The organism is Methylobacterium sp. Gmos1 (genome assembly GCF_053764715.1).
In genome coordinates this window covers 113,467-221,133 of sequence record NZ_JBSNCC010000011.1, presented here as the reverse complement: position 1 = coordinate 221,133, position 107,667 = coordinate 113,467, and the positions used below count along the sequence as shown (strand labels likewise).

At 71.7% G+C, this 107,667-nt stretch carries 92 protein-coding genes and 1 other RNA gene; 43 read left to right on the top strand and 50 right to left on the bottom strand.

The features are described 5' to 3' along the window. The first annotated feature begins 323 nt into the window (after window positions 1–323). Window positions 324–2,408, top strand: a complete 2,085-nt coding sequence (locus ACS5PV_RS20995; protein ID WP_455397276.1) for a methyl-accepting chemotaxis protein — start codon at window positions 324–326, stop codon at window positions 2,406–2,408. Window positions 2,409–2,739: 331 nt separating this feature from the next. Here ACS5PV_RS20995 and rnd read toward each other — a convergent pair whose 3' ends face one another. Both rnd and ACS5PV_RS20985 read right to left on the bottom strand, forming a co-directional pair. Further along, window positions 2,740–3,894 (bottom strand): ribonuclease D, encoded by a 1,155-nt coding sequence (gene rnd, locus ACS5PV_RS20990; RefSeq protein WP_455397275.1) that lies wholly within the window; start codon window positions 3,892–3,894, stop codon window positions 2,740–2,742. A gap of 85 nt (window positions 3,895–3,979) precedes the next feature. Beyond that, complete coding sequence (locus ACS5PV_RS20985; RefSeq protein ID WP_455397274.1) at window positions 3,980–4,345, bottom strand: hypothetical protein; 366 nt, start codon at window positions 4,343–4,345, stop codon at window positions 3,980–3,982. Between the two features lie 288 nt (window positions 4,346–4,633). On the opposite strand from ACS5PV_RS20985, the gene aspS reads away from it, so the two are divergent. Genes aspS through ACS5PV_RS20965 form a run of 4 tightly spaced genes read left to right on the top strand, consistent with a single transcriptional unit; the run spans window position 4,634 to window position 8,740 of the window. Beyond that, window positions 4,634–6,448, top strand: a complete 1,815-nt coding sequence (gene aspS / locus ACS5PV_RS20980; protein WP_455397273.1) for an aspartate--tRNA ligase — start codon at window positions 4,634–4,636, stop codon at window positions 6,446–6,448. Between the two features lie 9 nt (window positions 6,449–6,457). Continuing rightward, window positions 6,458–7,351: a glycosyltransferase family 2 protein gene (locus ACS5PV_RS20975; RefSeq protein WP_455397272.1), complete on the top strand. Its 894-nt coding sequence runs from the start codon at window positions 6,458–6,460 to the stop codon at window positions 7,349–7,351. Next, window positions 7,345–8,397 (top strand): acyltransferase family protein, encoded by a 1,053-nt coding sequence (locus tag ACS5PV_RS20970; protein ID WP_455397271.1) that lies wholly within the window; start codon window positions 7,345–7,347, stop codon window positions 8,395–8,397. The genes ACS5PV_RS20975 and ACS5PV_RS20970 overlap by 7 nt, the downstream gene beginning before the upstream one ends. Window positions 8,398–8,443: 46 nt before the next feature. Next, entirely contained in the window at window positions 8,444–8,740 is a 297-nt protein-coding gene (locus ACS5PV_RS20965) for a nucleotidyltransferase family protein (RefSeq protein WP_455397286.1), read from the top strand. Window positions 8,741–8,874: 134 nt separating this feature from the next. On the opposite strand, the gene ACS5PV_RS20960 is transcribed toward ACS5PV_RS20965, so the two are convergent. Continuing rightward, window positions 8,875–9,045 carry a CopG family antitoxin gene (locus ACS5PV_RS20960; protein WP_455397270.1) on the bottom strand — a complete coding sequence of 57 codons (171 nt, stop codon included), beginning with the start codon at window positions 9,043–9,045 and terminating at the stop codon, window positions 8,875–8,877. A 357-nt stretch (window positions 9,046–9,402) separates the two neighbouring features. On the opposite strand from ACS5PV_RS20960, the gene ligA reads away from it, so the two are divergent. Both ligA and ACS5PV_RS20950 read left to right on the top strand, forming a co-directional pair. After that, the gene (gene ligA / locus ACS5PV_RS20955; protein ID WP_455397269.1) at window positions 9,403–11,883 is read left to right on the top strand and encodes an NAD-dependent DNA ligase LigA; all 2,481 of its coding nucleotides are present in this window, start codon (window positions 9,403–9,405) and stop codon (window positions 11,881–11,883) included. Between the two features lie 32 nt (window positions 11,884–11,915). Continuing rightward, window positions 11,916–12,785, top strand: a complete 870-nt coding sequence (locus tag ACS5PV_RS20950) for a 3'-5' exonuclease (protein WP_455397268.1) — start codon at window positions 11,916–11,918, stop codon at window positions 12,783–12,785. 108 nt (window positions 12,786–12,893) lie between these two features. On the opposite strand, the gene ACS5PV_RS20945 is transcribed toward ACS5PV_RS20950, so the two are convergent. The 4 genes from ACS5PV_RS20945 to ACS5PV_RS20930 form a co-directional block, all read right to left on the bottom strand. After that, on the bottom strand, window positions 12,894–13,121 hold the full coding sequence (locus ACS5PV_RS20945) for an AsnC family transcriptional regulator (protein ID WP_455397267.1): 228 nt from the start codon (window positions 13,119–13,121) through the stop codon (window positions 12,894–12,896). A gap of 186 nt (window positions 13,122–13,307) precedes the next feature. Next, complete coding sequence (locus tag ACS5PV_RS20940) at window positions 13,308–13,520, bottom strand: cold-shock protein (RefSeq protein ID WP_048429112.1); 213 nt, start codon at window positions 13,518–13,520, stop codon at window positions 13,308–13,310. Window positions 13,521–13,746: 226 nt separating this feature from the next. Next, window positions 13,747–13,953 (bottom strand): hypothetical protein, encoded by a 207-nt coding sequence (locus tag ACS5PV_RS20935; RefSeq protein ID WP_455397266.1) that lies wholly within the window; start codon window positions 13,951–13,953, stop codon window positions 13,747–13,749. Between the two features lie 25 nt (window positions 13,954–13,978). Continuing rightward, window positions 13,979–14,314 (bottom strand): DUF6496 domain-containing protein, encoded by a 336-nt coding sequence (locus ACS5PV_RS20930; protein WP_455397265.1) that lies wholly within the window; start codon window positions 14,312–14,314, stop codon window positions 13,979–13,981. Between the two features lie 172 nt (window positions 14,315–14,486). On the opposite strand from ACS5PV_RS20930, the gene ACS5PV_RS20925 reads away from it, so the two are divergent. After that, window positions 14,487–14,873, top strand: a complete 387-nt coding sequence (locus ACS5PV_RS20925; protein ID WP_455397264.1) for a hypothetical protein — start codon at window positions 14,487–14,489, stop codon at window positions 14,871–14,873. Between the two features lie 44 nt (window positions 14,874–14,917). Here ACS5PV_RS20925 and ACS5PV_RS20920 read toward each other — a convergent pair whose 3' ends face one another. After that, a complete protein-coding gene (locus ACS5PV_RS20920) occupies window positions 14,918–15,139 on the bottom strand; it encodes a hypothetical protein (RefSeq protein WP_455397263.1) in 222 nt (73 codons plus the stop codon). 138 nt (window positions 15,140–15,277) lie between these two features. Here ACS5PV_RS20920 and ACS5PV_RS20915 point away from each other — a divergent pair, with 138 nt between their 5' ends. Next, entirely contained in the window at window positions 15,278–15,850 is a 573-nt protein-coding gene (locus ACS5PV_RS20915) for a type 1 glutamine amidotransferase domain-containing protein (protein ID WP_455397262.1), read from the top strand. A gap of 120 nt (window positions 15,851–15,970) precedes the next feature. Here the strand turns inward: ACS5PV_RS20915 and ACS5PV_RS20910 are convergent, their stop codons facing one another. The 3 genes from ACS5PV_RS20910 to ACS5PV_RS20900 all read right to left on the bottom strand — a co-directional run bounded on the left by ACS5PV_RS20910 (window position 15,971) and on the right by ACS5PV_RS20900 (window position 26,325). Next, window positions 15,971–23,389, bottom strand: coding sequence for an ExeM/NucH family extracellular endonuclease (locus tag ACS5PV_RS20910; RefSeq protein WP_455397285.1), 7,419 nt, complete (start codon window positions 23,387–23,389; stop codon window positions 15,971–15,973). A 956-nt stretch (window positions 23,390–24,345) separates the two neighbouring features. Then, complete coding sequence (locus tag ACS5PV_RS20905; RefSeq protein WP_455397261.1) at window positions 24,346–25,374, bottom strand: TRAP transporter substrate-binding protein; 1,029 nt, start codon at window positions 25,372–25,374, stop codon at window positions 24,346–24,348. 78 nt (window positions 25,375–25,452) lie between these two features. Beyond that, on the bottom strand, window positions 25,453–26,325 hold the full coding sequence (locus ACS5PV_RS20900) for an FAS1-like dehydratase domain-containing protein (RefSeq protein ID WP_455397260.1): 873 nt from the start codon (window positions 26,323–26,325) through the stop codon (window positions 25,453–25,455). Window positions 26,326–26,470: 145 nt separating this feature from the next. On the opposite strand from ACS5PV_RS20900, the gene ACS5PV_RS20895 reads away from it, so the two are divergent. Further along, window positions 26,471–28,501: an elongation factor G gene (locus ACS5PV_RS20895; RefSeq protein ID WP_455397259.1), complete on the top strand. Its 2,031-nt coding sequence runs from the start codon at window positions 26,471–26,473 to the stop codon at window positions 28,499–28,501. Window positions 28,502–28,508: 7 nt separating this feature from the next. Here the strand turns inward: ACS5PV_RS20895 and ACS5PV_RS20890 are convergent, their stop codons facing one another. The 3 genes from ACS5PV_RS20890 to ACS5PV_RS20880 all read right to left on the bottom strand — a co-directional run bounded on the left by ACS5PV_RS20890 (window position 28,509) and on the right by ACS5PV_RS20880 (window position 31,863). Next, complete coding sequence (locus ACS5PV_RS20890) at window positions 28,509–29,474, bottom strand: cation diffusion facilitator family transporter (RefSeq protein WP_455397258.1); 966 nt, start codon at window positions 29,472–29,474, stop codon at window positions 28,509–28,511. Between the two features lie 95 nt (window positions 29,475–29,569). Further along, window positions 29,570–30,388 (bottom strand): alpha/beta hydrolase, encoded by an 819-nt coding sequence (locus ACS5PV_RS20885; protein ID WP_455397257.1) that lies wholly within the window; start codon window positions 30,386–30,388, stop codon window positions 29,570–29,572. Window positions 30,389–30,510: 122 nt separating this feature from the next. Continuing rightward, window positions 30,511–31,863, bottom strand: coding sequence for a dicarboxylate/amino acid:cation symporter (locus ACS5PV_RS20880; RefSeq protein WP_455397256.1), 1,353 nt, complete (start codon window positions 31,861–31,863; stop codon window positions 30,511–30,513). 366 nt (window positions 31,864–32,229) lie between these two features. Between ACS5PV_RS20880 and ACS5PV_RS20875 the strand changes: the two genes are divergently transcribed. Beyond that, window positions 32,230–34,053 carry a sensor histidine kinase gene (locus tag ACS5PV_RS20875; protein WP_455397284.1) on the top strand — a complete coding sequence of 608 codons (1,824 nt, stop codon included), beginning with the start codon at window positions 32,230–32,232 and terminating at the stop codon, window positions 34,051–34,053. Next, entirely contained in the window at window positions 34,050–35,390 is a 1,341-nt protein-coding gene (locus ACS5PV_RS20870) for a sigma-54-dependent transcriptional regulator (protein ID WP_455397255.1), read from the top strand. Before ACS5PV_RS20875 ends, ACS5PV_RS20870 begins: the two co-directional genes overlap by 4 nt. A 366-nt stretch (window positions 35,391–35,756) precedes the next feature. Here the strand turns inward: ACS5PV_RS20870 and ACS5PV_RS20865 are convergent, their stop codons facing one another. The 7 genes from ACS5PV_RS20865 to ACS5PV_RS20835 all read right to left on the bottom strand — a co-directional run bounded on the left by ACS5PV_RS20865 (window position 35,757) and on the right by ACS5PV_RS20835 (window position 44,945). After that, a complete protein-coding gene (locus ACS5PV_RS20865) occupies window positions 35,757–36,668 on the bottom strand; it encodes an outer membrane protein (protein ID WP_455397254.1) in 912 nt (303 codons plus the stop codon). Window positions 36,669–36,893: 225 nt separating this feature from the next. Next, window positions 36,894–38,219 carry a bifunctional folylpolyglutamate synthase/dihydrofolate synthase gene (locus ACS5PV_RS20860; RefSeq protein ID WP_455397253.1) on the bottom strand — a complete coding sequence of 442 codons (1,326 nt, stop codon included), beginning with the start codon at window positions 38,217–38,219 and terminating at the stop codon, window positions 36,894–36,896. Window positions 38,220–38,317: 98 nt separating this feature from the next. Beyond that, on the bottom strand, window positions 38,318–39,265 hold the full coding sequence (gene accD, locus ACS5PV_RS20855) for an acetyl-CoA carboxylase, carboxyltransferase subunit beta (RefSeq protein ID WP_455397252.1): 948 nt from the start codon (window positions 39,263–39,265) through the stop codon (window positions 38,318–38,320). A gap of 48 nt (window positions 39,266–39,313) precedes the next feature. Then, entirely contained in the window at window positions 39,314–40,144 is an 831-nt protein-coding gene (gene trpA / locus ACS5PV_RS20850; RefSeq protein ID WP_455397251.1) for a tryptophan synthase subunit alpha, read from the bottom strand. Between the two features lie 106 nt (window positions 40,145–40,250). Continuing rightward, window positions 40,251–41,183: an ABC transporter ATP-binding protein gene (locus ACS5PV_RS20845; protein WP_455397250.1), complete on the bottom strand. Its 933-nt coding sequence runs from the start codon at window positions 41,181–41,183 to the stop codon at window positions 40,251–40,253. A 32-nt stretch (window positions 41,184–41,215) separates the two neighbouring features. Further along, on the bottom strand, window positions 41,216–41,518 hold the full coding sequence (locus ACS5PV_RS20840; RefSeq protein ID WP_455397249.1) for a hypothetical protein: 303 nt from the start codon (window positions 41,516–41,518) through the stop codon (window positions 41,216–41,218). Window positions 41,519–41,786: 268 nt separating this feature from the next. Then, complete coding sequence (locus ACS5PV_RS20835; protein WP_455397248.1) at window positions 41,787–44,945, bottom strand: autotransporter domain-containing protein; 3,159 nt, start codon at window positions 44,943–44,945, stop codon at window positions 41,787–41,789. Between the two features lie 335 nt (window positions 44,946–45,280). On the opposite strand from ACS5PV_RS20835, the gene ACS5PV_RS20830 reads away from it, so the two are divergent. The 7 genes from ACS5PV_RS20830 to ACS5PV_RS20800 all read left to right on the top strand — a co-directional run bounded on the left by ACS5PV_RS20830 (window position 45,281) and on the right by ACS5PV_RS20800 (window position 51,258). Further along, the gene (locus tag ACS5PV_RS20830; RefSeq protein WP_093568791.1) at window positions 45,281–45,706 is read left to right on the top strand and encodes a DUF2852 domain-containing protein; all 426 of its coding nucleotides are present in this window, start codon (window positions 45,281–45,283) and stop codon (window positions 45,704–45,706) included. A gap of 169 nt (window positions 45,707–45,875) precedes the next feature. Beyond that, entirely contained in the window at window positions 45,876–47,126 is a 1,251-nt protein-coding gene (locus ACS5PV_RS20825) for a GTP cyclohydrolase II (RefSeq protein ID WP_455397247.1), read from the top strand. Window positions 47,127–47,169: 43 nt separating this feature from the next. Then, entirely contained in the window at window positions 47,170–48,399 is a 1,230-nt protein-coding gene (locus tag ACS5PV_RS20820) for a URC4/urg3 family protein (RefSeq protein ID WP_455397246.1), read from the top strand. A 38-nt stretch (window positions 48,400–48,437) separates the two neighbouring features. Next, the gene (gene upp, locus ACS5PV_RS20815; protein ID WP_455397283.1) at window positions 48,438–49,100 is read left to right on the top strand and encodes a uracil phosphoribosyltransferase; all 663 of its coding nucleotides are present in this window, start codon (window positions 48,438–48,440) and stop codon (window positions 49,098–49,100) included. Between the two features lie 79 nt (window positions 49,101–49,179). Next, window positions 49,180–50,187, top strand: coding sequence for an NAD(P)H-quinone oxidoreductase (locus ACS5PV_RS20810; RefSeq protein ID WP_455397245.1), 1,008 nt, complete (start codon window positions 49,180–49,182; stop codon window positions 50,185–50,187). 118 nt (window positions 50,188–50,305) lie between these two features. Continuing rightward, window positions 50,306–50,620: a hypothetical protein gene (locus tag ACS5PV_RS20805; protein ID WP_455397244.1), complete on the top strand. Its 315-nt coding sequence runs from the start codon at window positions 50,306–50,308 to the stop codon at window positions 50,618–50,620. A 158-nt stretch (window positions 50,621–50,778) separates the two neighbouring features. After that, the gene (locus tag ACS5PV_RS20800; RefSeq protein WP_455397282.1) at window positions 50,779–51,258 is read left to right on the top strand and encodes a hypothetical protein; all 480 of its coding nucleotides are present in this window, start codon (window positions 50,779–50,781) and stop codon (window positions 51,256–51,258) included. Window positions 51,259–51,270: 12 nt separating this feature from the next. Here ACS5PV_RS20800 and ACS5PV_RS20795 read toward each other — a convergent pair whose 3' ends face one another. The 5 genes from ACS5PV_RS20795 to ACS5PV_RS20775 form a co-directional block, all read right to left on the bottom strand. Beyond that, window positions 51,271–52,152, bottom strand: coding sequence for a 3-hydroxybutyryl-CoA dehydrogenase (locus ACS5PV_RS20795; RefSeq protein ID WP_455397243.1), 882 nt, complete (start codon window positions 52,150–52,152; stop codon window positions 51,271–51,273). A gap of 137 nt (window positions 52,153–52,289) precedes the next feature. Beyond that, window positions 52,290–53,240: an electron transfer flavoprotein subunit alpha/FixB family protein gene (locus tag ACS5PV_RS20790; protein WP_455397242.1), complete on the bottom strand. Its 951-nt coding sequence runs from the start codon at window positions 53,238–53,240 to the stop codon at window positions 52,290–52,292. 40 nt (window positions 53,241–53,280) lie between these two features. Beyond that, window positions 53,281–54,030 (bottom strand): electron transfer flavoprotein subunit beta/FixA family protein, encoded by a 750-nt coding sequence (locus ACS5PV_RS20785; protein WP_455397241.1) that lies wholly within the window; start codon window positions 54,028–54,030, stop codon window positions 53,281–53,283. A 190-nt stretch (window positions 54,031–54,220) separates the two neighbouring features. Then, the gene (locus ACS5PV_RS20780; RefSeq protein ID WP_455397240.1) at window positions 54,221–54,796 is read right to left on the bottom strand and encodes a cob(I)yrinic acid a,c-diamide adenosyltransferase; all 576 of its coding nucleotides are present in this window, start codon (window positions 54,794–54,796) and stop codon (window positions 54,221–54,223) included. 177 nt (window positions 54,797–54,973) lie between these two features. Then, window positions 54,974–55,159 carry a twin transmembrane helix small protein gene (locus tag ACS5PV_RS20775; RefSeq protein WP_355291584.1) on the bottom strand — a complete coding sequence of 62 codons (186 nt, stop codon included), beginning with the start codon at window positions 55,157–55,159 and terminating at the stop codon, window positions 54,974–54,976. Between the two features lie 381 nt (window positions 55,160–55,540). Here ACS5PV_RS20775 and ACS5PV_RS20770 point away from each other — a divergent pair, with 381 nt between their 5' ends. Further along, window positions 55,541–56,314: an outer membrane protein gene (locus ACS5PV_RS20770; RefSeq protein WP_455397239.1), complete on the top strand. Its 774-nt coding sequence runs from the start codon at window positions 55,541–55,543 to the stop codon at window positions 56,312–56,314. Between the two features lie 96 nt (window positions 56,315–56,410). Here ACS5PV_RS20770 and ACS5PV_RS20765 read toward each other — a convergent pair whose 3' ends face one another. The 5 genes from ACS5PV_RS20765 to lptM all read right to left on the bottom strand — a co-directional run bounded on the left by ACS5PV_RS20765 (window position 56,411) and on the right by lptM (window position 62,100). Beyond that, a complete protein-coding gene (locus tag ACS5PV_RS20765) occupies window positions 56,411–59,038 on the bottom strand; it encodes a TIGR02302 family protein (protein WP_455397238.1) in 2,628 nt (875 codons plus the stop codon). An 86-nt stretch (window positions 59,039–59,124) separates the two neighbouring features. Further along, window positions 59,125–59,322, bottom strand: coding sequence for a hypothetical protein (locus tag ACS5PV_RS20760; RefSeq protein ID WP_455397237.1), 198 nt, complete (start codon window positions 59,320–59,322; stop codon window positions 59,125–59,127). Window positions 59,323–59,626: 304 nt separating this feature from the next. Further along, on the bottom strand, window positions 59,627–60,172 hold the full coding sequence (locus tag ACS5PV_RS20755) for a hypothetical protein (protein WP_455397236.1): 546 nt from the start codon (window positions 60,170–60,172) through the stop codon (window positions 59,627–59,629). A gap of 61 nt (window positions 60,173–60,233) precedes the next feature. Continuing rightward, complete coding sequence (gene lysA, locus ACS5PV_RS20750; protein WP_455397235.1) at window positions 60,234–61,514, bottom strand: diaminopimelate decarboxylase; 1,281 nt, start codon at window positions 61,512–61,514, stop codon at window positions 60,234–60,236. 202 nt (window positions 61,515–61,716) lie between these two features. After that, window positions 61,717–62,100 carry an LPS translocon maturation chaperone LptM gene (lptM, locus tag ACS5PV_RS20745; RefSeq protein ID WP_455397234.1) on the bottom strand — a complete coding sequence of 128 codons (384 nt, stop codon included), beginning with the start codon at window positions 62,098–62,100 and terminating at the stop codon, window positions 61,717–61,719. Between the two features lie 313 nt (window positions 62,101–62,413). Here lptM and ACS5PV_RS20740 point away from each other — a divergent pair, with 313 nt between their 5' ends. Beyond that, window positions 62,414–64,522, top strand: a complete 2,109-nt coding sequence (locus tag ACS5PV_RS20740) for an ATP-binding protein (RefSeq protein WP_455397233.1) — start codon at window positions 62,414–62,416, stop codon at window positions 64,520–64,522. A 21-nt stretch (window positions 64,523–64,543) separates the two neighbouring features. On the opposite strand, the gene ACS5PV_RS20735 is transcribed toward ACS5PV_RS20740, so the two are convergent. From ACS5PV_RS20735 to ACS5PV_RS20725, 3 genes are all read right to left on the bottom strand, one after another. Beyond that, window positions 64,544–64,789, bottom strand: a complete 246-nt coding sequence (locus tag ACS5PV_RS20735) for a 3',5'-cyclic-nucleotide phosphodiesterase (RefSeq protein ID WP_455397232.1) — start codon at window positions 64,787–64,789, stop codon at window positions 64,544–64,546. A gap of 253 nt (window positions 64,790–65,042) precedes the next feature. Continuing rightward, window positions 65,043–65,921: a hypothetical protein gene (locus ACS5PV_RS20730; protein ID WP_455397231.1), complete on the bottom strand. Its 879-nt coding sequence runs from the start codon at window positions 65,919–65,921 to the stop codon at window positions 65,043–65,045. Window positions 65,922–66,081: 160 nt separating this feature from the next. Continuing rightward, window positions 66,082–66,714, bottom strand: coding sequence for a DUF1134 domain-containing protein (locus ACS5PV_RS20725; RefSeq protein WP_455397230.1), 633 nt, complete (start codon window positions 66,712–66,714; stop codon window positions 66,082–66,084). A gap of 134 nt (window positions 66,715–66,848) precedes the next feature. Here ACS5PV_RS20725 and ACS5PV_RS20720 point away from each other — a divergent pair, with 134 nt between their 5' ends. After that, window positions 66,849–67,307 carry a YHS domain-containing (seleno)protein gene (locus ACS5PV_RS20720; protein WP_455397229.1) on the top strand — a complete coding sequence of 153 codons (459 nt, stop codon included), beginning with the start codon at window positions 66,849–66,851 and terminating at the stop codon, window positions 67,305–67,307. A gap of 403 nt (window positions 67,308–67,710) precedes the next feature. Here ACS5PV_RS20720 and ACS5PV_RS20715 read toward each other — a convergent pair whose 3' ends face one another. Continuing rightward, window positions 67,711–68,586, bottom strand: coding sequence for a 3'(2'),5'-bisphosphate nucleotidase CysQ family protein (locus ACS5PV_RS20715; protein ID WP_455397228.1), 876 nt, complete (start codon window positions 68,584–68,586; stop codon window positions 67,711–67,713). 164 nt (window positions 68,587–68,750) lie between these two features. Between ACS5PV_RS20715 and chpT the strand changes: the two genes are divergently transcribed. From chpT to ACS5PV_RS20685, 6 genes are all read left to right on the top strand, one after another. Continuing rightward, entirely contained in the window at window positions 68,751–69,446 is a 696-nt protein-coding gene (gene chpT / locus ACS5PV_RS20710) for a histidine phosphotransferase ChpT (protein ID WP_455397227.1), read from the top strand. Window positions 69,447–69,626: 180 nt separating this feature from the next. Next, entirely contained in the window at window positions 69,627–72,443 is a 2,817-nt protein-coding gene (locus tag ACS5PV_RS20705) for a chemotaxis protein CheW (RefSeq protein ID WP_455397226.1), read from the top strand. 68 nt (window positions 72,444–72,511) lie between these two features. Next, window positions 72,512–73,012, top strand: a complete 501-nt coding sequence (locus ACS5PV_RS20700; protein ID WP_455397225.1) for a chemotaxis protein CheW — start codon at window positions 72,512–72,514, stop codon at window positions 73,010–73,012. 17 nt (window positions 73,013–73,029) lie between these two features. Further along, complete coding sequence (locus ACS5PV_RS20695; RefSeq protein WP_455397224.1) at window positions 73,030–73,395, top strand: response regulator; 366 nt, start codon at window positions 73,030–73,032, stop codon at window positions 73,393–73,395. Between the two features lie 151 nt (window positions 73,396–73,546). After that, window positions 73,547–74,731, top strand: coding sequence for a protein-glutamate methylesterase/protein-glutamine glutaminase (locus ACS5PV_RS20690; RefSeq protein WP_455397223.1), 1,185 nt, complete (start codon window positions 73,547–73,549; stop codon window positions 74,729–74,731). Between the two features lie 40 nt (window positions 74,732–74,771). Next, on the top strand, window positions 74,772–75,674 hold the full coding sequence (locus ACS5PV_RS20685; RefSeq protein ID WP_455397222.1) for a CheR family methyltransferase: 903 nt from the start codon (window positions 74,772–74,774) through the stop codon (window positions 75,672–75,674). Between the two features lie 270 nt (window positions 75,675–75,944). Here the strand turns inward: ACS5PV_RS20685 and chrA are convergent, their stop codons facing one another. Next, entirely contained in the window at window positions 75,945–77,330 is a 1,386-nt protein-coding gene (gene chrA, locus ACS5PV_RS20680; RefSeq protein ID WP_455397221.1) for a chromate efflux transporter, read from the bottom strand. 137 nt (window positions 77,331–77,467) lie between these two features. Between chrA and ruvB the strand changes: the two genes are divergently transcribed. The 7 genes from ruvB to tolB all read left to right on the top strand — a co-directional run bounded on the left by ruvB (window position 77,468) and on the right by tolB (window position 84,430). After that, window positions 77,468–78,514, top strand: coding sequence for a Holliday junction branch migration DNA helicase RuvB (gene ruvB / locus ACS5PV_RS20675; RefSeq protein WP_455397220.1), 1,047 nt, complete (start codon window positions 77,468–77,470; stop codon window positions 78,512–78,514). Continuing rightward, a complete protein-coding gene (locus tag ACS5PV_RS20670) occupies window positions 78,507–79,454 on the top strand; it encodes a metallophosphoesterase (RefSeq protein ID WP_455397219.1) in 948 nt (315 codons plus the stop codon). Before ruvB ends, ACS5PV_RS20670 begins: the two co-directional genes overlap by 8 nt. Before the next feature lie 254 nt (window positions 79,455–79,708). After that, window positions 79,709–80,113 carry a tol-pal system-associated acyl-CoA thioesterase gene (ybgC, locus tag ACS5PV_RS20665; RefSeq protein WP_455397281.1) on the top strand — a complete coding sequence of 135 codons (405 nt, stop codon included), beginning with the start codon at window positions 79,709–79,711 and terminating at the stop codon, window positions 80,111–80,113. A gap of 186 nt (window positions 80,114–80,299) precedes the next feature. After that, window positions 80,300–81,016, top strand: a complete 717-nt coding sequence (tolQ, locus tag ACS5PV_RS20660; protein ID WP_455397218.1) for a protein TolQ — start codon at window positions 80,300–80,302, stop codon at window positions 81,014–81,016. Between the two features lie 31 nt (window positions 81,017–81,047). Further along, complete coding sequence (locus ACS5PV_RS20655; protein ID WP_455397217.1) at window positions 81,048–81,491, top strand: ExbD/TolR family protein; 444 nt, start codon at window positions 81,048–81,050, stop codon at window positions 81,489–81,491. Window positions 81,492–81,511: 20 nt separating this feature from the next. Continuing rightward, complete coding sequence (tolA, locus tag ACS5PV_RS20650; RefSeq protein WP_455397280.1) at window positions 81,512–83,044, top strand: cell envelope integrity protein TolA; 1,533 nt, start codon at window positions 81,512–81,514, stop codon at window positions 83,042–83,044. A gap of 42 nt (window positions 83,045–83,086) precedes the next feature. Beyond that, window positions 83,087–84,430 carry a Tol-Pal system beta propeller repeat protein TolB gene (tolB, locus tag ACS5PV_RS20645; RefSeq protein WP_455397216.1) on the top strand — a complete coding sequence of 448 codons (1,344 nt, stop codon included), beginning with the start codon at window positions 83,087–83,089 and terminating at the stop codon, window positions 84,428–84,430. A 316-nt stretch (window positions 84,431–84,746) separates the two neighbouring features. On the opposite strand, the gene ACS5PV_RS20640 is transcribed toward tolB, so the two are convergent. From ACS5PV_RS20640 to ACS5PV_RS20610, 7 genes are all read right to left on the bottom strand, one after another. Then, window positions 84,747–86,255 (bottom strand): DegQ family serine endoprotease, encoded by a 1,509-nt coding sequence (locus tag ACS5PV_RS20640; RefSeq protein WP_455397215.1) that lies wholly within the window; start codon window positions 86,253–86,255, stop codon window positions 84,747–84,749. 220 nt (window positions 86,256–86,475) lie between these two features. After that, on the bottom strand, window positions 86,476–86,670 hold the full coding sequence (locus ACS5PV_RS20635; protein WP_093571202.1) for a DUF2065 domain-containing protein: 195 nt from the start codon (window positions 86,668–86,670) through the stop codon (window positions 86,476–86,478). Window positions 86,671–86,863: 193 nt separating this feature from the next. After that, window positions 86,864–87,784, bottom strand: coding sequence for a protease modulator HflC (gene hflC, locus ACS5PV_RS20630; protein ID WP_455397214.1), 921 nt, complete (start codon window positions 87,782–87,784; stop codon window positions 86,864–86,866). Next, the gene (hflK, locus tag ACS5PV_RS20625) at window positions 87,781–88,986 is read right to left on the bottom strand and encodes an FtsH protease activity modulator HflK (RefSeq protein ID WP_455397213.1); all 1,206 of its coding nucleotides are present in this window, start codon (window positions 88,984–88,986) and stop codon (window positions 87,781–87,783) included. Before hflK ends, hflC begins: the two co-directional genes overlap by 4 nt. A 140-nt stretch (window positions 88,987–89,126) precedes the next feature. Next, the gene (locus ACS5PV_RS20620) at window positions 89,127–89,702 is read right to left on the bottom strand and encodes a dihydrofolate reductase (protein WP_455397212.1); all 576 of its coding nucleotides are present in this window, start codon (window positions 89,700–89,702) and stop codon (window positions 89,127–89,129) included. Window positions 89,703–89,704: 2 nt separating this feature from the next. Then, window positions 89,705–90,499 (bottom strand): thymidylate synthase, encoded by a 795-nt coding sequence (locus ACS5PV_RS20615; protein ID WP_455397211.1) that lies wholly within the window; start codon window positions 90,497–90,499, stop codon window positions 89,705–89,707. 158 nt (window positions 90,500–90,657) lie between these two features. Next, window positions 90,658–91,311, bottom strand: coding sequence for a CPBP family intramembrane glutamic endopeptidase (locus ACS5PV_RS20610; RefSeq protein ID WP_455397210.1), 654 nt, complete (start codon window positions 91,309–91,311; stop codon window positions 90,658–90,660). A 123-nt stretch (window positions 91,312–91,434) separates the two neighbouring features. Between ACS5PV_RS20610 and ssrA the strand changes: the two genes are divergently transcribed. Together ssrA and ACS5PV_RS20600 are read left to right on the top strand one after the other, a co-directional pair. Then, window positions 91,435–91,799: a transfer-messenger RNA gene (gene ssrA, locus ACS5PV_RS20605) on the top strand. Window positions 91,800–91,842: 43 nt separating this feature from the next. Beyond that, window positions 91,843–92,490 (top strand): SspB family protein, encoded by a 648-nt coding sequence (locus ACS5PV_RS20600; protein WP_455397209.1) that lies wholly within the window; start codon window positions 91,843–91,845, stop codon window positions 92,488–92,490. Between the two features lie 489 nt (window positions 92,491–92,979). Here the strand turns inward: ACS5PV_RS20600 and ACS5PV_RS20595 are convergent, their stop codons facing one another. The 3 genes from ACS5PV_RS20595 to ACS5PV_RS20585 form a co-directional block, all read right to left on the bottom strand. Continuing rightward, window positions 92,980–94,854, bottom strand: coding sequence for a M23 family metallopeptidase (locus tag ACS5PV_RS20595; RefSeq protein ID WP_455397208.1), 1,875 nt, complete (start codon window positions 94,852–94,854; stop codon window positions 92,980–92,982). 85 nt (window positions 94,855–94,939) lie between these two features. Next, a complete protein-coding gene (gene scpA, locus ACS5PV_RS20590; RefSeq protein WP_455397207.1) occupies window positions 94,940–97,108 on the bottom strand; it encodes a methylmalonyl-CoA mutase in 2,169 nt (722 codons plus the stop codon). 103 nt (window positions 97,109–97,211) lie between these two features. After that, window positions 97,212–97,544: a hypothetical protein gene (locus ACS5PV_RS20585; protein WP_455397206.1), complete on the bottom strand. Its 333-nt coding sequence runs from the start codon at window positions 97,542–97,544 to the stop codon at window positions 97,212–97,214. A 48-nt stretch (window positions 97,545–97,592) separates the two neighbouring features. On the opposite strand from ACS5PV_RS20585, the gene ACS5PV_RS20580 reads away from it, so the two are divergent. The 4 genes from ACS5PV_RS20580 (at window position 97,593) to ACS5PV_RS20565 (ending at window position 100,546) form a co-directional block, all read left to right on the top strand. Then, entirely contained in the window at window positions 97,593–98,612 is a 1,020-nt protein-coding gene (locus ACS5PV_RS20580) for a DUF817 domain-containing protein (RefSeq protein WP_455397205.1), read from the top strand. Between the two features lie 8 nt (window positions 98,613–98,620). Then, window positions 98,621–99,739, top strand: a complete 1,119-nt coding sequence (locus tag ACS5PV_RS20575) for a S1C family serine protease (RefSeq protein WP_455397204.1) — start codon at window positions 98,621–98,623, stop codon at window positions 99,737–99,739. Window positions 99,740–99,814: 75 nt separating this feature from the next. Further along, on the top strand, window positions 99,815–100,075 hold the full coding sequence (locus ACS5PV_RS20570) for a hypothetical protein (RefSeq protein WP_455397203.1): 261 nt from the start codon (window positions 99,815–99,817) through the stop codon (window positions 100,073–100,075). 114 nt (window positions 100,076–100,189) lie between these two features. Continuing rightward, window positions 100,190–100,546, top strand: coding sequence for a hypothetical protein (locus ACS5PV_RS20565; RefSeq protein ID WP_455397202.1), 357 nt, complete (start codon window positions 100,190–100,192; stop codon window positions 100,544–100,546). A gap of 18 nt (window positions 100,547–100,564) precedes the next feature. On the opposite strand, the gene ACS5PV_RS20560 is transcribed toward ACS5PV_RS20565, so the two are convergent. From ACS5PV_RS20560 to carA, 4 genes are all read right to left on the bottom strand, one after another. After that, complete coding sequence (locus ACS5PV_RS20560) at window positions 100,565–101,923, bottom strand: flavin monoamine oxidase family protein (RefSeq protein ID WP_455397201.1); 1,359 nt, start codon at window positions 101,921–101,923, stop codon at window positions 100,565–100,567. Window positions 101,924–102,051: 128 nt separating this feature from the next. After that, window positions 102,052–102,744, bottom strand: a complete 693-nt coding sequence (locus tag ACS5PV_RS20555) for a class I SAM-dependent methyltransferase (RefSeq protein ID WP_455397200.1) — start codon at window positions 102,742–102,744, stop codon at window positions 102,052–102,054. 32 nt (window positions 102,745–102,776) lie between these two features. After that, complete coding sequence (locus ACS5PV_RS20550) at window positions 102,777–103,148, bottom strand: hypothetical protein (protein WP_455397199.1); 372 nt, start codon at window positions 103,146–103,148, stop codon at window positions 102,777–102,779. Window positions 103,149–103,285: 137 nt separating this feature from the next. Beyond that, window positions 103,286–104,500 (bottom strand): glutamine-hydrolyzing carbamoyl-phosphate synthase small subunit, encoded by a 1,215-nt coding sequence (gene carA / locus ACS5PV_RS20545; protein ID WP_455397279.1) that lies wholly within the window; start codon window positions 104,498–104,500, stop codon window positions 103,286–103,288. Window positions 104,501–104,662: 162 nt separating this feature from the next. Between carA and ACS5PV_RS20540 the strand changes: the two genes are divergently transcribed. Next, window positions 104,663–105,121, top strand: a complete 459-nt coding sequence (locus ACS5PV_RS20540) for a GatB/YqeY domain-containing protein (protein WP_455397198.1) — start codon at window positions 104,663–104,665, stop codon at window positions 105,119–105,121. 390 nt (window positions 105,122–105,511) lie between these two features. Next, on the top strand, window positions 105,512–107,593 hold the full coding sequence (locus tag ACS5PV_RS20535) for a methyl-accepting chemotaxis protein (protein WP_455397197.1): 2,082 nt from the start codon (window positions 105,512–105,514) through the stop codon (window positions 107,591–107,593). Window positions 107,594–107,667 lie beyond the last annotated feature (74 nt).

The window sequence follows — 107,667 nt, the reverse complement described above, 5'->3', positions numbered from 1 at the left end:
GGGCCCGGCCGGTCCTCCCGGACCCCGGGGCCCGGCAGGCCCGGCCGCCCGCGCGCCGGCCGCCGCCCCGCGGCCGCAGGCCCCCGCCGTCCGGCCGGCCCCCGCCGCCCCGGCGGAGGGAGACGTGTACTGACCCCGGCGTCCCGCGCCGGATGGAGGCTGCCGCTCGGGGATGCCCGCCGAAGAGCCGGCCGGGATCGATGTCTGACCCTAGGAAAAGATCCGCAATCACGCCGCGGCCGGGCACTTTCTTTACCAAAATTCGATATCGCCATCCGATCGAGTGCCCAAAAGTTCGGCACCTGCGGAGGCTGCGGCGAGCAATGTCGATTAGAACACGCCTGATCGTCATCCTGTCGGCGATCACCGTCATGTTCACGCTGACGACCGGCCACAGCCTGTACACCGCCTACCGGGAGTGGACGCGGTCGGAGCAGGCCTCGCGCCTGGCGGACGCGGATCGTCTGCTCACGCACGCCCTCTCGCAATTGCGCTTCGAGCGCGGCAGCGCGCTCTCCGGGCTCCCCCTCGAACCGGCCAAGCTCGGCGCGAACCTGGCCGACCTCGCCCAGCGCCGCAAGCTGTCGAGCGAGGCGCTGTCCGGCGCCCTCGCCACCCTGTCCTCCGGTGCGGACCGGACCGGCATCGACCTTCGCCCGGTCTCGGCGCGCTACGAGGCCTGGACGCGTCTGCGGACCGACCTCGACGCCGCCCTGGCCGGACCGGTGGCGGCGCGCGGGCGGGACCTCGCGAAGCGGGTCAACGACGGCTATGCGGACCTCAGCGCCGCGGTCGACGCCCTGATCCGCGCCACCGAGACGCGGCTGCGCATCGAGGATCCGAGCCTGTCCGACCTGCTGCGCCTGCGCGAGCTGAGCTGGTCGGCGCGGGTGCTCGCCGGCAACGCCACCTTGATGATCAACGACGTCCTGGCGCAGAGCCGCGCGATCACGCCCCAGGAGCAGTTCGACTACGCGGTCACCAGCCGGGAGGCTTTGTTCGCCTTCAGGGCCGCCCGCGAAATTGCCGGCGGCCTGGCCGGCGCGGCCGACGTCAAGGCCGCCGCGGCAGGGGGCTGGGTCGGCTACTTCGACGGCCCCTTCGACGCACGGACCCGGGCCCTGATGCCCGCCCTGCTCGATCCCGCGCTGCCGCGGCCGACGGTCGCCGAGTCGCGGGCGCAATCGACGCCGGCGCTCGACACGATCGCGGCGGTCTCGGTCGCGGCGGTCACCCATCTCGAGGCGGTCGCCGGCGCGGCGGCGGCCCAGGCCCGCACCGAGCTCGCGGTCCGGGCGTGCCTCCTCGCCCTCGTCCTGGTGCTCGGCCTCGGCGGGACGGCGTGGGTGTCCGTCGGCGTGATCCGGCCGCTCGCGACCATGACCGCGGGCATGCGCCGGCTTGCCGGCGGGGATGTCGCCGTGGCGATCCCGCATGGCGGGCGCCGCGACGAGATCGGCGCCATGGCGGCCGCCATGACGGTGTTCCGCGACGGCATGGTCCGCACGAAGGCGCTGGAAGAGGAGACCGCGCTCGCCCGGGCCTCGGCCGAGGAGCAGCGCCGGGCCGGGATGCGCCAGATGGCGGACGGGTTCGAGGCCGCGGTCGGCGGCATCGTCGGCCGGGTCTCGGCCGCCGCGGGCGAGTTGCAGGCGACCGCTGGCGGCATGAGCACGACGGCCGGCGCGACCGCGATCCAGTCGACCGGCGCCGCCGCGGCCGCCGAGCAGGCCGCCGCCAATGTCGGCGCCGTCGCCGCCGCCGCCGAGGAGCTCGGCTCCTCGATCGCCGAGATCGCCCGGCAGGTCACCGACTCGTCGGACCTCGCCCAGGCCGCGGTCGCCGAGGCGAACGCCACCGCGGGGCTGGTGCAGGACCTGTCCCAGGCCGCCAGCCGCATCGGCGACGTGGTGGCGCTGATCTCGCAGATCGCCGCCCAGACCAACCTCTTGGCGCTCAACGCCACCATCGAGGCGGCGCGGGCCGGCAGCGCGGGCCGCGGCTTCGCGGTCGTCGCCGCCGAGGTGAAGACGCTGGCCGGCCAGACCGCCAAGGCGACCGAGGAGATCGGCCGGCAGATCGGCCAGATCCAGGGTTCGACCGGGCAGGCGGTCGCCGCCATCGCGGGGATCGGGACGCGCATCCGGGACATCGCCGGCATGGCCGTCGCGGTCGCCGCGACGGTGGAGCAGCAGGGGGCGGCGACGCAGGAGATCGTCCGCAACGTGACGCACGCCGCCACCGGAACCAGCGAGGTGACCGCCAGCGTCGCCGGGGTGGCCGGTGCGGCCGAGGAGACCGGGGCGGCGGCCAACCAGGTGCTCGCCTCCGCCTCCGAGCTGTCGCGCCAGTCCGAGCACCTCGACGCCGAAGTGCGGCGGTTCCTGGCCGGTGTGCGAGCGGCGTGAGGGGCGTCCCGTCCGCCTGATCCGAGCCGAAACCGCGCGAAGCGCGGGATCCCCTGGAGAATGGATCCCACGCCTCGCCGATCACCGAGCAGGTTCTGCGGGACCGGCGTCGATCGGCCCAGATGGCGAGATTGACCGGAACCGGAGTCTGTCTGACGAAGCCGGTCGAATCGAAACTCTCCACAGTCATCCCGGCGCCGCGTAGCGGAGCCCGGGATGAGGGAGCAATATCGTCGTCGGATCGGGTCAGGTTGCGCGACGAGGCGGACAGGCTCTTGCTTGAACGAGCCCTCGATCCGGGCGGCGATCCTGTCCCCGACCCGCAACCCCCCTACGGCAGCTCACGCACCACGACGCGCCCGCCCTCGGCCGACAGCGCCAGGCGCCCGGCCTTCAAGGCCAGGGCCTTCTCGCCGAACAGCCCGCGGCGCCAGCCGTGCAGCACCGGCACGTCGGCGGCGTCGTCCTCGGCCAATGCCTCGAGGTCGTCGACGGTGGCGATGATCTTGGGCGCCACGCGCTCCTCCTCGCAGACCGCCTTGAGCAGCACCTTGAGGAGTTCGACGAGCGCTCCGTTGCCGCCGCTGCGGGCGCGACCGCGCTCAGGGGTCGGTACCGTGGCGGGATCGCGCGACAGGCCGCGCTCGACGGCGGCCAGGATGTCGGCGCCGGTGCGCGAGCGCTCGAACCCGGCGGGTATCGTGCGCAGCCGTCCCAGCGCCTCGACGCTGCGCGGGGCCGAGGTGGCGAGGTCAATCACCGCCTCGTCCTTGAGGATGCGCCCGCGCGGCACGTTGCGGCTCTGCGCCTCGCGCTCGCGCCAAGCCGCCACCTCCATCAGCACTGCGATCTCGCGGGCCTTGCGCATCCGCGAGCTCAGGCGCCGCCAGGCCTGGTCCGGATCGGCCCGGTAGGTCTCGGGGGAGGTGAGGACCGCCATCTCCTCGTCGAGCCAGGCGCCGCGGTCGGTGGCGATCAGCTCCCGGGCCAAGGCCTCGTAGACCTTGATGAGGTGGGTGACGTCCGAGAGCGCGTAGCTCAGCTGCGCGTCCGAGAGCGGGCGGCGCGACCAGTCGGTGAAGCGCGACGACTTGTCGATCTTCGCCTTGGCGACGTCGTTGACCAGCTGCTCGTAGGAGACCGAGTCGCCGTAGCCGCAGACCATCGCGGCGACCTGGGTGTCGAAGAACGGCTGCGGAAGCAGCCCGCCGAGCAGCCAGATGATCTCGAGGTCCTGGCGCGCCGAATGGAAGACCTTCAGCACCCCCTCGTCGCCCATGAGCGCGAAGAACGGCGCCAGGTCGATGCCGGGCGCCAGCGGGTCGACGAGCGCGGTCGACCCGTCCGGTGCCGCGATCTGGATCAGGCACAGCTTCGGATAATAGGTCGTCTCGCGCATGAACTCCGTGTCGACGGTCACGAAGGGTTGCGTGGCGAAGCGCGCGCAGGCGGAGGCGAGTTCTTCCGTCGAAGTAATCAGCTTCATGCCTCCGGCTATAGCGGAGCCCGCCGGCCAGCGCGAGACGCAGGCAGCGTGGGTTGTGGGGATTGGGCGGCGTGGTAACCGAAAATCACGCCGCCCGCGGCCCGCTCCGGCGCGCCTCCCGGCGAATGGCGGCGGCGCGGGCCCGCCGCGTGACCTCCGCCCGGCGGGTGAGCCAGTCGAGGATGTTGCGCTCCACCCGCTCGCCGGTGTCCCGGTCGGTCAGGCGGTGGATGCGGTCGGCGCGAAAGCCCCGGTAGCCGTCCCGGTCGCGGTCGGTGCCGCCGACGAGCACCCGGCCCGGGCCGATCTTCAGTTCGTGCGCCTGCAGCCGGCGCACGCTCCAGGCGCCGTTGCCGTCCTCGTAGACGAGCTCGAACCGGCCCTCGATCGGCAGCACACGCCAGGCGCCGTCCTGGCGTTCGACGAACCTGTCGTGGATCTCGGTCGGCATGGCGCGGGCCTCCGGTCTCGTCGCGGAAAGCGCCGCGGGCGGGTCCAGCGGCGGATCCGGCAGGGTGTCTGGGTGAGGCTCGAACGAGCCGAAAAAGCTGTGCTGGTCCATGGGGATAATATAAGTGTTCGGTGTTTGTTCCACAAGCGCGAACGGGCCTCCGCCGAGCCCCCGCGCTTGACTTCGCTGCCCCCTTCGCGAATGGGTGCCGGCACGCTTTTACGTGCGGGCCGCCCGCCCGCGCGCCCGGCCTTCCGGGCCCGATCGAGACAGCCGTAAGACACGCCCATGCACCGCTATCGTTCCCACACCTGCGGGGCGCTCCGCCCGTCCGACGTCGGCGCGACCGTCCGCCTCTCCGGCTGGTGCCACCGCGTCCGCGACCATGGCGGCGTGCTGTTCGTCGACCTGCGCGACCATTACGGGATCACCCAGTGCGTGATCGATCCCGATTCCGCGGCCTTCAAGGCGGCGGAGGCCGTGCGCTCGGAGTGGGTGATCCGCATCGACGGGCGGGTGCGCCAGCGGCCGCCCGGCACCGAGAACGCGGAGCTGCCGACCGGCGCGGTCGAGGTCTACATCACCGACCTCGAGGTGCTGGGCGCCGCCGCCGAGCTGCCGATGCCGGTCTTCGGCGACCAGGAATACCCGGAGGAGACGCGGCTCAAGTACCGCTTCCTCGACCTGCGCCGCGAGAAGCTGCACGCCAACATCATGCGCCGCGGCGCGATCATCGATTCGCTGCGCCGGCGGATGCGCGAGGGCGGGTTCTTCGAGTTCCAGACCCCGATCCTCACCGCCTCCTCGCCGGAGGGCGCGCGCGACTTCCTGGTGCCGTCGCGCCTGCATCCGGGCAAGTTCTACGCCCTGCCGCAGGCGCCCCAGCAGTTCAAGCAGCTGACGATGATCGCCGGCTTCGACCGGTACTTCCAGATCGCGCCGTGCTTCCGCGACGAGGACGCCCGCGCCGACCGCTCGCCGGGCGAGTTCTACCAGCTCGACATCGAGATGAGCTTCGTCACGCAGGAGGACGTCTTCCAGGCGGTCGAGCCGGTCCTGCGCTCGGTGTTCGAGGAATTCGCCGACGGCAAGCGCGTCTCGCCGAGCTTCGTGCGCATCCCCTACGCCGAGGCGATGCTGAAATACGGCGTCGACAAGCCGGACCTGCGCAACCCGCTCGTCATCGCCGACGTGACGGACGAGTTCCTGCGCGAGGACGTGACCTTCAACGCGTTCAAGAACGCCATCAAGGCCGGCGGCGTGGTGCGCGCCGTGCCGGCCCCGGGTGCGGCCTCGCAGCCGCGCTCGTTCTTCGACAAGCTCAACGACTGGGCCCGCTCCGAGGGCGCGCCCGGCCTCGGCTACATCGTGTTCGAGGAGGAGGGCGGACAGCTCACCGGCCGCGGCCCGATCGCGAAGTTCGTGCCGGCGGAGGCGCAAGCGGCGATCGCCGCCAAGGCCGGCCTCAAGGCCGGCGACGCGGTGTTCTTCTCCGCCGGGCCCGAGGCCAAGGCGGCGGGGCTCGCCGGCAAGGCCCGCATCCGCGTCGGCGACGAGCTGGCCCTGTCCGACAAGGACCAGTTCGCCTTCTGCTGGATCACCGACTTCCCGATGTACGAGTGGAACGAGGACGAGAAGCGGGTCGATTTCTCGCACAACCCGTTCTCGATGCCGAACTTCGACCACGACGCGTTCATGGCGCTGGACCCCGAGGACCACGCGACGATCCTCGGCATCAAGGCGTTCCAGTACGACATCGTCTGCAACGGCATCGAGTTGTCGTCGGGTGCGATCCGCAACCACCGCCCCGAGGTGATGGAGAAGGCCTTCGGCCTCGCCGGCTACCCGAAGGAGGTTCTGGAGGCGAAGTTCGGCGGCATGCTGAGCGCGCTGAAGCTCGGCGCGCCGCCGCACGGCGGCATCGCCCCGGGTGTCGACCGCATCGTGATGCTGCTCTGCAACGAGCCGAACATCCGCGAGGTGGTGCTGTTCCCGATGAACCAGCGCGCCGAGGACCTGATGATGGGCGCGCCCTCCGAGGTTGGCCCCAAGCAGCTGCGCGAGCTGCACATCCGCCTCAACCTGCCGCAGAAGCAGGGCTGATCGGAGCCTGTGCCCGGTCTCGTCGCGGTCGTCGTCGCGCATGACAGCGCCGGCGTCCTGCCGGCCTGCCTCGCGGCGCTCGCCCGCGAGCACGTGCCGGCGCTCGTCGTCGACAATGCCAGCCGCGACGGCTCGGCCGACCTCGCCGCCTCTCTCGGCGCACGGGTGCTGCGGCTGCCCCGCAACGAGGGCTACGGCCGGGCCAACAATGCCGGGATCTGGGCGGCGGGGCGGGCCGAGTACGCGCTGATCGTCAACCCGGATGTCGAGCTCCAGCCGGGCGCCGCCGACGCGCTGCTGGCCGCGGCCGAGGCCTATCCCGATGCGGGGCTGCTCGCGCCCCGCATCGTCGAGCCCGACGGGCGCTTCTTCTACCAGCCGCGCTCGCTGCTCGCGCCCTACCTCACCAATCCGGGCGGCAAGCTGCACCCGCCCGAGGGCGACGCCTGCGCGCCGTTCCTGTCCGGCGCCTGCCTGATGGTGCGCCGCGACCTCTTCCTGTCGCTCGGCGGCTTCGACCCCGAGATCTTCCTGTTCTACGAGGACGACGACCTCTGCCGCCGTATCGCCGATGCCGGCAAGGCGCTGGTCCACGTCCACGGCGCGGTAGCCTTGCATGGCCGTGGAGCGTCGAGCGCGCCGGAGCGGGGCCGGGTACGCCGCTCGCGCTGGCACCAGGCCTGGTCGCGCTCGTACGTCTCGCGCAAGTACGGCCTGCCCGATCCGACCGGGGCGATGCTGGCGAAGAACGGCGTCAAGGCGCTGCTCGCCGTGCTCGCCTTCCGGCGCTCGAGCGTCGAGCGCTACGGCGGCTCGGTCGCCGGCGCCTGGGCGGCGCGGCAGGGCCGCAGCGCGCTGGCGCAGGAGGGCCTGGCACGGGAGCCGGAGATCGGCCCATGGTGACGGTCGCTGCCGGCCTTCGCCAGCCGCACAACGCCTTCGGGGCGGTACGCCTGGCGCTGGCCCTCGCCGTCGTGGTCTCGCACGCCTTCAGCGTCACCACCGGCCACGTCCTCGACGAGCCGCTGGCGCGCCTGACCGGCTACACGCTGGGCGAGCACGCGGTGAACGGCTTCTTCGCCGTCTCGGGCTTCCTCGTCACGATGAGCCTGATGCGGCGCGGGCCGCGCGACTACGTCGTGGCCCGCGCCCTGCGCATCGTGCCGGGGCTCGTCGCGGCGACCCTCGCCGTCGCTCTCGGCCTCGGCGGCCTGATGACGAGCCTCCCGCTCTCGGCCTACTGGGTCGATCCAGGCCTGTGGCGGTTCGTCGAAGGAACGCTCACCACCTTCAAGAGCAACGCTGCCCTGCCGGGCGTCTTCGCCGACAACCCGTTCCGCTTCCCGATGGGGACGGTCTGGACGCTCAAATACGAGGTGTTGTGCTATCTCGGCCTCCTGGCGGCGGGGCTTCTCGGGACGCTCCGCTGGCGCTGGCTCTGCCCGCTCCTCGTCGCCGGGCTGGCGGTGGCGCTCACGGTGGCCGGGATGCGGGCGGGCGAGATGCCGAAGGCTCTCGAAACCTCCCTCCGCTTGCCGCTGATCTTCGCCACCGGCGCCGCGCTCTTCCTCTACGCCGACCGCGCGCCCTTGAGCCGGCCGCTGGCGCTCGCGCTCCTCGTCCTCGCGGGCCTCGTCCACGGCACCGCCCTCTATTCCCCGGTGCTGTTCCTCGCCGAGGCCTATGCCGTGCTCTGCCTCGGCCTCGATCCCCCGGTCCGCCACCCGGTGCTCGACCCGCGGGCGGACCTCTCCTACGGCACCTACCTCTACGGCTGGCCGGTGCAGCAGAGCCTGCATGCGCTGTTTCCCGCGGCCACGGCATGGCTGTTGCTCGGACCGTCGCTCGTGCTGACGCTAGCGGTGGCGGCCCTGTCCTGGAGGCTCGTCGAGCGGCCGGCACTCGGGTGGAAGGCACGGCTGATGGGCAAGCGCGGGGAGGTAGCCTGAGCGTGGAGGCGTGGCCGCGCTTCCGGCCGTGCGCTATGATCGACGGATGACCCGCGGCGATGCCATCTCACACCTCAAGGCGCATGCCGACAGCGTGCGGGCGATGGGTGCGACCGCCCTCTACCTGTTCGGTTCGACCCTTCGTAACGAGGCCCGGCCCGACAGCGACCTCGACCTGTTCATCGACTACGACCCCGGGAGCCGGTTCAACGGCCTCGATCTCGTCGGCATCAAGCTCTTCCTCGAGGAGCAACTCGGGACGGACGTCGACGTGACTACCCGAGACAGCCTGCATCCTCGGCTTCGCGCTCGCATCGAGCGATCGGCGGTCAGGGTCTTCTGACTGAGAGCCTGTTTGACTTGCGAGAACGGATTCACGAGGTGCTTTTCTCTCCCACCCGCGACCTCAGGATGAGGTCGTGGATTGGATAGAACTGATAGATCAGTCAAACAGGCTCTGGCGCACCCGATCGCAGTTCACTGTTCCAGCTTGCCGCCCTCGGGCTGAGCGGTCGTGCGGTCGCTCGGTTCTGTCTCCGGTCCGAACCGGACCGGCTTGAACTGCGAGAAGTCAAGGCTAGACAGATCCTGGTCGAGAAAAGCTTCAGCTTCCGCATCTGTGCTGAATTCTGGAACTTTGACGATCATGGGATGCCGGTCCTCTGCAAGATCTCATGGATATGATGATCGATGTGGATTGCAGCGAAGCGCTTAACAAGCCACGAGAGCCTGTTTGGTTGGAAGGACCCAGTGAAGCCCTTCCTCGTCATATCGGGTTCTCGCCGCCCACTGAGCCCCGGAATGACCCTGAAGGGAACGGATGATAGCGCAAATCCGGCTGGCGTTCCGTCGCCATCATCGCCCGCTTCGCGGTGTTGGATGCGAGAGCCCGGCTGGTTAACGAAATCCTCGCGATCCTGAGGCACGACAGGCCCCGGTCCCGCGCCCGCCGCCGCCCGCGCTGGGCGCCCTACATCAGGCCCGAACACCGCGTCACGAGTGCCCATGCCCCCCACCCGCGACCCCGCCCTCGACGACCTCGACCCGACGAGCGCCCAGAGCCGCCACGCCGCCCTCTCGGCGGAGATCGCGGAGCACGACCGGCGCTACCACGGCGAGGATGCGCCGACGATCTCCGATGCCGAGTACGACGCCCTGCGCCGGGAGCTCGAATCGATCGAGGCGCGCTTTCCCGATCTCGCCGGCACCGGCGAGGCCTCGGCCAGCGTCGGCGCCAAGGCGTCGGACAAGTTCGCCAAGGTGCGGCACGCCGTGCCGATGCTGTCGCTCGGCAACGCCTTCTCGGATGAGGAGATCGGCGAGTTCGTCGAGCGGGTGCGCCGCTTCCTCGGCCTCCAGGCGGGAGAGCCGGTCGCCTTCACCGCCGAGCCGAAGATCGACGGGCTGTCCCTGTCGCTGCGCTACGAGGACGGGCGCCTCGTCACCGCGGCGACGCGGGGCGACGGCGAGGTCGGCGAGGACGTGACCGCCAATGTCCGCACTATCAAGGAGATTCCCGAGGTCCTGGCCGGCACCGACTGGCCGGCCGTGTGCGAGGTGCGCGGCGAGGTCTACCTGTCGCACGCCGACTTCGCCGGCATCAACGCCCGCCAGGAGGCGGCCGGCAAGCCGCTCTTTGCCAACCCGCGCAACGCCGCCGCGGGCTCGCTGCGCCAGCTCGATTCGAGCATCACCGCCTCACGGCCCTTGCGCTTCTTCGCCTACGCCGCCGGCGAGATGTCCGAGCAGCCGGCCGAGTCGCAGTTCGAGATGATCGAGGCCTTCAGGTCCTGGGGCTTGCCGGTGAACCCGCTGACGGTCCTGTGCATCGACGCGGCGGCGATGCTCGCCCACTACCGCATGATCGAGGAGCGGCGGTCCGAGCTCGGCTACGACATCGACGGCGTCGTCTACAAGGTCGACTCGTTCGCGCTCCAGCGCCGCCTCGGCTTCGTCGCCCGCGCGCCGCGCTGGGCCCTCGCGCACAAGTTCGCGGCCCAGCGCGCCACGACGGTCGTCGAGGCGATCGACATCAATGTCGGGCGCACCGGCTCGCTCAACCCGCTGGCGCGCCTGAGGCCGGTCACGGTCGGCGGGGTGGTGGTGTCGAACGCCACGCTCCACAACGAGGATTACGTCCACGGCGTCGACGCCGACGGCGCCGCGATCCGCAGCGGCATCCCGGTCTGGGCGGGCCTGACGCTGCGCGACGACGTCGATCTCGCGCAAGGATCGGACGTGCGCGTCGGCGATACGGTCGTCGTGCTGCGCGCCGGCGACGTGATCCCGAAGGTCGCCGACGTGGTGCTGGAGCGCCGCCCGGCGGACGCCGTGCCCTACCGCTTCCCCGAGACCTGCCCGGCCTGCGGCAGCCACGCGGTGCGGGGCCTGAACCCGCGCACGGGCAAGCTCGACGCGGTGCGTCGCTGCACCGGCGGCCTGATCTGCCCGGCGCAGGGCCAGGAGCGGCTGAAGCACTTCGTCTCGCGCAACGCCTTCGACATCGAGGGTTTCGGCGAGACCTACATCGAGACCCTGTTCGAGGCCGGCCTGGTGCGCCAGCCCGCCGACCTCTTTCGACTCGAGTTCGAGCCCCTGAAGGAGGCGGTCGTCGCCCGTCGCCAGGCGCTCTCGGCCGAGCGGGCGCTCGCCGCCGGCAAGGAGGTGAAGAAGGCCGCGAAGAAGAAGGACGACGAGGACAAGGCGATCAAGAACCTGCTCGCCGGGGTCGAGGCGCGCCGAACGATCCCGCTCAACCGGTTCATCTTCGCGCTCGGCATCGAGCAGGTCGGCGAGGCCACCGCCAAGGCGCTGGCGAAGCACTTCTCCGACATGCCGGCCCTGATGGCGGGCGTCGCGGCCGCGGCCGCCTGCCAGCCCGGGCCGGACTGGATCGCGCTCGCGAGCCTCGACCGCGTCGGCGCCACCACCCGCGACCGGCTGCTCGCCGCAGCGGCCGAGGCGCCCGACGCCGATCTCCTCGCCGGCGGCACGGTGGCGCGGCTCTCGACGCCGCAGCGCGCCGCCCTGGTCGAGGCCTACGGCGATGCCGCGGGCGTGCGTGCGGCGGTGGAGCGGGCGGCGGCGCAGGTCCCCGGCGACGCCTACCGGGCGCTCGCCGACGACGGCGAGATCGGCGCGGTGACCACCGCCTCGCTGATCCAGTTCTTCTCGGAAGGCCACAACGTCGCGGCGGTCGAGGCGCTGCTCGCCGAGGTCGAGACCGAGCGGGCGGCGATGCCGGCGCACGCCGCGGCCTTCGGCGGCAAGACCGTGGTCTTCACCGGCACCCTGGAGCGGATGACCCGCAGCGAGGCCAAGGCGACGGCCGAGCGCCTGGGCGCCAAGGTCTCGGGCTCGGTCTCGGCCAAGACCGACCTCGTCGTCGCGGGGCCGGGTGCGGGCAGCAAGCTCAAGGATGCCGAGAAGCACGGCGTGAAGGTGGTCTCGGAGGAGGAGTGGCTGGCGATGGTGGCGTCCGCCTGAAATTCGGCGTCTTCGGGGGGAAGAGCGCGGGGATGACCTTTCCCCGCACCCTCGCGATCGACTTCGAGACCGCCAACGAGCGCCGCGACAGCCCCTGCGCCGTCGGCCTCGCCTGGATCGAGGGCGGGCAGGTGGTGCGGCGCGAGTCGCGGCTGATCCGCCCGGCGGAGATGCGCTTCTCGCCCGGCAACATCCGGGTCCACGGTATCCGCCCGCGGGACGTCGCCGGCGCGCCGTCCTTCCCCGAGGCGATGGCGTCGTTCCTGCCTGAGATCGCCGGCAGCCTGGTGCTTGCCCACAATGCCAGCTTCGACATCGGGGTGCTCGCCGCCACGCTCCAGGCCTACGGCCTGCCGCAGCCGGCCTACGCCTCGCTCTGCACGGTGCAGCTCGCCCGGCGACATTGGCCGGGGGAGGGCGGGCAGGGCCAGGGCACCTACCGACTCTCGGCGCTCGCCGCCCGGGTCGGCGTGACGTTTCGCCACCACGATGCCGGCGAGGACGCCTACGCCTGCGCGGAGATCGCGCTTGCGGTGATGCGGGAGGCCGGCGCGCCCGACATCGCGAGCCTCGCTAAGGGGCACGGCCTCGTCCGCGCGCGGGCCGGGGAGGGTGCGCGCTCACCCGAGGGCATCGCCGCCCGGGCTCTGCGCGGGGTGGCACCGAGCCGCACCCGCGCGCCGCTGCTGCACTTCGTCGTGCGCGGCAGCACCGGCACGCCCTACGACGTGCGCCTGATCGAGGGCCGCGACGGCCCGCGCCTGCGCTGCTCCTGCGCCGGGGCGCGCTTCCGGCCCGATTGCCGGCACGTCCGGGCGCTGGCGAACGGCGAGATCGACGCGCTCCTGTCGGACAATCCGGGGGATGTGGCGGCGCTGGCGGGGTTGTTACGGGTCGGGTGAGCGGCACCGTCGCGGTGCCTGCCACCCTCCAGACACGACAAAGGCGGGTCCGCGCTCGCGCGCGGCCCGCCTCGTACGGTGACGGCGGTCTATGAGACCCGCGAACCCTTAGTGGGTTTCGCGGACGGCCACGGCATTCGGCGTCAGGCCGAAGCGCTCGGCGAGGTGCCAGCGCAGCTCGCGGGAGGAGTGGTAGCCGTAGCTCTTGTCGATCAGGTGGCTGACGTCGATCGGGCGCTTGCCCTCGCCGAAGCGGCTGATCTGGTCGACATGGAAGGTGGTGCCGTCATTGAAGACGGACGGCGCGCCGTCGCGCCGGGTGAACTCGAACAACATGGATGTCTTTTCTTCTATCGTTGCGGCGCTCCTGGTCGGAGCGACTGTGCGTGGCAGGCGGCCAGATGGCCGCCGGCGGAGCGTGCTTTGAGCCCGCAGGCTCAAAACGCTCCAGTGCGGCCAAGGTTCCGTAACCTTAACGGAATTATCGTTAAGATCACGTAAACCCGGGCCGGAGGGCCGCCTTCAGGCGACCTGCAGGTTCACGGCCGACATCTTCGTGCTGTCGCGCCGGTCGGCCTGCAGCTCGTAGGAGACCTTCTGGCCCTCGACGAGGCCGCGCAGGCCAGCCCGCTCCACCGCGGAGATGTGGACGAACACGTCCTTGCCCCCGTTATCCGGCTGGATGAAGCCGAAGCCCTTCTGGTCGTTGAACCACTTGACAGTACCAGTATTCACGCGGTCGTCCTCGTCTCGTTAGAAGTCGCGGCGGGCCACCCTCGGAGCGAGGGCCGCGCGGCGCGACGGCGCCAAATATGTCGGGTGGGGCTCGTGTCGCGGGGCTCGGGAGCCCGTGCGGGGCTCGATCGCCCGGGGCGCCCACCCGTTGCCGCTGAGACCCATGTAGGAACCCAGTCTGGCCGGAACAAGGCAGGAGCCGCGAGATCGGTGCCCGCAGCGCGTGTCAGGGATGGCTGCGCCCGCGCTGGTTGGGGTCGATCCCGCCTTCCGGCGTGGTGTCGTTGGCCACGTCGCCTTCTAGGGTGTTGGCCCCGGCGAGATCCTCCGGATCGCCGCCCGAGATCGTCATGCCCTTCGAGGTGCCGATGCCGGGGTTGCCCTTCAGGTCGGCGTCGGTGGGCGTCGTGGTCTTCGGCTGCTTCGAGGTCATGCGGGCTCTCCTGAAATGAGCCGGCCTAACGGTTGAGGGCCTGCTCCAGTTCGCCCCGTGTCATGCGCGAGCGCCCCTTGATGTCGCGGCGCTTCGCCTCGTCGTAGAGCGCGGCCCGCGTCGCATGGGACCGCGTGTCGCGCTCCTTGGCCCGGGTGCGGCGGAAGGTAGACCTGTTGTCGGACGGGCTCTCCTGGTTCGAGGCGCCGGCCTCGCGCAGCGCGATGGCGATCGCCTGCCGGCGGTCGGTCACCGGCTCGCCGTCGCGGCGCTCCAACTCGCCCTCCTTGAACTCGTGCATCACCCGGGCGATCGTGCCCTTCTGAGCGTCCGTAGTCTTGATGCTCTTGCGCGCGGCCATGATCGTCATCCGCCTGGTTGCCGGCGCTCCCGCGCCGCTGCGTTCCCGCGCAATCAACGCTCCGGGTGCAGGGGCGTTTCGGGCCGTGCAGGCCGCCTCTGCGTGGAATTCCCTGTCGCATCCGGCAGAGCGCTCCCATATAGGGACGATATCGTACAGTGTCGGACGCTCCATGGCGGGTATCTCGGTTTCCCTCGAAGGTTCCAACATCCAGCTCTCGTTCCAGAAGGACGACCAGGCCACCGCGGTCATCATGGATGCCAGCGCGGCCCGCGCCCTCGTGCGCGCGGTGGGTCAGCTCCTCACGGTCATGCACGAGCCGGACGAGGGCGATGCCGACGATCTCGGCGATGAGGAGGCGGCGATGCTGGACGTGACCTCGGCGGCGATCGAGGTCGGCACCGACGAGCAGGGCCAGGCGGTGGTGGCGCTCCAGGCCGGCGGCCTGCCGCCGTTCCAGCTCCGCCTCACCGACGAGGAGGCGCGGCACGTCGCCACCTCCCTCAACGAGATCCTGAGCGCACCGCGCGACGTGCGCAGCTCGCACGGCGGACACTGAACGCGAAAAGGGCGCCCGATCAGGGCGCCCTTCGTTTTCCGATCCTAGATGCGGATGCCCGGGTTGGTCGGGCCGCCCGGCAGGTAGTCCGGCTCCGAGCCCGGCCCGGTCGGGTCGGTGATGCCGGGATCGTTGACAGGGTAGGGCGAGCGCGGGCCGGTCGGTCCGGTATCGGGCAATTCGTCCGGTGCGACCGGGGGCGGGATGTCGCCGGGAATGCCGCCGCCGGGGTTCGGCTCGTGGCCGGGCAGGCCTGGATTGGCCATGGTCGCTCCTCCTCGTGTGTCGCGGATATGAGGGTTTAAACCGCCCGGCGCGGTGCAGTTCCGTCGCGGCAGGCAGCCGGAACCGGCCTGACCCAGGGTCGTTGCCAGGGCATTCGACCCCCTCTGGAGTACCACCGGATGCCCGACATCAAGCAGGCGAAGATCCTCATCATGGCGACCGACGGCTTCGAGCAGTCCGAGCTCGAAGTGCCGAAGGCCAAGCTCGGCGAGGCCGGCGCGCAGGTGACGGTGGCCGCACCGAAGTCCCGCCGGACGCCCGACAGCATCCGCGGCTGGGACGATACCGATTGGGGCCGTCCGGTGAAGGTCGATGCCGACATCGAGAGCATCGACGCGTCCGCCTACGACGCCCTGGTGCTGCCCGGCGGCCAGATCAACCCGGACAAGCTACGCCTGGAGCCGAAGGCACTGGAGATCCTGCGCAGCTTCCTGTCCAGCGGCAAGGTCGTGGCCGCGATCTGCCACGCCCCCTGGCTGCTGGTCGAGGTCGGGGCCGCCAAGGGCCGCAAGATGACGTCGTTCTCCTCGATCAAGACCGACGTGATCAATGCCGGCGCCGAGTGGCACGACCTGCCGGTGGTGACCGACAAGGGCATCGTGACGAGCCGCAACCCGGGCGATCTCGACGCCTTCTCGGCCAAGATCATCGAGGAGATTCAGGAAGGCCGCCACGACCGCGCCGCGGCGTGACGCCCCGCCGCTCCAGCCTCGGGCGAAAATGAGAAAGGCCCGTGCGGCGCGCCGCACGGGCCTTCCTCGTGCTGTCGCGGCCCGGGAAGGTCCGGGCCGCCCGATCTCGCGGTGCGGCGGTCAGCCGATATTGCCGGCGCCGAAGGTGGTGTCGCCGAAGGTCGAGCGCCCTTCCGTCGCGCCGTATTGCAGGTAGTGCTGCATCGGGTCGATCTTGGCCTGCGCCACGTCACCGTAGGCCGCCAGATACGCGGTGGAGTCGAAGCCCTTCGACGGGTCGCGGCCTTCCTTCCAGCCGTACTGGTCGTAGTGCATCAGCGGGTCGATGTTGGCCGCCTTCACGTCGCGGTAGGCGTCGAGGTAGCCCTTGGTGTCGAACACCGCGTTCGGGTTGCGCCCCTCCTTCCAGCCGTAGGTCTGGTAGTGCTGGTAGGCGTAAGAGTTGCCGCCCGTGGTGATCGCCGCGCGGGCGACGTCTGGGTTCGACAGGAGGTAGTACTCGGCGTCGAAGCCCGGGTTGGTCGCGAGGTCGGCGGTCCGGCCGATTGCCGTGTAGGTCTGCCGGCCCTCGCCCTGGCCGTACTCGAGGTAGTGGCGCAAGGGGTCGATGCCGGCAGCCTTCACGTCCGGGTTGCGGGCGAGGTACTGCTCGTTGTCGAAGACCGCCGACGGGTCGCGGCCCTCCTTCCAGCCGTACTGGTCGTAATGCTGGAGCGGGTCGATGTTAGCTGCCCGGACGTCCGGATTGGCGGCGAGGTAGCCGGTGGTGGAGAAGAGCGCGTTGGGGTCGCGGCCCTCCTTCCAGCCGTAGGTGGCGTAGTGGGCATCGGCGTCCTGGCCGGCGGCGAGCACGTCCTTGTAGTTCGCGAGGTAGAACAGGTCGTCGACGAGCGGCGCGCCGTCGCCAGTCACCACCGTGGCGTCGGTGAACTGGTAGCGCTCGAAGCCGGTGACCCGGTCCTGGCCCTCCGGCCCGACGATCAGCGTGTAGGCACCGTCACGGGTCACGGTGGTGTCGGCCAGCCTGGAGTTGAACACCAGGGTGTCGGTGCCGGTCGTGCCGTCGGCGTTGCGGCCGCCGAGCAGGATGTCGTTGCCGGCGGAGTTGGTGATCGTGTCGTTGCCCGCCCCACCGGTGATGATGTCGTCGAAGGCGGTGCCGGTCAGCGTGTCGTTGCCGCTCGTGCCGTTGCGCACGACGCCGCGGGCGAGAACCGTGTCGCTGCGCGCGGCGAGGTTCTGGATCCGGGTGTCGCCGGCCGGCGTGGTGTCGGCGGTGCCGTAGGGTGTGGTGGCGTAGAAGGCGCGCAGGTACTCGGCCATCGCGTCCTGCTCGGTGCCCTGCGCCGCGAAGGTCGCGGAGTTCGGCAGCGCGGCGCCGGGCGTCGTGGAGGCGAGCGCCACCTTGTTCTCGCCGTAGGCCGGGAATGGGTAGTTGTCGCCGCCCAGGCCCGGCGCCGTCGCGGTGCCGGTCGCCAGGAAGTCGAGGGTGACGGTGCGGATGTTGCGGTTCGGGTCGCCGACGACCTGGCCGTTCTGGACCAGGGTGTCGAGGATCCGGCCGTTGTCGTCGATGATCGCCGCGTTGAGGATGCGCTGGCCCTCGCGGGTCACGGTGCCGTTGGCGTCGAGGGTCTGGGCGGTCTTGGTCGCGTCGAACGAGAAGCTGAGGCCCCCGATCTGCGGGAACTGGCCCGGGGTCGCGCCCGACGCGGTCGCCGAGACCGCGTGCTCCAGGAGCCGCTTCATCTCCAGTGCCGAGACGGTGGTGATGGCGAGCGCGTTGTTGAAGCGCAGCGAGTTGGTGACGTCGAGCTGCGAGATGTCGCCCGACTGCTTGCCCGCGGAGGGGTTCGCCGCCGGGGGCAGTTCGGCGGTGCCGCCGCCGGCGGTCGAGAACGAGCCGATCGAGTCGCGGATGCCGCCGCCGTTCTTGATCGAGACCGCGACCGTCGGGTCGTACTGCTTGGCGTACCAGAGGTTGGCATCGGCCGAGAGGTCGCCGAGGTTGGTCTCCTCGGTGCGGACCTCGCCCCGGCGCCCTTCGAGGTAGACGCTGGTGCGGCCGAGGATGTTGCCGTCCTGCTGGCGGATGACGTCGGCGACGCCGGCGGTCTCCTGGATGCCGTCGTTGTTGACGTCGAGGCCCTCGATCATCTCGCGGACGAGGAAGCCCTTGCTGCCGGGGGCGAAGGCCGCGGCGGTGGAGCCCCAGAGCTGCGCCACCGTGGCGTCATCGACCGCGACCGCACCTGAATTCTGCGGCGTGATCGAGTTGCGGATGACGTTGCCCTGGTCGTCGAAGGTGACGGTCAGGCGGCCGACATAGGAGTACTCGGAGGCCGTGTTGACCAGCGCCAGGGTCTGGCCCGAGGCGTTGGTGAAGAATTGCGGGTAGGCGCCGCCGGAGGTGTCACCCGCCAGCAGCCGGTCGTTCGAGTCCGACAGGAGCGTGTGCGAGCCGCCGCCGATCAGCACGTCGACGTTGCGCAGGAGCGGGGCCAGCGCCTGCTCGTTGGCGAGCTGCTGCAGGTGGGTGCCGACGATGACCTTGTTGAGGCCGGGGTTGGCCGCGAGCACCCGGTCGACCTCGGCGTTGATCTGCTGGGCGAGCAGCGCGATCTCGTCGCGGCCGGTGAAGCCGTCGAGGGTCACGTTGCCGAGGGTCGTCAGCAGCGGCTCGAGCTGGGTGGTGGCGCCGATGAAGGCGATCTTCTCGCCGTTCTCGGTGATGATCGTCGACTTGGCGATCTTGTCCGCGCCGGTGCCGGTCTGGGTCGAGGTCGGGCCGGTCTGGGCGAAGGTGGCGTTGTCGCCGTCCTGGTGGACGAGGCCCGACAGGGCCGATTCGCGCGAGAAGTTGAGGTTGGTCGACAGGTAGGGGAACTGCGACCCGACCCAGGTGTCGTCGGCCGCGCCCGCCGTTGTGCCGAGGTTGGCGCCGATGATGTTGGCGACCTCGGTGGGCCCTGAGTCGAACTCGTGGTTGCCGAACACCGCGGCCTGGACGCCGATGACGTTCTGGATCGTGATGTCGGCCCGGCCGGGCGAGGCGGTGAGGCGGCTGTAGGCGTTGGCGCCCGACAGCCCGTAGAACTGGTTGTAGACGCCGTTATAGGTCGCGTTCAGCTGCGGGTCGGCGCCGGCGATGAAGAACGGGCTCGGGATCCAGCCGTCGCCGGTAGAGAGGGTGATCGAGTTCGGGGTCGCGTCCTCGAGCTTGTCGACGATCGCCGCGAAGTTCGGCGCCCGCTGGGTCGCCAGGAGGCCGGCCTCCCAGTCGGAGGCGTGCAGGATCTGGAGCGTGTAGGTCATCGGGGCGGCCTGCTGCGTGGTGAAGTCGAGCTGGTCCTGCGCCAGGCCCGCGAAGGCGTTGCCTGCGCTGTCGGTGATCGCACCGCGGGGCACGATCACGTCGTAGGCGGTGCCCGCCTTGAGGTCGGCGCTCGGGTTGATCGTCACCGTGTCGCCCGCGATCGCGACCTGGGCGGCGTCGGCGACCGCGATGGTGCGGGTGTCGCCCGCCCCTTCGGTGATGGTGACCGACCCGGTGCCGGCCTTCACCGCCTCGCTGAAGCGCAAGGTGATGTTGGCGCCGGGCGCGACGCCGGTGGCGTTGTCGCCGGGCGCGGCCGAGACCAGCGTCGGGGCGGTCTGATCGAGCTTCAGCCCGACGAGCACCGGGTCGTGGTCGGATTCGCGCGCCGCCACCGTGCCGTCGAAGTACGAGGCCGGCCGGCCGAAATCGAGGTTGTAGTCGATCGCGTCGGCCTCGTCGGCGTTGACGTGCCACTCGGTCACGCCGGTGACCTGACCGTTCAGGCTGGCATTGGCGAAGGCGTGGTCGAGGGCGCCGTAGGCCCCGTCGAAGACGTAGGAGTACGGGTTGGCGAGACGGTCCTCGGCGAGGTTGGTGAAGCCCCCGGCCTTGAGGTTATCGAGGGCGTCCTCCTTGATGTAGGCGTTGAAGTCGCCGAGCAGGATCACGTCGGAATCGCTCGTGCCGGTCGGCTTCGTCGCCACCCACTTCGTGAGCGCCTGGGCGGCGAGCTCGCGCTGCTGCTGCCAGGCGCCCTGGCCGTCGCCCTGGTCGGCATCCGCCCCGGTGCCGCTGCCGCTCTTCGACTTCAGGTGGTTGATGACCGCGGTGAAGTCCTCACCGGTCGCGGTCTCGTGGAACGTCACCGCCAGGGAGGCGCGGCTGGTGTTCACGCCGTTGAAGAGGTGGCCGATCGTGCTCTGCTGGAGGAGCGCGGGATCGAAGCGGGCGACGTCGGCGTCGTCGAGCTTCTCGATCGTGGTGTTGAGCGCGACGCTGACCTTGGACGGCTTGTAGATGAAGCCGACCGCGATGGCGTCGCCGCCGAGGAACTGGCCGTTGTCGAGCTGATTGCCCGGATTGACGTAGGCGTAGGTGCCGGCCCCGGCCCGGGCGTTGAGCTGGCCGACGAGGTATTCGAGCGCGTTGCCCGGGTTGCCGGGCTGGAACTGGTTCTCGAGTTCCGTGAGGCCGAGCACGTCGGCCCCGGTGCCGATCAGCGTCGTGACGAGCTTCTCGGTCTGGCGCGTCAGCTCCTCGCCCGTGTTGGCGCCGCGGGGCTGCTGGCCGATCGCGGTGAGCGAACTCGACGAGGCGGCGAGCGTCGTGAAGTAGTTCAGGACGTTGAGGCTGCCGACCTTGAGCGTGCCGCCGACCGCGTCCGGCGTCGCGGGCCGCGGATTGGCCTTCGCGAAGCTGTTGTCGCCGTCGTTGATGGCGCGCACCCGGAAGGCGTCGGTCGGGCCGTAGCCGAGCGTGCCGGTCAGCCCGGTCACCGTGTCGCCCATCCGCGGTGCGGTGGCGGTCGAGTAGGTCGGACTGAGCCCGTCGAGGTTCTCGCTCGGCAGGTTCTGGGTGTTCGAGCCGTCGTCGTAGGTGATCGAGCGCGCGGCGGTCTGGGCGAGGTAGGCGGCGTAGTTGGCCGCGTTCGGCTCGAACTCGTTGGTGAAGGTCTCCGGCCGCCCCCCCGCGGCGAGGCGGATCTCGTTGAAGCGGTCGAGGTTGAACTGCTCGGAGATCGACAGGGTCTGGGGGAAGCGGACCAGCATCCCCTCGTAGCGCTCGAGATCGGGCTGCGCGGTCGTGCCGGTGCCGACGACGCCCGCCGCCGGCAGGGTCACGTCGACCGCCTGCGCCTTCACCTCGGCCGCCGAGAGCGCCCCGGCCTGCACCACCTGGATGCCGGAGGCGGCGTTCACCGTGAGCTGCGTCTCGCCGTTGAACTCGGTGACCGTGCCGGTGACCCGGACCCGGTCGCCCTCGTTGACGTCGACGAGGCGGTTGCCGGTGCCCTCGTAGACGAACAGCCCCTCCGAGGTCAGCGGGTTGGCGTCCTGGTCGGCCTTCTCCTCCTGGAGATAGAAGCCGCCGATGCTGCGCTTTCCGTCGGCGTCGCCGTTCTGGAAGTCGCCGACGACGAGCGCCTCGACCGTGACGGTCCGGCCGACGAGCGGGCTGGCGCTGCCGGCGCCCTGCACCGCCGAGATCAGGGTGACGTCGTCGTTGAGGATGGTGCCGGTGGCGGTGGCGTTGCTGCCAGCCACCGCGGCGGTGATGCCGGCCTGGTTGGAGGTGGCGCTGCGCAGCGCCAGCGAGAAGGTCTCGTTCGGCTCCGGCGTCGCGTCGCCCTGGACGGCGACGCTGACGACCGCCGAGGCAGCACCTGCCGGGATCGTGCCGGCGATGGTGAGCGGCAGGCTCGGAGTGCCGGCGAAGTCGGCGCCGATCGCCGGGTTCGCGCCGGACCCGGTCAGCTCGGCGGTGAAGGCGACGGCGCCGAGCGTGCCGTTCGTGCGCTGCACCGTGAAGCTGAAGGTCGTGGTGCCGCTGTTGCCCTCGGCCCGGCTCACGCTGAGCGAATCGGCTCCGAAGGAGATCTCCTGCCTCGTGCCCTGGGGTAGCGCCGCGTAGAGGGTCGCGCCGCCGTTGGCCACCTCGTTGGCCGAGACCACCAGGTTGGTGCCGGTCGGGTTGCGGTCGGCCGGGATGAAGGTCAGCACCTCCGGGCCGAGATCCGCGGCCGAGCCGGCGAGCGGCGGCACGTAGGAGACGTAGTTGGCGTTCGCCGGATCGGTCACGTCGTAGACCAGGATGCCGCTCTGGCGCTCCAGGCCGACGAACGCGTAGGTGCGGCCGTTGACCGTGCCGACCGTGATCCCTTCCGGCTCCGGCCCCTTGTTGTCGGAGCGGTCGTCGGGCGTGTTGGCGACGGTCTGGTCGTTGTTGAAGCGCTCGGGCGCGATCTGGGCGAAGATTTTCTCGAACTCGCCGCCGGTCTCGCGCACCTTGGTGAGCGTGCCGTCGGCGTTCTGGCGGAAGATCGAGATGCCGCGGCCGCCGAGCGTGTTGAGCTGGTCGATCACCCCGTCGTTGTTGGTGTCGCCGCTGCGCAGGAGCACGTTGAGCCGGGCATAGGCCGGATCGGCCTTGAGCGCCTGCAATTCCGGCGTCAGGCGGCTGTTCGGCACCGCGCTCAGGCGCGCTACGTCGCCGGCGTCGTCGGCGCCGCCGATGACCCGCTGGTCGCCCTCGTTCGCCGTGACGAAGTAGGTCGCCCCGCCGGTGGTGAACGACGCGATGCTGTCGGGCTGGAGCAGGCCGTAGATCGGGGCGTTGGCCGGGGTCGAGGCGATCCGGATCGAGGCGGTGCCGTTCGGGCCGTCGCGGTCGGAGGCGTCGAACTCGTTGCCGGGCAGCGAGTGGTTGACCGCGCCGAGCGGCTGGATTGCGATCGGCGCCGTGCCGGGATTGGCGAGATCGATCACCGCGACGCCGTTCACCTCCTGCAAGGTGACGTAGGCGAAGCGGTTGTCGGGCGAGATCGCGATGTATTCGGGCTCGATATCGGCCGTGGCCAAGACGCCGGGCGTGATCGCGAGGCCGCGGGCGCGCAAGCTGGCCTCGGCGCCGTTCAGCCCCTCGAACCCAACGGTGGTGAGGACCGAGGCGCCGGCCGCCCCGCGCGACACGTCGATGATCGAGACGCCGCCGACCGGGTTGCTGGCGGCGCTCGCCTGCTCGCCCTCGTTGGCGACGAGGAGGCGGGTGCCGTCACGGTTGAACGTGAGCTGGTCGGGCCCGACCCCGACGGTCAGCGAGCGCAGCAGCGTGCCGTCGGCGGAAAACAGGGCGACGCGGCCGGGCGCGTCGCCGGCCGCGTTGGCGTAGGCCACCGCCACGAGGCCGTTGAAGACCGCGACCGAGTTCACCGAGCCGTACTGCTCGAGGCCCGACAGCAGGATCTCGCCGGACTTGGTGAGCGACCCGGCGGCGTCGAGCGAGACGATCTCGATCCGGTTCTCGTTGGTGTTCTGGACGTAGAGCCGGCTGGTCGAGGAATCGTAGGCCACCACCTCGGCGTTCGGGGCCACCTGCGTTGCCGCGTCGTTGGTGGTCGCGTAGGCGCCGAGCCGCACGAGCTGGAGCGCGTTGGTGGCGCTCGGCGGGGTCGTGGCGGTCGTGCCCGACCGGCCCTGGAGCGAGGGCGCGGCGTCGTAGATCGCGGTGCCGTTGGCGAACGTCGTGGCCATGGGGTCCAGTGTCTCCGGGCGCGCGGGAACGGCGGCGGCGCGAAGGCGAGCGCCACGCTTCAGCGCGAAGCTGTTAGGTCTTGATGGTTCGGGGAGGCGCGCAGCGGCCCTGGGCTCGCCGGCGATCGTTCGACGTGTCGGACCGGGAGGGGCGAGTCTGCCTTGTTACAGCATGTTTCGGACTGTGTTCGCTCTGTATGGGTGTTGTGCGACAGTCCTGTGAAGCTTGCCGAGGAGGTGGGCAGAGGCGCCGTCTGGCGGAGGAATGGATGTGTTTCCCGGGCGGGGGAAGGGCGCCGGGTCGATTGTTTCCCAAAGAAACTTTCGGGCGCGAGCGCGCGGGGAGAAGGCGAATTGTTAGATCAAGCGGCCGGGTCCAAGCCCGCCGCACCGAACCGGCCTGAGCCGCTTGCGCCCGAGGTGACACAAAGCTTTCAACGAAGACTTTGTCGACGAGACTGATGCCAGATCATCTCTCGCGGGTTCCGGCATTCAGCCATAGCCGGATAGACGCGTGTTTCCACTCTCTCCGCGGGCGGCAGGGCTGCCTGGGGAAAGGAAACAGCGCGGGTTACCCCCTCCCCCCGACGGAACTCGGGCTTGCCCGAGTTCCGCATCCACTTGCCCAAGTCGGGCATGCCCGACTTGGATCGGGGGAGGGTGCCCGGCAGAGCCGGGCGGGAGAGGGGGCGACGCTTCCGAAAAAGACCGAACCGTTGTGAGAGGCGCTCGCTGGAACAGCGCCGCGCTGCCCCTCTCCCGCCCGGCTCCGCCGCAGAGGAGGGAGGGGAAACCCGCGCTATTTCCCTTTCCCCGGTCAGCCCTGCCGCCCGCGAAGGGGGCGACGTGGAGGCACCCCATAACTGCCCCTTTCCAGGGCGTCGGTGACACCCGCCGCCGGTCGAACCCGGCCGGGACCGGAACGCCTACTGCGTCCCGCCCTTCGCCTCCTTCTGGAACTCCTCGATCACGTCCTTGCCGACGCGCTTGGCCATGTCGGCGGTGACCGGCTCCAGCGCCGCCTTCCAGGCCGCCTTCTCGTCGGCGGTGAGGGTGATGAAGGTGGTCTTGCCGGACTTCTTCATCTCCTCCAGCGCGTCGGAATTGTCCTTGTCGGCGACCTCGTTGGCGTAGGTCGTCGCCTCCTTCATCGCCTTGTCGAGTTCGGTGCGGACCTCCGCCGGCAGGCCGTCCCAGAACTTCTTGTTGGTGATCACCGCGTAGCCGATATAGCCGTGGTCGGACAGCGTGATGTACTTCTGCACCTCGTGGTGCTTCTGGGTGAACATGTTCGAGGGCGTGTTCTCCGAGCCGTCGACCACGCCGGTCTGCATGCCCTGGTAGACCTCCGAGAACGCCATCACCTGCGGGATTGCGCCGAGCGCGCGGAACTGCGCCTCCAGCACCTTCGAGGACTGGATCCGCATCTTCTGGCCGCGGAAATCGGCCGGCATCCGCAGCGGCTTGTTGGCGCTCATCACCTTGAAGCCGTTGTCCCAGTAGGCGAGGCCGGTGATGCCCTTCGATTGCAGCTTGTCGAACAGGCGCTTGCCGAGCGCCCCGTCGGTGACCCGGCGCAGGGCCGCCTTGTCGGGCAGGATGTAGGGCAGGTCGAAGACCTCGAACTCCTTGGCACCGAGCGGCCCGAACTTCGCCAGCGACGGCGCCAGCATCTGCACCGCGCCGAGCTGGAGCGCCTCGACCTCCTCCTTGTCCTTGAACAGCTGCGAGTTCGGGTAGACTTCCACCTTCACCTTGCCGTTCGTATACTTTTCCGCCAGCTCCTTGAACTTGTCGGCGCCGCGGCCCTTGGGCGTGTCGGGCGCGACGACGTGGCTGAACTTGATGACGATCGGCGCCTGCGCCAGCGCCGCGCCCGACAGGAGGAGGAGGGTGGTGCCGGCCGCGAGGGCGCGGCGGGTGAGCGCCCGGACGGGGCGGGGCGGCGTCGGCATGGGGCGTTTCCTCGTGCTCGTTGTTTGTTCGGCGAGGAACCTGACAGTTCGACCCCGGCCCCGCAATGCGCCGATCGCCTAACCCGCCGTGGCCCCTACGATCGCCTCGGCTTCCAAGATTGCCTCGGCTTCCATGTGGACCGCCCCGTCGATCGCCGTCCAGGCGCGGAAGTCCTCGCCCTCCTGGCGCCCCGCCACCGCGAAGCGCGATCCGGCGATCATCGGCGCGACGCCGCGATAGCGGAAGCGCGCCGGCACCCGCCCGAGGCGGCTGGCTGCGAGGTTGAGGAGCAGGCTCGCCTGCATCGGCCCGTGCACGACGAGGCCGGCATAGCCCTCGACCTGCGTGGCGTAGGGATGGTCGTAGTGGAAGCGGTGGCCGTTGAAGGTCATCGCCGAGTAGCGAAACAGCAGCACCGGGTTCGCCTCGACCGACCACGCCGCGTTGTCCTCGGCGGGCACGGATCTCGGTGGCGGTGCGGCGTCGCCCGGCCGGCTCGCCTCGCGGTAGACGATGTCCTGCCGGTCGCGGATCGCCGGGCCGCGCTCGGTCAGGTATTCGTGCCGCACGGTGACGAAGCAGAGCGTGCCGGTGCGGCCCGTCTTCACCGCCACGTCGGCCACGGTCTCGCGCCGCACCACCCGGTCGCCGACGCGCAAGGGGGCGAGCGTCTCGACCTCGCCGCCTGCCCACATCCGCCGCGGCAGCGGCACCGGGGGCAGGAACCCGCCCTTCGCCGCGTGGCCGTCGGACCCGAGCGCGTCGGCCGCCGGCGTCTCGGGAGCAAGGCACCAGTGGAGGGCGAGCGGCGCCTCGCCCTCGGCCACCGGGGCGAGGTGGGGGCCGAGCGTCGCCCGGTACTCGGCGACGAGGCGGGGCGTCACGAAGTCCTCGACCTCCCGGGTGCGGCCGATCCAGCCGCGCAGGTGGTCGATGTCGATCTCGGGCATCGGGCGCTTCCCCTGTCTGGCCCGCGCGGGCGGGCGTCTGGTGATCCTATATCGGCCCGTCTTCGCGCCTGCACACCTGCCGCCTGGACCCCGCCTCGTCCCGGTGCTTAACTCCCTGTCAACAAAGACAGGGTGGAGACGTCACGTGGCTGCGCAGCACAGGTGCATCGCGATCGTCGGTCCGTTCCAGAGCGGCAAGACCGCCCTGCTCGAGGCCATCCTCCATCGCACCGGCGCGATCGACCGCCCCGGGCGCGCCGGATCCCGGGTCGGCGACACCTCGCCCGAGGCGCGCGCCCACGGCATGAGCGTCGAGCCGGCCTTCGCCACCACGCGCTTCCTCGGCGAGGCCTTCACCTTCGTCGATTGTCCCGGCTCGATCGAGTTCGCGCACGACCTGCGGGCGGTGCTGCCGGCATGCGACGCCGCGATCGTGGTCTGCGAGGCCGACGAGCGCAAGCGGCCGGCCCTGGAACTCACCCTGCGCGAGCTCGAGGCCGCCGGGATCCCGCGCCTCCTGTTCATCAACAAGGCCGAGACCGCGCCCGGCTCGCTGCGCGACGCGCTCGCGCTGCTGCAACCGGCTTCGCGGGTGCCGCTGCTGCTGCGCCAGATCCCGTTGATCGAGGGCGAGGCGGCCGTCGGCTTCATCGATCTCGCGCTCGAGCGCGCCTTCATCTGGCGCGAGCAGGCCCCGAGCGAGATGGTGGCGCTCCCCGACGGCGAGCTGCCGCGGGAGAAGGCCGAGCGCTACACGATGCTGGAGCGCCTCGCCGACCACGACGACGCCCTGATGGAGGACCTGATCGCCGAGGTCGAGCCGCAGGCCGACCGGGTTTTTTCCGACCTCGCCCGCGAGCTGCGCGAGGGCCAGGCCGTCTCGGTGCTGTTCGGCTCGGCCGAGCACGGCCACGGCGTCACCCGCCTCCTGAAGGCGCTGCGGCACGAGGCACCGGGCCTGCCCGAGACCCGCGCGCGCCTCGGGATCGCGGGGGAGGGGGCGCCGCTCGCCCAGGTGATGAAGACGCTGCATACGGGCTTTGGCGGCAAGCTCTCGGTCGGTCGGGTGCTGCGCGGCGCCTTGCGCGAGGGCGAGGCGGTGACGGGGTCCGGCGGCGGCGGCGCCCGGGTCGCGGCCCTGACCCAGCTCGCGGGTGCGGCGGGCACCCGCGTGCCGGAGGTGCAGGCCGGCGAGGTCGTCGGTCTCGCCAAGCTCGACGGCATCGCCACCGCCGAGACCCTGGCGGCCGGCTCCGAGGCGCCGGATGCCCTGGTAGACCTGCCGGCGCCCGAGCCGGTCCACGCCGTGGCTTTGCGGGTGCGCGACCGTAAGGACGACGTGCGCCTCTCGGCGGCGCTGGCGAAGCTCGCCGACGAGGATCCGGCGCTGATCGTCGAGCATCGCGCCGAGCTCGGCGACCTGCGCCTCTCCGGCCAGGGCGAGATGCACCTGCGGGTCGCGGTCGAGCGGCTGGCCTCGCGCTTCGGCATCGGGGTCGAGACCGAGCGGGCGCGGATCGCCTATCGCGAGACGATCCGCGGGCCGGCCGAGGCGCGGGCGCGGCACAAGAAGCAGACCGGCGGCCACGGCCAGTTCGCCGACGTGGCGCTGGCGGTGCGGCCGCTGCCGCGGGGCGACGGCTTCCTGTTCGAGGACGAGGTGGTGGGCGGCGCGGTGCCGCGCCAGTACATCGCCTCGGTCGAGGCCGGCGCCCGCGCCTTCACCGCCAGGGGACCGCTCGGCTTTCCCGTCGTCGACCTCGCGGTGACGCTGAAGGACGGCGCAGCCCACGCGGTCGACTCCTCGGACGCCGCCTTCCAGGCCGCGACGCGGCTGGCGCTGGAGGAGGCGCTCGCCAAGGCCGGGCCGGTGCTGCTGGAGCCGATCCTGGCGGTCTCGATGGCGGTGCCGAGCGGCGCCACCGCGAAGGCCACCGGCCTCGTCACCGCCCGCCGCGGCCAGATCCTCGGCTTCGACGCCCGGCCTGGCTGGTCGGGCTGGGACGTGGTCGAGGCGCTGATTCCCGAATCCGAGATGACCGACCTGATCGTGGAATTGCGCTCGGCCACCGCCGGGGTCGGCACCTTCACCACCCGCTTCGACCACCGGGCCGAGCTGACGGGGCGCGCCGCGGACGCGGTGCTGGCGCGCCAGCCGGTGCGCAAGGCGGGGTGAGTGCCGCCTACACGACGTGCTCCGGCGCCAGCGCGCAGGCTGGTCCCCCCGCCAGCTCGACCTGGAGCGTCACGTGGGCGATGCCGAAGCGGCTCTTCAGGGCCGCGGCGCAATCGTGCAGGAAGGCGTTGCCGGGATGGCCTTCCGGCATCACCACGTGGGCGGTGAGCGCCGTCTCGGTGGTGCTCATCGGCCAGACGTGGAGGTCGTGGACCTCCGCCACGCCCGGCCGCTCGGCGAGGCAGGCCCGCACCGCCGCCGGGTCGATGCCGGGCGGCACGGCGTCGAGCGACAGCACGACGCTGTCGCGCAGGAGGCCCCAGGTGCCGGCGACGATCACCGCCACGATGACGAGGCTGGTCAGGGGATCGATCCAGGTCCAGCCGGTGCCCATGATGACGAGCCCCGCCACCACGACGCCGGCCGAGACCGCGGCGTCGGCCAGCATGTGCAGGTAGGCGCCGCGCACGTTGATGTCGCCCTTGGCGCCCGAGGCGAACAGCCAGGCGGTGATCCCGTTCACCGCGATGCCGATCAGCGCGACCACCGTCACGGTGAGCCCCGGGACGGGGGCAGGGGCGCTGAAACGCTGCACCGCCTCCCAGGCAATGGCCCCGACCGCGACCAGCAGGAACACCGCGTTGAACAAAGCCGCCAGGATCGAGGACGAGCGCAAGCCATAGGTGAACCGCGCCGTCGGCCGGCGCTGGCCGAGCGTCGCCGCCGCCCAGGCGACGACGAGGCCGAGCACGTCGGAGAGGTTGTGGCCGGCATCGGCGAGCAGCGCCACCGAGTCGGTGAGGAAGCCGTAGAAGCCCTCGATCAGCACGAAGCCGATGTTGAGCGCGATCCCGATCGCGAAGGCGCGGCCGAAATTCGCCGGGGCGTGGACGTGGCCCGGGCCGTGGTGATGGTGGTGGCCGTGGCCATGATCGTGGTGATCGTGGTCGCCATGGTCGTGATGCTGGCCCATGCCCGCTCTCTGTCGCTCGCGCGGGCCTTGCGCCCGCACCCTCACTCCGGCGCGGGTAGCTTTAGGGCGTGACCCGCGCCGGGGCGAGCCCCGCGCTACCCCGCGGCGAGCCGCACCACCGCCTCGGTCAGCGCCCCGTCCGGCCGGATCATCTGGTCGAGGACCGTGAAGTGGTCGTCGCCCGGCAGCGGCAGGAGGTCGCCGGGAAGCCCGGTCCCGGCCCAGGCCGCCTGGTAGACCTGCGATTGCCGGCACAGTTCCGGCAGCTCGTTCGCGCCGTAGGCCACCGTAAGGGGGCCTGACCGAGTCGGCAGGTGCCGGATCGGCGAGAGGCCCGCGACCTCGTCCTCGGTTAGGTGGAGCGCGTCGTCCAGCGCCGTGCGCCGGATCGGCGCGAGGTCGAAGACCCCGGAGAGGGCGAGGCCCGCATCGACCTCCGGGCAGGCCATGGCGAGCGCCGCGAGATGGCCGCCGGCCGACCAGCCCGAGACCACGAGGCGCGGCGGGGCCGCGTGTGCCCGCAGGCGCTTGAGCGCCGCCGGAATCTCGGTGCAGAGCGCCGTCATCGTCGCCTCGGGGCAGAGGGTGTAGCCGATCATCGCCACGTCGAGGCCGCGGGCGAGCGGCCCTTCGGCGAGCGCCGAGAAGCCGGACTTGTCGTTGCGCTGCCAGTAGCCGCCGTGGATGAAGGCCAGGAGCGGCGCCTGCGGCCGGCCGCAGCGGAAGAGGTCGAGGCGCTGCCGCGCGCCCTCCCCGTAAGGAATGTCGATCTCGCCCGGATGCGCCTCGCGAAAGGCCGCGCTGCGCTCGCGCAAGGACGCCATGTAGGCGCTGCTGCCGGCGACCGCGCCGGAATTGTCGTAGGCCCTGCTCAGGGTCGCGCGGTCCATGCCGCGCCAGTCGCCGCCCGCCATCGTGGATCCTCCCGGAAACGAGGCCGGAGGATAGCCCGAAAACGAGGAAGGGCGGCCCCGCGCCGTGCGCAGGGCCGCCCCTTGTCGCTGGCCGGGGCCGCGGGGCCCCGGGGGTCGCTGGATTACTCGGCGGCCTGGAGGGCCGGGACGGGCCCGATGTCCTCGAGCGGCAGCGGGTTGCCGTCGAGGGCGGCCTTCAGGCGGTCCATGTCGACCTCGTTCTCCCAGCGGGCGACCACGATGCAGGCCACCGCGTTGCCGATGAAGTTGGTGAGCGCGCGGCACTCCGACATGAAGCGGTCGATGCCGAGGATCAGCGCCATGCCGACGACCGGCACGGAGGGGACCACCGCGAGGGTCGCCGCCAGGGTGATGAAGCCCGAGCCGGTGACGCCCGCCGCGCCCTTCGAGGACAGCATCGCGACGAGGAGCAGCAGGGCCTGCTCGCCGTAGGAGAGGGGCGTGTCCGTCGCCTGAGCGATGAACAGGGCCGCCATGGTCATGTAGATGTTGGTGCCGTCGAGGTTGAACGAGTAGCCGGTCGGGACGACGAGGCCGACGACGGGCTTCGAGCAGCCGGCGCGCTCCATCTTCTCGAGCAGCGAGGGCAGGGCCGACTCGGAGGACGAGGTGCCGAGGACGAGGAGCAGCTCCTCCTTGATGTAGCGGATCAGCTTGATGATCGAGAAGCCGTTGTAGCGGGCGACCGCACCGAGCACGAGGAAGACGAAGATCGCCGAGGTCAGGTAGAACGCGCCGACGAGGTAGGCGAGGTTGGCGAGCGAGGCGATGCCGTACTTGCCGATGGTGAAGGCCATCGCGCCGAAGGCGCCGATCGGGGCGACCTTCATGATGATGTGGACGACGCCGAAGATCGCCTCGGACAGGATCTTGATGAAGTCGAGCACCGGCTTGCCGCGCTCGCCCAGGAAGGCGAGGCCGAAGCCGAACAGCACCGAGAAGAACAGGACCTGCAGGATCTCGCCGCCCGAGAACGCACCCACCGCCGTCGACGGGATGATGTTCATCAGGAAGTCGGTGATCGTCTGCGTCTTCGCCTTGTCGGCGTACATCGCGATCTGCTTGGGATCGAGCGACTTCGGATCGATGTGCATGCCGGCGCCCGGCTGCACGAGGTTCGCGATCACGAGGCCGACGATCAGCGCCAGCGTCGAGAAGGTGAGGAAGTAGATCAGCGCCTTGCCGCCGACCCGGCCGACCTTCTCGAGGTTGGTCATGCCGGCGATACCGGAGACCACGGTGAGGAAGATCACCGGGGCGATGATCATCTTGACGAGCTTGATGAAGGCGTCGCCGAGCGGCTTCATGTCGGCGCCGAGCTGCGGGTAGAAGTGCCCGAGCGCGATGCCGATCGCGACCGCGACCAGGACCTGAAAGTAGAGGGTCTTGTAGATGGGCTTGGGCTTCGGCGGCGCGTGCGGCGCGGTCAGCGGCGACGGGACAGTGACAGCCATTGGACGTTCTCCCTGCATGGCTCGTGACGGGACGGCGTTGGCGGCGACGAGCCGCTGTGGCGCTCTTGCTCTTGGCCTCGAGGCAGGATCTGCCTCTGGGCGACGATTGATGGTTTCGCGGGGCCTGCCGCCTCGGCCGGCCCGCGGACAGAGACACAATGGCAACCGGCGTGCCAGCCGGCGAAGAATCGAAATTTTTTGTTAAGTGCAGACGAATAAATGATTTTTTGGAACTCACGAGGAGACGCCCCGGTGGAGCCGTCCGGCGCGCCGCAAAGCGGACCGGGAAACCGTGCGGAAATCCGCAAAGCCCCGGAACCAAGGCCGCCCGCCCGCAACCGGGCCGCCCCGGGCTGGCGCGGATGGCTGCGCTCGCCGGCCCTGCCCTGGCTCCTGAGCCTCGCGGCGGTGCTCGTCGCCGCGCTCGGCGCCGGCCGGATCGCCGAGCGGGCGGCCCTCGCCGACCTCCGGCGCTCGGCGAATTCCACGCTCGCGCTCCAGGTCGCGGCCTTCCGCACCGAGATGCAGAAGCAGGGCTCGCTGCCGCTGGCGCTGGCGAGCGACCCGGAGATCGCCGCGGTGGTGGGGCCGTCGCCGGATCCGGCGCTGGTCGCCCGGGTCGACGACCGGCTGGCCGAGATCGCCCGCGCCTCGGGGGCGGCGGTGATCTACGTCATCCGCCAGGACGGGATCGCGGTCGCTGCGAGCAATGCGGGCGCGCCGGGCAGCTTCGTCGGCATCTCCTACGCGTTCCGTCCCTACGTCCAGCAGGCGCTCGCCGAGGGGGCGGGCCGGCAATTCGCGCTCGGCACGGTCAGCGGCCGGCCGGGCCTCTATCTCAGCCGCCGGGTCGCCGGCCCGGAGGGGCGGGCCGGCGTCGTGGTGGTCAAGGTGGAGTTCGACGCCATCGAGGCGGCCTGGCGCGAGTCCTGGAAGAAGGGCGGCGAGACCGTGATGGTCACCGATCCCCGCGGCATCGTCCTGATGGCGAGCGAGCCGGCTTGGCGCTTCGGCGCCTTGCGCCCGGTGCCGGACGACGAGCGCCGGCTGATCCGCGAGCGGCTCGAATTCGGCTCGGCGCCGCTCGCACCCCTGCCGCTCTACCCGTCCTCGGACGGGTCCGGTCTCGTCCGGGTCGGCGGCGGCGCCCAGCCGGCGCGCCTGGCGCTCCCCCTCGACGCGCCGATCCCCGGCACGACCTGGCGGCTCCACACCCTGACCCGGATCGGCGTCGCGGTGGCGCGCGAGCGGTTGCAGGCCCAGGTCATCGCCGGCCTCGCGGTCGGTCTCGCCTGCCTCGCCCTCGCCGAGATCGTCGGCCGGCGCCGGCGCCTGCGGGCGAGCCTCGCCGAAGCGGCGGCCCGGCGCATCGAGCTCGAGGAGCGGGTGCGGGCCCGCACGCAGGCGCTCACGGAGGCCAACCAGAAGCTCAAGGCCGAGATCGCCGAGCGCCGACGCGCCGAGGCCGAGCGCCAGCGCCTCGGGCGCGAGCTCGCCCATGCGGGGCGCCTCGCGGCGCTCGGCCAGTTCGCCGCCAGCATGGCGCACGAGATCAACCAGCCGCTCGCCGCGATCCGGTCCTATGCCGACAATGCCGGCATCCTGATCCAGCGCGGACGGCTGCCGGAGGCGACCGAGAACCTCTCGGCGGTCGGACGCCTGACCGAGCGCATCGCCGGCCTCACCCGCCAGCTCAAGGGCTTCGCCCGCAAGGCGTCCGGCCGGCGCGACCCGGTGGCGCTGTCCGGCGTGGTGCGGGCGAGCCTCGAGGTGGTGGAGGGACGACTGTCCGGCGTCGAACTCGCCCTCGCCCTGCCCGAGCCCTCGCCTTATGTCCTGGGGGAGGGGCCGCGGCTGGAGCAGGTCGTGGTCAACCTGATGCAGAACGCCCTCGACGCGATCGCGGGCGTCGCCAATCCCCGCATCGCCGTGACGGTGCGGGTCACGGGGGAGCGCGCGGTGCTGGAGGTGAGCGACAACGGCGGCGGTCTGCCGGAGGGGGGCGGGCCGATCTTCGACGCGTTCTTCACCACCAAGGCCGGCGGCCTCGGCCTCGGCCTGGCGATCTCCCGCGGCATCGTCGAGGAGTGCGGCGGCACCCTCTCGGCCGGCGCCTCGCCCGAGGGCGGCGCGCTGTTCCGGGTCGAGCTGCCGCTGGCCCCCGCCGCCGCCCAGGGGTCCGCCGCATGAGCGCGCCGTCGCAACGGGTCGTCTTCGTCGACGACGAGGAGGAGGTGCGCCGGGCCAACGGCCAGAGCCTCGACCTAGCGGGCTTCGAGGTCGAGACCCATGCCGACGCCGAATCGGCGCTCAAGGCGGTCCTCGCCGACCCGCCCGGCGTCGTCGTCACCGACGTACGCCTGCCCGGCCTCGACGGGCTCGGGCTGTTCTCCGCCCTCCAGGAGGCCGATCCCGAACTGCCGGTGATCCTGATCACCGGCCACGGCGACATCACCATGGCGGTGCGGGCGATGCGCGCCGGCGCCTACGACTTCCTCGCCAAGCCCTATCCGGCCGAGACCCTGGTCGCCTCGGTGCGTCGGGCGCTCGAGCGCCGCAGCCTGGTGCAGGAGAACCGGAGCTTGCGCGCCCGGCTCGACGCCGCGGTGGCGGAGGACCCGGCCTTCCTCGGCGTCTCGCCGGCGATCACGCGGCTGCGCCAGTTCGTGCGCGAGGTGGCCGAGGCCGACGTCGACGTGCTGGTGCTCGGCGAGACCGGATCCGGCAAGGAGGTGGTGGCGAGCGCGCTCCACCGCTGGAGCCGCCGGGCCAAGGGCAACTTCGTGGCGATGAATTGCGGCGCGCTCCCCGACACGGTGGTGGAGAGCGAGCTGTTCGGCCACGAGGCCGGCGCCTTCACCGGCGCGCTCAAGAAGCGGGTCGGGCGCATCGCGCATGCCGACGGCGGCACGCTGTTCCTCGACGAGATCGAGAGCATGGCGCTCAACATCCAGGTCAAGCTGCTGCGGGTGCTCCAGGAGCGGGTGGTCGAACCCCTCGGCACCAACGCGATCCAGCCCGTCGACATGCGGGTGGTGGCCGCCACCAAGATCGACCTCGGCCAGGCCGCGGCGCAAGGCACCTTTCGCGACGACCTCTACTACCGCCTGAACGTCGTCTCGGTGGCGATCCCGCCGTTGCGCGAGCGGCGCGAGGACGTGGCGCTGCTGTTCGAGCACTTCCTGCGCAAGGCCGCCGCCCGCTTCAACCGCGAGGCCCCGCCGGTGACGCCGGCGATCCGCGAGTACCTGAGCCGGCACGACTGGCCCGGCAACGTGCGCGAGCTCGGCCACTTCGCCGAGCGCTGCGCGCTGGGCTTGAGCCCCAATGGCCCGGCCCAGGCCGAGCCGGCGAAGGCGGCGACCTTGGCCGAGCAGATGGACCGCCACGAGCGCGGCCTGATCCGCGACGAGCTGATCATGGCCGGCGGCGACGTGCGGGTGGCGGCCGAGGCGCTGGGCACCCCGCGCAAGACCCTCTACGACAAGATCGCCCGCCACGGGCTCGATCCCAACGCCTACCGGTGAGGGACCATACGATGTCCGACTGATCGCTTCAGGCGATCCCGGCGGGAACGCTGTCGCAATGCGGAAGTCGGCATCGCTCGGATGCCCGGGAGAGCCGCCCCATCTCCCGCGCCGCGTCCGGCCCCTTCGGCGGAGCTGCCGGCCGGGTTGTCGTCAGACCGGATCGCCGCAGGCCCAGGCGTGGCCGGAGCCGTGGATCACCCGATGCGCGAAGGTCGGACGGCCGGCGCCGGAGAGGCCTTGCCCGGGCGCGCATCGATCCGCCTCGTTCGGGGAACCGCCTTTCCTTGGTTCCAGGGCGCACAAACGCGAAGAGCCCGGCCTTTCGGCCGGGCTCCGCTCCGTCAGGGTGACGGATGGTGACGCTTAGAAAGCGTTGAACTTGTAGTTCAGGCCGGCGCGGACGACCGCGAACTCGGTCTCGCGACGGTACAGGTTGGCCGGGCCGACCGACACCACGCCCGGCGAGAACACCGAGTACTGCGTGCCGTTGGCGGTCTGGGCGAACACGCCGTTGTTGCGGTTGCCCTGGTCCAGCTTCACGTACAGACCCTCGACCTTCAGGGTCACGGCCGACGAACGGAAGAAGTTGAAGAACGAGTCGGTGGGCAGGGCGTACTCGACGCCGCCGCCGACGGTCCAGCCGGTCTGGAACTCGTCGCGCGAGCTGTTGGTCAGACCGAAGTCGCGACCACCGCCCGAGCCGTAGGCGAAACCGCCGGTGGCGTACACGAGGGTGCGGTCCCAGGCGTAGCCGAGGCGGCCGCGCACGGTGCCGAAGAAGTCCAGACCCGAGATGCCGTTCGGGTTGAACACCAGGGTGCCCGGGGCGACGCCGCCGCCGGCCACGGTGGCGAAGGCGTAGCGGTTGCGGTCACGGCCGAAGTCGACGTACTGGGCGTCGGCCTCGATGCCGACGACCACGCCCGAGCCCGGGGTGAACTGGTAGTTGTAGCCGATCTGGCCGCCGCCGACGAAGCCGTCGTTGCTGTTGCGGTTGCCGAAGGCGAGCACGCCGGTGGTGGGCACGCCGGCGCCGGTGATGAACACGCTGCTGGCGGCGTTGGCGCCGGCCGGCACGCCGACGACGGTCGGGGCGCGGGTGTCAGCGGTGTTGAAGCCGTAGCCGGCGTTGAAACCGGCGTAGAAGCCCGTCCAGGTGAAGACCGGCACCGGCGTGAAGACCGGCGGCGGAGCGACGCGGCGCGGCAGGTCCGCGGCCGAAGCGGCGGCGGTCAGCGCGGTGAAGGCAGCAAAAGCACTCAGGAGTTTCTTCATGATGGTCCCCAGCAGGTTCCCCGATCGAGGCCAAGCTAGACCATTTCCCCCGGGCACGATGTAGCAGTTCAGCCACATCGGTGCGGCAACGACACGGGCGGCCCCGGGCGGCGGGCCAATGTCAAGCCTGCCGGCAAATCATCCCTGATTTCCCCGCACACATAACGGTTGTGTCCCGCCCGGTCCTGCACCGGACCGCAACGTTTCCCCGCGGGACGGCGGTTCTCAGGTCGGCGGGGTGCCGTTGGCCGAGAGCGCCGACCCGGCGAGGTAGAGCGAGCCGCAGATCAGCACCCGCGGCGGGCGCTCCCATGCCCGATCGCCCAGGGACACCAGCGCGGCCTCGAGGCTCGGCGCCGTTGCGGCGGAGAGTCCGACCCGCCCGGCGATCTCCGCGACCTCCTCGGCCGGCCGCGCCGCCATCTGGCCGGGCAGCGGCACCGCCACCAGGAAGCGGGCGAGCCCGGCGAAGTTGGCCAGGAATCCCTCCGCGTCCTTGGTGCCGAGGAGCCCGGAGACGAGGACGAGCGGCGCGTCGCCGCGCTCCTGGAGGTCGGCCATCGCGGCGGCCAGGATGCGCCCTCCGTCGATGTTGTGGCCGCCGTCGAGCCAGAGCTCGGCGCCGGGCGGGACGAGGCCGGCGAGCCGGCCGCGGCGCAGGCGCTGGAGCCGCCCCGGCCACTCGATGGCCGCGAGCCCGGCCTCGAAGGCCTCGGTGCCGATGTCGCCGAAGCCGGCGACGCGCAGGGCAGCGATCGCCGTGCCGGCATTGACGATCTGGTGGCGCCCGGCGAGCCTCGGCCGCGGCAGATCGAGGAGCCCGTCCTCGTCCTGGTAGACCAGCCGGCCGCGCTCCTCGTGGGCGGAGAAATCCTGGTTGCCGACGAGGATCGGCCCGGCGCCGGCCGCCTCGGCCCGGGCGCAGAGCACCGCGTCGGCCTGGGCGTAGTCCTGGGGTGCGATCACCGCCGGGCAGCCGCGCTTGAAGATGCCGGCCTTCTCGCCCGCCACCGCCTCGACGGTGTCGCCGAGATACTCGGCGTGGTCGCGCCCGATCGGCGTCACGACGGCGCAGGCCGGCCGGTCGATGACGTTGGTGGCGTCGACCCGGCCGCCGAGACCCACCTCGAGCAGCAGCACGTCGGCGGGCGCCTCGGAGAACAGCAGCAGTGCCGCCGCGGTGGTGATCTCGAACACCGTGATCGGTGCACCGGCATTGACCGCCTCGCAGCGGGCGAAGGCGTCGGCCAGCCGGTCCTCCGGCACGAAGCGGCCGCCCCCGACGGCGCCGAGGCGGATGCGCTCGTGGAAGCGCACGAGGTGGGGCGAGGTGTAGACGTGGGCCGACAGGCCGCCGGCCTCCAGGATCGCCCGCATGGTGGCGATGGTCGAGCCCTTGCCGTTGGTGCCGGCGACGTGGATCACCGGCGGCAGGCGCCGCTCCGGATGGCCGAGCGCCGCGAGCAGGCGCTCGATCCGGCCGAGCGACAGGTCGATGGTGCGCGGGTGCAGCGCGAGGAAGCGCGCCAGCAGGGCGTCGGAGGATTCCATCTGCGGGTCTCGCGGGGAACTTAGGTCTTGGGGGGACGTGGAAGACCTGGCCCGCCGCCGGACCGGCGGCGGGGCGCGAGAGGGTCAGGGGCGGCGCCTCACGCCGGCACAGGCTTGGCCTCTTGCCTCGCCTCCTGCCTGGCCTCCGGCTTCGCCTCGGCCTCGTTGGTCGCGGCCGGCGCCTCGGCCGGCACCTGCATCAGGAGCCCGCACAGGCCCGCGATCGTGCCCTTCAGGTCGCGCCGGTGCACGACCTGGTCGACCATGCCGTGCTCCTTCAGGTACTCGGCGCGCTGGAAGCCGTCGGGCAGCTTCTCGCGGATGGTCTGCTCGATCACCCGCGGGCCGGCAAATCCGATCAGGGCGCCTGGCTCGGCGAGGTGCACGTCGCCGAGCATCGCGTAGGACGCGGTGACGCCGCCGGTGGTCGGGTTCGTCAGCACCACGATGTAGGGCAGGCGGGCGGCGTTGAGCCGGCGCACCGCCACGGTGGTGCGGGGCATCTGCATCAGGGAGAGGATGCCCTCCTGCATCCGCGCGCCGCCGGAGGCCGCGAACAGCACGTAGGGGGTGCGCTTCTCCAAGGCCGTCTCGGCGCCGCGCACGAAGGCCTCGCCGGCGGCCATGCCGAGCGAGCCGCCCATGAAGCCGAAATCCTGCACCGCGAGGGTCATCGGCAGGCCCGAGACGCGGCCGAACCCGACCTTGAACGCGTCGGTCATGCCCGTCTTGGCCCGCGCGTCCTTGAGCCGGTCGGCGTAGCGCTTCTCGTCGCGGAACTTCAGCGGATCGGCCGGCGCGTCGGGCAGCGGCACGTCAAGCCAGGTGCCCTGGTCGAACATCAGCTTCAGGCGCTGCTGCGCGGTGATGCGCAGGTGGTGCTCCGAGCCCGGGATCACCCAGCCGTTGGCCTCCACCTCCTTGTGGAACACCATCTGGCCGGTCTCCGGGCATTTCACCCAGAGGTTCTCCGGCGTCTCGCGCTTGAACAGCGTCTTGATCTTCGGGCGCACGACCTCGGAGATCCAGTTCATCGCCTCGACCATGATCGCTCCTCGGTCGTCGATTCGTGTCGGTGATATGGGGTGTCGGCGTCAGCCTGCGCGCCCGGCGCGCACGCCGGCGGCGAGCTCGCGCACGAGGCCCGTCACCGCCTCGACCGAGCCGGGTCCCGCGCGGTCCTCGGCGTCGAGCGTGCCGGCGAGCGCCGCGACAATCGCCGAGCCCACCACCACGCCGTCGGCAGTGCGGGCGAGCGCGGCGGCATGCGCGCCGGTCTTGACGCCGAAGCCGACCACCACCGGCAGGTCGGTGTGGCGTCGGATCCGCTCGACCGCGCCGGCGACCACGCCGAAATCCGGGGTCGCCGTGCCGGTGATGCCGGTGATCGAGACGTAGTAGACGAAGCCGGCGGTATTCGCGAGCACCGCCGGCAGCCGCGCCTCGTCGGTGGTCGGCGTGGCCAGGCGAACGAAGGCGAGGCCCGCTTCGATCGTCGGCAGGCAGAGTTCGTCGTCCTCCTCCGGCGGCAGGTCGACCACGATCAGCCCGTCGATGCCGGCTGCCTTGGCGTCGTCGAGGAAGCGGGCGACGCCGTAGGTGTAGATCGGGTTGTAGTAGCCCATCAGGATCACCGGGGTGCCGGTATTCTCCTCCCGGAAGCGGCGCACCAGATCGAGGGTGCCGGCGAGCGTCTGCCCGCCCTTCAGCGCCCGCAGGCCCGCCGCCTGGATCGCCGGCCCGTCCGCCATCGGGTCGGTGAAGGGCAGGCCGAACTCGATGACGTCGGCGCCCGCCGCCGGCAGGGCGCGCAGCACCCGGAGCGAGGTCTCGGCATCGGGGTCGCCGGCCATCACGTAGGTGACGAGGGCGGCGCGGTTCTCCCCGCGGCAGCGGGCGAAGGTGTCGGCGAGGCGGGTGGACATCGGAAGGGCGACCTCGGGGGCGGCGGCGCGACCGGTGAGGCGCGCGCGCCGCGGACGGGCGGAACGGATCGCCGCGCCTACACCATCGGGGGCCGCAGATAAAGTTTCACGCCTTCGGGGCGGCCTCCGCCGCGGCGCGCAGGCGCGACAGGCTCACCGAGCCGTCCTCGAACCCGACCCGTTCCCGCCCGCTCGCCAGCATCAGCGCCAGGGCGTCCTTCAGCGAGGCGTCGGACGAGAGGCGCGGCGCGTCGCCGGCGGGGTCCGGCTCGGCATGGTCGCGGGCCGGCAGCAGGGAGAGGCGGCGCAGCAGCCGGTCGCCGCCGACGAACTCCGCCGCGAAGGCGTCGGCGGGGGCAGCCAGCAGGGCGGCAGGCGCGGCGGCCTGGACCAGGCGCCCGTCGCGCATCAGCGCGACCGTATCGCCCATCCGCACCGCCTCGTCGATGTCGTGGGTGACCATCAGGACGGTCTTGTCGAGCCGCCCCAGGATTCCCCGGACCTCGTCCTGGAGGCGGGTGCGGGCGACCGGATCGACGGCGCCGAACGGCTCGTCCATCAGCAGCACCGGCGGGTCGGCGGCGAGCGCCCGGGCGACGCCGACGCGCTGGCGCTGGCCGCCCGAGAGCGCGTCCGGCCGCCGGTCGCGGTACTCGCCCGGATCGAGGCCGACGAGGTCGAGCATCGCGTCGACCCGCTCGGCGATCCGCCCGGCCTTCCAGCCGAGGAGGCCCGGTACGGTCGCGACGTTCTGCGCCACCGTGCGGTGGGGAAACAGCCCGACGCCCTGGAGCACGTAGCCGATGCGCCGGCGCAGGCCGATCGGATCGAGCCCGGCGACGTCCCGGCCCTCGACCAGGACCCGGCCCCGGCTCGGCACCACCAGGCGGTTGACCATCTGCAGGGCGGTCGACTTGCCGCAGCCCGAGGGGCCGATCAGCACGCAGGTCGTGCCGGCCTCCACCGTGAGGTCGAGGGCGTCGAGCGCCGGCCGGGCCTGCCCGGAATAGGTCTTTCCCGCGCCCTCGAAGCGGATCATCGGCTTGAGCCTCCGCGAGTCCCGGCCAGGGCTCAGCAGCCGTGGCAGATCGACCCGAGGGTACGCTTCATCCGGGCATCCCAGGCCTTGTCGCGGGCCGCGGTGGCGGCCTGGGCCTTGCGGAGGGAATCCGCCGGATCGGCCTTCGCGGCGGTCGGCTTGGCCGCGCCGGCACCCGCGCCGTCCACCCGCCGGGGCTGGCGCCGGCCGGTCGCGGGGGCGGCCGCATCGGGAGCGGCGATGCCGGCGGATCCGGGCATGGCGGGAGCCTCGGTCTGCGCCGCGGCGGTGCCGGCGGCGAGGGCGAGGAGGGCGGTGGCGAGGAGGAGGCGCATGGCGGGGTCTCGGGGCCACCCGCTCGGGGTGCGGGTGGCCGGAAATGGGCGGTCGCTCACCTTATGCATGTTTCGGCCGGCAGCGACACCGGCGCCGATCGGCGCATCCGGCGGCGAAAGGCGCGATCGCCCTTGCGCAGGATCTTCCCCGCTGCGGGCGGGGGGGGCGAGGGCGACATTCGTCGCGAGATCGGCGCGGGATCCCCCTCGCCGGCGGACCGTCGGGGGAGGGGCCTGATGCGCCCCGCCCTCTCCTGCGTCGTGACGCTCAGAACCGGTAGGTGAAGGTGCCCTTCACCGCGTGGTCCTCCGCCCGCGCGCCGACCTGGCCGGTATACGACACGCCGAGCGTTGCCCCTGCCGACACACGCAGGTCGAGACCCGCCGAGGCCACCAGCGCGTCTCGGGTGATCGGGATGCCCGCCGTCACGAAGCTCGGGCCCGTCCCGAAGGCCAGCAGCGCCGTCGGGATCACGTCCCCGAACGCCCGCCGATAACCCAGGAGCCCGTGCAGCGATACCGGCGCCCCGAAACCCGGATCCACCTCGGTCCGCCCCCGCACGCCCGCCGTCAGCGTCGGGATCTCCGACAGGCGCGAGGCGCCCGTCAGCGCCGCCACGCCCCCGGTCTCGGCGAACCGGTCGCGGTCGATGCCCACATAGGCACCGCCCACGAACGGCTCGACGTACGAGACGGATACCGGCGACGCCGTCCCCAGCGACCCGGACCCGAGCGCGATCCGGTAGCCGATCTCGCCGAAGCCCTGCACCACCGAGCCGCCGTAGCGCGAGGCTTCCGTCTCCGAGAGGCCGGGGAAGACGACGGCGCGGCGCAGCCGCAGGCTGTTATCGGCGTAGACCGCACCGAGCCGCAGGGCGAGCGGGCCGGCCTCGTAGCCGCCGTAGACGCCGCCAAAGCCGCTCTCGATCGTGCCGCTCGCCGTGCGGCCGGGCGTGTCCAGGCTGGTGCTGGTGTAGCCGCCGGCGACGCCGAGCTTGATCCCGTTCTCCAGCCGTACGTCGGCGCCGAGCACGAAGCTGGCGGTGTCGCGGTCGAGCGTGACCGCGTTGCCGTCGCTGCGGGCCTGGCCGAAGCTGCCGAAGCCCTGGCCCCACAGCCCGAACACACGCGGGTCGAGCACCCGCACCGGCACGGGAGCGATGGGCGCGGCGCGGCCGGGCAGGTCGGCGGTGTAGGTGGCGGGCAGGTTGCCGTAGTCGCGGGTGCCGTCGCCGGCCCAGCGCAGGCGGTCGAGGATGGCCTCGCGCACGAAGAAGGCGGTCTCGTAGGAGGCCGAGACCGAGCTGGCGTGGATGTCGCCGGTCAGCGCCTGGAAGGCGGTGACGGCCTCGGGCGTGGTGAGACCCACCGTGCGGTCGTAGATGCCCGTGCCGGCCCCGGCGCCCTGGATTCCGCCCGCGACGGCGGCCTGGTTGCGGGTCTGGGCGATGGCGGCGAAGGGGGTGTCGTTGCGGGTGAGGGTGAGGTCGACTTCCGTGGGCTGGTAGCGGAGCGTCGGGGTGAGGAAGGCGAGGTTGGAGGAGACGCTGCCGAAGGTGCCGGCCACGCCGTTGTTGGCCGAGAGGATCGTGTACCGGGTGCGCGGATCGTAGTTGCCGCTCGAGGCCAGCACCTGGACGGTACCGCCCTGGATCGTCGCGGATCCGGTGGCGGAGAGGCGGTCGGACTGGCCGGCGGCGTTGGTCTCGACCTGGAAGGTGGAGCCCTGGGCGAAGCTGGCGTTGCCGGCGACCGTGAGGGTGCCGATGGAGTTGCCGGGGGCGATCGTGGCGCCGGATTGCGCCGTCACGCCGCCGACCGTGCCGGTGCCGCCGAGGAGGCCGCCCGCGCCGACCGTGACCTGGCCGGTGATGGTACCGTTGGCGTAGAGCGCGCCGGTGTGGCCGACCGTGACGTCCGTGGTCAGCCGGTCGCTCGCCGCCATCTGCAGGGTTCCGATGACGTTGCCGAAATAGCCGGCCGCCGAGTACAGGTCGACGCGGCTCCAGTAGCTCAGCGGCGTGCCGTAGAGCGCCGTGATGGCGTTCGACTCGGTGTTGACGACGATCTGGTTGATCGTGTCGGTGGCGAGATTGCCGTAGAGGCCGCCGGTCGGGGCGATCCGCTGGGCCGCGGTCGAGCTGCCGCCGTAGAGCGGGGCGAGCAGGATCGAGGCGTCGGGCCCGCCGGTGGGCGCCGCCTCGCGCGGTCCTTGAGCGAAGGTGAGCGTCGGCAGGCCGAAGGTCTGGCGCTGCTGGAACAGGGCCTGGTTCGCCGCCGACGGGACGTAGGGGTTGTTGGCGGTGTTGGCCGCGCTCGCCGCACAGGCCGCCACCGACGCGCCGCACTGTGCCGAGAGATAGCTTTGCATCTGGCTGTAGGCCTGGTTGTACAGGCTCGGCAGGTCGATCGCGGTGCCGGTGGTGGTCGCGTTGTTGATGTAGAGCGGGTTGGTGAACGCTTGAGCCAGGTCGTAGTACGACAGGGCGCGGCCGCCGATGATGTCGAGCGGGTAATGCACGCCGAGCACGATGCGGCTCTCGCCGTACTCGGAGGCCCGCAGCAGCATGCTTTGGTAGGCCTGCGGCGCCGTCATCGCCAGCAGCGTGCCGTCGGTGAAGGCGTAGGTGGTGTGGCCGCTCGGGAAGGACGGGTTGGTGGCAATGCCGTTCAGCGCCGTCGGGTCGAAGATGGTGTAGCGGCTCTGCGCGACCTGGATCGGGCGCGAAGAGCCGTAGACGTCCTGGCCCGGTTGCGTGTTGGTGACGCCGTAGGCGAGGTCGTAGACGCTATCGCGGGTGTTGGGCAGGCCGTTGAAGGTCGGCACGGAAAAGCCCGCCGGCGCCATCGCCGGGACCGGCACGTATCCCGCGGGCGTCGTGCTCGGGTTGGTGGCCGCACCGTTGGCGAAGTAGTTCTTGGCCACACCGAGGTCGTTGCCGGTGAAGGTGTAGGCCCGCGCCAGCAGGTTCACCACGTTGCCGAGCGGGCCGCTGGTGCCGGACGCGCTGCCGGCGACGTAGATCGAGCCGAGCACAGGGCCGAGGCCACCGACCGGCTGCTGCGGCGTGATGCCGTTGATGACCGTCTGTGCTGGCAGGCCGCCCGCCAGGTTGGCGCCGGCGCCGTAGGTGCCCAGCCCCACCGACGACAGGTTGTTGGTGGCCGAGCCGAGGAGGTTCTTGTCGCTGATCGCGAGCTGCTGCTGCCGCAGGGTCGCCGTGTTGTTGTAGGCGACGGCCTGGTCGAGGTTCGCTTGCAGGGCGGCGCGACCGGTCGCGGTGGCGTTCAGGCTCAGGAACGGGCTGAGCAGGTTGAGCACGTTGGCGCTAGTCGGCGCGATGTTGGCGGTCTGGGCGCGTGCGCCCTCCGCCGAGAGCGCTGCGGCGGCGAGCGCGATGAGCGAGACGCTGTGTCTGAAGAGCATGGCGAGATCCCCCGGGCGGCTCACTTTCCGGTACTCCCGCCCATGACGGACGCTTAAGAAATGGCTACGCTGTCTGCATGTTCATAATCTCGTCACAATTTTTCTTCCGTCGACTTGTTGTCACCACAACACAATTTGTTTCTATCTTGCGTAGGCCGCGTTTATGGATTGTTTAGGTGCGGATTTATTTAGCCAGCTGCGCATTGGGCTGGACGGCCTGTTGTCTCCTCCGCTGACCCGTCGCGCATTTTTCCGCGGCCCGCCCTCCTTGAAACCGCCCGGGCGACCCCGCATGTAAATGTCGTTCACATTCACATCCTGCGGGAGATCGTGACGTGTCGTTTTCCTCTGCCCCCTGGTCGAGCGGCCGCGCCTGCCGCAACGGCCCGTTCCCGCGCCGCTCTCTCGAGATCGGCGCGATCGTCATCGGTTTCATCTATGCGTGGCCGTTGGCCGCGGCCTACGTGGTGTGGAAGCTCATGGGATACCCGGCCTTGAACGAGATGAAGTCCTTCGCCGAGCGGTCCTTCCGCAACGGGTTCTCGGGCTTCTCGGGCTTCGGCGCCGCCCGCCACGACAGCGGCAACTGGGCCTTCGAGGAGTATCGCCGCAAGGAGATCGAGCGCCTCGAAGAGGAGCGCCGTCGCCTCGAGGAGGAGAGCCGCGCCTTCACCGAGTTCGTGGACGAGCTGAAGCGCGCCCGCGACCGCGAGCAGTTCGACGCCTTCATGGCCCGTCGCCGCGCCGGCTCGAACTACTGACACGACTGACTGACGGGAGCGCCGCTGCCCGGACAATGGGCGGGCGGCGCCTCAGGCTTGAGCTTGACGCGTGAAATCGCGGGGGGCTACCCTCCACAAGGTCAAGCACACGACAGGCTCTCCGCGGCCCCCGCGGGGAGCCTTCTCCGTTGAAGGACGGCGCGGCCGCATGACCAGTTCCAACCGCTCGACGCATATCCGGCTCACCTCGCACCCGGAGCCCGGCGCCGCCCGCTGGCCGATCCGTTGGGGAGCCGCCGACCCGCGCGAGCGCGGCCCGATCATCGGCACCGTGACCAACCCGGCCGACCGCAACGTGATCGGGGCCAATGGCGGCGCCTACTCGCTCTACCGGGCGCTCGCGATCGCCGGCCGGGCGATGAACCCGCTGGCGCGGCCGGACCTGACCAACACGCATCCTGTGGTGGAGATCGGCCCGCACCCGCAATGGGCGGACCCGGAAAAGATCGTCTCGCTCGATCCCTGGGGCCATATGCCGGGCGAGGTGTTTCGCGAGGCGATCGCGTCGGGCACCGACATCCGGCCGACCATCGCGGTGACCAAGGCGCGGCTCAGCCTGCCGGAGATCCTGGCGGCGATGGGCGCCCACCGGCTCGCCGCCGACGGCACGGTGCTGCATGCCACCGGCGACATCTCGGTCACCAAGATCGCCGTCGATCCGGTCTGGTACCTGCCCGGCGTCGCGGCCCGCTTCGGCACCAGCGAGACCGCGCTTCGCCGCACGCTGTTCGAGCAGACCGGCGGCATGTTCCCCGAGCTGGTGACGCGCCCCGATCTTCAGGTCTTCCTGCCGCCGATCGGCGGCTGCACCGTCTACGTGATGGGCGAGGTCGCCGGCCTCACCGACCCGCGCCGGCGCATCGCCTGCCGCGTCCACGACGAGTGCAACGGCTCGGACGTGTTCGGCTCCGACATCTGCACCTGCCGGCCCTACCTCACCCACGGCATCGAGGAATGCGTGCGCGAGGCGCAGGCCGGCGGCACCGGCGTCATCGTCTACAACCGCAAGGAGGGCCGGGCGCTCGGCGAGGTGACGAAGTTCCTGGTCTACAACGCGCGCAAGCGCCAGGAGGGGGGCGATTCCGCTGCCACCTACTTCGAGCGCACCGAGTGCGTCGCCGGCGTGCAGGATGCCCGCTTCCAGCAGCTGATGCCCGACGTGCTGCACTGGCTCGGCATCCGCCGCATCGACCGGCTGATGTCGATGTCGAACATGAAGTACGACGCGATCACCGGGTCGGGCATCGAGGTCGGCGAGCGGGTACCGATCCCGCCGGAGCTGATCCCGCCCGACGCCTCGGTCGAGATGGAAGCCAAGAAAGCGGCCGGCTACTACGCGCCGGACGGCGTCACCGAATCCCTCGACGCCGTGAAGGGCCGCGACCTCGAGCGGTTCTGACCCCCGCCGACTGCCGGTGCCTGCGACTATCCTGGAGATTCCCGTGCCTGAGTTTTCGACCGCCCGCAGCCTGCTCTCGGCCCGGGCGGTGCGCGCCCGCGCCGAGACCCTGCTCAAGGCCGGGCTCGACGGGCGGCTCGACCACTTCGTGGTCGATCTCGACCGTCTCGGGGCTTGCGCCGACGCGGTGGTCGAGACCATCCGCGAGGCCTATCCCGACCTCGCGATCCCCTATCACGCCCGCTGGCGCCACTTCTCGGTCGGCGGGTTCGAGCGCTGGGGTTCGCTGGTCCATGCCGCGCCCTTCGAGGATCCGGCCGAGCAGGCCCGCGCCGCCTTCGACCTCGTGGTGGTGAGCGTGCTGCTCGACGCCGGCGCCGGCCCGACCTGGCGCTACGAGGAGGGCCGCACCGGCGAGACCTACGCCCGCTCGGAGGGGCTGGCGGTGGCGAGCTTCGACATGTTCGTCTCAGGGCTCTTCTCCTCCGAGCCCGAGGACCCGTTCCGCGCGGATGCCCGGGCGCTCGCGAGCCTGACCGAGGCGGAGTTGGCGGATGGCTTCCAGGCCTCGCCGACCAACCCCCTCGTCGGTCTCTCCGGCCGCACCGCGCTCCTCAACCGCCTCGGCCAGGTCGCGGCCGCCGACCCCGAGGGCTTCGGGCCCCAGGCCCGGCCCGGCTTCCTGTTCGACCGCATCAAGGCGAAGGCGCGCGACGGCGAGGTCCCGGCGGAGGCGGTGCTGGAGGTGCTGCTGACCCATCTTGGGCCGATCTGGCCCGGCCGCATCGTCCTCGACGGCGTCGATCTCGGCGACACCTGGCGTCATCCCTTGGCCGGCGGCACCGGGCCGACGGAGGGGCTGGTGCCGTTCCACAAGCTGTCGCAGTGGCTCGCCTACTCGCTGCTCGAGCCGCTGGAGGAGGCGGGTCTCACCGTCACCGGCCTCGACGCCCTCACCGGCCTGCCCGAGTACCGCAACGGCGGCCTCTTCCTCGATACCGGGGTGCTGGCCCTGCGCCGCCCGGAGGAGGCGGCGCAGGCCCACCCGGTCGAGTCGCGCCTCGTCGTCGAGTGGCGGGCGCTGACCGTGGCGCTTCTCGACCGGCTGGCGCCGCTGGTGCGCGAGCGCCTGAACATCGAGGACCCGGCCGAGCTGCCGCTCGCCAAGGTGCTGGAAGGCGGCACCTGGGCCACCGGCCGGCGCCTGGCGAAGGCCGCGCGGCCGGAGGGCGCGCCGCCGCTCGCCATCGCGAGCGACGGCACCGTATTCTGACGATATCTGAGAGCGTGATCGTGAACGGGGAGACGGCGATGCAGGGTGCGGGTGCGCGCGGGGAGACGGGTGTGGCGCCGGTCACGGTGGTCGACCACCCGCTGGTGCAGCACAAGCTGACCCTGCTGCGGGACAAGGCGCGCTCGACCAAGGGCTTTCGCCAGCTCCTGAACGAGATCGGGACGCTTCTGGCCTACGAGGTCACCCGCGACCTGCCGCTCGAGCCGGTCGAGATCGAGACCCCGCTCGTCACGATGCAGGGGGCGCAGATCGCCGGCAAGAAGCTCGTGCTCGCGCCGATCCTGCGCGCCGGCGTCGGCTTCCTCGACGGCATGCTGTCGCTGCTGCCCTCGGCCCGCGTCGCCCATATCGGGCTGTACCGCGATCCCGATTCGCTGGAGGCGGTGGAATACTACTTCAAGGCCCCGTCCGACCTCGCCGACCGCACCGTGCTGGTCCTCGACCCGATGCTGGCGACGGCGAACTCGGCGGTCGCCGCGGTCGACCGGCTGAAGGAGCGCGGCGCCCGCGACCTGCGCTTCGTGTGCCTGCTGACCTCCCCGGAGGGCTTGGCGAAGTTCCAGGGCTCCCACCCGGACGTGCCGGTCTGGACCGCCTCGATCGACAGCCATCTGAACGAGCACGGCTACATCCTGCCAGGGCTCGGCGATGCCGGCGACCGGATGTACGGGACGCGGTAAGACCTTGGGCGGGGGTCTTGCCGGTGGCACCCCCGCGCGGCAGGTAAGGGCGCACATCCCGTCAACGCGGAGCCGCCCCATGCCGTCGATCCCCGCCACCATGCGCCAGGTCCGCTTCAACGGGGCCGGCGGGCCGGAGGTGATCGGGATCGAGACCGCGCCGGTGCCGCGCCCCGGCCCCGGCCAGGTGCTGGTCGAGGTGGTGGCGGCGGGCGTGAACCGGCCCGACTGCCAGCAGCGCGCCGGCAAGTACCCGCCGCCGCCCGGTGCCACCGAGATCCCGGGCCTCGAGATCGCCGGCCGCATCGCCGCCTTGGGCGAGGGCGTGACCGGTCTCGCCGAGGGCCAGGAGGTCTGCGCGCTGACGATCAGCGGCGGCTACGCCGAGTACGCCGTGGCGGAGGCTGCGCTCTGCCTTCCCAAGCCTGCTCCGCTCTCCCTCGTCGAGGCGGCGGGCCTGCCGGAGAACTACTGGACGGTCTGGACCAACGTGTTCGAGCGCGGGCGCCTGCAACAGGGCGAGCGCTTCCTGGTCCATGGCGGGTCGAGCGGCATCGGCTCGACGGCGATCCAGCTCGCCAAGCAGTTCGGCGCCACGGTCTACGCCACCGCCGGCTCGGCCGAGAAATGCGCCTTCTGCGAGTCCCTCGGGGCCGACCACGCCATCAACTACCGCGAGGCCGACTTCGCCGCGGAGGTCAAGCGCCTGACCGACGGCCAGGGGGTCGACGTGATCCTCGACATGGTCGGCGCCGCCTACCTGGAGCGCAACCTGAAATCGCTGGCGCTGGAAGGCCGGCTCGTCATCATCGCCTTCCTGCAAGGCTTCCTCGCCGAGAACGTGAACCTGACCCCGGTGATGATCCGCCGCCTCACCGTCACCGGCTCCACCTTGCGCCCGCGCACCGTGGCCCAGAAGGCCGCCATCGCCGAGGGCCTGCGCAAGGAGGTCTGGCCGCTGCTCGAATCCGGCATGGTCAAGCCGGTGATCCACGCCACCTTCCCGCTCGATCAGGCACGGGAGGCCCACGCGCTGATGGAATCGAGCGCGCATCTCGGCAAGATCATGCTGCTCACCGGCAAGTAGAGCGCGGAGACGGAGCACGCCCCCTGGCAGGAACCTCGGCCGATCGCTGACGTTGGCCCGTCACGAGACGTCATTCGCCCGGCGCGACCCGCCGCCGGGCCTGGAACCGAGGTTCGCCATGGACACCAACCGCCCGATCGAGACCCCGACCGCCGCCCGCCAGGGCGCTCGCGGCCGCCCCGTCCTCTACGTGCTGCTCGGCAGCCTCGCCCTGCTCGCGGTCGCCATGGTGGCCCTGCTCGGCTGGAACGGGGCGAACGCCCCGAAGGACTACGCCAGCCAGAGCCAGGACGCCTCGCGCCAGCAGATCACCGGTTCGCCGAACGGCAGCGGCGGTGCGTCGTCGGCGAACAGCGCCGGCGTGCCGGCCGGCAACCCGGCCTACCCGGTCCCGGCCGAGCCGAAGTCCACGGGCTCGACCACTACCAAGTAAGCACCTTCGCCACCGATGCGCGAAGGGCCGTCTCCCGGCAGGGAGGCGGCCCTTCGGCCGTTCGGGCGCGGCCCGTCCGGCACGGGAATGTGATTCCCTCTCCTTCGACGCGTTCCCCTACGCTGGCGCGGGCCGTGCAAGGGAGCCGTGTCGTGGCGATGCGACGCTTGATGAAGTTCCTGCACACGATGGGGGCGATCGGCCTGATGGGCGCGATGGCCTCGCTGGTCGTGCTGCTCGGCCTCAGCCCCCCGCCCTCGGCGCTTGCCGGCTACGCCCTGATGCGCGGCGCGATGGCGGCGGTCTCGACCTGGATCTTCCTGCCCTCGCTCGCCCTGATGCTGGTGGCCGGATTGCTGGCGGTCGCGCTCAACCGGGCCTTCCAGCAGGCCGGCTGGGCCTGGGTGAAGCTCGCGACCGGGATCCTGATGTTCGAGTACGGCTTCGTCGGCGTGCAGGGGCCGATGCAGCGGGAGGCCGAGCGCAGCGCCGAGGCGCTCGCCGGCCGCCTCGACCCGGCGACCCTCGCCTCGTCCCTCGGCGCCGAGCACGGCACCCTGTGGGTGCTGCTCGCGATCTCGACCGCGAACGTGGTCCTGGGGATCTGGCGGCCGCGGATCCTGATCCGGATCCGCTGACCCGCCCGCGCGTCAGCGGGTCGGCACCGGCTCCGCGCCGCGATAGTCGTAGAAGCCGCGCTTGGTCTTGCGGCCGAGCCAGCCGGCCTCGACGTACTTCACCAGGAGCGGGCAGGGGCGGTACTTCGAATCGGCCAGGCCCTCGTAGAGCACCTGCATGATCGACAGGCAGGTATCGAGGCCGATGAAGTCGGCGAGCTGGAGCGGGCCCATCGGGTGATTGGCGCCGAGCCGCATCGCGGTATCGATCGAATCGACCGAGCCGACGCCCTCGTAGAGGGTGTAGATCGCCTCGTTGATCATCGGCAGCAGGATGCGGTTGACGATGAAGGCCGGGAAATCCTCCGACACCGTCACGATCTTGCCGAGGCGCTTCACGAAGGCCTTGGCGGACTCGTAGGTCGGGTCCTCGGTGGCGATGCCGCGGATCAGCTCGACGAGCTGCATCACCGGCACCGGGTTCATGAAGTGGATGCCGATGAAGCGCTCCGGCCGGTCGGTCGAGGCGGCGAGGCGCGTGATCGAGATCGACGAGGTGTTGGTCGCCACCATCGTCTCGGGCCGGAGCGACGGGCACAGCGCGCTGAAGATGCTGCGCTTGATCGTCTCGTCCTCGGTCGCGGCCTCGATCACCAGGTCGCAGGGACCGAAATCGTCGAACGAATTGACCGCGATGATGTGCTCGATCGCGTCCCGGCGCTGGTCCTCGGTGATCGCGCCCTTCGAGACCTGGCGCTGGAGGTTGCCGTTGACGGTGGCCAGCCCGTTCTTCAAGCGATCGGGATCGCGGTCGTTCATCCGCACGTCGAGCCCGGCCAGGGAGCAGACATGGGCGATGCCGCTGCCCATCTGACCGGCCCCGATGATCCCGACCGTCTTGATCTCGATGCCCATCACACCCCTGCCTTCCCGCCACGCCGTCCCGTGCGTTCATACCACCGCGCCTTCGCAGATGCGAAGGGATCCCGCTTGGTCCGGACGGGTCTTGCCTGCCGCCCCCCGCGCGATCCGACGCGGGGGGCGTTCCGTCCTCAGCCCTTGGCCTTGGTGATTTCCTGCTGGAGGTCCGGCACGACCTGGAACAGGTCGCCGACCAGGCCGTAATCGGCGACCTGGAAGATCGGCGCCTCCTCGTCCTTGTTGATGGCGACGATGACCTTCGAGTCCTTCATGCCGGCGAGGTGCTGGATCGCCCCCGAGATGCCGACCGCGACGTAGAGGTCAGGCGCCACGACCTTGCCGGTCTGGCCGACCTGCCAGTCGTTCGGGGCGTAGCCCGCGTCCACCGCCGCGCGCGAGGCGCCGACCGCGGCGCCGAGCGAGTCGGCCAGGGGCTCGATCAGCTCCTTGAACTTGTCGGCCGAGCCGAGCGAGCGACCGCCCGACACGATGATGCGGGCGCCGGCGAGTTCCGGACGGTCGGACTTGGCGATCTCCTCGCCCTTGAACGACGACTTGGTCTCCGGCGCCGCAGCCGCAGCGGCCGCCTCGACGGGAGCGGCGGCGCCGCCCTCGGGGGTGGCCTGGAAGGCGGCGGTGCGAACCGTGATCACCCGCTTGGCGTCGGTCGCCTGCACGGTCTGGATCGCGTTGCCGGCGTAGATCGGCCGTTCGAAGGTGTCCGGGCCGACCACCTTGATGATGTCGGAGACCTGGGCGACGTCGAGGAGGGCGGCGACGCGCGGCAGCACGTTCTTGCCCTCGGTCGAGGCGGCGGCGATCACGGTGTCGTAGGAGGCGGCGAGCTCGGCGACGAGCGCGGCGGTCGGCTCGGCGAGCAGGTGGTCGAAGGCGGCGTCCGCGGCCACCAGCACCTTCTCGACCCCGTCGAGCTTGGCGGCGGCTTCCGCCGCCCCTTGCGCGTCGGCGCCGACCACGAGGGCGTGGACCGGGGCGCCGAGCTGCTTGGCGGCGGTGAGGGCCTTGGTGCTGGCGTCCTTCACGGCGCCGCCGGCATGCTCGACCAGCAGGAGAGTCGTCATGGCGTATCGTTCCTTCCGGTTGAGGGAGGCTCGGGCGTCCTCAGAGGACCCCGGCCTCGACCTTCAGCTTGTTGACGAGTTCGGCGGCGCTGGCGACCTTGACGCCGGCCTTGCGGCCGCCCGGCTCGACGGTCTTGAGCACCTTGAGCCGCGGGCTGACGTCGACGCCGAGCGCCTCCGGCTCCACGGTGTCGAGGGGCTTCTTCTTCGCCTTCATGATGTTGGGGAGCGACGCGTAGCGCGGCTCGTTGAGGCGCAGGTCGGTCGTGACGATCGCCGGCAGCTTGAGGTTCAGGGTCTGGAGGCCGCCGTCGATCTCGCGGGTCACGTCGAGGCTGCCCTCGGCGACCTCGAGCTTGAACGCGAAGGTGCCCTGCGGCCAGCCCAGCAGCGCGGCGAGCATCTGGCCGGTCTGGTTCGAATCGTCGTCGATCGCCTGCTTGCCGAGGATGACCAGATCCGGGCTCTCCTTCTCCACCAGCGCCTTGAGGAGCTTGGCGACGGCGAGCGGCTCGACGGCGGCGTCGGTCTTGACCAGGATGCCGCGGTCGGCGCCCATGGCGAGCGCGGTGCGGATCGTCTCCTGAGCGGCCTGCGGGCCGATGGAGACGGCGACGATCTCGGTGGCCTTGCCCTTCTCCTTGAGGCGGATCGCCTCCTCGACGGCGATCTCGTCGAAGGGATTCATCGACATCTTGACGTTGGCGAGCTCGACGCCCGAACCGTCCGGCTTGACCCGGATCTTGACGTTGTAGTCGACCACCCGCTTGACGGGCACCAGGACCTTCATGATCGTCGCATCCTTCAGGATGAAGGGGCGATCGTGGTCGGGCCCTCCCATGGCCGGCCCGCGATCATCCCCGATTGAGCAAGGTGGCGCGGACCGTAGCGGCCGATTTTCTGAATTGTCAACGCGCGTCGGGGACCCGCCACCCCCCGTCGGATGCGGGTCTCGCGCGCGGGTTTTCAGGTGCGGTTTGTCAGGTGCGGGTTTTTCCCGGCACCCACAGCACGTCGGCCGCCCCGCCGTCGTTGGCGACCCGGGCGGCGACGAACAGGAAGTCCGACAGGCGGTTCAGGTACTGGATCGCCACCGGCGAGACGGTCTCGCCCGGGGTCCCGGCGAGCGCCACCGCCAGGCGCTCGGCCCGGCGGCAGACCGTGCGAGCGAGGTGGAGCGCGGCCGCCGCCGGCGAGCCGCCGGGCAGCACGAAGGAGCGCAAGGGGGAGAGCGCGGCATTCAGCGCGTCGATCTCGCGCTCGACGCGCTCGACCTGGGCGGCGACGATCCGCAGCGGCTCGTAGGGCAGGGGCTCGCCCGTCTCGGGCGTGGCGAGGTCGGCGCCGAGATCGAACAGGTCGTTCTGCATCCGGCCCAGCATCGCGTCGAGGTCGCCCGTGGTGTGCAGGCGGGCAAGGCCAAGGCAGGCATTGGTCTCGTCGACGGTGCCGTAGGTCTCGACGCGCAGATCCGCCTTCGAGCGGCGTTCGCCGCTGGCGAGCGCGGTGGTGCCGGAATCGCCGGTACGGGTGTAGATGCGGTTGAGGACGACCACGACGCGCTCCCTGGAGCCGGGCTTTCGTGCGGCGGGCGCACTCGGCCCTGCCGAGTCCGGCCGGGATGTTCTAGCGGCCCGCCGCCGGACCGCCAGCCCCCGGCCGCCGGAACGCGCTCAGAACGTGTCCGCGATCTTGCCGCCGAAATCGGTCAGGCCGCGGTTCGTGACGCACAATCAGCCGCCGCGCCACCACAGCACGCCCATGATGACCAGGATGGCGACGAACTGGAGCACCACCCGCAGGCGCATCAGGCGCTGCGAGACGTTGGCGCTGCCGCCGCGCAGCATGTTGGCGAGGCCGAACAGCAGCACCACGGCGACCGCGAGGCAGGCGATGAGGACGAGGGTGTTGCCGGACATTCCGTAGGCTCGCGAGGTGGAACGGCCTGATAGGGCGGATCGGGTCCCGACGGGAGGGGCTCTTGCGCCGCAGGAGCGCGGCCGGGCGGAGCACGCGGCACGCCCTCGATCGCAGCGTCCGGCTCCGCACTGGCCTTGTTAAATCAGTATTCACAAGTCGATGTCAGTCATCACGGAATTGCACCGATGCCCTGGTCAGTCTCCGTTTGCCGTTCCGGTGTTGCGCGAATGCGATAGACGGGTGCAGGCCGGCGTGCTTCTGTGCAGCGGTCGGGCGGCTCATTGCGGGATCTGGCGCGAATGCGTCGGGACCGGGGGCGGCCCGGACCAATTCCCTGGTGAACAGTTCCGGCCGCCGCGCGCCCGGACCCATGCAAATCGATGATTGAGGTTCCTCTCGTGAAGTCCTACCTGCTCGCAGCCACGAGCCTGCTCGCGCTGTCGGGTGGCGCGCACGCCGCCGACCTGCCCCGCCGCGCCGCGCCGCCGCCGGTCTTCGCCGCACCGCCGGCCTTCACCTGGACGGGCTTCTACGCCGGCGTGAACGCCGGCGGCGCCGTCGGGGGCGATTTCCGCGCCGCGACGACCGCGCCGCGCCCGGCGGTCCTGCCGCCGTCCCGGGCCGAGGTCTCGGCCGCCGGCTTCGTGGCGGGCGGCACCGTCGGCTACAACTACCAGTTCACGCCGAACAACGGCTTCGTCGTCGGCGTCGAGGCTGATGCGGGCTACTCGGACATCCACAACGAGTTCCGCGCCGCGGCCGGCGCCACCGGCAGCGCCAGCGGCGGCCTGAAGACCGACACCTACTTCGTCACCGTCCGCGGCCGCGTCGGCTATGCCTGGGGCCCGCTCCTCGCCTACGTCACCGGCGGCTGGGCCTTCACCGAGATCGGTGCCCGCGGCAGCGTCGCGGCGCCGGGCCTCGTCGCGCCGACCTCGTTCAACGCCTCGATCCCGGTCGATGGCTACACCGTCGGCGCCGGCCTCGAATACATGATCATGCCGAACCTCTCGGTGAAGGGCGAGTACCTGTACTCCGACTTCGAGCGCGACATCCGCTTCCGTGCCCTCGGAACCCAGTTCGGCGTCCGCACCGGCCTCGACACCCACCAGCTCAAGGTCGGCATCAACTACCACTTCAATCTGTTCAACTGAGCGGCGGCGCCCGGCGGTCGGGCGCCCCGCGTCGACGAATGCAGAACGGCGCGGTCCCGGTCAGGGCCGCGCCGTTCTGCTGCCGGGATCCGGGCGTCAGTTCCGCCGCAGCAGCCGCTCGAAGTAGTCCAGCTCCTCCGCCGGCCGGCTCGGGTCGCCGAGCTTGCGCCGCAGCTCCTCCAGGATGCGCCGGGCCCGCTCGACGCCGGATTCCTCGGCGGTCGGCACCCGCACGCGGCCGTCGGAGAAGTCGCGGTTGCGGGTCGGGCGACCGAGCGGGTCGTTGTCGCGGGCGCCCTGGCGGCCGGGCTGGTTGGGGTTGCCCTGGCCCTGCTGCCCGTCGGCCGCCTGCTGGCCGTCGCCGTCCTGGCCCATCTGCTGCATCTGCTGGGCCATGCCCTGCGCGCCGCGCTGCAACCCTTCGAGGGCGCGGCCCTGCGCGTCGACGGCGGAGCCGTCCTGGCCCTGGCCGAGCGCGTTCTCGGCCTCGCGCATCGCCTGCTCGGCGTCGGACAGGCCCTGCTCGCCCTGCATGCCGAGCTCCTTCATCCGCCGCTGAAGGTCCTCCAGGCGCTGGCGCAGGGCCTGCTGGCGGTCGCCGACACCGCCCTGCTTGTCGCCCCCCTGCTGGCCGCGCTGGCCGGGCTGCTGGCCGTCCTGCCCCGGCTGAGGCTCGCCGCCGCGCTGCCCCTGCTGACCGCGCTGACCCGGCTGGCGCTGGCCCTGCTGGCCCGGCTGCTGCGGCTGGCTGCGATTGCCGAAGCGGCGCTCCTGGCCCTGGCGGAAGGTCTCGTCGCGAAGCCCCTGCTGCTCGCGCGCCATCGCCTCCAGGTCCTGCATCTGGCGGTTCATCTCGCGGGCCGTCGGATCCGACATGCGCGAGTTCGGCTGCGCCGTCTGCAGGTTCTCCAGGATGCCGCGGAGCTGGTCGAGCAGGCGCTGGGCCTCGGCCACGTCGCCGCGCTTCATCGCGTCCTGCATCTGGTCGAGCATCTTGGCGAGATCGTCCGGCGTCACCGTGCGGTCGGCCTGCTGGTTCTGCTGGCCGGGATTCTGCGGGTTCTGCTGCTGGCGCTGAGCGAATTCCTTCAGGAAACGGTCCATCGCCTGGCGCAGCTCGTCGGTGAGCTTGGCGATCTCCTGGTCGGAGGCGCCGCGGTCGAGGGCGTCCTTGAGCCGGTCCTGGGCGGCGCGCAACGCCTTCTCGGCGTCCGAGAGGTCGCCCTCCTCGATCTGGAGCGCCATGGTCCAGAGGAGGTCGGCGACCTCCGTCAGGGCCTCGTCGGTCTTCGCCGCGCGCAGGCGGCGGGACGCCTCCTGGAGGCCGAGGAAGACGCCCCATTGCGGCGTGAACCGCTCCGGCGCGATCAGCAGCGCGTCGAGCGAGGTCTCGACCCGGGCGCGGCTCCCGTCCGGATCGAGGACGAGGCGGCGGCGCTCCTCGGCGAGCGAGCGCGCCAGCGGCTTGGTGAAGAACCGGCCCGGCAGGGTGAAGGCGAGGGGGGCAGAGCGCCCCTCCTGGCCGGCCTCGTCCTTGGCCACCAGGGTCAGCAGCACCTTGGCGCCGGCCCAGGGGTTGTCGGTGAGGTCGATCAGGGTGCGGGTGTCGCTGGTCCCCTGCGCGTCCGCCGGCAGGCTCAGGGTGAGGCGCGGCGGTGGCACCAGGCTGCGCGCCTTCGCCTGCGGCTCGACGAGTCCTTCCGCCGAGGCGAGGCCGTAATCGTCCTTGGCCCGGTAGGCGAGGGTGAAGGTGCCGCGCCCGTTGGCCTCCGGCTGGCCCGCGAAGGCGATCTCCGGCGGCCGGTCGGGGATGGTCTCGATCGTGAGGCGGTGGGTGCTGGCGAACCCCGTCTGCACCGCGACCTCGGCGGTGCCGCCGGTGAGGGTGAAGCGCTCCTCGCGCAGGTCGGGCCGGGCCGGGGCGGTGGCGGGCAGGGCCTTCAGGCCGGCACCCGGCGTCACGGTCGCGTCGGAGGCGCCGGCGATGCGCACCACCAGCGTCGAGTTCACCGGCGCCCGCAGGCGCTGGCCGGCCTCCGCCAGGGTGACGATGAGGGGGGGTGTGCGGGTGTAGAGCGGCGGGTCGATCCAGCCGTCGACCCGGAACGAGGGCGCGGCCGCGGCCGGCCCGCGCCAGTCGAAGGCGGCGCGCAGGCGGTCGCCGGCCTCCGGCCCGGCCACGAAGGCGCCGGCCACCGCGGCGAGGATCGCGCCCGCGCGCAGGGCGAAGGGATCGCGCCGCGCCATCCCGGGCCGGGGGCCGGAGACCTTCAGGCGGGCGAGCGTCGCGGCGGCGCGCCGGCGGTGGAGCGCCCAGAGCGCCTGCGTGCCGGGATCGTCCTGCCCGAGTGCGAGGGTGTCCTCGAGGGTGCGGGCCGGGCGGTGGGACAGGCCGGCATCGCGGTCGATCCGCGCCAGCGCCTGATGCCGCCCGATTCCGCGCAGGCGCACCAGCGGCAGCAGCGCGACGAGGAGGGCGAGGCTAAACAGCGCCACCCCCGCCATGCGCAAGGTCGGTCCGGCATCGAGCCACAGCCCGAGCCACGACGCGGCGAGGAAGGCCAGCACCACCGCGAGGCCGCGCCACAGGATCGGCCAGGCCTGCTCCCACAGCGTCACCCGCCCGGCGCGGACCACCAGCCGGTCGAGCCCGGCGCGCACCGGATCGGCCCGGCCCTCGGGGGCGGGGTCGCGCTGCGCGGTGTCCGGCTCGGCCTTGCTCATGCCCTGCTCCCGCTGGTCCCGTCCGCGGACGGGCGAAGGCGGCAGGCTAGCATGCCGGTCCCGACGGGCCAGCGGGTCAAATCGGCTCAGGCCGACAGGTCCTTGCGCGGGCGCCCGGTTTCGGGAGCGTGCGGCACGCCCCCGTCCTGCCGCATCGCCGCCTCGCGCAGGGGCTGCACGGCGTGGCGGGCCTGGGCCAGGGTCGCGTGGTGCTCGGCGGCGACGCGGAACGCGCGCTCGACCACGGCCTCGGCACGGGCGAGAAGATTGCCTTGGGGCGTCATCACGTCTGCTCCTCGCGGATCACATGCCGGCACGTTAGGCCGCGAGGACTGGCCGTCCGGTTCGGAAATTCCGTCGCATTTTAACGATCGCGCGTCGGACGGCGCGGGAGGCCGCTCCCGCTCAGGATGGAGCCCGTGTAGGACGCGATCGCCGCGACGTCCTCGGAGCTGAGGGAGGCGATGATGCCGCGAGTCGGACCCGGCTTGACGGTAGCCGCTGCCTCCGAAGGCACGGCGGGAGCCTCCGAGATATCGCTTCGCCCCGGGGCCTGAGCCTGTGCTCGTCTCGGATCGTCCATGGCAATCACAATCGCTTGCGGCAATAGAAGGGATAGCCCTTGCGGCTCACCGGCTCGAACGTAAACCTCTCGACGTAGAGGTCAACGAGGCGCTGGTTCGACGGCTCTCTGGCCCAGATCTCCGATCGATTCGTCAGCCGAGCGTAGCAGGCCGCAGCTTCGATGATGGCGATGAGGACAAGACCGCTGGCGGGATTGTCTCCACGCGGATCACCCTCGACACCTTCCAGAACGACGGCCGTTTTGTTCGGGACACCGAGCGCCAGTCCGACCAGGCGATCGCCACCGGTCCAGACCGCGCAGTGAAACAACTCCTTGTGGCGCCGCCGCCGGTCCGTCCAGATCGACGGCCAGTCCCAACCGCCTTCTGGTGGTCGTCGCGTCGATACGGGTCGCCACTGCAGCTCCCAGGCCGACAAGGTGACACCGGTGATCGGCTCGACGACAGACTCCGGCGGCAAGATTGCCGCCAGATTATCGGTCGCATCAGCCTCTGCTGTCGCAAGAAGCGCCGCATACCGTTTGGATGCCTCGTGACGATCCATGGTCACGGGTGGCCATGGTCGTGCGGGACGGTGCCGCTGGACCGCATGCATTCGTTCCGAGGCGGCTTCAGCCTGCTGGATCGGCCAGCCACCCGGGCATCCGGTCGAGCCCGATCAATTCCTCATAGCTCTGCCGCGGCCGGATCACCGCGTGGTCGGGCCCCCGCACCAGCACCTCGGGCACCAGGGGCCGAGTGTTGTAGGTGCAGGCCTGCACGGCGCCGTAGGCGCCCGCCGACATCACGGCGATCAGGTCGCCGGGCTTGACCTCCGGCATCTCGCGGGCGAGCGCCAGGTAGTCGCCGCTCTCGCAGACCGGGCCGACCACGTCGGCGGTGAGGCGGCCGGCCTCGGGCTTCGGCTCGGCCACCGGGCGCAGGGCGTGGTAGGCCTCGTAGAGGGTCGGGCGGATCAGGTCGTTCATCGCCGCGTCGACGATCACGAAGGTGCGGCCCTCGCCGTGCTTGACGTAGAGCACCCGCGTGACCAGCACCCCGGCATTGCCGGCGATCATCCGGCCGATCTCGAAGACCGGCTTCAGGCCGAGCGGCCGGAAATGCGGCCGCAGCACCGCCGCGAAGGCCGCCGGGTCCGGCGGGGGCGCGTTGTCGTCGCGGTAGGGGATGCCGAGCCCGCCGCCGAAATCGACGTGGTGCAGCCTGTGCCCCGCCGCCATCAGGTCGCGGGCGAGCCCGCAGAGCAGGGCGGCGGCGTTGTCGTAGGGTGCGAGATCGGTGATCTGGCTGCCGATATGCATGTCGACACCGACGAGCGACAGGCCGGCCAAGCGGGCCGCCCGATCGTAGACCTCGCGGGCGCGCGAGATCGGGATGCCGAACTTGTTCTCGGACTTGCCCGTGGAGATCTTGGCGTGGGTGCGGGCATCGACGTCCGGGTTGACCCGGATCGAGACCGGCGCCGTCGCGCCCTTGGCGGCGGCCACCCGCGACAGCTGCTCCAGCTCGGGCTCGCTCTCGACGTTGAAGCACAGGATGCCGGCGTCGAGGGCCGCCGCCATCTCGCCCTTGGTCTTGCCGACGCCGGAGAACACGATCCGCTCGCCCGGCACGCCGGCGGCGAGCGCCCGGCGCAGCTCGCCCTCCGAGACGATGTCCATGCCGGCGCCCAGCCGCGCCAGGGTGGCGAGCACCGCCTGGTTCGAGTTCGCTTTCATGGCGTAGCAGACCAGCGCGTCGTCGCCGGCAAAGGCCTCGGCGAAGACCCGGTAGTGCCGCTCCAGGGTGGCGGAGGCGTAGCAGTAGAACGGGGTGCCGACCGCGCCCGCGAGCCGTGCCAGGTCGACGTCCTCGGCGTGGAGCACGCCGTCGCGATAGGTGAAGTGGTGCATGGAGGTTGACCGGGGTTCGGGCGCTGCCGCGCCTGACGCGGGCGCGTGAGACGCGCCCTCTACACGAAACCGGTCGGCCTTTGCACCCTCCAAGCAGACTTGTGTCGGCAGGCTAACGCGTCGTCCGCTCAGGGTCTTGTTGTGCCGCAGATTTTTGGCGCCGAACCGGCAACCGCTTCGGCGAAATCTGCTTCAGGCCCGATCAGAGCAGCGGGTCGAGGGGGAAGGGCTCCTTGGGGATCACGTAGCCCTTGCGGCGGCGCGACGACGACTCCGTCGGGGCCGGGATCCCGGTCGGCGCGGCGACGGCGGTGGAGGGCAGCTCGTCCTCCGGGTCCGGGGCGGAGGCGCCCGCCGAGAGCCCGACGCCGGCGGGAAGGGTGTTGACCGCGGCCGCCCCGGTCTTCGGCCGGGTCCCGCCTGCTTGGCTGGTCACTTGGCTGGTCGCTTGGCTAATCCCTTGGCCGCCCGCCTGCGGCTGGGCGGTCGCCGCCGCGGGCGGCGGCTCGAGCGGGCCGCGCCGGCCGCAGGCGGCGGCCGAGAGGGCGATCAGGCCGAGGAGGACGAGGGTACGGGAACGGAACACGGGCGGGATCCGGGAAACGCGAAGCGTGGCCGCGGCACCATAGCGGTCCGCACCCCGCGAGGCGAGCCCGGGTCTCGCGGCCTTTCCGGCGCGATTGCGCGGCATTCGAGCGTGGCCGTTAAGGCGGCGTTGGAAGCGGCCCGCGAGAGTGCGTCGTCGTCGGGCGACCCCGCCGATGCCCCGGCGACACACCGCCCGCTAAGGCGGCGGCGGAGGATCGGTGCGGCGATCGTTTCGCTCGCCAATCCGCTAACGAACAGTTAAGCTTTTGGCCGATCGCCGCGTCGGCTTCCGTCGCGTTTGTGAGTGTCCCGTGAGCCTTTCGACGGTGCGGCTGCACCAGCTCCTCGTCGCCGCGGCTTTCCTGGTGCCGTGCGTCGTCCTGGTGGGCGCGGCGTGGTGGAACCGGGCCGAGGTCCTGCGGGAAGAGGACAGCGCCGTGGTGCGCACCGCGGCGGTGATGCACGAGCACGCCTCGAAGGTGTTCGACACCGCCGAACTGGCGATGGACCGGGTCGACGACTACGTCTTCGACCGCAGCTGGAGCCAGATCGCCGCGCCCGCCACCGGCGGTTTCCTGGCGAGCCTGAAGGCGCCGCTCGCCCAGGCCCGGGCGGTGTGGGTGGTCGATCCGCAGGGCAAGATCGAGGCGTCGAGCCGCGAGGCCGATCTCGGCCGCGACCTCGCCGCCCGGGACGTTTTCTCGGTCCACCGCCCGCGCGACATCGGGATCTACGTCAGCCCCGCCGTGCGGGATGCCGACGGCACCACCGCCTTCATGGTCAGCCGCCGGCGCTCGACCGACGACGGGCGGTTCGACGGCGTGATCGTGATCGCGCTCGGCACCGAATACTTCGCCCGCTTCTACGCCGAGATCGCCGCGCCCACCGACCACCGGGCGATGCTGCTGCGCGCCGACGGCGCCATCCTGGTGCGCGAGCCGCCCGGCCCCGACGTCGACGAGCGCCTCGCCCCCGCCGATCCGCTGCTGCGGGCGATCCGCGCCCGCCCCCAAGGGGGTGCCGCCACCGGCACCCCGCCGGGCGAGGCCGAGCGGCTCTACGCCTGGCGCCGCATCGGCGATTATCCGGTCGAGGTCGCCTTCTCGGTCGAGACCGTGATCGCCCTCGACCGCTGGTACGACAACCTGCGGATCTACGGCCTCGTCGCCACCGTCTCGGCCCTGACCCTGGTGCTGATGGCCTGGCTGGCGCTCGCCCGGGCGCGGGCCGAGCAGCAGGCGCTGGCCGACCTCAAGCGCGAGCACGCCCAGCGGCTCTCCGCCGAGAACCAGCTGCGCCAGTCGCAGAAGATGGAGGCGGTCGGCCAGTTGACGGGGGGCATCGCCCACGACTTCAACAACCTGCTCGCCGTCATCACCGGCTCGCTGGAGCTGGTGCAGCGGCGCATCGCCCGGGGCGACACCGATGTCGGCCGCTTCATCGCCGGCGCCCTCGACGGCACCGACCGGGCGGCGAAGCTCACCCACCGGCTTCTCGCCTTCGCCCGCCAGCAGCCCCTGGAGCCGCGCCCGACCGATCCGAACCGCCTCGTCGGCGGCATGATCGACCTCCTGCGGCGAACCCTCGGCGAGACGGTGCGGGTCGAGACCCGGCTGATGCCCGATCCGCCGGCGATCTTCGTCGACCAGAACCAGCTCGAGAACGCGATCCTCAACCTCGCGGTCAATGCCCGCGACGCGATGCCTGGCGGCGGGCGGCTCTCGCTCGAGACGGCGCACGGCGCCCTCGACGACGGCACCCGGGCCGTGTCCGTGACGGTGCGCGACACCGGCACCGGCATGCCGGCCGACGTGGTCGCCCGCGCCTTCGAGCCGTTCTTCACCACGAAGCCGCAAGGGAGGGGCACGGGCCTCGGCCTGAGCCAGGTCTACGGCTTCGTCACCCAGTCGGGCGGGCGCGTGCGCATCGACAGCCAGCCGGGGCAGGGCACGGCGATCGAGCTGACCCTGCCGGTGAGCGCCGACGGGGTGCCGGCCGAGACCGCCGGCCGGTCGCTCCTCGCGACGGCGGTGCCGGGCCGGGCGCGGCAGACGGTGCTGGTGGTGGAGGACGACGCCGCGGTGCGGCTCGCGAGCGCCGAGACCATCGGGGAACTCGGCTACCGCACCGTGACGGCGCCGGACGGGGCGGCGGCGCTCGCCGTCCTCGACAGCGAGCGGGACGTGGCGGTGCTGTTCACCGACGTGGTGATGCCCGGCCTCGACGGGCCGACGCTGGCGGCCGAGGCGCGGCGGCGCCGGCCCGACCTGAAGGTGATCTTCGCCACCGGGCATCCGCGGGACGACGACCAGGAGGGCCCTCGGCCGGGCCCCGGCGAGACGGTCCTGCGCAAGCCCTTCACCATCGAGGCCCTGGCCGAGGCCCTGGAGGCCGCCAGCCCGGCCGAGGCCTCGGCGTGAGCCGAGCCCCGGACGAACTGCCTACTTGTGGGTCTGCTCGTAGTAGTCGATCGCCCTCTTACAGTTGACCGAGATCTTCTTCATGTTCTTCTCGAAGCACTTATCGACCTCGGGGCTGTCCGGCGGCAGGTTGCCGCAATAGGTCATGTAGTCGCCGGTGCAGTACTTCTTCAGGTTGGGGTCGTCCCGTTGGGCTAGGGCCGGTCCGGCGAGCACCATCAGGCTGCCGGCAGTCAGGAGAGCGAGCGACATCGGCCTGAGCATCATGTCTGTCGAAGCCTTGCAGAGCGTGGGAAGTGGCAGCCACATGGCCTCAAACCCCTAGCCTGACAAGGGCCGCAGGGTGAGGCCGTTGCGGGACGGGCACCGGCTGCACCGGGCAGGCCTCGTCGCCCGATGCGAGAAACCCCTGTTGCCCCAACAGCTTGGACGGTGTTTCCGGGGCGTTTCCCGATCGGCGCGGCGCAGCTGCGCGCGGGACGATGCGGCAGCGATGTGCCGCAGAGCACACGCTGCGCGGTCACCCGGCCGCGGCGGGGGCCGGCAGCGGCGTCGCCTGCGGCAGGCGCGGCTCTGACCGACCCTGCATCAGGGCGTCGGCGACCTCGGCGATCCGGCGCTCCAGGGCGGCGTTCTGGGCCGCGATCTCGGCGGTGGGGGGCGGGGAGGCAGCCCGCGCGGCGTCCTGCAAGGCGCGGTGCAACCGCGCGATCTCGGCCCGGGCCGCCTCGGTCTCGGCGGCGTGGCGGGCGTTGAGGTCGGCCAGCGCGTCCTCGAGGGCCTGGATCTGCTCGCGGGCGGCGCTGGCGACGCTCTCGCCCGCCGCGGCCACCTGTCCGCGTGCCGCCCGCACCCGCTCCTCGGCGACGCCGCGCGCCGTCTCGGCCTCGGCCCGGCCGGTCCGGCTCGCCTCGACCTCGGCGCGCAAGGTCGCGAGCTCCGCGAGCGCCCGCTGGTAGGGGCCCTCCAGCGCCCGCATCGCCTCCTCGGCGGCGGCCCGCGCGGTGCGGGCCTCGGCGACCTCGCCCTGGACCTGCGCGAGGTTGCCGCGCGCCGCCGCGAGGTCCTGCTCGATCGCGCCGAGATGCGCGTCCCGGCGCTCGATCTCCTGGGTGAGCGTGCCGATGCGCACGGTGCGCCGGCCCATCTCCTCCATCTCGGCCCGGCGGGCGGCCTGCGCCTCCTCGACCCGGCGCTCGAGCTGGCGCTCGCGCACTGCGAACTCGGCCCGCAGGTGGTCCTTCTCGGCGGTCAATTCGACGATCGACATCGGGTAGAGCGCCTCGAGCCGGCGCCGCGTCAGGCGCTCGGCCCGGGCGTTGAGCGCCGGCAGGATCAGCAGGGCGCACAGGCTGGCGGCGAGGAACCCCAGCGCCGCGAACATCAGGGACTCGATCACCCGGGCGATACTCTCTCGGCGTCCGGGCGGACGAACCGGCGCGGACGGTGGATAGGGTCGGCGCGCCCCGCGCGCCGGCATCGGAGCACGCGGGCGGCGCGGCCGGACCCTGCCACGGGACGGCCGCCAGGACCAGCGCGACCGTGCGCGGGCGGTTCCCTCAGAACGGGTTCCAGGTCGGCGAATCGGTGAATTTGAGGTAGCCGACGTTGATTCCGAAGCGCGCCCCGACCCCGGCGCGGATCGGCACCACCACGATGTTGTCGGCGGTCACCGCCGACATGCCGAAGCCGCCGACCACGTAGGCCGAGCCGTCCATGCCGACGAAGCGGCGGTAGAGCGCGTTCACCCGCGGCAGGTTGTAGACCAGCATCATCGAGCGGGCACCGTCGCCGCCGACGTCGAAGCCGAGCGACGGCCCCTGCCAGTACACCTTGCGCTGGCCGGCGTTGCGGGTGAACAGCGTGCCCTCGCCGTAGCGCACGCCGCCGATGATCGCGCCGGAGGCCTCCTGCCCGAGGATGTAGCCGTTGGGCTCGCCCCAGCGCCGCGTCGCCTCCTGCACCGTGAGCGCGAGGCCGCGCGACACCGAGCCGAAGAACTGGTGGCCCGAATCGATGATCTCCCGCGGCTGGAAGGTGCCGGGGTCGCCCGGGCCACGTCCCTGGGCCGCGGCGGTGCCGGGCAGGGCGGCGAGCATCGCGGAGGCGGCGACGAGCAGAGCCGCGAGCGCGCGCCGGCGCGAGACGCCGGGCGTCTGCCGACCTGACGAGACGGAGGAGGCTGAGAGCATTCGTTAGGCATCCCGGCTTAAGGTGGTCCCCGACGGCCACCGCGGGCGTCGAGCCCATGGGAGCCGGCGCGGACGGGCGGCGGGATGCCACAGATGCGGCGAATATGGGTAAGATCCGGTTAACGCGGCGCGGCGTGCTGTCGCTTCTGCCCGCGGGCGCGCTCCTGCCAGCGCCGGCCCGCGGCGAGACGCCGCTCGGCGTGCCGGACCTCTACGCCGCCGATCCCCTCACCGCGCTCGCCCTGCGCGGCTTCGATCCGGTCTCCTACCGGCTCGGGGAGGCGCCGCTGCCCGGCACCGAGGCGCACGAATTCACCTGGTCGGGCCTGGTCTGGCGCTTCGCCACCGCGGCCAATCGCGGCGCCTTCGCCCGGGCGCCCGAGGCCTACGCGCCGCGCCTCGGCGGCTTCGATCCCGAGGGCATGGCCGCCGGCCGGCTCGTCGAGACCGATCCCCTGGTGGCGGCCCTGCGCGACGACCGCCTCTACCTCTTTCGCGATGCGGAGCGCCGGGCGCGGGCCGACACGACCCTCATCGACGCCGCGGAGGCGCGCTGGCCGAGCCTGCGGCCCGAGGCCGCGATCGGCAGCTGAGCCGCCTGGAGCAGCGCCCGATCGCGATGCACACGTTACACGACACAGGAGGTTGCGTGATTGGGCTGCGACGGCCGAGCACATGAACCCTCCCCCCTCTGCGGGGGAGGGTGGCTCCTGCGTCAGCAGGGGTCGGGAGAGGGGCAGCGCGACGCTGATCCAGGTGGCGCCTTTCACGGTGGCTCCGCCATATCCGGAAGCGATGTCCCCTCTCCCGGCTCGCTTCGCTCGCCACCCTCCCCCGCAGAGGGGGGAGGGATCTTTCTCTCAGCCGTCGCGCCCGCACCTGCTCAGCCTGCTGTGTTGGGTAGCGTGGCGCTGCAATCGGGCGCGGCTCTCAGGTTTTGATCGTGCCGCATACCTTCGACGAACTGGTATCCACTTCGTCGGAAAACGTTCCCGCTCAGCCCCGCGCCGGGCACGTCGCCGGCAGCACCGCGCGGCCGGCCTGCGCGGGATCGCCGAAGGCCGCGAACGGGCCGTTGCGGTACTGGCCGGGCCGGCGGCCGTAACCGAGGGGCTCTCCGTCCGGGCCGACGAGGCAGCCGCCGGCCTGGGTCAGGATGTGGTCACCCGCGGCGGTGTCCCACTCCATGGTCGGGCCGCAGCGGACGTAGACGTCGCCCTCGCCGCAGGCGATGAGCCCGAACTTGAGCGCCGAGGACACGCCGCGCCGCGCCCCGATCGGCAATCCGGCGAGGCAGGCCTCGTCTGCCGCCTCGCCGTGGCTGCGGCTGACCAGCGCCGTCATCCCGTCGGCCGGGACAGGCCGCGCCGCAACCGGCCGGAAGGCGCCCGGCACGCCCTCGACGACCGGCGCCTCGACGGCGCGCTCCCCGGCGGCCCAGACCCGGGCGAGCGCCGGGGCGGCGAGCGCCGCCGCCACCGGCCGCTCGCCGGCGACCAGCGCGATGTTGACCGTGTACTCCCCGGTGCCCTTCAGGAAATCCTTGGTGCCGTCGAGGGGGTCGACGAGGAAGAACAGGGCGGCCGGGGCCGCCTCGGCGGCGGTCTCCTCGGCGATCACCGGGATGCCGGGCCAGATCTGGCCGAGCGCCGCGACGATCTGCGCCTCGGCGGCGAGGTCGGCCTGGCTCGTCGGCGAGCCGTCGGCCTTGAGGTGGTGGCGGCAGCCGCCGAGCTCGAAGCGCCGCAGGACCACGCCGGCCGCCGTGGCGATCCCCGCGAGGTGCAGCGCGATGGCGTCGCGCTCGTCGGGGCCGGGCGGTCGGTCGAGGGACAGGGTCGGCGCGAGCGTGGGCATGATGGCGGGCGTCATCGTGCATTCATGCCCGCCGGCGGCGGGCTTGTCGATCGATCGGCGCAAGCGACGATACGTCGATCGCCTTTTCAAACCGCCGCGCGACGGCTATCCGTGCCGGCAAACCGTGGCGGGAGCCGCCGCGACCACGACCCCATCTGCCGGCCCCGCGGAGCGCGCCCATGACTACCGTCACCCTCGACGCCCTCGACCTCTCGGCGCTGCTTTGCTCGCGGGTCTGCCACGACGTCATCAGCCCCGTCGGCGCCATCGTGAACGGCCTCGAGGTGCTGGAGGACGAGGACAGCGCCGAGATGCGCGACTTCGCCCTCGACCTGATCCGCAAGAGCGCCCGCCAGGCCTCGGCTCGGCTGCAATTCGCCCGCATCGCCTTCGGGGCGGCGGGCTCGGCGGGCGCCAGCATCGACCTCGCCGACGCCGAGAACGTCTCCCGCGGCATGTTCGGCGACGAGAAGACCCAGCTGTCCTGGAGCGCGCCGCGGGCGCTGTTTCCGAAGAACAAGGTCAAGCTGCTCCTGAACCTGGTGGTCATCGCCGTCACGGCGATTCCCCGCGGCGGCGTCATCGACGTCGCGGTCACCGGCGAGGCCGAGGCGCCGGTCTTCGTGCTGACCGCCAAGGGCGCCTATGCCCGCATCCCGCCCCACGTCGAGGCGCTTATCGCCGGCACGCCGGCGAGCGGCACCGTCGACGCCCACGCGATCCAGCCGTTCTACGCCGGCCTGGTCGCCCGGGCCGCCGAGATGGGCGTGCGGTTCTCGATCGAGGGCGACACGGTCACGATCCGGGCCGAGCCCGCCGTTCCGGGCACCCCTGACGTCGAGCCCGACGTCGAGGCCGACGATAACGGCATCTAACCCCGCGCCGGACCCCGGGCGGAGCGTGTTCTTCCCCGCGCCCGGGGTTTTCCTTCGATTCTGACCCGGATGACGACCGGGATCGGGCGAGTGTGAGGACTTCCGGCAACGGATCATAAAGGCTCCCGTGGCAGCGTGGACACTGCGCAGAGATCCTGCGTGGATCGACGAGTGGCCGCGATGGACGATTTGTTGCGTGAGTTCCTGACGGAATCCGGGGAGCACCTGGACACTGTCGACCTCGAACTCGTCCGGTTCGAGCAGGATCCGAACAACCAGACGATCCTGCGGAACATCTTCCGGCTGGTGCACACCATCAAGGGCACCTGCGGGTTCCTCGGCCTGCCGCGCCTCGAGGCGCTGGCGCACGCGGCCGAGACCCTGATGGGCAAGTTCCGCGACGGGATGCCGGTGACGAGCCCGGCCGTCAGCCTGATCCTGCAGACCCTCGACCGGATCAAGCTGATCCTGGCCGAGCTGGAGCGCACCGGCGGCGAGCCGGCCGGGGTCGACGAGGACCTGATCGGCGCCCTCGAGCGCATGTCCGAGGAGCCGGTCCCGGCGCCCGAGCCGGTGCCGGTCGCCCCCCCGGCGACCTCCGGCACCCTGGTGCTCCAGGTGCTGGAACGCGCGCTCAAGCCGGGCGAGGTCTCCCTCGACGACCTCGAGCGCGCCTTTCGCGATACCGCCGTCGAGACCGACGCGCCCGCTCCCGAGGCCCTCGCCCCGCTGCCGGCGCCCGAGCCCGTCCGTCCCGAGCCGGCCCGCCAGGAGGCTGTTCGCCAGGAACCCGCTCGCCAGGAGCCCGCTCGCCAGGAGCCCGCTCGCCAGGAGCCCGCTCGCCAGGAGCCCGTTCGCCAGGAAGCCGCCGCTCCTGAGCCGCGCCGTCCCGAGCCGGCCCGGGCCGAGCAGCCCGCCGCCGAGGGCGAGAGCGGCCCGGTCAGCAAGGTGCAGACGATCCGGGTGAACGTCGACACCCTCGAGCACCTGATGACCATGGTCTCGGAGCTGGTGCTGACCCGCAACCAGCTGCTCGAGATCGCGCGCCGGCACGAGGACGGCAACTACAAGGTGCCGCTCCAGCGCCTGTCCCACGTCACCGCCGAGCTGCAGGAAGGGGTGATGAAGACCCGCATGCAGCCGATCGGCTCGGCCTGGCAGAAGCTGCCGCGGGTGGTGCGCGACCTGTCGTCGGAACTCGGCAAGAAGATCGACCTGGTGATGCAGGGCGCCGAGACCGAGCTCGACCGCCAGGTGCTGGAGGTCATCAAGGACCCGCTCACCCACATGGTGCGCAACTCGGCCGACCACGGCATCGAGTCGGGCGCTGAGCGCAAGTCCGCCGGCAAGCCCGAGAAGGGCACGATCCGCCTCAACGCCTTCCACGAGGGCGGCACGATCACCATCGAGATCGCCGACGACGGCAAGGGCCTCGACCTGTCGGCGATCCGCCGCAAGGCGGTCGAGCGCGGCGTCGCCACGGAGGCCGAGGTCGAGCGGATGACCGACGCCCAGGTGGCGAAGTTCATCTTCCACGCCGGCTTCTCGACGGCCAAGGCGGTCACCTCGGTCTCCGGCCGCGGCGTCGGCATGGACGTGGTGAAGACCAACATCGAGCTGATCGGCGGCACGATCGACATCCAGACCGAGCTCGGCCGCGGCACCACCTTCACGATCAAGATCCCGCTGACGCTGGCGATCGTCGCGGCGCTCATCGTCTCGGCCCGCGAGCAGCGCTTCGCGATCCCGCAGGTCTCGGTGCTGGAGCTGGTGCGGGTGCAGCCCGGCACCGACCACACGGTCGAGCGGATCAACGGCTCGCCGGTCCTGCGCCTGCGCGACCGCCTGCTGCCGATCGTGCCGGTGGCGGCGATGCTCGGCCTCGACGCGCCCGACGCCCCGGCCTCGACCGACGAGGGCTTCGTGGTGGTGAGCCAGGTCGGGCGCCAGCGCTTCGGCATCCTGGTCGACGGCGTCTTCCACACGGAGGAGATCGTCGTGAAGCCGATGTCCTCCAAGCTCCGGCACATCCCGCTGTTCTCGGGCAACACCATCCTGGGCGACGGGGCGGTGGTGCTGATCATCGATCCCAACGGCGTGGCCAAGATGGTCGGATCGGGCGCGGCGAGCGGCCAGCCCGGCGAGGTCGAGGCGGAGGCCGACGGCGACGAGAACGGGGCCGATCAGGCGGTGACGCTGCTCGTGTTCAAGGGCGGCGGCGACTCGCTCAAGGCCGTGCCGCTCTCGCTCGTGACGCGCCTGGAGGAGATCGACGCGGCCAAGATCGAGTGGGTCGGCGGGCGCCCCTTGATCCAGTATCGCGGCCGGCTGATGCCGCTCGTCCCGGCCGACCCGGGGCAGGCGATGAAGCGCGAGGGCGCCCAGGCCCTGGTGGTGTTCTCCGACGGCGAGCGCTCGATGGGCCTCGTGGTCGACGAGATCGTCGACATCGTCGACGAGGTGCTGGACGTCGAACTGGTCACCGAGCGCTCCGACCTGATCGGCTCGGCGGTGGTTCGCAACCGGGCGACCGAGATCGTCAACATCGCCCACTACCTGCCGCTCGCCCACGACGATTGGGGCCAGTCGGCCCATCGCGCGGTGCCGAAGGTGCCGAGCCTGCTGCTCGTCGACGACTCGGCCTTCTTCCGCGAGATGCTGACCCCCGTGCTCAAGGCGGCGGGCTTCCGCGTGACGCAGGCGGGTGATGCCGAGGAGGCCCTGCGCCATCTCGGCGGCGAGGCCCGCTTCGACCTCGTGGTCTGCGACCTGGAGATGCCGGGCCGTTCGGGCTTCGACCTGATCGAGGCGATGCGCAAGGTCGGCGGCAGGCTCGCCGCGATGCCGGTGGTGGCGCTCGCCGGCACGATGGCGCCGGATTCGCTCGCCCGCGCCCGGGCGCTCGGCGTCGCCGATTGCGTGGCGAAGTTCGACCGCTCCGGCCTGGTGGCGGCGGTGAACGAGATCACCAGCGCCCCCCTCGACGCCGCGGCGTGACCCGCTGACGCGATCGTCCGGGCGCAGCGCGTCCGGACCCAACTCCCTCACACGCCCGAGCCCCGCCCATGATGGCCGCCAACACCAACACCGCCGGCACGTCAGCGCCCTCCGCCGGCGAGACCACCGACTACGTCACGGTCCTCCTCGGCGACGAGTTGTTCGGCCTGCCGATCGACCGGGTGCACGACGTCTTCATCGCCACGAACCTCACCGACGTCCCGCTCTCGCCGCCGGAGATCAAGGGCCTGCTCAACCTGCGCGGCCGCGTCGTCACGGCGCTCTGCCTGCGCCGGCGCCTCGGCCTGCCCGACCGCACCGGCGACGGCCGCAACATGGCGGTGGGCCTGGAGCATGGCGGCGAGGCCTACGGGCTCCTCGTCGACCAGGTCGGCGAGGTGATGAAGCTCTCCGCCGATACCTACGAGCCGAACCCGGTCCACCTCGACAACCGCTGGCGCGCGGTCTCGCGCGGGGTGCACCGCCTCGACGGCCGCCTGCTGATCATCCTCGACGTCGAGGCGGTCCTCGCCTTCGGCGATGAGCGCCAAGCGGCCAGCGCGGCGTGATCCGCGGGGACGGCCGGATGAGAACCTTCCTGATCGTCGACGACTCGGCGGTGATCCGCAAGGTGGCGCGCCGGATCATCGAGGGCCTCGGCTTCCGGGTCGCGGAGGCCGAGGACGGCCGCGAGGCGGTCGAGCAGTGCCGCTCGCACATGCCGGACGCCGTCCTGCTCGACTGGAACATGCCGCACATGGACGGCTACGACGTCCTGCGCGCCCTGCGCCGCCTGCCCGCGGGCGACCATCCGAAGGTGCTGTTCTGCACCATCGAGAACGACGTCGCGTCGATCGCCCGGGCGCTGCAAGCCGGCGCCGACGAATACATCATGAAGCCCTTCGACAAGGACATCATGACCGCCAAGCTCCAGGCGGTGGGCCTCGCCTGAGTCCCACCGCGCAGTGGGCCTTGCCTGAATCCCACCGCAAGCCGGCCTCGCCCGCGAGGCCGGCGCGCCCGACACGCCCCGAGACGCCCCGGCTTCGCGACCGGGGCCCGATCCCCCGGCCGCCCCGCGGCGCGCCCACCGAGACCACGCCATGGCCGCATCCGCCGCGCCCTCCACCCCGTCCGCGAGCGCCGGACCGCGCATCCGCGTCCTCGTCGCCGACGATTCCGTCGTGGTCCGCGGCCTCGTCTCGCGCTGGCTCGAGGAAGCCGGCTGCGAGATCGTCGGCACCGCCTCGAACGGCCGCATCGCCCTCGACGCCCTCGACCGGGTCCAGCCCGACATCGTGCTCCTCGACATCGAGATGCCGGAGCTCGACGGCACCCAGGCGCTGCCGAGGATGCTGGCCAAGCGCCCCGGGCTCCAGGTCGTGATGATGTCGACCCTGACGCAGCGCAACGCGGAGATCTCGCTGCGCTGCCTGGCGCTCGGCGCGATCGACTACCTTCCCAAGCCCGAGGGCAACCGCGGCGTCACCACCCAGGCGAGCTTCCGCGAGGACCTGGTCCAGAAGATCCGCATGCTCGGGGCCGACCTGCGCAACCGGCCCCGCGCCCGCCCGGCGGCTTTGCCCGAGCGCCCCGGCCCGGTCGGGCTGCCCGAGCGCCCGGCGGCCGTCGCCCCGGCCCCGGTGGCGCGCCCCGCGGTCGCCGCCGCACCGGTGAGCCTGCGCCCGCGGCCCCTGCGCACCAGCCCGCCGCGCTGCCTGCTGATCGGCTCCTCGACCGGCGGCCCGCGGGCGGTGGGAGAGGTGCTGGAGGCCATCGGCGCCGCGACCCTGCGGCGGGTGCCGGTCCTGATCGTACAGCACATGCCGCCGGTCTTCACCGCGGTCTTCGCCGAGCATCTCGGCGCCCGGATCGGCGTGCCGGCGGCCGAGGCCAAGCACGGCGAGCCGGTGCGCCCGGGCGTCGTCTACGTCGCCCCCGGCGGGCGCCACATGGGCCTGACCGGGACCGCCGCCGAGGCGGTGATCCAGCTCAATGACGGCCCGCCGGTGAACTTCTGCCGCCCGGCGGTCGACGTGATGTTCCGCGACGCCGCCGAGGTCTACGGCGCCGCCACCCTGTCGGTGGTGCTCACCGGCATGGGCTCGGACGGCACCAAGGGCGCCAAGGCGCTCGTCGATGCCGGCGGGGTCATGCTCGCCCAGGACGAGGCGACCTCGACCGTCTGGGGCATGCCCGGCAGCCTGGTGAAGGCCGGCTACGCCCACGAGATCCTGCCGCTGCCGGCGATCGGCCCGGCGCTCCGCACCGCCATCGGCGGCCACTGATGGATATCCTGCCACGGATCCGGGGGAGGATGCCGCGTCGATGACCGAGTCCGAGTTCGATTTCCTCCGCCTCTACCTCAAGCAGCGCTCCGGCCTCGCCCTCACGGCGGAGAAGCGCTACCTGGTCGAGAGCCGCCTGTCGCCGGTCTGCCGGCGCTTCAACCTCGCCGGGCTGACCGAGCTGGTCGGCTGCCTGCGGCTCGCCCGCGACAGCGCCATCGAGCGCGCGGTGGTCGAGGCGATGACCACCAACGAGACCTTCTTCTTCCGCGACCGCACGCCGTTCGACCTGTTTCGCGACGTGCTGCTGCCCGGCGCGCTCGCCGCCCGGGCCGGCCAGCGCCGCCTGCGGATCTGGTGCGCCGCCGCCTCGACCGGCCAGGAGCCGTACTCGCTGGCGATGCTGCTCGCCGAGGCCGCGTCCCGGCTGGCCGGCTGGCGGGTCGAGATCGTCGCCACCGACCTCTCGACCGAGGTGCTGGAGAAGGCCAAGCTCGGCCTCTACAACCAGTTCGAGGTCCAGCGCGGCCTGCCGGTGCAGCTGATGCTCAAGCACTTCACGCAAGTGGGCGAGCAGTGGCGCATCGCGGAATCGTTGCGCCAGATGGTCGATTTCCGGCCGCTCAACCTGCTGCAGCCGTTCGAGCAGCTCGGCACCTTCGACATCGTCTATTGCCGTAACGTGCTGATCTACTTCGACACGGTGACGAAGGCCGACGTGCTGCGCCGCATCGCCGATCAGCTCGCTCCCGACGGCGCGGTGCTGCTCGGCGCCGCCGAGACGGTGATCGGCATCACCGAATCGCTCTCGCCCGATCCCGATCACCGCGGCCTCTACCGGCACGCCAGGGCCGGGGCGAGCGCGGGGGCCTCGGCGCCGAGCCTCGGGACCTCCGCCGCTCCGGCGGCTGCCGCGGCGGGCCTGCGCTGGGCTGCGCGCTGACGGCACGAACCCCGGGCGCGGCGGAACCTTGGCCCGATCCGTCTCGCGACGACGCCGGTCGGCCTCCCCGGGGAGGGCGGCTGGCGCCGTCGCGGACGTGCGGCCGTCACCCGGAACGCCTCACCGCCATACCCCTGCGCAAGGCGGATCGAGGAGGATGGTGTCGATCCCGGCTGATGCCCGGTGCCTGATATCGCGCAAGCGTCGCAACCCGCGGGGTTCTTCTCCAACCGGAGTTGGCTTGCGGTTAGGGGGGATCCCGTCCGCTCCTCAGATCAGCCCCGCCAGCCGCAACCCCACTCCCGCCGCCGCGCAGGCTCCCAGCACCGGGATCATCCCGACCCGGAAGCGGAACACCGCCACGACCGCCGCGAGGGCGAGGGCCAGCGCGACAGGATCGACGCTGGCCAGCACCGGCACGTCGAGCCGCACCGGCCCGAGGGCGACCGGCCGCAACTCGCGAAACAGTGTGTGGAGCGAGAACCACACCGCGAGGTTGAGGATCACCCCCACCACCGCCGCGGTGATCGCCGAGAGCGCGCCGGCGAGCGCGGAATGGCCGCGCAGGCGCTCGACATACGGCGCGCCGACGAAGATCCACAGGAAGCACGGCGCGAAGGTGACCCAGGTGGTGAGCAATCCGCCGAGCGTGCCGGCGAGGAGCGGCGGGAGCGCTCCCGGCGCCCGGAAGGCGGCGAGGAAGCCGACGAACTGCGTCACCATGATGAGCGGACCCGGCGTGGTCTCGGCCATGCCGAGGCCGTCGAGCATCTCGCCCGGGCGCATCCAGCCGTACCGCTCCACCGCCGCCTGCGCCACGTAGGCGAGCGCCGCGTAGGCGCCGCCGAAGGTGACGAGCGCCATCTTGGAGAAGAACACCGCGATGCGGGAAAAAACGTCCTCCGGCCCGAGCGCCAGGAGGAGCGCGGCGACCGGGACGAGCCAGATCGCGGCCCAGAGCGCTAGGGTGGCGAGCGTCTCGCGCCAGGTCGTGCGCTCGCGCGGCAGCGCGTCGTCGCCGAACAGGTAGGCGCCGGCGCCGGACGTCGCCCCGTGCCCGCCCCCGGGCCGGAAGGCCGGATGCCCGATCCTGCCGCCGACAAACCCGACGAGGCCCGCCGCCACGACGATGAGGGGGAACGGCACGTCGAGGAAGAAGATGCCGACGAAGGCCGCAATCGCGAGCCCCGTCATCACCGGGCCGCGCAGGGCCCTGCGTCCGATGCGCTGCACCGCCTCCAGCACGATGGCGAGCACCGCGGCCTTGAGGCCGAAGAACAGCCCGGCGACGGGGCCGGCCTGCCCGTAGAGGACGTAGATCCAGCTCAGGGCCATGATGGCGAGAAGCCCCGGCAGCACGAACAGCCCGCCGGCCACGAGGCCGCCGCGGGGCCCGTGCATCAGCCAGCCGACGTAGGTGGCGAGCTGCTGCGCCTCCGGCCCGGGCAGGAGCGTGCAGAAATTGAGCGCGTGCAGGAAGCGGTTCTCGGAGATCCAGCGCTTCTCCTCGACCAGCACCCGGTGCATCACGGCGATCTGCCCGGCCGGGCCGCCGAAGGACAGGGCGGCGACCCGCAGCCAGACCGGCAGGGCCTCGCCCAAGGTGACGGGCCGGGGCGGCGCCCGGTCGAGCGTCGCGGACTCGAGGCTGGTCACGGGGGGCGCGCTCTCCGATCGGTTTGCGCCGCAGCGTAGCGCGATCGGTCGCGTTGTGCGACAGACACCAGCGATTACATCCGGGGAGCGGGTGCCGCCGGCCTCGCGCCGTCCGTCGAGAGCCCGTCAGGTCCCGCTTGAGCAAGTCCAAAGCCCTCCTCACCCCCGAGCGCCGCGAGGACGATGCCGACGCCTCGATCCGGCCGCTCAGCCTCGCCGACTTCACCGGCCAGAGGGCCGCGCGCGCCAATCTCCAGGTGTTCATCGACGCGGCGAAGAAGACCGGCCAGGCCCTCGACCACGTGCTGTTCGTCGGGCCCCCCGGCCTCGGCAAGACCACGCTGGCCCAGATCGTCGCCCGCGAGCTCGGGGTGAACTTCCGCTCGACCTCCGGCCCGGTGATCGCCAAGGCCGGCGATCTGGCCGCACAGCTCACCAACCTCGAAGAGCGCGACGTCCTGTTCATCGACGAGATCCACCGCCTCAACCCGGCGGTGGAAGAGATCCTCTATCCGGCGATGGAGGATTACCAGCTCGACCTCATCATCGGCGAGGGACCGGCCGCCCGCTCGGTGAAGATCGAACTGCCGAAATTCACCCTGGTCGCCGCCACCACCCGGGCCGGTCTGCTGACGACGCCCCTGCGCGACCGCTTCGGCATCCCGATCCGGCTCGAATTCTACGACATCGACGAACTCGAACTCATCGTCAGCCGCGGCGCCCGGGTGCTCGGCATCGGCATGGCGCCGGACGGCGCCAACGAGATCGCCAAGCGCGCGCGCGGCACGCCGCGCATCGCCGGGCGGCTGCTGCGGCGGGTGCGCGACTTCGCCATCGTGGAGGACGCGCCCACCATCACCCGGGCCATCGCCGACCGGGCGCTGCGCCTCCTCGACGTCGATCCCGCCGGCCTCGACACGATGGACCGCAAGTACCTCAACATCATCGCGCACTCGTTCAACGGCGGGCCGGTGGGCGTCGAGACCATCGCGGCGGCGCTCTCCGAGCCGCGCGACGCGATCGAGGAGATCATCGAGCCCTACCTGATCCAGAAGGGCTTCGTGCAGCGCACCCCGCGCGGCCGGGTGCTCACCGCCCACGCCTTCCGCCATCTCGGCCTGCCGGAGCCGAACCGCGACCCCGCGGTGCAGTTCGGGCTGTTTCCCGGTGACGAGGATGCGTGAGGAGGGCAGGGGGTACCGCCTGTTCACCCGCCGCCGGGTGCTCCAGGGGGCGGGCGTCGTCGCGCTGTCCGGCGCCAGCACCGGCGCCTACGCCACCGGAATCGAGCCGTTCCGGCAGGTCGTGACGCGTTACGCGATCCAGCCCAACCCCGCCGCGCCCTGGCCGGCGGGGCTGACCTTGCGCATCGCCGCCCTCACCGACATCCACGCCTGCGAGCCCTGGATGAGCGTCGAGCGCATCGCCGGCATCGTCGCGGCGACCAACGCCCTCAAGGCCGACCTCGTGGTACTCGTCGGCGACTTCATGGCGGGCCAGCGCTACGTCACCCGCTACGTCCCGGCAGCCGAGTGGGCGCCGGTGCTGGCTGGCCTCACCGCTCCCCTCGGCGTCTACGCCGTGCTCGGCAACCATGACTGGTGGGAGGACAAGGATGCCCAGAAGCGCGGCGCCGGCCCGACCATCGCCGGCACGGCGCTGACGCAGAACGGCATCCGGGTCCTGTCGAACGCGGCGGTGCCGCTCGCGACCCGGGCCGGCCCGGTCTGGCTCGCCGGGCTCGAGGACCAGCTCGCCCTGCTGCCGGCGCGCCGCCGCACCGGCCGCGGCCGGCTCGGCCTGCACGACCTGCCCGCCACCCTGGCGGCGGTGCCCGACGGCGCGCCGATGATTCTCCTGGCGCACGAGCCCGACATCTTCGCCGAGGTGCCGGCGCGGGTGGCGCTGACCCTGTCGGGCCACACCCATGGCGGGCAGGTGCGCCTGTTCGGCTGGTCGCCGGTGGTGCCCTCGCGCTATCCCGGCCGCTACGTCTACGGCCATGTCCGCGAGGCGAGCGACCTCGTGATCTCCGGGGGCCTGGGCCTCAGCATCGCGCCGATCCGCCTCGGGGTGCCGCCGGAGATCGTGGTGGTGGAGCTTGGGGCGGAGGCAACGGTCTGACAGGCTGTCCGCCGTGGTAGACTGGGCGACACGACGTGTATCTCTCATCCCTCCCTCGACCTCATCCTGAGGTGCGACCGTAGGGAGCCTCGAAGGAGGCTTCCAGAGGTCTCGCGATCCCTGGAGCCCTCCTTCGAGGCCGAGCGATCTGAGATCGCCCGGCACCTCAGGATGAGGTCGTGAGTGGGATATAGGCAGTCGTCGCGACGAGCTCTGAGCAAGAGGACAACACCCGCGTGACCGACCCCGAGACCATGCCCCCGGACGCCCACGCTCTTCCCGTGCGCGTCTACTACGAGGACACGGATTTCTCCGGCTTCGTCTACCATGCGAGCTACCTGCGCTTCATGGAGCGGGGCCGGACCGAACTCCTGCGCGGGCTCGCCGGCGACCAGTCCGACCTGCATCGGGAGGCCGACGGCCTCGTCTTCGTGGTGCGGCGCTTGAGCCTCGACTACCTCAAGCCCGCGCGCATGGACGACGCGCTCACCGTGCTCACCGCGACGCGCGAATTGCGCGGCGCCTCGATGCATCTCGACCAGGAGGTGCGCCGCGGCGACGAGACCCTGGTGCGGGCGGACGTCGTGGTGGCCTGCGTGCGCGAGGGCCGCGCCGTGCGCCTGCCGGAGGCCCTGCGCCGGACCCTCACGCGGCGTTGACCGATCCTGCTCACCATTCCTTAACCCTGGCGGGGGCTTAACTCGCGGCGGGCGAAAGCTCTTCCGGGAGCGGTGGCCCATACTTTCGACAGATTCGGGCGCGATCGAACCACGATACGAAAAGCCCCGATCCCGGTTGGAGTGCCCGAGGGCCGTTCATCGGCCCGGGACGCGAGGATAAGCCGCATGAATCCCGCCGATGCCGCCCAGGCGATGCCCGTGGCCGAGATCACGATGTTCGGCCTGTTCTGGCAGGCCCACTTCGTCGTCAAGGTGGTGATGCTCGGGCTGCTCGGCTCGTCGATCTGGTGCTGGTCGATCATCGTCGACAAGACGCTGCTGTTTCGCCGCACCAAGGCGGAGATGGACGCCTTCGAGGAGGAGTTCTGGTCCGGCCGGCCGCTGGAGGAGCTGTTTCGCGCCTACAACGACAAGCCGGCGACCGGGCTCGCCGCCCTGTTCGTCGCCGCGATGCGCGAGTGGCGCCGGTCCTACGAGGGCTCCGGCCGTTCGATCCGCAGCCTCGGCCAGCGCATCGACAAGGTGCTCGACGTGACGATCCAGCGCGAGGTCGAGCGGCTGGAATCGCGCCTGCTGTTCCTCGCCTCGATCGGCTCGGCCGGCCCCTACATCGGGCTGTTCGGCACGGTGTTCGGCATCATGACCGCCTTCACCTCGATCGCCGCCTCGAAGAACACCTCGCTCGCGGTCGTGGCGCCCGGCATCGCCGAGGCCTTGTTCGCCACCGCGATCGGGCTGTTCGCGGCGATTCCCGCGGTGCTCGCCTACAACAAGCTCCAGGCCTCGGTGGCGAAGTCGCAAGGCCGCCTCGAGGGCTTCGCCGACGAGTTCTCGGCGATCCTGTCGCGCCAGATCGACGAGCGTATCGGCCTCGCGGCCTGACCTCGAGCCTCTTTGAAAAGGATTGAGCCAGATGGGCATGGCCTCCGGAGCGGCACAGGGCGGCGGGCGCCGTCGGCGCGGCCGGCGGGGCGGCGCGATCAACGAGATCAACATGACGCCGTTCATCGACGTCGTGCTCGTGCTCCTGATCATCTTCATGGTCGCCGCGCCGATGATGACCGTCGGCGTGCCCCTCGACCTGCCGCAGACCAAGGCCGCCCCGCTCAACCAGGATTCGAAGCCCGTCACCCTGTCGATCCGCCAGACCGGCCAGGTCTTCCTCGGTGAGGACGAGCTCACCGACGACGCGATCGTCGCCAAGATCTCGGCCGCCGCCAAGGACGGCTTCGAGGAGCGGGTGTTCGTGCGCGGCGACAAGCGGGTCGATTACGGCCGCGTCGCCCAGGTGATGGCGATCGTGACGAGCGGCGGCTTCAAGAAGGTCGCCCTCGTGACCGAGCCCGACCAGCGTTAAGGGGCGGGGTTTTCGCCGTGGTGTTTCCCTTCGACAGGTCCGAGCCGGGCGTCTGGATCTCGGCCGGCGCGCACGTGGTGCTGATCGGGCTGGCGCTGTTTGCCGCCGCCTCGCACGTGCTGCCGCAGGCCGACGAGGGCGTGCCGGTCGAGGTCATCACCGAGAACCAGTTCTCGGAGCTGACCAAGGGCCAGCGCGACGGCGAGGCCCCGGCCAAGAGCCCGCGCGCCGACCGGGTCGCCGACAAGCAGCAGGAGAACGACCCCGGCGAGGCCAAGGCCAACGTGCCGACCCCGCCGACGCGTCCGCCCGAGATGAAGGTCGCCAACGCCGAGGAGATGCCGGTGCCGCCCCTGCGCCCGGCCCTCGAGCAGCCCGAGCCGCCCCCGATGCCGCCGGCGCGCCCCGACACCGCGAAGGCCGATGCCGAGAAGGCCGCCGCCGCGGCTGCGGCTGCCGCCGCGAAGGCCAAGGCCGACGCCGAGGCGCGCGCCGAAGCCAAGGCCGAGGCGGAGCGCGAGGCCAAGGAAGCCGCGAAGGAAGCCGCCAAGGAAGCTGCAAAGGCTGCCGCCAAGGCGGCGGCCGAGAAGGCTGCGGCGGCTGCCGCCAAGGAAGCCAAGGCGGCCGCGGAGAAAGCCGCCGCCGAGAAGGCCGAGGCCGAGGCGATCCGGCGCGAGGAATTGGCCGAGGCCAAGGCCGCGGCCGAGAAGGCCGCCGCGGAGAAGGCCGCCGCGAAGGCGAGGGCCGAGGCCAAGGCCCGCGCGGAGGCCGAGGCGAAGGCGCGGGCGGAGGCCAAGGCGGAAGCGGAGGCCGAGGCGAAGGCTCAGGCCGAGGCCGCCAAGGCCCGCGCCGAGGCCAAGGCTCAAGCCGACGCCAAGGCGAAAGCCCAGGCGGAAGCGAAGGCGAAGGCCGAAGCCAAGGCCGAAGCGGAAGCCAAGGCCGAGGCTGAAGCCGAGGCGAGGGCGCAGGCCAAGGCGGAGGCCGAGGCCAAGGCCCACGCCGCCGCGGAAGCCAAGGCCAAGGCCGAGGCTGCCGCGAAGGCCAAGGCGGTCGCGGACGCGAGAGCCAAGGCCGCCGCCGAGGCCAAGGCCCGGCACCAGGCCGAGCTCGCCGCCAAGTTCAATTCGGGCGCGATCCGCGACGCGCTGGCCGCGCACGGGCCGTCGCAATCCACCGGCGCCACCGGCCGCGAGGTGCAGCGCACGGCAGCTTTGGGTGCTGCCACCGGCACGTCGCAACGCCTCAACCCGAGCCAGCGCGACGCCCTGGTCGGCCTGCTCCAGCAGCAGATCGAGCGCTGCTACTCGGCGCCCCCCGGCGCCTCCCAAGGCATCGTGCTGCCGCAGCTCGACATCCGCCTGAACCCCGACGGGTCCCTCACCACCGATCCGCGCATCCTGCGCGCCGGCGGCAGCGCGGTCGACCGCTCGATCGCCGAGGCCGCGGTGCGGGCGGTGCGGCGCTGCGCGCCGTTCCGCATCCCGTCCCAGTACGCCCCGTTCTACAACGACTGGCGGGTCATCAACGCGGAGTTCGAGCTGCCGCGGGCCTGATCTTCCGCCGCTTGGCTTCACAACACGACGGACGTCCCCTCCATGCACTCCCCCTCGCGATTGCGTCACGCGCTCGCCGCGCTCCTGTGGCTGTGCCTCGCCGCCGGCCTCGTGTCGGGCTTCGCCTCGCCGGCGCAGGCGCAGCTCAACCTGCGCATCGGCCCCGGCGGCGCCTTCCAGCCGATGCCGATCGCCATCGCCGACTTCTCCGGTGATGCCGGCCTCGGCCCGACCCTGTCGGGCATCGTGACGAGCAACCTGAAGCGCTCAGGCTACTTCGCGCCTGTGGAGAAGGCGCGCTTCCCCGAGAACCCGAACTTCGACGCCGCCCCGAACTTCGCCGCCTGGAAGGATACCGGCGTGCAGGGCCTCGTCACCGGGCGCGTCACCCGGGACGGATCGGGCCGGCTCAAGGCCGAGTTTCGGCTCTGGGACGTGCTGTCGGGCCAGCAGATGATCGGCCAGCAATATGCCGGCGACGGCGCCAACGCGCGCCGGATGGCTCACCTGATCTCGGACGCGGTCTACACCAAGATCACCGGCATCGGCGGCTTCTTCGACACCCGCGTCGCCTTCGTCGACGAGTCCGGCGCGAAGGAGCACCGCCGCAAGCGCCTCGCGATCATGGACCAAGACGGCGCCAACGTGCGCTACCTGACGAGCGGCGAGGCCTCGGTGGTGGCGCCGCGCTACTCGCCCTCGACCCAGGACATCACCTACATGTCGCAGGTCACCGGCCAGCAGCCGCGGGTGCAGGTGATCAACCTCTCGACCGGCTCGCGCCAGGTGATCCCGACCAATGCCGAAATGAGCACCAGCCCGCGCTTCTCGCCGGACGGGCGCCGCCTGGTGATGAGCGACCAGGACGGCGGCAATGCCAGCATCTACGTGATGGACCTCGCCTCGAAGGCCCAGACCCGGATCACCAACGCCAACGCCATCGACACCTCGCCGTCCTTCTCGCCGGACGGGCGCGAGATCGTGTTCGAATCCGACCGCGGCGGCCAGCAGCAGATCTACGTCATGGGCGCCGACGGCTCGAACCCGCGCCGTTTGTCCTTCGGCGACGGCTCGGCCTCGCAGCCGGCCTGGTCGCCGCGGGGCGACTACATCGCCTTCACCCGCCAGCGGAAGGGCTCGTTCGCGATCTGCATCATGAAGCCCGACGGCTCCGGCGAGCGGGTGCTGACGGAGGGCTTCCACAACGAGGGCCCGACCTGGGCGCCGAACGGCCAGTACGTGATGTTCTTCCGCGACCCCGGCGGTCAGGCCGGCGGCAAGCTCTACATGGTCGACATCACCGGCAAGGTCGAGCAGCCGGTCCCGACGCCGTCCTACGCGTCGGACCCGACCTGGTCTCCGCTGATCGACGCGCAGCAGAAGTGAGGGGAGGGGCGGCCCCATCGAAAGCGGGCCGGCTCACTCATCGCTGATAGCGCCCGGCTCTGAACGAAAAATCCCACCCGTGATCCTCGCCATGAGGTTGCGGGTGGGATTTTTCGTTTCGTGTTCCTCGGCATCATCCCGAGTTCCGCCACGCGGCATCGGGACGGTGATGAGGAGTGGTGGCCCAGTCGGGATACGCACGGACTGGGCGCGGCCGCGCGACGAAGTCCATCGAGACATCGCCGGGAGTACAATCAAACAGTCAATCGCCTGGAGCGCGCGGAGGGCCGCGAAAACCCGCCGCGCGATCCCTCCGCTACTCGAGGCTGAGCGCCACGAACCGCACCTCGCCGTCCTTGTTGGAGACGAGGAGCAGCGCCGACTTGCGGCCGTCCTTCTTGATCTGGTCGATGCGCCGGGTGACGTCGGCCGGCGAGTTAACCGCCTCCTGGCCGACCTCGACGATGACGTCGCCCTGCTGGATGCGCTTGTCGGCGGCGTTGGAATTCGGGTCGACCCGGGTGACCAGCACGCCCTTGACGCTGTCCTTCACCCCGAACCGTTTGCGCGCCTCGTCGGAGAGGTTGGTCAGGTTGAGGCCGAGCGCCTGGCGGGTGACGTCGGCCTCCGGCTGCGGCCGGCTGAGGTTGGCCTGCTGCTGCGGCTTGTCGCTGTCCTCCAGGCGGCCGAGGGTGACCTGCTTGGTCTGCTCCTGGCCCTTGCGGACGGTGGTCACGTCGACGACTTTGCCGACCGGGGTCGAGGCGACGATGCGGGGCAGGTCGCTCGAGCTCTTGACGTCGACGCCGTTGAACTTGGTGATCACGTCGCCGACCTCGAGGCCGGCGGTCTTGGCCGGGCCCTTGTCGTCGACGCCGGCGATCAGCGCGCCGCGGCCGCCGCCCTTGAGGCCGAGCGCTTCCGCGGTGGTGTCGTCGACGTTCTGGATCCGCACGCCGAGCCAGCCGCGGCGCACCTCGCCGAACTGGCGCAGCTGGTCGATCACCGGGCCGGCCGTGGCGGTGGGCACGGCAAAGCCGATGCCGACCGAGCCGCCTGTCGGCGACAGGATCGCCGTGTTGATGCCGATCACCTCGCCGTTCATGTTGAACAGCGGACCGCCCGAGTTGCCCTTGTTGATGGCCGCGTCGGTCTGGATGTAGTTGTCGTAGGGACCGGACTCGATGTTGCGGCCCCGCGCCGAGACGATGCCGGCCGAGACCGAGCCGCCAAGGCCGAACGGGTTGCCGATCGCGATCACCCAGTCGCCCGGCCGCATCTTCTCCGAGTCGCCGAGCGGCACCGACTTCAGCGGCCGATCCGGATCGGGCTTCACCCGCAGCACCGCGAGGTCGATCTTCGAGTCCTTGCCGACGATCTCGGCCTTCAGCTTGCGGCCGTCGTGCAGGATGACCTGGATGTCGTTGGCGTCGCCGATGACGTGGTTGTTGGTGACCACGATGCCCGACGAGTCGATGATGAAGCCGGAGCCGAGGGAGTTCGAGCGGCGCGGCGCCCGCGGCTGGCTCTCGCCCCCGCCCCCCTGGCCGCGGCGGTTGAAGAATTCCTCGAACAGGTCCTCGAACGGGGTGCCCTGCGGCAATTGCGGCAGGGTGCGGCTGCGCGTCTCGACGGTGGTCGAGGCCGAGATGTTGACCACCGCGTCCGTCACCTGGTCGGCGAGGTCGGCGAGCGATTCGGGCCCCTTGGCCAGGGCGACGCCCGGCAGCGACGCGGTGCCGACCGACAGGGCCAGCAGGGCCCCCGCGAGGGCGGGCAGGCGCCGTCTCGCGAAGGCGGGGTTACGGCGCGAGGAAGCGGCCATCTGGGAACCTCGTTGGGCAGGATCGTCGTAGCGACACGGTGCGGCCCGGCGCGCGGGCGGGGAGGCGGCATTCCGCTTGCCCACGCCCGGTCCGGGACACCCCCGGCGACCGGGCCGGGAGCGTTCCTTAAGATCGTCTCCCGGCGGACCGGTTCAAGTCCCGGCCGACCGCCAGGGATGCCTTCGAGGATGTCTTCGAGACTGTCTCGGGGCTCACGCCTCACCCGAGGAGGAGCCGGACCACGCCGACCACGACGACGCCGGCGGCGGCCGAGAGCAGGCCGACGAGGCGCATCCGTTCCATCGGGGTCTGGGAGGCCTCCTGCATCGCCCGGCGCATCGCCGCCGGGAAGGCGGCGCAGAGCAGGCCTTCGATGGCGAGCGCGAGGCCCAGCGCGGCGACGAGATCCTTCACGGCAGACGACCGCCCTGCCGCGAGAGGGCGGTCCCCCCGTCCCGCTGCCCTGTTCCCCCCTGCGGTCGCATTGTCTCGTTCTCCGCGGCCCGGCCGGCCGCGGGGCCCGCCGTCACAAAAGCGCGCCCCGCCGGGGCGGGGCGCTCAGGTCTGGTCACGTCTCGGATCCGCCGCGGCGGGGAGAGCCGCCGGCCTACTGGCCGGCTGCCGGGGCCGCGGCGGGGCGGGCTCGGCCCTGCGGATCATTGAAGTAGCGGAAGAACTCCGAGCCGGGGCTGATCACCAGCCGGGTGTCGCTCCCGCTCAGGCCCTTCTCGTAGGCCTGCATCGAGCGGTAGAAGGCGAAGAAGTCCGGGTCCTGCCCGAAGGCGTCGGCGAGGATGCGGTTGCGGTCCGCCTCGCCCTGGCCGCGGAGCTGGTCGGCCTTCTGGTTCGCCTCGGCGATGAGCACCGTCACGTCGCGGTCGGCCTTGGCCTTGATGGTCGCCGCCACCTGGGCGCCGTTGGCGCGCAGGTCCGCCGCCTCGCGCTCGCGCTCGGTGCGCATCCGCTGGTAGACCGCCTGCGAGTTCGCCGCCGGCAGGTCGACGCGGGTCAGGCGCAGGTCGATGATCTCGATGCCGAGATTCTTCGCCTGGCGGTTCACGTCCTCCTGGATGCGGTTCATCAGGGCCTCGCGCTGGGTGCGCACGATGGCGTCCCGCGAGGCGCTGGCGAGCACGTTGCGCATCGCCGCGTTGGTGAAGCTCGACAGGCGCTGGTTGGCGACCTGGACGTTGTTCACCGACTGGTAGAAGCGCAGCGGATCGCTGATCTTGTAGCGGGCGAAGGCGTCGACCTCGAGGTTCTGCCGGTCGGCCGAGAGCACGGTCTGCACCGGCAGGTCGAGGTCGAGCAGGCGCTTCTCGAACACCGTCACGCTCTCGAAGAACGGCAGCTTGAAGTACAGGCCGGGCTTGTCCGTGCCGGCCTGGTTGAGCACGGTGCGCACCCGGCCGAATTGCAGCACCAGCGCCTGCTGGGTCTGGCTCACGGTGAAGGCCGAGGCGTAGATCAGCACCAGGACGAGGACGCCGAGGACCACGAGGCCGGTGCGAAGGACGTTGCCGTTCATCGCGCGCTCCCCTGGGCCGGACGGGCGGCGTTGGCGAAGTCCTGGAGCGGCAGGACCGGCAGCACGCCGGCAGCAGCCGCGCCGGTGCCCGCCGCGCTACCCTGATCGATGATCACCTTGTTCACGCCGCCCAGAACCTTCTCCATCGTGTCGAGGAACATCCGCTCGCGCGAGACCGCGGGCGAGAGCTTGTAGGATTCGTAGACCTCGCGGAAGCGCGCGGCCTGGCCGGTCGCCTCGGCGGTGGCCTGGGCCTTGAAGGCCTCGGCCTGCTGCATCACCTGCGAGGACCGGCCTCTGGCCTCGGGCACCACGCGGCTGGCGTAGGTCTCGGCCTCGTTGCGGGCGCGGGCGGCGTCCTGCTGGGCCGCGTTCACGTCGACGAAGGCCTGGCGCACCTCGGAGGGCGGGCTGACGCCCTGGAGCTGGACCACGTTGATCAGCACGCCGGCGCCGTAGGAATCGAGCCCCTTCTGGATGATCTGCTGCACCTCCTGCGCCACGCTCGACTGCTCGGTGGTGAGGATCGCCTGGATCTGGCGCCGGCCGACCACCTCGCGCATCGCGCTCTCGGCCACCGACTTGATGGTGCCCTCGGGGTTCTGGAGGTTGAACACGAAATCCTCGGCCTTGGCCGGGTTCACCCGCCACTGCACGTCGAAGTCGATGTCGACGATGTTGTCGTCGCCGGTGAGCATCAGGCTCTCCTCGGGCACGTCCCGGGAGCGCTGGGCGCCGACGCCCGAGCGGTAGCCGACCTGGATGCTGCGCGACTCGCCGACATTCGGCTTCACCACCGCGCCGACCGGGTAGGGGAAGTTGTAGCGCAGGCCCTCGCCGGACTGGCCGGTGTAGCGGCCGAACACCGTGTTGATGCCGACCTGGCTCGGCAGCACCGTGTACCAGCCGGTCATCAGCCACAGCACCAGCACGACCAGCACCGCCAGGATCGCGCCCTTGGAGCCGACCGAGCCGCCGCCGGGGATCAGGTTCTTCAGCCGGTCCTGGCTGCGGCGCAGCAGGTCCTCGAGGTCCGGCGGCTGGTTGCCGCCGCCCGAGCCGCCGCCCCCGCCCCAGGGGCCACCGCCCCCGCCGCCGGAACCGCCGCCCCAGGGACCGCCGCTATTGCCGCCGCGGTTGCCCCAGGGACCGCCCCCGTTGCCGCCGCCGCCACTGCCGCCGCTCTGATTGCTCCAAGGCATGCTCGCCCACGTCCTTTCCCGGCCGGCACGCCCCGCGCTGTCTCTCGCGTCCCGCGCGGCACTCGCACTGCTCTGGTCTTGCTCCCCTGCGATATCGGCCGAGCCTCACGCGAAAGCAACCACCGGCGCCGGGCGAATTCTCAAGGTTTCTGGGGGGCAGCGGGAGTTCCATCGCCGCACCCGGGAACTTGAGATGGTTTTGCTCTCTCGGACGTATCGTGCCCTGCGTGACGGTCGAGCGTCACGAACCGGAAGCCGTGCTCGTCCTCGGCGCCGGCCGGGTGCGCCTCCGAGTCGACCTCGCGGAACGCCGCCGGGACCGGGGGAAAGCGCGCGTCGCCGTCGGGCGACGCATCGACCTCGGTCAGGTGGATCCGGTCGGCGTGCGGTAGGGCGAGGGCGTAGATCTCGGCGCCGCCGGCCACCATCACCTCCTCGGCCGGGCCGGCGAGCCGCAGGGCCTCGTCCCATCCGCCGGCCCGCTCGGTGCCCGGCGCCCGCCAGGCGGGATCGCGGGTCAGCACGATCACGCGGCGTCCCGGCAGCGGCCGGCCGATCGAGTCCCAGGTCTTGCGCCCCATCACCACCGGCTTGCCCATGGTGAGGGCGCGAAAGCGCCGCAGGTCGCTGCGCAGGCGCCAGATCAGCGCGTTGTCGCGGCCGATGACGCCGTTCTTCGCGACCGCGACGATCAGGGTGACGCGGGGAGGGGACATTCTCAGACCGCCACCGGCGCCCGGATCGCCGGATGCGGGTCGTAGCCCTCGATGGCGATGTCGTCGTAGCGGAACTCGAACAGCGAGCGCACCGAGGGGTCGAGGCGGAGCCGCGGCAGCGGGCGGATCGGGCGGGAGAGCTGCTCGCGGGCCTGGGCGAGGTGGTTGGAATAGAGGTGCGCGTCGCCGAGCGTGTGGACGAAGTCGCCCGGCGTCAGGTCGAGCACCTGCGCCATCATGTGGGTGAGGAGCGCGTAGGAGGCGATGTTGAACGGCACGCCGAGAAACACGTCGGCCGAGCGCTGGTAGAGCTGGAGCGAGAGCCGGCCGTCGGCGACGTAGAACTGGAACAGGCAGTGGCAGGGCGCGAGCGCCATGCGGTCGAGGTCGGCCGGGTTCCAGGCCGAGACGACGAGGCGGCGCGAATCGGGGTTGCGGCGGATCTCGTCGAGCACCCAGGCGATCTGGTCGACGCTGCCGCCGTCGGGCTTGGCCCAAGACCGCCACTGCCGGCCGTAGACCGGCCCGAGGTCGCCGTGCTCGTCGGCCCACTCGTCCCAGATCGTCACGCCGTTCGCCTGCAGGTAGGCGACGTTGGTGTCGCCGGCGAGGAACCACAGGAGCTCGTGGATGATCGACTTCAGGTGCAACCGCTTCGTCGTCACGAGCGGGAAGCCTTCCGCGAGATCGAAGCGCATCTGGTGGCCGAACACTGACAGGGTGCCGGTGCCGGTGCGGTCGTGCTTCTCGACGCCGTCGTCGAGGATGCGCTGGAGGAGGGCGTGGTAGGGGCGCATGGCGGACATCCTCCGCGTGACAAAACGGCCCGGGGCGCCGTGCGGCGCCCGGCGGGCTTGCAGGGGCTGCGCGGCCGGAGAGGCGGTTGCCCGATCCGGCCGCGAGCCCGGCAGGATAACGCGGGCGGAGCCGGAATCGCAGCGCCCGGGACGCGGAATCAGCCGGTACTCCACACCCGCGCCAGGATCACCGCGCCGTTGCTGGCCGCGTGGAGCGCGACGCACGGCCACAGGCTGCCGGTCCACAGCCGCATGACGCCTAAGGCCACCCCGAGCGGCAGGACCGAGACCGGCTGGAGCAAGCCGTTCTCGGCGTGGCAGAGCGCGAACACCACCGCGCTGACCGCGACCGTTGCGGCAGGCGACAGGAGCCGCGCCAGGCGTCCGAACAGCTCGCCGCGAAACAGCATTTCTTCCGCCAGCGGCGCCAGCGCCACCAGCCACAGGACCCAGGTCCAGAGTACCCCGCCGGCGAGGAACGGCGACAGCCGCCAGGCCTGGACCGGCGACTGGCCCGACAGCACGAGGAGCAGGGCGGTGCCGGCGACCTGGAGCGGCGGCCAGAGCAGGATCAGCAGCACGGCGCGCCGCGGCAGGGCGGGACGGGCGAAGCCGAGGGCCGTCGTCGCCCGGATCCGGCCGGCGAGGACGAGGAGCGCGAGCATCGCGTGCGGCAGCACCGTCAGGGCGAGCAGCGCCCTCTCGCTCCCGCTCAGGGACGGGAACGGCAGCAGGCCGGGCGGCGGGGCCGGCAGGCGACCGATGGCCGCGACCGCGCCGAAGGCCAGCCCGAACGCGGCGACTTGCAGCAACAGCGCCCATACGCTCGCGGCGGCGACGCGGGGCCAAGAACGCAGCCAGGAGCGCCCTTCGCAGGCTCCTGCGGCGGGCGCCGGCGCATCACATCGCGAAAGGGCCACAGAATGGCGCGCGGCGGGCTTCAAAAGCGGCACGGGACCCTCTATATTCGCCTTGCCGGTCGCGAGGCCGGCTATGGCGATAAACGTTCTTCGGAATAAACCTATCGGACCCGGGGGCGGTACCCGGCGCCTCCACCCAAGTCCGGAATGGCCCGTTCGGTTCGGGCTTCGGCGGGGGCGAAATAGGATCGACGAGGGCGTAAAGGTTGAGCTTTCGCTCGGCATGGTTCCGCCGTTATCGGGCCAATGCAATAGTTGCCAACGACAACTTTGCTCCGGTGGCGGTGGCCGCGTAAGCGGTCCCCAAGACCAAACGAAGTCCTAGCGGGTAGCACCGCATAGGCGGGGTTCGGAGGCACCTGGCAACAGAAGCCTCCACTCGAATTCTCTTCCCGCGAGCGATGCGGCGCCAGGCAACGGTTGATGGCAGACGATCTGATTCGCTACGATCTCCTGGTGCAGGATGCCCTGCGCAACGTCGTGCGCAAGGTGCTGGGCGATGCGGCGCGCGACGGCCTGGCCGGCGAGCATCACTTCTACGTCTCGTTCCGGACCGACTATCCCGGCGTGCGGGTCTCGCAGCGACTGCGGGAAAAATACCCGCAGGACATGACGATCGTCCTCCAGCACCAGTTCTGGGACCTCGGCGTGACCGAGCACACCTTCGAGGTCGGGCTGTCCTTCTCCGGTGTGCCGGAGCGGCTGCTGGTGCCGTTCGAGGCGGTGACCGGCTTCTTCGACCCGTCGGTGCAGTTCGGCCTCAAGTTCGAGCTCAACGACGGCACGGCGACCAGCGAGGACACGGCGCCTGCCGGCACGACCTCCCTGCGGGCGATCCGCGGCGCCGGCTCCGAGCCGAGCGAGGCTCTGCCGAAGGTCCCGACGATCGGCAGCAACCTGCCGAAGATCGTACCCGCCGCGAAGGCCGAGCCCAAGCCGGCGGCGAAGGAGTCTTCCGCCAAGGACGATCCTGCCGCCGAGCCGAAGGCCGACGAGGCCGGCGAGCGCACCGACGCCCCGCAGGAGGGTGCCTCGGTGGTCAGCCTGGACGCATTCCGCAAGAAGAGCTGAGCCGGAGGGCTCGAACGCTCGCCGATCGGCCGGCGGCGTCCCCGACGGATTCATACCTGCCTCGATCCGGATCAGCCTGGATCGAGGCCGCTATACGTTGGCGCCGTTCCGGCGATCGTTGCCGCTCCTAGGAGAAGGCGTCTCACGGTTTCTCGTGCGGCGATCCCGGCCGCTCGGTGCGGTGCCTTCGCCATCGCCCCCGACTTAAGGCCTCCTCGACGTGAAGCGCGGCTTCGCTCGAGCCTCGAATAGGGGGTCGAACTCGGCCCTACCGGGTTCGTCCGTCGAGCGCCCAGGCTCGGCCCTTGCCGGTGACGGTCCCGTTCAGTGCGGCGGACCGCCCGGATCCCGCGAGTCGATCGTGGGCTCGTAACGTTGGGCTTCCGGCTGAAGGGCCTGTGGCCCATCCGCGACCGTCTCCTTTTCTCCATCTCTCCCGGCCTGCGCGCGGGGGGCAAGCGCGTGCGACTATGCTCGCGCGCTTTCCCCTCACGTCCGCTCCGCCACCGTCTTCCCCCCGTGCTTCTGGCGCAGGGCGTCGATCTGCTCCTCCGCCTGGCGGAAGGCGGCGAGGCTCGGGCCGGTCAGCTCTCTGGCGCTTGGCAGGCGGATCTTCATCGGGTCGACGAAGCGGCCGTTGATCGCGACCTCGTAGTGGACGTGCGGGCCTGTCGAGAGGCCGGTGGTGCCGACCGCCCCGATCACCTGGCCGAGGCGGACGCGGGCGCCCGGCGCGATGCCGCGAGCGATCCGGGCCATGTGGTTGTAGGCGGTGGTGTAGCCGTTGGCGTGCTGGATCTCGACCCGGTTGCCGTAGCCGGAGCGGGCGCCCGCCGATACGATGGTGCCGTCGCCCGTCGCCATGATCGGGGTGCCGCGGGTCGCCGCCCAGTCGACGCCGTTGTGGGGCCGGGAATAGCCGAGGATCGGGTGCAGGCGGGGACCGAAGGGCGACGAGATCCGCCCCTCGGCCACCGGCCGGCGCATCAGGAACTTCTGACTCGAGCGGCCGGTCGGGTCGAGGTAGTCGACCTCGGACGAGCCCGGAACCCGGTAGCGGTAGAGGCCGTAGGTGTCGTCGTGGATGCGCAGGCCCACGTAGAGCAGTTCCGGCTTCGCATCCTCGTCCTCGGTGAAGAACAGTTCGGCCCGGTCGCCCGGCGTCGTGCGCTGCTGCAGGTCGGTGGAGGTCGCCAGCGCCATGACCATCTCCTCGATGATCGGGCGCGGCACGCCGTTCTTGAGCGCCGTGCCGTACAGGCTCTCGTAGAGGGTGACGCCGGACTCCTCGTCGTCGTCCTTCGTGCTGCCCGGCCGGGGCGGGGCCACCGAGACGAAGCCGCCGCGGTCGTTGGTCGCCACGATCTCCTGGATGCCGTCCTCGCCGTAGAGCGTGACCCGGGCGATGCCGCGGCTCTCGTGGGCATGGCCGTCGCCCTCGGGGGCGATCAGCAGGCGCACGTGCTGGCCCTCCGGCAGGTCGTCGCGTGCGCGTGGGCTCAAGGCTCCCAGGAGGGCGGCGAGCCGCGCCGGCTCGGCGCCGTTGCGCTTGAGGAGATCGGCGAGGCTCTGGTCCTTGGCGAGCACGAGGTCGCGCTCCTCGACCAGCCGGGCGCCGTCGCCGCCGGTGCCGGTCTCGGCGATCTCGGTCAGGTTCTCGGGGAGGATCCGGACCTCGATGTTGCGAAAGCGCGCCTCCAGCCCGGGATCGTCGGGGAGGGCCGCAGGCCGCAGGGCCCGGGAGAGCAGGCGCTCGGCCGGGAAGGCCGGCGGCAGCGTCCCGCCGGCGAGCGTCCGGGTCTCGGCCACCAGGGAATCGACCTCGGCATCGCTGAGGGCCGGCGCGTCGTCCTCGACCGTCGCCTCGCTGAGTGGGCTGCGCACCAGGGTGACGGCGGTCTCGGCCGGGTCCGAATCGCCCTCGGGGGCGGCGGGCGCCTCGATCCGGGCGCTGCGCAGGGGGTCGAAGGGCGGCACCGGCACGTCGGGCGCGCGCAGCGGTAGCTCGGTGGCGATCTGCACGTAGGCGTGGACGCGAATCACCTCGCGCTCGCCGGCGCGCTCGGTCATCGGCGCCTTGAAGGCGGTCTTGGCCGCCACGATCATCTCGTCGCGCACCAGCCGGTCGCCCTTGCGGGCGACGTCGCCGGCGGCGCCCTCGCCGTGAGGGGGCAGCGCCCGTTCGGGCGGCGTCGCCACCACGCCGTCGGCGGCGGCGAGGTAGAGCGCGACGCCGATCAGCCCGGCGCCGGTGATGCCGGTAAGGAGGCTGCCGGCGAGCCAGCGCAGGTTGAGGGCCTGCCGCGGCGGCCGCGACGCGGCGCTGGTGCCGGAGAGGGAAGGCGCGTCGACGAAAGCGGACAACGAATCGGGCCCTGGACCAGGCGGAGGGAAGGGACCGCCCTTGGCGCCGAAACCGTGACCGTTTTGAGACGCGAAGGCTCTTCGGCTACTCCGCCGCCGCGCGCGGCGCGTAGCCGAGGCGCCCGTTCAGCTCGGCGATCAGCTCGGCCGCGGCCTCGGCGATGACGGTGCCGGGCGGGAAGATCGCCGAGGCGCCGGCCTGGCGGAGCGCCGCGAAATCCCCCGGCGGGATCACGCCGCCGACGACGATCATCACGTCGGGCCGGCCGGCCTCGTCCAGCGCCCGCTTGAGTTCCGGCACCAGGGTCAGGTGGCCGGCGGCGAGCGACGACACGCCGACGATGTGGACGTCGTTCTCCACCGCCTGGCGCGCCGCCTCCTCGGGGGTGGCGAAGAGGGGGCCGATATCGACGTCGAAGCCGAGATCGGCGAAGGCCGAGGCGATCACCTTCTGGCCGCGGTCGTGCCCGTCCTGGCCCATCTTGGCGACCAGGATGCGCGGGCGGCGCCCATCCGCCTCCTCGAAGGTCTCGACCAGCCCGCGCACCCGCTCGACCGCCGCCGACATGCCACCCATCTCCCGCTTGTAGACGCCCGAGATCGCCCGGATCTCGGCCCGGTGCCGGCCCCAGGCCCGCTCCAGCGCCTCCGAGATCTCGCCGACCGTGGCTTTTGCCCGCGCCGCCTCGACGGCGAGGGCCAGCAGGTTGCCGCTCCCCTTGGCGGCTTCCGTCAGGGCCGCGAGCCGCGCCTCGACCGCCTGCCCGTCGCGCTCGGCGCGCAGGCGCTTGAGCTTGTCGATCTGGAGCGTGCGGACGTTGCCGTTGTCGACCCGCAGGAGGTCGATCGCCCGGTCGCCGTCGGGCTTGTAGCGGTTGACGCCGACGATGACCTGCTGGCCCGAGTCGATCCGCGCCTGGGTGCGGGCCGCCGCCTCCTCGATGCGCAGCTTCGGGATGCCGGCTTCGATCGCCTTCGCCATGCCGCCTAAGGCCTCGACCTCGCGGATATGGGCGGAGGCGCGCGCGACCAGATCCTGCGTCAGCCGCTCGACGTAGTACGAGCCGCCCCACGGATCGATGATCCGCGTCGTGCCGCTCTCCTGCTGGAGGAAGAGCTGGGTGTTGCGGGCGATGCGGGCCGAGAAGTCGGTGGGGAGCGCCAGCGCCTCGTCGAGCGCGTTGGTGTGCAGCGACTGGGTGCCGCCTTGCGTCGCCGCCATCGCCTCGAGGCAGGTGCGGGTGACGTTGTTGAACACGTCCTGCGCCGTCAGCGACCAGCCCGAGGTCTGCGAGTGGGTGCGCAACGCCAGCGACTTCTCGGATTTCGGCGAGAAATCCTTGACGAGCGAGGCCCAGAGCAGGCGCGCCGCCCGCATCTTGGCCACCTCCATGAAGAAGTTCATCCCGATCGCCCAGAAGAACGACAGGCGCGGGGCGAACTTGTCGATGTCAAGGCCCGCCGCCATCCCGGCGCGGATGTACTCGACGCCGTCGGCGAGCGTGTAGGCCAGCTCCAGGTCCTGCGTGGCCCCGGCCTCCTGCATGTGGTAGCCGGAGATCGAGATCGAGTTGAACTTCGGCATGTGGGCGGAGGTGTAGCCGAAGATGTCCGAGATGATCCGCATCGACCCGGCCGGCGGGTAGATGTAGGTGTTGCGGACCATGAATTCCTTGAGGATGTCGTTCTGGATCGTGCCGGCGAGCTTTTCCGGCGGCACCCCCTGCTCCTCGGCCGCGACGATGTAGAGGGCGAGGATCGGCAGCACCGCGCCGTTCATCGTCATCGACACGGTCATCTGGTCGAGGGGGATGCCCGAGAACAGCGTCCGCATGTCGTAGATCGAATCGATCGCGACGCCCGCCATGCCGACGTCGCCCGAGACCCGCGGGTGGTCGGAATCGTAGCCGCGATGGGTGGCGAGGTCGAAGGCGACCGACAGCCCCTTCTGCCCGGCCGCGAGGTTGCGGCGGTAGAAGGCGTTCGAATCCTCGGCCGTGGAGAAGCCGGCGTACTGCCGGATCGTCCAGGGCTGGGTCGCGTACATGGTGGGGTAGGGGCCGCGCAGGAACGGTGCGATGCCCGGATACGAGCCGGCGAGATCGAGCCCCGCGCGATCCTGCGGGCCGTAAGCCGCCTTCACCGGGATCCCTTCCGGGGTCATCCACGGTTCGGCGGCGGCCGCCACGGCCGCGGGGCTGGCGCCTGCGGCCGGCGCGAAGGCGATTTCCGAGAAATCCGGGATGCGGGTCATCGGCCTGCGGCTCTCGTTGCTGGCGTTCCTTGCCGATGACTTATAGGCGCGGGTGCCGCTGCGGCCAATGGGCCGAGGGGAGGGGGCGCGATGATCGGCGCGCCTACTCGCCCCCCGCCACTCGGCCGCGGGCCCGCGCCCGGACCCAGTCGCGCCGCCGCTGATCAGCCTTCGACGCGGCCGCCTCCCGCTCCGCCGGCACGGTGGCGTAGAAGTCCGCGACCGCGACGCCGCCATGGATGCGCTGGCCGCGGCCGGCCTCGTCACGCAGCCGCCAGCAGCCGAGCGCCTGGCGCTCGCCCTCGCTCCGGGCGCGGGTGCAGGCCTCCGCGCGGGTGTTGCGGGGCGAGGCCTCGGCGCTGCCCGCGAGGGCGGCGAGGGCGAGGGAGCCGAGGAGGACGAGAGCGCGCGAGGACGGCTGCGGCTTGCGGAGCATTCCGGACCTTTCGTATGGGGAACGCCCTGAGCCTAGAGACCCGCGCCCATGCCTGCAACCTTACCGGGTCCCCGGCCGGACAGTGCGGCGCGGCTGTGGGCGCCGCTCGCCCGGTTCTCCGCCCTGGACGCGCGCCTCGGCGAGCGGGCGCGGGCCCGCGGCCCGGTCGCGGCGGGCCTCTACGAGTTCCTGCGCTTCGGCGCGAAGCAGGGCTGGGCCTGCCTGTTCGGCGGGGCGCTGTGCGGGCTGATGATCGTCACCCACCTGGCCTATCCGCCCGGCTTGGCCCTCGCCCGCTACGATTTTCTGACCCTCGCGGCAGTCGCGATCCAGGTCGCGATGCTGGCTTTCCGCCTCGAGACCTGGGAGGAGGCGCGGGTCATCCTGGTCTTCCACGCCGTCGGCACCGCGATGGAGCTGTACAAGACCCAGATGGGCTCGTGGCTCTATCCCGAGCCGAGCTGGCTTCGCCTTGCCGGCGTGCCGCTGTTCAGCGGCTTCCTCTATGCCAGCGTCGGCTCCTACCTCGCCCGGGTGTGGCGCCTGTTCGATTTCCGCTTCACGCGGCATCCGCCGCTCCCGGCCCTCGTCGTCCTGTCTCTGGCGATCTACCTCAACTTCTTCACCCAGCACGTCGTGGCCGACCTGCGCCTGGTGCTGTTCGCGGGGGCGGTCGCCCTGTTCGGCCCGGCGGTCGTGCATTTCCGGGTGTGGCGGGTGCATCGGCGCATGCCCTTGCTGCTGGGCCTGCTCCTCGTCACCCTGTTCATCTGGTTCGCCGAGAACATCGGCACCGCGACGCGCGGCTGGATCTACCCGCACCAGGCCGCCGGCTGGGCGGCCGTGTCGCCGCAGAAGTTCGGCTCGTGGTTCCTCCTGATGATCATCTCCTACACGCTGGTCGCCCTGGCGAGCCGGCCGAGAGCGTTCGCCGCGACGCTCCCCGAGCCGAGCGCGGCCATTGACGCGGGTCCAGCCCGGCCCACTTCCCCGGCAGCGACGGCCGGCTCCATCCCGGCAAGTTCCCTTTCGGCAAGTTCCCTCTCGGCAAGTTCCCATCCGGAGTAACGACGACGGTGCCCGATCGCTTCCTGCGGGTCGCCCTGACCGCCGCCCTGGTGCTGCTCGCGCTGTTCGTCGCGCAGCCCTACGTCACGAGCCTGCTGTTCTCCGCCGACGCACCCCGGGCGGTGACGGCGCGGGGCGACCTCTCGCAGGCCGAGGCCTCGACGGTGGCGCTGTTCGAGCGCGCGGCGCCCTCCGTGGTCTACGTCTTCGCCCGGGCGCAGCAGGGCGCGGTGTCGTTCGACCCCGAGACCGGCGAGCGTCGTCAGGGCGGGGGCGAGCAGACGGGTTCCGGCTTCGTCTGGGACGCCGCCGGCCACGTCGTCACCAACAACCACGTCATCCAGGGCGGCGGCGACATCCAGGTCCGGCTCTCCACCGGCGAGGTGGTGCCCGCGACCGTGGCCGGCACCGACCCGAACTACGACCTCGCCGTCTTGAAGCTCGGGCGCGTGACGGCTGCGCCGCCGCCGATCGCCATCGGCACCTCCGGCGACCTCAAGGTCGGGCAGTTCACCTACGCCATCGGCAACCCGTTCGGCCTCGACCACACCCTGACGACCGGGGTGGTGAGCGCGCTCCAGCGCCGGCTGCCGACGGCCGAGGGACGGGAATTGTCCGGCGTGATCCAGACCGACGCGGCGATCAACCCGGGCAATTCCGGCGGGCCGCTGCTCGATTCCGCCGGGCGGCTGATCGGCGTCAACACGGCGATCTTCTCGCCATCGGGCGCCAGCGCCGGCATCGGCTTCGCGATTCCCGTCGACGTGGTCAACCGGGTGGTGCCGAACCTGATCCGCACCGGCCGCACGCCCAGCCCCGGCATCGGCATCGTGGCGGCGAGCGAGGAGGCGGCGGCGCGGTTCGGCATCGACGGCCTCGTGGTGGTGCGGGTGCTGCCGGGCTCGCCCGCCTCCCAGGCCGGGCTCCAGGGCGTCGATCCGGCGACGGGCGAACTCGGCGACATCATCATGGGGGTGAACGGCCGTCCGGTGCGGCGGCTGGCCGACCTCACGGCGGCCCTCGAGGCCTCCGGCGTCGGCAGCCGCGTGGCGCTCCAGGTCGAGCGCGACGGGCGGGCGATCACCCTCTCGGTCACCCCGGCGGATATGGGGCAGCGCCGGCGCTGAACGCCGCCCGTCGCCTCGCGGCACCGGACGCGCTATCCTGGCGCTGGATCCCGTCCTGGAGCCTGAACCCCCCCCGTGACCGCCCGCCTCCTCGCCGCCCTCGTCCTCGCGGCCGCCACCCTGCCGGCCGCCGCCGGCGAGCGTGCCGCCTCCAGGCCTCGCCTGTGCCCGCAGGACGCCCCGCCCGGCGTGCGCCTGCCCGACCGGCCCGAATGCCGCGAGGCGCCGCCGGCGGCCGCGCGGATTCCGGCCCCGGGCTTCGTCGATCTCGGCAACGGCACCTCGCTGCGGGTGAGCGGCCGCGCCGCCTTCGAGGCGGGCTACACCGGACGCTGAGTCGCACGCCTCCCGCGGTCGAGATCCGGGCCGAATCGCCCGTCGGGCAGCCGCCCCGCCGGAACTCTCACGCCCTCCCCGGCATTCGCTCCCCGAGCCGAGAGGGAGGGCGCGATGATCCTGGCAGCCTGCGAGGGCCGGCACTGGCAGTACGAGATCGTCGAGCATGCCGACGGCTACGTCGTGCGGATGCGCGACCTCGACACCGGCGACATCGAGGCCGACGGGGCCACGGTGTTCCGCACCATGCCGGTCGCTTTCGCCTTCGCCGAGATGTCCGCCGCCTTCGACCGCTTCACCGCCTCCACCGACGAGGAGCCGGACGACGCCCAGATGGCGACCGACTTCGCGGTGAGCGAGCAGGTCTTCTGCGATCTCAGCAGCCGCCTGAGCGACGGCGGGATCGCCGGCAGCCTGGTCCAGGCCTGGGAGCGCCAGCCTGCGGACGGGCCGCGGCTGACGCTGCACTGATCCCCAACACCCGGATCCTCACGACCCGAGCCGCCTGAGCACGTCCCGCGCCGCCCGCTCGCCGTCGAGCGTCGCCCCGCCCACCGTCATCGCGCCCCCGCCCGCGGCGGCCTCGCCGGCGAAGTAGATCCGCTCGGCCACCGGCACGTGCAGGGCCTCGCGGGCGGCGAGGTGCCCGGGCCGGGCGATCGAGTAGCTGCCGCGGGAGAACGGATCCGTCCACCAGGCGGCGAGGCGGCCGGCGGTGATGGCCGGGCGGATGTCGCCGCCGAACACGCTCGCGAGGTGGTCGGTGGCCGCCGCGAGCGCCGCCGCCTCGCCGGCCTCGCACAGGGCGCGGGCGCCGTCGCCGCCGCAATGGAGCACCGCCAGCGGCTTCCCGAACGGCTGCATCTCCAGGTAGGCGGTGAGGCCGGGCGTGCCGCTTCTCAGGATCACGGCGTCGCGCAGGTCCTGCGCCCCCAGGTCTTGGGTTCGCAGATCTTGGGTTCGCAGGTCTTGGGTTCGCAGCTTGGCGAGATCGAGGGCGAGCCCGATCTTGGTGTAGGCGCCCATCGTCAGCCCCGCCACGGCGTCCGCCATCGCCGCCGGCAGGTCGGGGGTGAAGCGAAGCGAGCCTGCGGCCAGCACGCCGACCGGTACCGTCACGACGGCGCAGGCCGCCCGCAGGGTTCCGCGGGGCGTCTCGAGAGCGACGCCCTGGCCGCGCCAGTCGATCGCCGTCACGGGCGTGTCGAGCCGCACCGGCAGGTCGGCGTAGTGGCCGGCCACCAGGGCACCGTAGCCGTCGACCCAGATGTCGTCGCTGGACCAGAGCTGGTCGTAATCGGCAGTCGAGACCCGGTCCGGCTCCTCGCCGAGGGTGAGGCGGGTGAGCCCGGTGGCGGCGGCCCGCGCCGCCTCGTCCTCGCCGGCCACGGCCTGCGCCACCGAGCGATCCGGCCCGGCCGGATGGTCGAGGAGCGCGCTCACCCGGCCGAAGCCCGACCGGCGCTGGCGCCGCTCGGCCTCGCTCGCCCGGACGCCGTCCTTTACCAGCACCGGCCAGGGGCTGGTGGCGTCGTCGCTGGTGCGCACCTTGGCTGCCAGCGCGATCTCGCGCCACGGGTTGCGCTCGGCCCAGTGCACGTATTGCCCGCCGGCATCGAAGCTGCGGCCCGGCCCGAGCGCCGTCTCAGTGAAGGCCCGCCCGCCGATGCGGTTGCGCGCCTCCAGCACCACGACGCTGTGGCCGCTCTTGCGGATCGCCGCCGCGGCGGCGAGCCCGGCGGCCCCCGCGCCGATCACCGCGACGTCGGCATCCGCCGCGGCGCGGGCCTTGGACGACGCGGCGAGGATGGCCGCCCCGGCCAGCAGGGAGCGACGCGACAGCGTCATCCCGGTTCTCCGTCTGTAAGCTCTATGGCTCCTCAACTCGGTGAAGGCGGGGCATCGGCAAGGCTTGCGCGGCGAAATATCGCCCGCTTGTTCGACTCAGCTCTCGTCCGACGTACGGCATTCCAGTCTCACGCCCGCCCGACGAACGCCATCCGCCCCTGGTTGTGCCCGAGGTTTCGCGGCATCCGCTCCGCCGCGAAGCCGGCGGCTTCGAGCCGAGCGAGCATCTCGGCCTCGCCGTAGCGCGCGAGCCCGAGATTCCGGCGCAGGGTGCGGTAATCCGAGACCAGGGTGCGGGCGAGGCCGAGCAACGCCGCCAGCAAAAAGCCGTCGCGCCGGGCGAAGGCGAGGAGGGCGGTCGCGTCCGCGACGGCGCCGAGCTGCGGCGGGATCACGTCGGCGAGGATCAGGCGACCGCCCGGCCGCAACAGGCGGTGCCAGTCGCGCAGGCAGGCGTCGAGCTCGGCTGTTGTGAGATACTGCGCCAGGGAATTCGCCACCACGAGATCGAGGCTTGCCCCGGGCAGCGCCGCGACCTCATCGGGCGACAGGACGGTGATCGTCGGCTCGTCACGGAAGCGGCGGGCGAGGGCGTCGCGCTGGCGCGGGGAGGCGTCGCAGAGGAGGAGCCGGCCGCAACTCCTCGCGACGTGGTCGGCGGACAGGGCTTCGCCGCAGCCGTGGTCGAGGACGACCGCGCCCGGATGCGGCACCAGGGCGGCGATTTCCTGCGCGAGCCCGGCATAGTGCCGGGCCTTGTGGCGCGCGTTGACGTAGATCGGCGTATCGCGGTCCCAGAACTCGCGCCAGGAGGAGACCACGTCGATCCTCTCCCGCACGGCGTGGGGCGGCGTCAGCCGCCGATGAACAGGACCGAGATCGCCCGGTCGATCGAGAGATAGAACACCGCGAAGGCGACCGCGCCGGCGAGCGCGAACTCGGCGGCGTCGTTCGGCAGGGCGCGCAGGTCGCGCAGGGTCTCGCGGCCGTAGACGGCGCCGAGCCAGGCCAGCGTCAGCACCACCGGCATCGCGAACAGGAACGACCAGGTGCTCTCGACGCGGCTCGCCATCGGGTCCATCAGCGCGCGGATGTTGCGCACCCACGGCGCCTGGGTGGCGGCGGCCAGCGTGGTCACCCAGGCCAGCCCGACGGCAATGCCGAGATGGGTGGTGAAGGTGCGGTGCAGGCGCGAGAAGCTGTCGGTCGCGGCGTGGTCGGTCACTGGGCAAGCCCCGAATTCGCGGCCCCGCGACGATCGTTCATCGTCGTCGCTCCAGGGCGGTGGACGGCCGGGAGAATCGGCCGCGAGTTCGGGTTTTTTGTGGCTGCGACCGGAACCGGGCGCAACCTTTTTCCGAGCTATGCGTTGCTGCCTTTCGTCTCGCGCATGAGGCTGACGAAACGGTCGAACAGGTAGTGGCTGTCCTGCGGGCCCGGCGAGGCCTCCGGATGGTGCTGGACCGAGAAGGCCGGGCGGTCGGTGAGCGACAGGCCGCAATTCGAGCCGTCGAACAGCGAGACGTGGGTCTCGACCGCGTTCTCCGGCAGGCTCTTCGGGTCCACCGCGAAGCCGTGGTTCATCGAGACGATCTCGACCTTGCCGGTGGTGTGGTCCTTCACCGGGTGGTTGGCGCCGTGATGGCCCTGGCTCATCTTCACCGTGCGGCCGCCGAGCGCGAGGCCCATCAGCTGGTGGCCGAGGCAGATGCCGAAGGTCGGGACTTTCTTGTCGAGGAGGGCGCGGATCACCGGCACGGCGTACTCGCCGGTCGCCGCCGGGTCGCCCGGGCCGTTCGACAGGAAGACGCCGTCGGGCTTGAGCGCCAGCACCTCGTCGGCGCTCGCGGTCGCCGGCACGACGGTGACGTCGCAGCCCGCCTTGGCGAGAAGCCGCAGGATGTTGCGCTTCACGCCGTAATCGATCGCCACGACCCTCAAACCCTCGCCAGCCGCCCGGCTGCCGTAGCCGGCGGGGTGCTGCCAGGAGGTCTCGCCCCAGGTGGTGGAGGCCTTGCTCGTCACCGGCGGCACGAGGTCGAGGCCTTCCATCGGCGGCAGCGCGGCGGCCTTGGCCTTCAGCGCCTCGCGGTCGAAGCGCCCGTCCGGGTCGTTCGCCAGGATCGCGTTCGGCATGCCGCGGTCGCGGATGAGCGCGGTGAGCGCGCGGGTATCGACGCCGGTGATGCCGACGATGCCGCGGGCCTTGAGCCAGCCGTCGAGGTGGCGCGAGGAGCGCCAGTTCGAGGGGTTGGTGACGGCGGACGCGATCACCGCGCCGCGCACGCCGGAGGCCGGGGCCGCGTCGAGGCTCTCCAGGTCCTCGTCGTTGGTGCCGACATTGCCGATGTGGGGGAAGGTGAAGGTGACGATCTGCCCGGCATAGGACGGATCCGTGAGGATCTCCTGGTAGCCGGTCATCGCGGTGTTGAAGCAGACCTCGCCGGCGGCCTCGCCGGTGGCGCCGATGCCGAAACCCTCCAGGACCGTGCCGTCGGCGAGCACCAGCAGGGCGGTCGCGACGGGCTCGGCCCAGCCTTCGGGTTGCGCGGGGGCGGCCGCGTCGTCTTGCAGCATCATCGTGATCTCGCTTATGTCGCGGCCGGGCATGGCCGACGGGCGCGGCCGGCTGTTTACGAGGCCGGCGGCGACCCGGTCAATCTGGGGGTGCCCCGGTATCCCCTCAAGTGCCCCGCCTTTCAAGTGCCTTGTAACACACGACAACACCAGGAGACCGGCATGCTGCGCCAGCGCCTCACCGCCGAGATGAAGGAGGCCATGAAGGCCGGCGACAAGGCGAAGCTCGCCACCGTCCGGCTGATCCAGGCCGCCCTCAAGGACAAGGACATCGAGGCCCGCGGCCTCGGCAAGGAGCCCCTGGGCGAGGAGGAGATCTTCTCCCTGCTCCAAAAGATGATCAAGCAGCGCAACGAGTCCGCGACGGTCTACGACCAGGGCGGCCGGCCCGAGCTCGCGGAAGGCGAGCGCGCCGAGGCCGCGATCATCGCCACGTTCCTGCCCCAGCAGATGGACGAGGACGAGACCCGCGCGGCGATCCAGGCTGCCATCGCGGAGACCGGCGCCGCCTCGCCGAAGGACATGGGCAAGGTCATCGCCGCGCTGAAGGGGCAGTATGCCGGCCGGATGGACTTCGCCAAGGCGAGCGGCCTGGTGAAGGGGATGCTGGCGCAGGCCTGATCCGGGGCGCGGCGGGGTCGTCTCCTGCGGACGTGACGCCGGGACCCCGCACCCCCTCGGCGCCCGTTCGAGCCGGCTGCGCCGAGCGAGGGGATGACGGCAGGGGAGCCCGGCCCGCCCAGGCATGGTCCCGGGCTCCGCTGCCCGCCACGCCGCCTGATCGGTGCCGGTGCGCTGCCGCAGGGTCTTACAAAGAGATCTTTATCCTATTGTCGTGCGAAGTTTGAGGCGGTGACGACACTGTCTGGAACCCATTCACGAGCACTTTCGTCCCCGCGCGATCACTTATGATGATTAGGCTTTCGTTAGGATAAATCCTGTTTCCTCGGCCGGCCGGCGACTGGAGTCTCGGCGATATCCGGTATCGGGGAGTGTGCGGTGAGGTCGTTGTTGTCCATCCGGGCCCTGGTGCTCGGGATTGCGCTCGCGCTCGGCGCGATCGTCGGCGCCATGACGCTCGACGGGGTGGTCAAGGCCTGGAACGGCCACCGCGACGCCGTGACCGTCGCCGCCGCAGCGAAGCTCGACCAGCGCATCCTCGAGGCGATGCAGGTCTTCCGCTCCGAACGCGGCGACACCGCCGCGACCTTGAGCCTGTCGGGCGAGCAGGCGGCGGCGATGCGCAAGCTCATCGACGGCCATCGCGGCCGCGTCGACGGGGCGATCAAGGCACTCCTCGCCGCGCCGGCCGACCTCGACGTGCCGGGTCTGACCGAAACGCTGAAGGACCTGGAGGCCGCCTATCGCGACCAGCTTGCCCTGCGCGGCGTGGCCGACGCGGCCTACGGCCTCGATGTCGGCGCCCGCGACAAGGCGCTCGCGCCGCGGGTGCTCCAGACCGGCGACGCGGTCCTGGCGCGGCTGGAGCGGGTCTCGGCCGCGCTGGCGCGGCAGATGGGCCATCTCGACCCGGAGACCCGGGTGCTGACCGGCGTCAAGAACAATGCCTGGGCGACCCGGGCCACCGCCGGCTCGCTCGCCGTGGTGGTCAACACCGTCCTGTCGAGCCAGAAGCCGCTCACGCCCGAGCAGGCCGAGGCGGTGCAGGTGCTGCGCGGCCGCTACGAGGCGACGTGGAAGCTCGTCGAGGCCGCGACGGCCGACCTGCCGCCCCGCATCGCCGAGGCGGTGACGGCGGCGCAAGGCGCCTACTTCACGCCCGAGGTGACGGCGACGATCCAGCGCAACCTGCGCGCCTTCGCCCCCGGCGCCGAGCCCGCCATGGCCCTGCCCGAGTGGCAGAAATTCGTCACCCCGAAGCTCAACACCATCGTTGCGGTGGCGAACGAGGCCCTGGCCGTCGGCGTGCAGGCGGCGGACGCCGCGGCCGCGGCGGCGCAGGGGCGGCTCATCGCCAACGCGGCGCTGTTCGGGGCGGCGCTCCTGCTCGTGGCCCTGAGCTGCGCGGTGGGGCATTATCGCATCGCCGCGCCGATCCGGCGCATGACGCAGGCGATGCAGGCCCTGGCCGAGGGCGACGTGACCGTGACGGTGCCGGCGCAAGGGCGCCGCGACGAGATCGGCGCGATGGCCGCGACCGTGCAGGTGTTTCGCGACAACCTGATCCGCACCCGGGCGCTGGAGGACGAGACCGCGCTCGCCCGCGCCTCCGCCGAGGAGCAGCGCCGGGCCGGCATGCGCCAGATGGCCGACGCCTTCGAGCACGCCGTCGGCGGCATCGTCGGCCAGGTCGCGGCCTCGGCCACCGAGCTCCAGGCGACCGCCGCCGTGATGACGGACGGCGCGACCCGGACCGCCGGCCGCTCCACCGCCGTCGCCGCCGCCGCCGGCCAGACCGCCGAGAATGTCGGCACGGTCGCGGCCGCGGCGGAAGAGCTCGGCGCCTCGGTCCACGAGATCGGGCGCCAGGTCTCGGGCTCGGCCGCGCTCGCCCGCGCCGCCGTCGACGAGGCCGCCGGTACCGCCGGCCACATGCGCGAACTGAGTGAGGCGGTGTCGCGCATCGGCGACGTCGTCGGGCTGATCTCCTCGATCGCCTCCCAGACCAACCTGCTCGCGCTCAACGCCACCATCGAGGCGGCCCGCGCGGGTGCCGCCGGCCGCGGCTTTGCGGTGGTCGCCGCCGAGGTGAAGGAACTGGCCGGCCAGACCGCGAAGGCCACCGAGGAGATCACCGGCCAGATCGGCCGGATCCAGGGCAAGACCGGCGACGCGGTCACGGCGATCGAGGCGATCACCGGGCGGATCGCCGAGATCAGCCGCACATCGGTGGGCATCGCCGCGGCGGTCGAGGAGCAGGGCGCGGCGACCCAGGAGATCGTGCGCAACGTCGCCGAGGCGGCCTCGGGCACCACGGAGGTGACGCACACGATCACCGCCGTGGCGGGTGCGGCCGAGGAGACGGGGGCGGCGGCGACGCAGGTGCTGGCGGCCTCCTCCGAGCTGTCGCGGCAATCCGAGCAGCTCTCGGCCGAGGTGAAGCGCTTCCTCGCCACCGTGCGGGCGGCCTGACGCCCGCACCGGCACCCGCCAACCGAGGGACCGGCCGCCCCCGCGACCGGTCCTTCGAGCCGTTAGGACTCTGC

Excerpts from the sequence above, each read along its gene's own strand:
- ACS5PV_RS20995 (WP_455397276.1), top strand. The coding sequence starts at position 324 with ATGTCGATTAGAACACGCCTGATCGTCATCCTGTCGGCGATCACCGTC.
- rnd (WP_455397275.1), bottom strand. The coding sequence starts at position 3,894 with ATGAAGCTGATTACTTCGACGGAAGAACTCGCCTCCGCCTGCGCGCGC.
- ACS5PV_RS20985 (WP_455397274.1), bottom strand. The coding sequence starts at position 4,345 with ATGCCGACCGAGATCCACGACAGGTTCGTCGAACGCCAGGACGGCGCC.
- aspS (WP_455397273.1), top strand. The coding sequence starts at position 4,634 with ATGCACCGCTATCGTTCCCACACCTGCGGGGCGCTCCGCCCGTCCGAC.
- ACS5PV_RS20970 (WP_455397271.1), top strand. The coding sequence starts at position 7,345 with ATGGTGACGGTCGCTGCCGGCCTTCGCCAGCCGCACAACGCCTTCGGG.
- ACS5PV_RS20965 (WP_455397286.1), top strand. The coding sequence starts at position 8,444 with ATGACCCGCGGCGATGCCATCTCACACCTCAAGGCGCATGCCGACAGC.
- ACS5PV_RS20960 (WP_455397270.1), bottom strand. The coding sequence starts at position 9,045 with ATGATCGTCAAAGTTCCAGAATTCAGCACAGATGCGGAAGCTGAAGCT.
- ligA (WP_455397269.1), top strand. The coding sequence starts at position 9,403 with ATGCCCCCCACCCGCGACCCCGCCCTCGACGACCTCGACCCGACGAGC.
- ACS5PV_RS20950 (WP_455397268.1), top strand. The coding sequence starts at position 11,916 with ATGACCTTTCCCCGCACCCTCGCGATCGACTTCGAGACCGCCAACGAG.
- ACS5PV_RS20945 (WP_455397267.1), bottom strand. The coding sequence starts at position 13,121 with ATGTTGTTCGAGTTCACCCGGCGCGACGGCGCGCCGTCCGTCTTCAAT.
- ACS5PV_RS20935 (WP_455397266.1), bottom strand. The coding sequence starts at position 13,953 with ATGACCTCGAAGCAGCCGAAGACCACGACGCCCACCGACGCCGACCTG.
- ACS5PV_RS20930 (WP_455397265.1), bottom strand. The coding sequence starts at position 14,314 with ATGGCCGCGCGCAAGAGCATCAAGACTACGGACGCTCAGAAGGGCACG.
- ACS5PV_RS20925 (WP_455397264.1), top strand. The coding sequence starts at position 14,487 with ATGGCGGGTATCTCGGTTTCCCTCGAAGGTTCCAACATCCAGCTCTCG.
- ACS5PV_RS20920 (WP_455397263.1), bottom strand. The coding sequence starts at position 15,139 with ATGGCCAATCCAGGCCTGCCCGGCCACGAGCCGAACCCCGGCGGCGGC.
- ACS5PV_RS20915 (WP_455397262.1), top strand. The coding sequence starts at position 15,278 with ATGCCCGACATCAAGCAGGCGAAGATCCTCATCATGGCGACCGACGGC.
- ACS5PV_RS20905 (WP_455397261.1), bottom strand. The coding sequence starts at position 25,374 with ATGCCGACGCCGCCCCGCCCCGTCCGGGCGCTCACCCGCCGCGCCCTC.
- ACS5PV_RS20900 (WP_455397260.1), bottom strand. The coding sequence starts at position 26,325 with ATGCCCGAGATCGACATCGACCACCTGCGCGGCTGGATCGGCCGCACC.
- ACS5PV_RS20890 (WP_455397258.1), bottom strand. The coding sequence starts at position 29,474 with ATGGGCCAGCATCACGACCATGGCGACCACGATCACCACGATCATGGC.
- ACS5PV_RS20885 (WP_455397257.1), bottom strand. The coding sequence starts at position 30,388 with ATGGCGGGCGGCGACTGGCGCGGCATGGACCGCGCGACCCTGAGCAGG.
- ACS5PV_RS20880 (WP_455397256.1), bottom strand. The coding sequence starts at position 31,863 with ATGGCTGTCACTGTCCCGTCGCCGCTGACCGCGCCGCACGCGCCGCCG.
- ACS5PV_RS20870 (WP_455397255.1), top strand. The coding sequence starts at position 34,050 with ATGAGCGCGCCGTCGCAACGGGTCGTCTTCGTCGACGACGAGGAGGAG.
- ACS5PV_RS20865 (WP_455397254.1), bottom strand. The coding sequence starts at position 36,668 with ATGAAGAAACTCCTGAGTGCTTTTGCTGCCTTCACCGCGCTGACCGCC.
- ACS5PV_RS20860 (WP_455397253.1), bottom strand. The coding sequence starts at position 38,219 with ATGGAATCCTCCGACGCCCTGCTGGCGCGCTTCCTCGCGCTGCACCCG.
- accD (WP_455397252.1), bottom strand. The coding sequence starts at position 39,265 with ATGGTCGAGGCGATGAACTGGATCTCCGAGGTCGTGCGCCCGAAGATC.
- trpA (WP_455397251.1), bottom strand. The coding sequence starts at position 40,144 with ATGTCCACCCGCCTCGCCGACACCTTCGCCCGCTGCCGCGGGGAGAAC.
- ACS5PV_RS20845 (WP_455397250.1), bottom strand. The coding sequence starts at position 41,183 with ATGATCCGCTTCGAGGGCGCGGGAAAGACCTATTCCGGGCAGGCCCGG.
- ACS5PV_RS20840 (WP_455397249.1), bottom strand. The coding sequence starts at position 41,518 with ATGCGCCTCCTCCTCGCCACCGCCCTCCTCGCCCTCGCCGCCGGCACC.
- ACS5PV_RS20835 (WP_455397248.1), bottom strand. The coding sequence starts at position 44,945 with ATGCTCTTCAGACACAGCGTCTCGCTCATCGCGCTCGCCGCCGCAGCG.
- ACS5PV_RS20825 (WP_455397247.1), top strand. The coding sequence starts at position 45,876 with ATGACCAGTTCCAACCGCTCGACGCATATCCGGCTCACCTCGCACCCG.
- upp (WP_455397283.1), top strand. The coding sequence starts at position 48,438 with ATGCAGGGTGCGGGTGCGCGCGGGGAGACGGGTGTGGCGCCGGTCACG.
- ACS5PV_RS20810 (WP_455397245.1), top strand. The coding sequence starts at position 49,180 with ATGCCGTCGATCCCCGCCACCATGCGCCAGGTCCGCTTCAACGGGGCC.
- ACS5PV_RS20805 (WP_455397244.1), top strand. The coding sequence starts at position 50,306 with ATGGACACCAACCGCCCGATCGAGACCCCGACCGCCGCCCGCCAGGGC.
- ACS5PV_RS20800 (WP_455397282.1), top strand. The coding sequence starts at position 50,779 with ATGCGACGCTTGATGAAGTTCCTGCACACGATGGGGGCGATCGGCCTG.
- ACS5PV_RS20795 (WP_455397243.1), bottom strand. The coding sequence starts at position 52,152 with ATGGGCATCGAGATCAAGACGGTCGGGATCATCGGGGCCGGTCAGATG.
- ACS5PV_RS20790 (WP_455397242.1), bottom strand. The coding sequence starts at position 53,240 with ATGACGACTCTCCTGCTGGTCGAGCATGCCGGCGGCGCCGTGAAGGAC.
- ACS5PV_RS20785 (WP_455397241.1), bottom strand. The coding sequence starts at position 54,030 with ATGAAGGTCCTGGTGCCCGTCAAGCGGGTGGTCGACTACAACGTCAAG.
- ACS5PV_RS20775 (WP_355291584.1), bottom strand. The coding sequence starts at position 55,159 with ATGTCCGGCAACACCCTCGTCCTCATCGCCTGCCTCGCGGTCGCCGTG.
- ACS5PV_RS20770 (WP_455397239.1), top strand. The coding sequence starts at position 55,541 with ATGATTGAGGTTCCTCTCGTGAAGTCCTACCTGCTCGCAGCCACGAGC.
- ACS5PV_RS20765 (WP_455397238.1), bottom strand. The coding sequence starts at position 59,038 with ATGAGCAAGGCCGAGCCGGACACCGCGCAGCGCGACCCCGCCCCCGAG.
- ACS5PV_RS20760 (WP_455397237.1), bottom strand. The coding sequence starts at position 59,322 with ATGACGCCCCAAGGCAATCTTCTCGCCCGTGCCGAGGCCGTGGTCGAG.
- lysA (WP_455397235.1), bottom strand. The coding sequence starts at position 61,514 with ATGCACCACTTCACCTATCGCGACGGCGTGCTCCACGCCGAGGACGTC.
- ACS5PV_RS20735 (WP_455397232.1), bottom strand. The coding sequence starts at position 64,789 with ATGATGCTCAGGCCGATGTCGCTCGCTCTCCTGACTGCCGGCAGCCTG.
- ACS5PV_RS20725 (WP_455397230.1), bottom strand. The coding sequence starts at position 66,714 with ATGCTCTCAGCCTCCTCCGTCTCGTCAGGTCGGCAGACGCCCGGCGTC.
- ACS5PV_RS20715 (WP_455397228.1), bottom strand. The coding sequence starts at position 68,586 with ATGACGCCCGCCATCATGCCCACGCTCGCGCCGACCCTGTCCCTCGAC.
- chpT (WP_455397227.1), top strand. The coding sequence starts at position 68,751 with ATGACTACCGTCACCCTCGACGCCCTCGACCTCTCGGCGCTGCTTTGC.
- ACS5PV_RS20705 (WP_455397226.1), top strand. The coding sequence starts at position 69,627 with ATGGACGATTTGTTGCGTGAGTTCCTGACGGAATCCGGGGAGCACCTG.
- ACS5PV_RS20700 (WP_455397225.1), top strand. The coding sequence starts at position 72,512 with ATGATGGCCGCCAACACCAACACCGCCGGCACGTCAGCGCCCTCCGCC.
- ACS5PV_RS20695 (WP_455397224.1), top strand. The coding sequence starts at position 73,030 with ATGAGAACCTTCCTGATCGTCGACGACTCGGCGGTGATCCGCAAGGTG.
- ACS5PV_RS20690 (WP_455397223.1), top strand. The coding sequence starts at position 73,547 with ATGGCCGCATCCGCCGCGCCCTCCACCCCGTCCGCGAGCGCCGGACCG.
- ACS5PV_RS20685 (WP_455397222.1), top strand. The coding sequence starts at position 74,772 with ATGACCGAGTCCGAGTTCGATTTCCTCCGCCTCTACCTCAAGCAGCGC.
- ACS5PV_RS20670 (WP_455397219.1), top strand. The coding sequence starts at position 78,507 with ATGCGTGAGGAGGGCAGGGGGTACCGCCTGTTCACCCGCCGCCGGGTG.
- ybgC (WP_455397281.1), top strand. The coding sequence starts at position 79,709 with ATGCCCCCGGACGCCCACGCTCTTCCCGTGCGCGTCTACTACGAGGAC.
- tolQ (WP_455397218.1), top strand. The coding sequence starts at position 80,300 with ATGAATCCCGCCGATGCCGCCCAGGCGATGCCCGTGGCCGAGATCACG.
- ACS5PV_RS20655 (WP_455397217.1), top strand. The coding sequence starts at position 81,048 with ATGGGCATGGCCTCCGGAGCGGCACAGGGCGGCGGGCGCCGTCGGCGC.
- tolB (WP_455397216.1), top strand. The coding sequence starts at position 83,087 with ATGCACTCCCCCTCGCGATTGCGTCACGCGCTCGCCGCGCTCCTGTGG.
- ACS5PV_RS20640 (WP_455397215.1), bottom strand. The coding sequence starts at position 86,255 with ATGGCCGCTTCCTCGCGCCGTAACCCCGCCTTCGCGAGACGGCGCCTG.
- hflC (WP_455397214.1), bottom strand. The coding sequence starts at position 87,784 with ATGAACGGCAACGTCCTTCGCACCGGCCTCGTGGTCCTCGGCGTCCTC.
- hflK (WP_455397213.1), bottom strand. The coding sequence starts at position 88,986 with ATGCCTTGGAGCAATCAGAGCGGCGGCAGTGGCGGCGGCGGCAACGGG.
- ACS5PV_RS20620 (WP_455397212.1), bottom strand. The coding sequence starts at position 89,702 with ATGTCCCCTCCCCGCGTCACCCTGATCGTCGCGGTCGCGAAGAACGGC.
- ACS5PV_RS20615 (WP_455397211.1), bottom strand. The coding sequence starts at position 90,499 with ATGCGCCCCTACCACGCCCTCCTCCAGCGCATCCTCGACGACGGCGTC.
- ACS5PV_RS20600 (WP_455397209.1), top strand. The coding sequence starts at position 91,843 with ATGGCAGACGATCTGATTCGCTACGATCTCCTGGTGCAGGATGCCCTG.
- scpA (WP_455397207.1), bottom strand. The coding sequence starts at position 97,108 with ATGACCCGCATCCCGGATTTCTCGGAAATCGCCTTCGCGCCGGCCGCA.
- ACS5PV_RS20585 (WP_455397206.1), bottom strand. The coding sequence starts at position 97,544 with ATGCTCCGCAAGCCGCAGCCGTCCTCGCGCGCTCTCGTCCTCCTCGGC.
- ACS5PV_RS20580 (WP_455397205.1), top strand. The coding sequence starts at position 97,593 with ATGCCTGCAACCTTACCGGGTCCCCGGCCGGACAGTGCGGCGCGGCTG.
- ACS5PV_RS20565 (WP_455397202.1), top strand. The coding sequence starts at position 100,190 with ATGATCCTGGCAGCCTGCGAGGGCCGGCACTGGCAGTACGAGATCGTC.
- ACS5PV_RS20560 (WP_455397201.1), bottom strand. The coding sequence starts at position 101,923 with ATGACGCTGTCGCGTCGCTCCCTGCTGGCCGGGGCGGCCATCCTCGCC.
- carA (WP_455397279.1), bottom strand. The coding sequence starts at position 104,500 with ATGCTGCAAGACGACGCGGCCGCCCCCGCGCAACCCGAAGGCTGGGCC.
- ACS5PV_RS20540 (WP_455397198.1), top strand. The coding sequence starts at position 104,663 with ATGCTGCGCCAGCGCCTCACCGCCGAGATGAAGGAGGCCATGAAGGCC.